Source organism: Oryzobacter faecalis, from assembly GCF_046764005.1.
Taxonomy (GTDB): Bacteria; Actinomycetota; Actinomycetes; order Actinomycetales; family Dermatophilaceae; genus Oryzobacter; species Oryzobacter faecalis.
The window spans coordinates 113,536-226,766 of the sequence record NZ_JBKOFW010000004.1; the positions used below are offsets into that span (position 1 = coordinate 113,536).

The 113,231-nt window shown below is 73.5% G+C and carries 102 protein-coding genes (2 of these 102 only partly in view); 49 read left to right on the forward strand and 53 right to left on the reverse strand.

What is annotated here, in order from left to right; all coding sequences use genetic code 11:
- From ACK8HX_RS09470 to ACK8HX_RS09480, 3 genes are all read left to right on the forward strand, one after another.
- Positions 1–1,131, forward strand: partial view of a GMC oxidoreductase gene (locus ACK8HX_RS09470; RefSeq protein ID WP_411940440.1) — the 3' portion only. 729 nt of this gene lie to the left of the window's left edge; 1,131 of the gene's 1,860 nt are visible here — the last part of the coding sequence; its start codon lies beyond the left edge, outside the window; it ends in the stop codon at positions 1,129–1,131.
- Positions 1,132–1,647: 516 nt separating this feature from the next.
- Positions 1,648–1,959, forward strand: a complete 312-nt coding sequence (locus ACK8HX_RS09475) for a DUF1905 domain-containing protein (protein WP_411940441.1) — start codon at positions 1,648–1,650, stop codon at positions 1,957–1,959.
- A gap of 39 nt (positions 1,960–1,998) precedes the next feature.
- Entirely contained in the window at positions 1,999–2,655 is a 657-nt protein-coding gene (locus ACK8HX_RS09480) for a DedA family protein (RefSeq protein ID WP_411940442.1), read from the forward strand.
- Between the two features lie 31 nt (positions 2,656–2,686).
- Here the strand turns inward: ACK8HX_RS09480 and ACK8HX_RS09485 are convergent, their stop codons facing one another.
- From ACK8HX_RS09485 to ACK8HX_RS09495, 3 genes are all read right to left on the reverse strand, one after another.
- The gene (locus ACK8HX_RS09485; RefSeq protein WP_411940443.1) at positions 2,687–4,462 is read right to left on the reverse strand and encodes an ABC transporter ATP-binding protein; all 1,776 of its coding nucleotides are present in this window, start codon (positions 4,460–4,462) and stop codon (positions 2,687–2,689) included.
- Positions 4,462–6,198 (reverse strand): ABC transporter ATP-binding protein, encoded by a 1,737-nt coding sequence (locus ACK8HX_RS09490; RefSeq protein WP_411940444.1) that lies wholly within the window; start codon positions 6,196–6,198, stop codon positions 4,462–4,464. The genes ACK8HX_RS09485 and ACK8HX_RS09490 overlap by 1 nt, the downstream gene beginning before the upstream one ends.
- A gap of 163 nt (positions 6,199–6,361) precedes the next feature.
- Entirely contained in the window at positions 6,362–6,832 is a 471-nt protein-coding gene (locus ACK8HX_RS09495) for an MOSC domain-containing protein (RefSeq protein ID WP_411940445.1), read from the reverse strand.
- 213 nt (positions 6,833–7,045) lie between these two features.
- Here ACK8HX_RS09495 and ACK8HX_RS09500 point away from each other — a divergent pair, with 213 nt between their 5' ends.
- From ACK8HX_RS09500 to ACK8HX_RS09515, 4 genes are read left to right on the forward strand one after another with little or no spacing between them, the layout of a single operon-like run.
- Positions 7,046–7,831 carry an SURF1 family protein gene (locus ACK8HX_RS09500; protein ID WP_411940446.1) on the forward strand — a complete coding sequence of 262 codons (786 nt, stop codon included), beginning with the start codon at positions 7,046–7,048 and terminating at the stop codon, positions 7,829–7,831.
- On the forward strand, positions 7,818–8,228 hold the full coding sequence (locus ACK8HX_RS09505) for a DUF3817 domain-containing protein (protein WP_411940447.1): 411 nt from the start codon (positions 7,818–7,820) through the stop codon (positions 8,226–8,228). The genes ACK8HX_RS09500 and ACK8HX_RS09505 overlap by 14 nt, the downstream gene beginning before the upstream one ends.
- Before the next feature lie 10 nt (positions 8,229–8,238).
- A complete protein-coding gene (guaA, locus tag ACK8HX_RS09510) occupies positions 8,239–9,903 on the forward strand; it encodes a glutamine-hydrolyzing GMP synthase (RefSeq protein ID WP_411940448.1) in 1,665 nt (554 codons plus the stop codon).
- A gap of 48 nt (positions 9,904–9,951) precedes the next feature.
- Positions 9,952–10,323: a DUF5655 domain-containing protein gene (locus ACK8HX_RS09515; RefSeq protein WP_411940449.1), complete on the forward strand. Its 372-nt coding sequence runs from the start codon at positions 9,952–9,954 to the stop codon at positions 10,321–10,323.
- 125 nt (positions 10,324–10,448) lie between these two features.
- On the opposite strand, the gene ACK8HX_RS09520 is transcribed toward ACK8HX_RS09515, so the two are convergent.
- The 3 genes from ACK8HX_RS09520 to ACK8HX_RS09530 form a co-directional block, all read right to left on the reverse strand.
- Positions 10,449–11,879: an HNH endonuclease signature motif containing protein gene (locus tag ACK8HX_RS09520; RefSeq protein ID WP_411940450.1), complete on the reverse strand. Its 1,431-nt coding sequence runs from the start codon at positions 11,877–11,879 to the stop codon at positions 10,449–10,451.
- A gap of 123 nt (positions 11,880–12,002) precedes the next feature.
- Complete coding sequence (locus ACK8HX_RS09525; protein ID WP_411940451.1) at positions 12,003–12,446, reverse strand: hypothetical protein; 444 nt, start codon at positions 12,444–12,446, stop codon at positions 12,003–12,005.
- Positions 12,447–12,486: 40 nt separating this feature from the next.
- Positions 12,487–12,891 (reverse strand): hypothetical protein, encoded by a 405-nt coding sequence (locus ACK8HX_RS09530; RefSeq protein ID WP_411940452.1) that lies wholly within the window; start codon positions 12,889–12,891, stop codon positions 12,487–12,489.
- Positions 12,892–13,005: 114 nt separating this feature from the next.
- Between ACK8HX_RS09530 and ACK8HX_RS09535 the strand changes: the two genes are divergently transcribed.
- On the forward strand, positions 13,006–13,935 hold the full coding sequence (locus ACK8HX_RS09535) for an alpha/beta hydrolase (RefSeq protein WP_411940453.1): 930 nt from the start codon (positions 13,006–13,008) through the stop codon (positions 13,933–13,935).
- 115 nt (positions 13,936–14,050) lie between these two features.
- Entirely contained in the window at positions 14,051–16,738 is a 2,688-nt protein-coding gene (asnB, locus tag ACK8HX_RS09540) for an asparagine synthase (glutamine-hydrolyzing) (protein WP_411940454.1), read from the forward strand.
- A gap of 1 nt (position 16,739) precedes the next feature.
- Here the strand turns inward: asnB and ACK8HX_RS09545 are convergent, their stop codons facing one another.
- A complete protein-coding gene (locus ACK8HX_RS09545) occupies positions 16,740–17,840 on the reverse strand; it encodes a lysylphosphatidylglycerol synthase transmembrane domain-containing protein (RefSeq protein WP_411940455.1) in 1,101 nt (366 codons plus the stop codon).
- Entirely contained in the window at positions 17,837–18,685 is an 849-nt protein-coding gene (locus tag ACK8HX_RS09550) for a PIG-L deacetylase family protein (RefSeq protein WP_411940456.1), read from the reverse strand. Before ACK8HX_RS09550 ends, ACK8HX_RS09545 begins: the two co-directional genes overlap by 4 nt.
- Positions 18,686–18,703: 18 nt before the next feature.
- On the opposite strand from ACK8HX_RS09550, the gene ACK8HX_RS09555 reads away from it, so the two are divergent.
- Together ACK8HX_RS09555 and ACK8HX_RS09560 are read left to right on the forward strand one after the other, a co-directional pair.
- On the forward strand, positions 18,704–19,867 hold the full coding sequence (locus ACK8HX_RS09555; protein WP_411940457.1) for a glycosyltransferase: 1,164 nt from the start codon (positions 18,704–18,706) through the stop codon (positions 19,865–19,867).
- A complete protein-coding gene (locus ACK8HX_RS09560; RefSeq protein WP_411940458.1) occupies positions 19,864–20,547 on the forward strand; it encodes an NUDIX hydrolase in 684 nt (227 codons plus the stop codon). Before ACK8HX_RS09555 ends, ACK8HX_RS09560 begins: the two co-directional genes overlap by 4 nt.
- Before the next feature lie 2 nt (positions 20,548–20,549).
- On the opposite strand, the gene ACK8HX_RS09565 is transcribed toward ACK8HX_RS09560, so the two are convergent.
- Together ACK8HX_RS09565 and ACK8HX_RS09570 are read right to left on the reverse strand one after the other, a co-directional pair.
- Positions 20,550–20,960 carry a hypothetical protein gene (locus ACK8HX_RS09565; protein WP_411940459.1) on the reverse strand — a complete coding sequence of 137 codons (411 nt, stop codon included), beginning with the start codon at positions 20,958–20,960 and terminating at the stop codon, positions 20,550–20,552.
- On the reverse strand, positions 20,960–22,297 hold the full coding sequence (locus ACK8HX_RS09570) for a PspC domain-containing protein (RefSeq protein WP_411940460.1): 1,338 nt from the start codon (positions 22,295–22,297) through the stop codon (positions 20,960–20,962). Before ACK8HX_RS09570 ends, ACK8HX_RS09565 begins: the two co-directional genes overlap by 1 nt.
- A gap of 115 nt (positions 22,298–22,412) precedes the next feature.
- Between ACK8HX_RS09570 and ACK8HX_RS09575 the strand changes: the two genes are divergently transcribed.
- The 3 genes from ACK8HX_RS09575 to ACK8HX_RS09585 are packed head-to-tail and all read left to right on the forward strand — an operon-like array spanning position 22,413 to position 24,773.
- On the forward strand, positions 22,413–23,681 hold the full coding sequence (locus ACK8HX_RS09575) for an ATP-binding protein (RefSeq protein ID WP_411940461.1): 1,269 nt from the start codon (positions 22,413–22,415) through the stop codon (positions 23,679–23,681).
- Positions 23,678–24,400 (forward strand): LuxR C-terminal-related transcriptional regulator, encoded by a 723-nt coding sequence (locus ACK8HX_RS09580; RefSeq protein ID WP_411940462.1) that lies wholly within the window; start codon positions 23,678–23,680, stop codon positions 24,398–24,400. Before ACK8HX_RS09575 ends, ACK8HX_RS09580 begins: the two co-directional genes overlap by 4 nt.
- Positions 24,401–24,428: 28 nt before the next feature.
- Positions 24,429–24,773 (forward strand): hypothetical protein, encoded by a 345-nt coding sequence (locus ACK8HX_RS09585; protein ID WP_411940463.1) that lies wholly within the window; start codon positions 24,429–24,431, stop codon positions 24,771–24,773.
- Positions 24,774–24,779: 6 nt separating this feature from the next.
- Here the strand turns inward: ACK8HX_RS09585 and ACK8HX_RS09590 are convergent, their stop codons facing one another.
- From ACK8HX_RS09590 to ACK8HX_RS09605, 4 genes are read right to left on the reverse strand one after another with little or no spacing between them, the layout of a single operon-like run.
- Positions 24,780–25,136 carry an ArsC/Spx/MgsR family protein gene (locus ACK8HX_RS09590; protein WP_411940464.1) on the reverse strand — a complete coding sequence of 119 codons (357 nt, stop codon included), beginning with the start codon at positions 25,134–25,136 and terminating at the stop codon, positions 24,780–24,782.
- Positions 25,137–25,158: 22 nt separating this feature from the next.
- On the reverse strand, positions 25,159–26,145 hold the full coding sequence (locus tag ACK8HX_RS09595) for a quinone oxidoreductase family protein (protein WP_411940465.1): 987 nt from the start codon (positions 26,143–26,145) through the stop codon (positions 25,159–25,161).
- A gap of 9 nt (positions 26,146–26,154) precedes the next feature.
- Positions 26,155–26,751 carry a GNAT family N-acetyltransferase gene (locus tag ACK8HX_RS09600; RefSeq protein WP_411940466.1) on the reverse strand — a complete coding sequence of 199 codons (597 nt, stop codon included), beginning with the start codon at positions 26,749–26,751 and terminating at the stop codon, positions 26,155–26,157.
- 35 nt (positions 26,752–26,786) lie between these two features.
- A complete protein-coding gene (locus tag ACK8HX_RS09605) occupies positions 26,787–27,623 on the reverse strand; it encodes a uracil-DNA glycosylase (RefSeq protein WP_411940467.1) in 837 nt (278 codons plus the stop codon).
- Positions 27,624–27,662: 39 nt separating this feature from the next.
- Between ACK8HX_RS09605 and ACK8HX_RS09610 the strand changes: the two genes are divergently transcribed.
- Together ACK8HX_RS09610 and arr are read left to right on the forward strand one after the other, a co-directional pair.
- A complete protein-coding gene (locus tag ACK8HX_RS09610) occupies positions 27,663–28,613 on the forward strand; it encodes an NAD(P)/FAD-dependent oxidoreductase (protein WP_411940468.1) in 951 nt (316 codons plus the stop codon).
- A gap of 237 nt (positions 28,614–28,850) precedes the next feature.
- A complete protein-coding gene (arr, locus tag ACK8HX_RS09615; RefSeq protein WP_411940469.1) occupies positions 28,851–29,312 on the forward strand; it encodes an NAD(+)--rifampin ADP-ribosyltransferase in 462 nt (153 codons plus the stop codon).
- Positions 29,313–29,336: 24 nt separating this feature from the next.
- Here arr and arfB read toward each other — a convergent pair whose 3' ends face one another.
- Together arfB and ligD are read right to left on the reverse strand one after the other, a co-directional pair.
- Positions 29,337–29,783, reverse strand: coding sequence for an alternative ribosome rescue aminoacyl-tRNA hydrolase ArfB (gene arfB / locus ACK8HX_RS09620; RefSeq protein WP_411940678.1), 447 nt, complete (start codon positions 29,781–29,783; stop codon positions 29,337–29,339).
- Positions 29,780–30,772: a non-homologous end-joining DNA ligase gene (gene ligD, locus ACK8HX_RS09625; protein WP_411940470.1), complete on the reverse strand. Its 993-nt coding sequence runs from the start codon at positions 30,770–30,772 to the stop codon at positions 29,780–29,782. The genes arfB and ligD overlap by 4 nt, the downstream gene beginning before the upstream one ends.
- A gap of 151 nt (positions 30,773–30,923) precedes the next feature.
- Here ligD and ACK8HX_RS09630 point away from each other — a divergent pair, with 151 nt between their 5' ends.
- Entirely contained in the window at positions 30,924–31,238 is a 315-nt protein-coding gene (locus ACK8HX_RS09630) for a hypothetical protein (RefSeq protein ID WP_411940471.1), read from the forward strand.
- 170 nt (positions 31,239–31,408) lie between these two features.
- Positions 31,409–33,859: a DNA helicase PcrA gene (gene pcrA, locus ACK8HX_RS09635; RefSeq protein ID WP_411940472.1), complete on the forward strand. Its 2,451-nt coding sequence runs from the start codon at positions 31,409–31,411 to the stop codon at positions 33,857–33,859.
- A 96-nt stretch (positions 33,860–33,955) separates the two neighbouring features.
- Here the strand turns inward: pcrA and ACK8HX_RS09640 are convergent, their stop codons facing one another.
- On the reverse strand, positions 33,956–34,738 hold the full coding sequence (locus tag ACK8HX_RS09640) for a M23 family metallopeptidase (RefSeq protein ID WP_411940473.1): 783 nt from the start codon (positions 34,736–34,738) through the stop codon (positions 33,956–33,958).
- Positions 34,739–34,990: 252 nt separating this feature from the next.
- On the reverse strand, positions 34,991–35,923 hold the full coding sequence (locus ACK8HX_RS09645; protein ID WP_411940474.1) for an esterase/lipase family protein: 933 nt from the start codon (positions 35,921–35,923) through the stop codon (positions 34,991–34,993).
- A gap of 251 nt (positions 35,924–36,174) precedes the next feature.
- On the opposite strand from ACK8HX_RS09645, the gene ACK8HX_RS09650 reads away from it, so the two are divergent.
- Entirely contained in the window at positions 36,175–38,199 is a 2,025-nt protein-coding gene (locus ACK8HX_RS09650; protein ID WP_411940475.1) for a M4 family metallopeptidase, read from the forward strand.
- Between the two features lie 22 nt (positions 38,200–38,221).
- Here ACK8HX_RS09650 and ACK8HX_RS09655 read toward each other — a convergent pair whose 3' ends face one another.
- Positions 38,222–38,734, reverse strand: coding sequence for a hypothetical protein (locus tag ACK8HX_RS09655; protein WP_411940476.1), 513 nt, complete (start codon positions 38,732–38,734; stop codon positions 38,222–38,224).
- A 158-nt stretch (positions 38,735–38,892) separates the two neighbouring features.
- Between ACK8HX_RS09655 and sucC the strand changes: the two genes are divergently transcribed.
- The 8 genes from sucC to purH all read left to right on the forward strand — a co-directional run bounded on the left by sucC (position 38,893) and on the right by purH (position 46,509).
- Positions 38,893–40,071, forward strand: a complete 1,179-nt coding sequence (sucC, locus tag ACK8HX_RS09660; RefSeq protein ID WP_411940477.1) for an ADP-forming succinate--CoA ligase subunit beta — start codon at positions 38,893–38,895, stop codon at positions 40,069–40,071.
- Positions 40,072–40,103: 32 nt separating this feature from the next.
- Positions 40,104–40,997, forward strand: a complete 894-nt coding sequence (gene sucD / locus ACK8HX_RS09665; RefSeq protein ID WP_411940478.1) for a succinate--CoA ligase subunit alpha — start codon at positions 40,104–40,106, stop codon at positions 40,995–40,997.
- A gap of 133 nt (positions 40,998–41,130) precedes the next feature.
- Positions 41,131–41,721, forward strand: coding sequence for a type IV toxin-antitoxin system AbiEi family antitoxin domain-containing protein (locus tag ACK8HX_RS09670; protein WP_411940479.1), 591 nt, complete (start codon positions 41,131–41,133; stop codon positions 41,719–41,721).
- 5 nt (positions 41,722–41,726) lie between these two features.
- Complete coding sequence (locus ACK8HX_RS09675) at positions 41,727–42,056, forward strand: hypothetical protein (RefSeq protein WP_411940480.1); 330 nt, start codon at positions 41,727–41,729, stop codon at positions 42,054–42,056.
- 166 nt (positions 42,057–42,222) lie between these two features.
- Positions 42,223–43,464 carry a cell division protein PerM gene (locus tag ACK8HX_RS09680; RefSeq protein WP_411940481.1) on the forward strand — a complete coding sequence of 414 codons (1,242 nt, stop codon included), beginning with the start codon at positions 42,223–42,225 and terminating at the stop codon, positions 43,462–43,464.
- Positions 43,461–44,051 (forward strand): phosphoribosylglycinamide formyltransferase, encoded by a 591-nt coding sequence (gene purN / locus ACK8HX_RS09685; protein WP_411940482.1) that lies wholly within the window; start codon positions 43,461–43,463, stop codon positions 44,049–44,051. Before ACK8HX_RS09680 ends, purN begins: the two co-directional genes overlap by 4 nt.
- Before the next feature lie 31 nt (positions 44,052–44,082).
- Positions 44,083–44,508, forward strand: coding sequence for a TIGR03618 family F420-dependent PPOX class oxidoreductase (locus tag ACK8HX_RS09690; RefSeq protein ID WP_411940483.1), 426 nt, complete (start codon positions 44,083–44,085; stop codon positions 44,506–44,508).
- 375 nt (positions 44,509–44,883) lie between these two features.
- Entirely contained in the window at positions 44,884–46,509 is a 1,626-nt protein-coding gene (purH, locus tag ACK8HX_RS09695; protein WP_411940484.1) for a bifunctional phosphoribosylaminoimidazolecarboxamide formyltransferase/IMP cyclohydrolase, read from the forward strand.
- A gap of 18 nt (positions 46,510–46,527) precedes the next feature.
- Here purH and ACK8HX_RS09700 read toward each other — a convergent pair whose 3' ends face one another.
- The 8 genes from ACK8HX_RS09700 to ACK8HX_RS09735 all read right to left on the reverse strand — a co-directional run bounded on the left by ACK8HX_RS09700 (position 46,528) and on the right by ACK8HX_RS09735 (position 56,520).
- Positions 46,528–48,384 (reverse strand): glycoside hydrolase family 3 protein, encoded by a 1,857-nt coding sequence (locus ACK8HX_RS09700; protein ID WP_411940485.1) that lies wholly within the window; start codon positions 48,382–48,384, stop codon positions 46,528–46,530.
- A complete protein-coding gene (locus ACK8HX_RS09705) occupies positions 48,377–49,969 on the reverse strand; it encodes a glucoamylase family protein (RefSeq protein ID WP_411940486.1) in 1,593 nt (530 codons plus the stop codon). Before ACK8HX_RS09705 ends, ACK8HX_RS09700 begins: the two co-directional genes overlap by 8 nt.
- Positions 49,970–50,067: 98 nt before the next feature.
- Entirely contained in the window at positions 50,068–50,892 is an 825-nt protein-coding gene (locus tag ACK8HX_RS09710) for a carbohydrate ABC transporter permease (RefSeq protein WP_411940487.1), read from the reverse strand.
- 7 nt (positions 50,893–50,899) lie between these two features.
- Complete coding sequence (locus ACK8HX_RS09715) at positions 50,900–51,847, reverse strand: carbohydrate ABC transporter permease (RefSeq protein WP_411940488.1); 948 nt, start codon at positions 51,845–51,847, stop codon at positions 50,900–50,902.
- 1 nt (position 51,848) lies between these two features.
- Positions 51,849–53,129, reverse strand: a complete 1,281-nt coding sequence (locus ACK8HX_RS09720; RefSeq protein WP_411940489.1) for a sugar ABC transporter substrate-binding protein — start codon at positions 53,127–53,129, stop codon at positions 51,849–51,851.
- Positions 53,126–54,181, reverse strand: coding sequence for a LacI family DNA-binding transcriptional regulator (locus ACK8HX_RS09725; RefSeq protein ID WP_411940490.1), 1,056 nt, complete (start codon positions 54,179–54,181; stop codon positions 53,126–53,128). The genes ACK8HX_RS09720 and ACK8HX_RS09725 overlap by 4 nt, the downstream gene beginning before the upstream one ends.
- 204 nt (positions 54,182–54,385) lie before the next feature.
- A complete protein-coding gene (gene bar / locus ACK8HX_RS09730; RefSeq protein ID WP_411940491.1) occupies positions 54,386–55,525 on the reverse strand; it encodes a barbiturase in 1,140 nt (379 codons plus the stop codon).
- 53 nt (positions 55,526–55,578) lie between these two features.
- On the reverse strand, positions 55,579–56,520 hold the full coding sequence (locus tag ACK8HX_RS09735) for a carbamate kinase (protein ID WP_411940492.1): 942 nt from the start codon (positions 56,518–56,520) through the stop codon (positions 55,579–55,581).
- Positions 56,521–56,828: 308 nt separating this feature from the next.
- On the opposite strand from ACK8HX_RS09735, the gene ACK8HX_RS09740 reads away from it, so the two are divergent.
- Positions 56,829–57,767 carry a DMT family transporter gene (locus ACK8HX_RS09740; RefSeq protein ID WP_411940493.1) on the forward strand — a complete coding sequence of 313 codons (939 nt, stop codon included), beginning with the start codon at positions 56,829–56,831 and terminating at the stop codon, positions 57,765–57,767.
- A 9-nt stretch (positions 57,768–57,776) separates the two neighbouring features.
- Here ACK8HX_RS09740 and ACK8HX_RS09745 read toward each other — a convergent pair whose 3' ends face one another.
- The 9 genes from ACK8HX_RS09745 to ACK8HX_RS09785 form a co-directional block, all read right to left on the reverse strand.
- Positions 57,777–59,270 (reverse strand): carboxyl transferase domain-containing protein, encoded by a 1,494-nt coding sequence (locus tag ACK8HX_RS09745; RefSeq protein ID WP_411940494.1) that lies wholly within the window; start codon positions 59,268–59,270, stop codon positions 57,777–57,779.
- Positions 59,267–60,469 carry a CaiB/BaiF CoA transferase family protein gene (locus ACK8HX_RS09750; RefSeq protein WP_411940495.1) on the reverse strand — a complete coding sequence of 401 codons (1,203 nt, stop codon included), beginning with the start codon at positions 60,467–60,469 and terminating at the stop codon, positions 59,267–59,269. Before ACK8HX_RS09750 ends, ACK8HX_RS09745 begins: the two co-directional genes overlap by 4 nt.
- Before the next feature lie 120 nt (positions 60,470–60,589).
- Positions 60,590–60,949 carry a hypothetical protein gene (locus tag ACK8HX_RS09755; protein ID WP_411940496.1) on the reverse strand — a complete coding sequence of 120 codons (360 nt, stop codon included), beginning with the start codon at positions 60,947–60,949 and terminating at the stop codon, positions 60,590–60,592.
- A gap of 40 nt (positions 60,950–60,989) precedes the next feature.
- Positions 60,990–61,481, reverse strand: coding sequence for a hypothetical protein (locus ACK8HX_RS09760; protein WP_411940497.1), 492 nt, complete (start codon positions 61,479–61,481; stop codon positions 60,990–60,992).
- Positions 61,482–61,661: 180 nt separating this feature from the next.
- Positions 61,662–62,594, reverse strand: a complete 933-nt coding sequence (locus tag ACK8HX_RS09765) for an NmrA family NAD(P)-binding protein (RefSeq protein WP_411940498.1) — start codon at positions 62,592–62,594, stop codon at positions 61,662–61,664.
- A gap of 1 nt (position 62,595) precedes the next feature.
- Complete coding sequence (locus tag ACK8HX_RS09770) at positions 62,596–64,602, reverse strand: hydantoinase B/oxoprolinase family protein (RefSeq protein WP_411940499.1); 2,007 nt, start codon at positions 64,600–64,602, stop codon at positions 62,596–62,598.
- A 1-nt stretch (position 64,603) separates the two neighbouring features.
- On the reverse strand, positions 64,604–66,820 hold the full coding sequence (locus ACK8HX_RS09775; RefSeq protein WP_411940500.1) for a hydantoinase/oxoprolinase family protein: 2,217 nt from the start codon (positions 66,818–66,820) through the stop codon (positions 64,604–64,606).
- A 142-nt stretch (positions 66,821–66,962) separates the two neighbouring features.
- Positions 66,963–68,519, reverse strand: coding sequence for a flotillin family protein (locus ACK8HX_RS09780; protein WP_411940501.1), 1,557 nt, complete (start codon positions 68,517–68,519; stop codon positions 66,963–66,965).
- A gap of 106 nt (positions 68,520–68,625) precedes the next feature.
- Positions 68,626–69,123 carry a hypothetical protein gene (locus ACK8HX_RS09785; protein WP_411940502.1) on the reverse strand — a complete coding sequence of 166 codons (498 nt, stop codon included), beginning with the start codon at positions 69,121–69,123 and terminating at the stop codon, positions 68,626–68,628.
- Between the two features lie 265 nt (positions 69,124–69,388).
- Here ACK8HX_RS09785 and ACK8HX_RS09790 point away from each other — a divergent pair, with 265 nt between their 5' ends.
- A complete protein-coding gene (locus tag ACK8HX_RS09790) occupies positions 69,389–70,162 on the forward strand; it encodes a methyltransferase domain-containing protein (RefSeq protein ID WP_411940503.1) in 774 nt (257 codons plus the stop codon).
- An 8-nt stretch (positions 70,163–70,170) separates the two neighbouring features.
- On the opposite strand, the gene ACK8HX_RS09795 is transcribed toward ACK8HX_RS09790, so the two are convergent.
- The 7 genes from ACK8HX_RS09795 to ACK8HX_RS09825 all read right to left on the reverse strand — a co-directional run bounded on the left by ACK8HX_RS09795 (position 70,171) and on the right by ACK8HX_RS09825 (position 78,849).
- On the reverse strand, positions 70,171–71,070 hold the full coding sequence (locus ACK8HX_RS09795) for a carbon-nitrogen hydrolase family protein (protein ID WP_411940504.1): 900 nt from the start codon (positions 71,068–71,070) through the stop codon (positions 70,171–70,173).
- On the reverse strand, positions 71,070–71,726 hold the full coding sequence (locus ACK8HX_RS09800; protein WP_411940505.1) for an SRPBCC family protein: 657 nt from the start codon (positions 71,724–71,726) through the stop codon (positions 71,070–71,072). Before ACK8HX_RS09800 ends, ACK8HX_RS09795 begins: the two co-directional genes overlap by 1 nt.
- Positions 71,723–74,146 carry an aerobic carbon-monoxide dehydrogenase large subunit gene (gene cutA / locus ACK8HX_RS09805; protein ID WP_411940506.1) on the reverse strand — a complete coding sequence of 808 codons (2,424 nt, stop codon included), beginning with the start codon at positions 74,144–74,146 and terminating at the stop codon, positions 71,723–71,725. Before cutA ends, ACK8HX_RS09800 begins: the two co-directional genes overlap by 4 nt.
- Positions 74,143–74,688, reverse strand: coding sequence for a (2Fe-2S)-binding protein (locus ACK8HX_RS09810; protein WP_411940507.1), 546 nt, complete (start codon positions 74,686–74,688; stop codon positions 74,143–74,145). Before ACK8HX_RS09810 ends, cutA begins: the two co-directional genes overlap by 4 nt.
- Entirely contained in the window at positions 74,685–75,557 is an 873-nt protein-coding gene (locus ACK8HX_RS09815) for an FAD binding domain-containing protein (protein ID WP_411940508.1), read from the reverse strand. Before ACK8HX_RS09815 ends, ACK8HX_RS09810 begins: the two co-directional genes overlap by 4 nt.
- A gap of 144 nt (positions 75,558–75,701) precedes the next feature.
- Positions 75,702–77,201 carry a uracil-xanthine permease family protein gene (locus ACK8HX_RS09820; protein ID WP_411940509.1) on the reverse strand — a complete coding sequence of 500 codons (1,500 nt, stop codon included), beginning with the start codon at positions 77,199–77,201 and terminating at the stop codon, positions 75,702–75,704.
- A gap of 289 nt (positions 77,202–77,490) precedes the next feature.
- Positions 77,491–78,849, reverse strand: a complete 1,359-nt coding sequence (locus ACK8HX_RS09825; protein ID WP_411940510.1) for a PucR family transcriptional regulator — start codon at positions 78,847–78,849, stop codon at positions 77,491–77,493.
- A gap of 76 nt (positions 78,850–78,925) precedes the next feature.
- Here ACK8HX_RS09825 and ACK8HX_RS09830 point away from each other — a divergent pair, with 76 nt between their 5' ends.
- The 6 genes from ACK8HX_RS09830 (at position 78,926) to ACK8HX_RS09855 (ending at position 86,004) form a co-directional block, all read left to right on the forward strand.
- A complete protein-coding gene (locus tag ACK8HX_RS09830) occupies positions 78,926–79,885 on the forward strand; it encodes an oxamate carbamoyltransferase subunit AllH family protein (RefSeq protein WP_411940511.1) in 960 nt (319 codons plus the stop codon).
- The gene (locus tag ACK8HX_RS09835; RefSeq protein WP_411940512.1) at positions 79,882–81,378 is read left to right on the forward strand and encodes an FdrA family protein; all 1,497 of its coding nucleotides are present in this window, start codon (positions 79,882–79,884) and stop codon (positions 81,376–81,378) included. Before ACK8HX_RS09830 ends, ACK8HX_RS09835 begins: the two co-directional genes overlap by 4 nt.
- Positions 81,375–82,790, forward strand: a complete 1,416-nt coding sequence (locus tag ACK8HX_RS09840) for a YlbE family protein (RefSeq protein WP_411940513.1) — start codon at positions 81,375–81,377, stop codon at positions 82,788–82,790. Before ACK8HX_RS09835 ends, ACK8HX_RS09840 begins: the two co-directional genes overlap by 4 nt.
- A gap of 71 nt (positions 82,791–82,861) precedes the next feature.
- Positions 82,862–83,752: a bifunctional methylenetetrahydrofolate dehydrogenase/methenyltetrahydrofolate cyclohydrolase gene (locus ACK8HX_RS09845; protein WP_411940514.1), complete on the forward strand. Its 891-nt coding sequence runs from the start codon at positions 82,862–82,864 to the stop codon at positions 83,750–83,752.
- 28 nt (positions 83,753–83,780) lie between these two features.
- Positions 83,781–84,857, forward strand: coding sequence for a calcium:cation antiporter (locus ACK8HX_RS09850; protein WP_411940679.1), 1,077 nt, complete (start codon positions 83,781–83,783; stop codon positions 84,855–84,857).
- A gap of 193 nt (positions 84,858–85,050) precedes the next feature.
- Positions 85,051–86,004 carry a type IV toxin-antitoxin system AbiEi family antitoxin domain-containing protein gene (locus ACK8HX_RS09855; protein WP_411940515.1) on the forward strand — a complete coding sequence of 318 codons (954 nt, stop codon included), beginning with the start codon at positions 85,051–85,053 and terminating at the stop codon, positions 86,002–86,004.
- 125 nt (positions 86,005–86,129) lie between these two features.
- On the opposite strand, the gene ACK8HX_RS09860 is transcribed toward ACK8HX_RS09855, so the two are convergent.
- Positions 86,130–87,119: a malate dehydrogenase gene (locus tag ACK8HX_RS09860; protein WP_411940516.1), complete on the reverse strand. Its 990-nt coding sequence runs from the start codon at positions 87,117–87,119 to the stop codon at positions 86,130–86,132.
- A 94-nt stretch (positions 87,120–87,213) separates the two neighbouring features.
- Between ACK8HX_RS09860 and ACK8HX_RS09865 the strand changes: the two genes are divergently transcribed.
- Positions 87,214–88,062: a ceramidase domain-containing protein gene (locus ACK8HX_RS09865; RefSeq protein ID WP_411940517.1), complete on the forward strand. Its 849-nt coding sequence runs from the start codon at positions 87,214–87,216 to the stop codon at positions 88,060–88,062.
- 67 nt (positions 88,063–88,129) lie between these two features.
- Here the strand turns inward: ACK8HX_RS09865 and aqpZ are convergent, their stop codons facing one another.
- Together aqpZ and ACK8HX_RS09875 are read right to left on the reverse strand one after the other, a co-directional pair.
- Complete coding sequence (gene aqpZ, locus ACK8HX_RS09870) at positions 88,130–88,945, reverse strand: aquaporin Z (protein WP_411940518.1); 816 nt, start codon at positions 88,943–88,945, stop codon at positions 88,130–88,132.
- Between the two features lie 93 nt (positions 88,946–89,038).
- On the reverse strand, positions 89,039–91,249 hold the full coding sequence (locus ACK8HX_RS09875; protein WP_411940519.1) for an NADP-dependent isocitrate dehydrogenase: 2,211 nt from the start codon (positions 91,247–91,249) through the stop codon (positions 89,039–89,041).
- 228 nt (positions 91,250–91,477) lie between these two features.
- Between ACK8HX_RS09875 and ACK8HX_RS09880 the strand changes: the two genes are divergently transcribed.
- From ACK8HX_RS09880 to ACK8HX_RS09905, 6 genes are all read left to right on the forward strand, one after another.
- Positions 91,478–92,512 (forward strand): glycosyltransferase, encoded by a 1,035-nt coding sequence (locus ACK8HX_RS09880; protein ID WP_411940520.1) that lies wholly within the window; start codon positions 91,478–91,480, stop codon positions 92,510–92,512.
- Between the two features lie 184 nt (positions 92,513–92,696).
- Positions 92,697–93,308 (forward strand): sugar transferase, encoded by a 612-nt coding sequence (locus ACK8HX_RS09885; protein ID WP_411940521.1) that lies wholly within the window; start codon positions 92,697–92,699, stop codon positions 93,306–93,308.
- The gene (locus ACK8HX_RS09890) at positions 93,305–93,937 is read left to right on the forward strand and encodes a NeuD/PglB/VioB family sugar acetyltransferase (protein ID WP_411940522.1); all 633 of its coding nucleotides are present in this window, start codon (positions 93,305–93,307) and stop codon (positions 93,935–93,937) included. Before ACK8HX_RS09885 ends, ACK8HX_RS09890 begins: the two co-directional genes overlap by 4 nt.
- A 56-nt stretch (positions 93,938–93,993) precedes the next feature.
- The gene (locus ACK8HX_RS09895; RefSeq protein WP_411940680.1) at positions 93,994–95,148 is read left to right on the forward strand and encodes a glycosyltransferase family 4 protein; all 1,155 of its coding nucleotides are present in this window, start codon (positions 93,994–93,996) and stop codon (positions 95,146–95,148) included.
- Positions 95,124–96,446, forward strand: a complete 1,323-nt coding sequence (locus ACK8HX_RS09900) for a hypothetical protein (RefSeq protein WP_411940523.1) — start codon at positions 95,124–95,126, stop codon at positions 96,444–96,446. The genes ACK8HX_RS09895 and ACK8HX_RS09900 overlap by 25 nt, the downstream gene beginning before the upstream one ends.
- Entirely contained in the window at positions 96,443–97,411 is a 969-nt protein-coding gene (locus ACK8HX_RS09905) for a glycosyltransferase family protein (RefSeq protein ID WP_411940524.1), read from the forward strand. The genes ACK8HX_RS09900 and ACK8HX_RS09905 overlap by 4 nt, the downstream gene beginning before the upstream one ends.
- On the opposite strand, the gene ACK8HX_RS09910 is transcribed toward ACK8HX_RS09905, so the two are convergent.
- From ACK8HX_RS09910 to ACK8HX_RS09920, 3 genes are read right to left on the reverse strand one after another with little or no spacing between them, the layout of a single operon-like run.
- The gene (locus tag ACK8HX_RS09910; RefSeq protein ID WP_411940525.1) at positions 97,389–98,801 is read right to left on the reverse strand and encodes a lipopolysaccharide biosynthesis protein; all 1,413 of its coding nucleotides are present in this window, start codon (positions 98,799–98,801) and stop codon (positions 97,389–97,391) included. The genes ACK8HX_RS09905 and ACK8HX_RS09910 overlap by 23 nt on opposite strands.
- A gap of 54 nt (positions 98,802–98,855) precedes the next feature.
- A complete protein-coding gene (locus tag ACK8HX_RS09915) occupies positions 98,856–99,995 on the reverse strand; it encodes a DegT/DnrJ/EryC1/StrS family aminotransferase (protein ID WP_411940526.1) in 1,140 nt (379 codons plus the stop codon).
- Positions 99,992–101,794 (reverse strand): polysaccharide biosynthesis protein, encoded by a 1,803-nt coding sequence (locus ACK8HX_RS09920; RefSeq protein ID WP_411940527.1) that lies wholly within the window; start codon positions 101,792–101,794, stop codon positions 99,992–99,994. Before ACK8HX_RS09920 ends, ACK8HX_RS09915 begins: the two co-directional genes overlap by 4 nt.
- A gap of 138 nt (positions 101,795–101,932) precedes the next feature.
- Here ACK8HX_RS09920 and ACK8HX_RS09925 point away from each other — a divergent pair, with 138 nt between their 5' ends.
- Positions 101,933–102,532 (forward strand): arsenate reductase/protein-tyrosine-phosphatase family protein, encoded by a 600-nt coding sequence (locus ACK8HX_RS09925; RefSeq protein ID WP_411940528.1) that lies wholly within the window; start codon positions 101,933–101,935, stop codon positions 102,530–102,532.
- A 75-nt stretch (positions 102,533–102,607) separates the two neighbouring features.
- Here the strand turns inward: ACK8HX_RS09925 and ACK8HX_RS09930 are convergent, their stop codons facing one another.
- Positions 102,608–103,996 (reverse strand): tyrosine-protein kinase domain-containing protein, encoded by a 1,389-nt coding sequence (locus ACK8HX_RS09930; RefSeq protein ID WP_411940529.1) that lies wholly within the window; start codon positions 103,994–103,996, stop codon positions 102,608–102,610.
- A 214-nt stretch (positions 103,997–104,210) separates the two neighbouring features.
- Between ACK8HX_RS09930 and ACK8HX_RS09935 the strand changes: the two genes are divergently transcribed.
- From ACK8HX_RS09935 to ACK8HX_RS09945, 3 genes are all read left to right on the forward strand, one after another.
- Positions 104,211–105,170 (forward strand): hypothetical protein, encoded by a 960-nt coding sequence (locus ACK8HX_RS09935; protein ID WP_411940530.1) that lies wholly within the window; start codon positions 104,211–104,213, stop codon positions 105,168–105,170.
- Between the two features lie 78 nt (positions 105,171–105,248).
- Positions 105,249–106,175 carry a hypothetical protein gene (locus tag ACK8HX_RS09940; RefSeq protein ID WP_411940531.1) on the forward strand — a complete coding sequence of 309 codons (927 nt, stop codon included), beginning with the start codon at positions 105,249–105,251 and terminating at the stop codon, positions 106,173–106,175.
- Positions 106,176–106,256: 81 nt separating this feature from the next.
- On the forward strand, positions 106,257–107,066 hold the full coding sequence (locus ACK8HX_RS09945; protein WP_411940532.1) for an exodeoxyribonuclease III: 810 nt from the start codon (positions 106,257–106,259) through the stop codon (positions 107,064–107,066).
- A gap of 143 nt (positions 107,067–107,209) precedes the next feature.
- Here ACK8HX_RS09945 and galK read toward each other — a convergent pair whose 3' ends face one another.
- Positions 107,210–108,391, reverse strand: coding sequence for a galactokinase (gene galK / locus ACK8HX_RS09950; RefSeq protein WP_411940533.1), 1,182 nt, complete (start codon positions 108,389–108,391; stop codon positions 107,210–107,212).
- A gap of 41 nt (positions 108,392–108,432) precedes the next feature.
- Between galK and trpS the strand changes: the two genes are divergently transcribed.
- The gene (gene trpS / locus ACK8HX_RS09955) at positions 108,433–109,458 is read left to right on the forward strand and encodes a tryptophan--tRNA ligase (protein ID WP_411940534.1); all 1,026 of its coding nucleotides are present in this window, start codon (positions 108,433–108,435) and stop codon (positions 109,456–109,458) included.
- Between the two features lie 11 nt (positions 109,459–109,469).
- Entirely contained in the window at positions 109,470–109,997 is a 528-nt protein-coding gene (locus ACK8HX_RS09960; protein WP_411940535.1) for a 2'-5' RNA ligase family protein, read from the forward strand.
- A 15-nt stretch (positions 109,998–110,012) separates the two neighbouring features.
- On the opposite strand, the gene ACK8HX_RS09965 is transcribed toward ACK8HX_RS09960, so the two are convergent.
- Positions 110,013–111,164: a glycosyltransferase family 4 protein gene (locus tag ACK8HX_RS09965; protein WP_411940536.1), complete on the reverse strand. Its 1,152-nt coding sequence runs from the start codon at positions 111,162–111,164 to the stop codon at positions 110,013–110,015.
- Positions 111,165–111,253: 89 nt separating this feature from the next.
- Between ACK8HX_RS09965 and ACK8HX_RS09970 the strand changes: the two genes are divergently transcribed.
- Positions 111,254–112,330, forward strand: coding sequence for a mannose-1-phosphate guanylyltransferase (locus ACK8HX_RS09970; protein ID WP_411940537.1), 1,077 nt, complete (start codon positions 111,254–111,256; stop codon positions 112,328–112,330).
- A gap of 9 nt (positions 112,331–112,339) precedes the next feature.
- Here the strand turns inward: ACK8HX_RS09970 and ACK8HX_RS09975 are convergent, their stop codons facing one another.
- Positions 112,340–113,231: the 3' portion of an ABC transporter permease gene (locus tag ACK8HX_RS09975; protein ID WP_411940538.1), read on the reverse strand. The gene runs 707 nt beyond the window's last position; only the last 892 of its 1,599 coding nucleotides appear in the window; the start codon falls outside the window, past its right edge; the stop codon is at positions 112,340–112,342.

Consider the following 113,231-nt stretch of genomic DNA (forward strand, 5'->3'; position numbering starts at 1 on the left):
GCCGCGGGGCGCGCCGCCTACCGCGTCCTCCACGAGCGCACGGCTCCGGTCCCGGGGCGCGACCGGCAGGTCGTCACCGCACGGCACGTGGTCGTCGCGGGCGGGACGTGGGGCACCCAGACCCTCCTCCACGCGATGCGCGACGAGGGCGAGCTGCCGCGGCTCTCGGACCGGCTCGGCCACCTGACCCGCACGAACTCCGAGGCCCTCCTCGGCGCCATGACCGACCGGGTCCCCGACGGGGTCGACCTGACCCGGGGCGTCGCCATCACGACCTCGTTCCACCCCGACGAGCACACCCACGTCGAGAACGTCCGCTACGGCCCGGGCTCGAACGCGATGGGGCTGCTCGCGACGATCGCGGTGCCCGGCGGCACGGGGCGCCCCCGGTGGGTGGAGGCGCTGCGGACCGTGGTCCGCGACCCGCGGCCCCTGCTGCGGGTGTCGCCGATCGTGCGCCGCTTCAGCGAGCGGATGGTCATCGGGCTCGTCATGCAGAGCAGGGACAACAGCCTGCGGGTCTCCGGACGACGGGGGCTGTTCGGTCGCACACTCACCTCGACCCAGGGCCACGGCGAGCCGAACCCGACGTACATCCCGGCGGGGGCTCGCTCGATGGAGGCGCTCGCGGCCCGGCTCGCCGAGGCCACCGGCCGCTACACCGCCACCGGCGGCTCGTGGTTCGACGTCCTCGACGTGCCGATGACGGCCCACTTCCTCGGCGGCGTCGTCATCGGGTCCTCGCCGGAGCGCGGGGTCGTCGACCCGTACCACCGGGTGTGGGGGTACGAGGGGCTGCACGTCGTCGACGGCTCGGCGGTGTCGGCGAACCTCGGGGTCAACCCGTCGCTGACGATCACCGCCCAGGCCGAGCGCGCGATGTCGCTGTGGCCCAATGCCGGTGACACCGACGACCGCCCGTCCCAGGCCGACCTCCTCGCCTCGGGCTACGTGGCCGTCGAGCCCGTCCCCGCGCGGCGCATCGCCTCCGCCATCCGCGGGGGCAGCGTCCGGTACAGCTCGCGTGCCTCCTCGCCCATCTCCGCGAGGGCGGCCACGGCCTCGGCCCTGCCACCCGGGTCGCCGACCAGCCCGGAGATCAGCACCCCGATGCGGCCCTCCACCCGGTAGACGTCGTCGACGACCGCGGCCAGCTCGTCGTAGAGGTCGAGGTCGGAGGAGGCCAGGGCGGCGAGGGCACCCATGAGCCGGGGGTAGGCCTCGTGCACCGCCGCCTCGTAGGCCGTGACCATCCGCTCGTCCGGGGTGCCCGGACGGTGGCCCGCGTGCCACGTCAGCCACTCCATCTCGTGCTGGAGCACGAAGACGTGGCGGAACACCTCGGCGGCGTCGCTCCTGACCGACGCGACGCGGGCCCGCTCGAGGTCGGCCGCCCGGCGGGTGCTCTCGACCCGCAGCGCGACGATGCCGGCCACCACCGCGGCGACGAGGCCGAGCACCCCGGTGAGGCCGGCCGCCACGAGGGCCGTGTCGGGTCCGTCCGCGGTGGGCAGCACCGCCGGCACCGCCGTCATCGCCGTCATCGCCATCGCGCCATCGTCCCGTCGCCCGTCGGCCGCTGTCGAGGCCCGCGCCCGCCTCGTGCGGACGTGGGGCGCTGTCGGTGGCGAGGTCGATGATGGGGCGATGACGAGGGCAGCCGACGGCACCTGGACCTTCACCGCCGAGGTGTGGCGGTGGAGGGAGGGCTCGTGGCGGTTCGTCACCGTCCCCGCCGACGTCAGCGACGAGGTCGACGAGGTGGTCGGCGACGCGACCGGCGGCTTCGGCTCGGTGCGGGTCGAGGTCAGTGTCGGCGGCTCGGTCTGGCGCACCTCGCTGTTCCCCTCGACGCAGGAGGGCGCCTACGTCCTCCCGGTCAAGAAGGCGGTCCGCACCGCCGAGGGGCTCACCGACGGCGACTCGGCCGAGGTCGCCATCCGGCTGGTCGACCGCTGACGTCGGCCGCCCGGGGTTCGCTCACGTACCGTGGGCCCGGTGACGACCCTCACCGACCGCGTCATCGACGTCATCGAGTCGATCGGCGAGGTCGGGGTGGGCCTGCTCATCGCCCTCGAGACGATCCTCCCGCCGATCCCGTCCGAGGTGATCCTCCCGTTCGCGGGGTTCGCCGCGCACGACGGCAGGCTCAACGTCGTCCTCGCCTGGGTGTGCGCGACGCTCGGCTCCCTCGTCGGGGCGCTGGTCCTCTACGGCCTGGGGCTGAAGTTCAGCTACGAGCGCCTGCACCACCTCGCCGAGCGGCGCTGGTTCTTCCTCTTCGGGGTCCGCGACCTCGAGCGCGGCATGCGGTTCTTCGACGACCACGGCTCGCTCGTCGTGTTCGTCGGCCGGTTCATCCCGCTGATCCGCTCGATCGTCTCGGTGCCGGCGGGTCTCGACGCGATGCCGCTGCCGCGATTCCTCGCGCTCACTGCTGCCGGGAGCGGCCTCTGGAACGCGGTGTTCATCGGGATCGGCTACCGCCTCGGCGCCGACTACGACGTCGTCGAGCAGTACATGGGCCCGGTCAGCAAGGGCGTCGTCGGCGTCCTCGCGCTCGTGCTCGTCTGGCTCGTCGTCCGCCGGTTGCGCGAACGGGCGCGGCAGGCCGCCGACGAGACCCCGCCGACGCAGGACGCCGCCGACCGCTGACGACGGTCCCTGCGGCCCGGACCGCCGGTCGTCACGCCTCGTCCCGCCACGACCGCCACAGGGCCGCGTACGACCCGTCGCGCTCGATCAGCTCGTCGTGCGACCCGAGCTCGCCGACGAGCCCGTCCTCCACGACCGCCACCCGGTCGGCGTCGTGTGCGGTGTGCAGCCGGTGCGCGATCGCCACGACCGTGCGCCCCTCGACCACCGCGGCCAGCGACCGCTCGAGGTGGCGCGCCGCCCTCGGGTCGAGCAGGGAGGTCGCCTCGTCGAGGACCAGCGTGTGCGGGTCGGCGAGGACGAGCCGCGCGAGGGCGACCTGCTGGGCCTGGGCCTCCGAGAGCTCGTGGCCGCCGGACCCGACGACGGTGTCGAGGCCGCCCGGGAGGGCGAGGGCCCAGTCGAGCGCGTCGACGGCCGCGAGGGCGTCCTCGAGCTGCGTGGTCGACGACTCGGGGCGCGGCAGCCGCAGGTTGTCGGCGAGGGTCCCCACGAACACGTGGTGCTCCTGCGTCACGAGGGCGACCTCGCCGCGCAGCACCCCGAGCTCGAGGTCGACGAGGGGGACGCCGCCGGCCGTGACCCGCCCGGAGCGGGGGCCGTCGATGCCCGCCATGAGCCGGCCGAGGGTCGACTTGCCGGCCCCGGAGGGGCCGACGATCGCGAGCCGCTCGCCGGGGACGAGGTCGAGGGAGACGCCGTGGAGGACGTCGCGCCCCTCCCGGTAGGCGTACCGGACCTCGTCGACCGCGATGCGCTCGCCGTCGGGGACGGCTCCGGTGGAGACCCGGTCGGCGGGGACCTCGGCGACGCCGAGGATGCGCGCGAGCGAGGTCGCCGCGAACTGGAGCTCGTCGAGGACCTCGACGAGCTCGCCGAGCGGATCGAGCATCCGCCGGACGTAGAGGACGACCGCCGTCGCCGCCGCGACCGTGAGCTGGTCCTGCCAGACGAGCCAGCCGCCCCAGAGGAGCGTCCCGGCGACCGGTGCGAAGAACCCGATCTCGAGCCACGGGAACCACCGCAGCCGCAGCCCGGTCGTGTAGCGCTCCGCGTCATGGCTCTCACGGACCGCCTCGGCGAACCGTGCCCCGCGCTCGTCCTGGAGGCCGAGGGCGTCGACCGTCGCCGCGCCCTCGACCGTCTCGGCCGCGACGCCGTTGAGCCGCGCGTACGTGGCGTGCTCCCACAGGTAGCCCGGGCCGGCGCTGCGCAGGTAGCGCCGCGTGGGGAACCACCACACGAGCGGCGTGAGGAGCAGCGGGAGGGCGGCGAGCGGCGAGGTGAGGATCGTCGCGCCGGCGATGACGACGGCCGTCATGAGCGACACGACGATCGTCGGGATGCCGAACCGGATGACGTAGCTGATCGCGTCGACGTCGTTCGTGGTCCGCGCGAGCAGGTCACCGGTACCGGCCCGCTCGACGGTCGAGAGGGGCAGTCGGACCGCGGAGGAGACGAAGTCCTCGCGCAGGCGCGCGAAGACCCGCTCGGAGAGGACGAACGAGCTGCGGCGGGCGACCCACGTCGCCGCGGTCTCGGCGACGACAGCGCCGGCGAGGAGGAGGGCGAGGCGGGTGACCTCGTCGACCGACCCGCGGCCGGCGGTGACCTCGCCGACGATCCGGCCGATGACCCAGGGCCCGGCCAGCCCGACGACCGCGGCGACGGCGTGCCAGAGGAGCACCCGGGCCAGTGGCCCGCGGTGCTCGCGGAGGAGGACCCCGACGTGCCGGCGCACGACCGGTCCGCTCGCGATCGGCAGCGTCCGGCGCGCATGGTCGGTCTTCTCGCGCAGCGGTGACATCAGTCCTCCCCTCGCACGACGACGGAACGGTAGGTGGGCGAGCGGCGCACGAGGTCGCGGTGGGTGCCGCGCTCGGTGGCCCGGCCGTCCTCGAGCAGGACCACCTCGTCGGCGCGGTCGAGCAGCAGCGGGCTCGCGGTGACGACGACGGTCGTGCGGCCCTTGCGGTGTTGGGCGAGCCGCTCGGCGACGCGGGCCTCGGTGTGGGCGTCGACGGCGCTCGTCGGCTCGACGAGCACGAGGACGTCGGCGTCGCGCAGGAGGGAGCGGGCGAGGGCGAGGCGCTGGCGCTGGCCGCCGGACAGCGACCGCCCGCGCTCCTCGACCTCGCCGTCGAGGCCGCCGTCGACGGCGCCGAGGACGTCGTCGGCGTCCGCGACGAGGAGGGCGGCGCGGCGCGCCTCGTCGTCCTGGCCGCCGATCTCGCGGCGGAGCGGTCCGCTGAACAGCCGCGGGTCGGGGGTGGAGACGAGGAGGTGCTCGCGCACGAGGGAGACCGGCAGGTCGTCGAGGACGACGCCGCCCCAGGTGACGCCGTGGTCACCGGGGGCGGTGCGGCCGAGCCGGGCGGCGACCGCGGCGGTCTCCTCGGGGCGGGCACTGACGAGGGCCGTCATCCGGCCGGGGAGGACCTCGACGCCGGAGGCCGGGTCGGTGAGGACCGCCGTCTCGACCAGCTGTTCCACGGCGCGACGCAGGGCGGGGTCGACGTCGCCGGTCCCGGCCGGGTGGTCGGGCTCGACGGCGAGGATGCGGGCGATGCGGCGGGCGGCGACCCGCGTCGAGATGAGCTTGTCGGCGAACTCGACCGCGGTCTGGAGCGGCATCGTGAGGAACGCCGTGTACCCGTAGAACGCGACGAGCTGGCCGGGGCTGATCTCGCCGGCGACCGCGAGCCGGGCGCCGATGGCCGTGACGACGAGGACGAAGATCCCGGGGAGGAGGACCTGCGCGGCGTCGAGGGTCGCCTGCGTGCCGGCGACGCGCACGCCGGCGAGGCGCACGGCCTCCGACTGGGCCCGGTACCGCTCGAGGAACGCCTCCTCGCCGCCGATGCCGCGCAGGACGCGCAGGCCGGAGACGGTGTCGGCGCCGAGCGCGGTGAGCCGGCCGGCCTGCTCGCGCTGGGCGCTCTGGCGGCGCTGGAGCGGCTTCATGACGAAGGCGAGGCTCGCGACGAGGAGCGGGCCGCCGACGAGCATGACGAGGCCGAGGAGGAGCGAGCCGCGCAGGAGGATGACGGCGACGACGACGAACGAGACGACGGCGCCCATGAAGCGGGCGAACACGTCGAAGGTGTGGCCCATCCGGCCGAAGTCGCTCGTGAAGCTCGCGAGCACCTCGCCGGCCGGCATCTCGCGGGTCAGGGCGGGCCCGGCACGGCGCACGGCGCGGTCGGCGACGACGCCCGAGCGGAACGCGCCGACCAGCCAGTTCTGGACCGCGAACCAGTGTCGTCCGTTGCCGGTGGCCGCCGAGACCAGGCCGAGGCCGAGGACGGCGAGCGACCACGTGACGAGGGCCGTGGCGTCACGCTGGACGATCCCGGCGTCCACCGCGCGCCCGACGGCGGCGGGGATGAGGGCGGTCGCGAGCATCCACGGGATGCCGCACGCCGCACCGGCCACGAGCGTGCGCCACTGACGGCGCGCGAGCCACACCAGGAGGCGGTCGGCATCGGCCGGGGGCTCCTCGTGCGCCGCGACGCCGTACTCCCAGGGCGGTCTGCTCAGCACGAGCAACCACGGTAGGTCGCCGGGGCGGGGGTGGACCACCGAGTTTTCGCGGGCGCGAGTGGCCGGGCGGATCGGCCTGCAGGACAACCCATCCCGTCTTCCCGTGGGACAACATCGACCAATTGGGCGATCTTGACCCGGGTCGGGGACCCCCGGCGTGGCGTCAGGCGCCGCCGTCCAGGACCTCCCACCGGTCGCCGACCGCGATGTCGCCGCCCTCGAGGACGCGCAGGACGGTGCCGGCCCGGTCGTGGAGGGCACGGGCCGCGCCGGGGGCGATCTCGTCGTCGAGGACGCGGCACGGCGCCGCCTTGCGGACGACCTCGAGGAGGGTGGCGCCGAGCCGCACCCGGGTTCCGGGGCGGGTGGGCACGGCGCCGTGGCTCAGCGTGACGTTCCGCCGAGTGCCGGCCGGCTCGACCCGGGAACCGAGGCGCTCGGCGGCCTCGGCCAGCTCGCTCGCCGACTGCACGGTGACGTGCCGGTGCCTCGTGCCGTGGTAGCGGTCGCCGACGAGGCCGCGTCCCGCCTCGGCCACGACCCGCTCGACCGCCCGCATCGGAAGGCGGCGCCCCTTGGCGACGTGGATGGCCACGACCACGGGTGCGGCGATGGCCTGGGGCTCGGGGCTCACGGGTCGATCCTCCTCCTCGCGAGTGCCCACCTGGCCGCCGGGGCAGCCGGGTGAGCACACGCGCGCCGTGGACCTCCTCGCGTGTGCCCAGGTGGCTGCCGGAGCGACCACTGGGGCACACGCCGCCGCGGGTGCGGACGTGGTTGCCCCGGCCACCACGTCCGCACTCGCGGCCGGGGATGGGGGTGCAGGGGCGTCACGTAGCCTCGGAGGGTGTTGCGGACCGCCCTGAGACCGAGGTTCCTCGGGCTGCTCGGGGTGGTCCTCGTCGTGGGGGGCGCCTTCGTCCTCCTCGGCCGCTGGCAGCTCGGCGTCGCCGAGTCGGCCGCCCACCGCGACGCGGTCGAGGCAGCCCGGGCCCGCACCCCCGTCGAGCTGACGAGCGTGCTGCGGCCGCACGAGCGGTTCCGTGGCGAGCTGTCCTCCCGGCCGGTCACCGCGACCGGGCGGTACGCCGCCGAGGGCCAGCTGCTCGTCCCCGACCGGCGACTCGACGGGCGCACCGGCTCGTGGGTCGTCACCCCGTTCGTCGTCGACGGCTCGGGCGGCACGATCGCCGTCCTCCGCGGTTTCGTCGGGGACGCCGCGTCGGCCGGGGCGCCGCCCGAGGGCACCCTGACGATCAGCGGGGGTCTGGCCCCGGGGGAGTCGCCGTCGAGGGTCGCCGTCGGCCCCGGCGAGATCGGGTCGGTCGACCTGTCGGTCCTCGTCAACACCTGGCCGGGCGACCTCTACAACGGGTTCGTCTTCCTCGAGTCCGAGCGGCCGGCGACCGGCCCGCAGCTGACGAAGGTCCCGACTCCGTTGGGGGACACCGGGATCCGCTGGCGCAACGCCGCCTACGCCGTCCAGTGGTGGATCTTCGCCGGCTTCGCCCTGTGGCTGTGGTGGCGGATGGTGCGCGAGGAGTCCCGGCGCGAGGACCCCATCCCCTCCGTACGACCCGACGGCGCCCGTCCGGTGGCCGCGGGGGACAATGGCGCCCGTGACGACGCCTGACCCGACCACCAGCGCCCCCGCCACGTCCTCCGAGGGCGCCGCGGCCCCGACCCTGCGCATCGACGACCCCGAGGGCACCCGCAGCCGCCTGACCTTCTTCAAGGTCATGGCCTTCGTCGTGGGCGTCGGCCTGCTCGTCCTCGTCGTCGAGATGGTGCTGTCCTACGGCTTCGGGCTGAAGGGCACCGACAACCCCCTGTACTGGTGGCCGCAGCCGCACGGCTTCATTTACATGGTCTACCTCGTGGCGACGGCGCTGCTCGGGTTCAAGGTCGGCTGGTCGATCGTCAGGATCGTCGGCGTCATGCTCGCCGGGTGCGTGCCGTTCCTCTCCTTCTGGGTCGAGAGGCGCGTGGCGCGGGAGGTCGAGGACGGGCTCGCGGCGGCCCGCCAGTAGCCTTGACCACGTGAGCGACGCCCCCCAGCCCACCGCACCGCACCGCGACGAGCACCACCACGACGACCCCGACCACGTCGTCGTCGAGGGAGGGGAGCCGGTCCACCTCGCCGACCGACCCGTCCTCGTCGTCGACTTCGGCGCCCAGTACGCCCAGCTCATCGCGCGGCGCGTCCGCGAGGCGAACTGCTTCAGCGAGGTCGTCCCCCACTCGATGCCCGTCGCCGAGATGCTCGCCAAGGAGCCCGCGGCCGTCATCCTCAGCGGTGGCCCGTCGTCGGTCTACGAGGAGGGCGCGCCCTCCCTCGACCCCGCGCTGCTCGAGGCCGGCGTGCCGGTGTTCGGCATGTGCTACGGCTTCCAGGCGATGGCGCGGGCGCTCGGCGGGCACGTCGAGAAGACCGGGCTGTCGGAGTTCGGGGCGACCCCGGCACGCATCCACGACACGACGTCGACGCTGTTCAACGGCCAGCCCGACGAGCAGTCGGTGTGGATGAGCCACGGCGACTCCGTGGCCCGCGCGCCGGAGGGGATGCGCGTCACGGCGACGACCTCGGGCGCCCCGGTCGCCGGGTTCGAGGACGACGAGCGACGGCTCTACGGCGTCCAGTGGCACCCGGAGGTGCTGCACTCGACGTTCGGCCAGCAGGTGCTCGAGAACTTCCTCCTCCGCGGCGCCGGCCTGTCGGGGGAGTGGACCGCCGCCAACGTCGTCGAGGACCTCGTGTCGTCGGTTCGGGCCCAGGTCGGGGAGTCCCGGGTCATCTGCGGGCTGTCCGGCGGGGTCGACTCGTCCGTGGCCGCCGCCCTCGTCCAGAAGGCCGTCGGCGACCAGCTGACCTGCGTCTTCGTCGACCACGGGCTGCTGCGTCTCGGGGAGGCCGAGCAGGTCGAGAAGGACTTCGTGGCCGCGACCGGGGTCGACCTCGTCGTCGTCGACGCCAAGGACCGCTTCCTCGGGGCCCTCGCCGGCGTCACCGACCCGGAGGAGAAGCGCAAGATCATCGGGCGCGAGTTCATCCGCGTCTTCGAGCAGGCCGCCCGCGACATCGTCGGCTCGCACTCGGGCGCGCAGGACCACCCGGTCGAGTTCCTCGTCCAGGGCACGCTCTACCCCGACGTCGTCGAGTCCGGCGGAGGCAGCGGAACGGCGAACATCAAGTCGCACCACAACGTCGGGGGGCTCCCGGACGACCTGCAGTTCAAGCTCGTCGAGCCGCTGCGCCTGCTCTTCAAGGACGAGGTGCGACAGGTCGGTCTCGAGCTCGGCGTCCCGGAGGGCATCGTCTGGCGCCAGCCGTTCCCCGGCCCGGGCCTCGGCATCCGGATCGTCGGCGAGGTGACGGCCGAGAACCTCGACGTCCTGCGCGCCGCCGACCAGATCGCCCGCGAGGAGCTCACCGCCGCCGGACTCGACCGCGACATCTGGCAGTGCCCCGTCGTGCTGCTCGCCGGTGTCCGCTCGGTCGGGGTGCAGGGCGACGGGCGCACGTACGGTCACCCGGTCGTCCTGCGGCCGGTGTCCTCCGAGGACGCCATGACCGCCGACTGGACCCGCGTCCCCTACGACGTCCTCGCGAGGATCTCGACGCGCATCACCAACGAGGTGCGCGAGGTCAACCGGGTCGTCCTCGACGTCACGAGCAAGCCGCCGGGCACCATCGAGTGGGAGTGACCCGGGCCGCACTCGCTCGGCCCAGGTTCTGAGATCTACGCTCCCGGCATGCCGGACGAGGAGATCGCGAGCCCGGAGGCGCTGTTCCGCGGGTTCCCGCAGTCCCTGGCGATCCATCGGCGGGTGGAGCAGGTGGTGGCCTCGATCGGGCCGGCGTCGGTCCGGGTGTCGAGGAGCCAGGCCGCCTTCCGGCGCCGCACCGGGTTCGCGTTCGTCTGGCGGCCCGGGCAGTACGTGGGCAGCGACGTCCCGGCGGTCCTGTCGATCGCCCTCGGGCGTGAGGTGGCCTGCGACCGGTTCAAGGAGGTCGCGCACCCCTCACCTCACGTGTGGATGCACCACCTCGAGCTCCACACCGTCGACGAGGTGGACGACGAGGTCCGTTCGTGGCTGGTGGAGGCCTACGCCCGCGCGGGCTGAGAGCGGTGCGCAGCCGCAGGCGCGCGGTCAGGAGCTCGAGGGACATGGCCCCGAGAGTGGGAAGCCACGTCGCCAGGGCGCCATCGCATGTCGTGGGCGGCGTCCGCGGCCCCCGGAGGACGTGGTCAGAACGGAGGGCGCTGCGCGGGCTGCAGGTCGGAGGCGGGTGCGGACGCCGTAGCCCGTGGTGGCAGCACGCTGTGCTCCGGGAGGGTGGTGCGGCGCAGGCCGCTGGGGGAGGTCCAGGTGACGGTGCCGTCCGGGTCGAGGCGGTACTGCCATCGCCGCAGCTGCTTGAGGCGATGGTGGCGGCGGCACAGGCCGGCGAGGTTGCCCGGGCTCGTGGGGCCAGCCGGCCAGGGCCGGGCGTGGTCGACGTCGCACGCCTCCGCCGGTCGCGAGCAGCCCCACATCCGGCACGTGCCGTCCCTCAGGGTGACGAACCCGGTGACCGCCCTCGTGGGCCGGTAGGCGCTCGTGACCGTCTCGACCGTGGTCCCGGTGCGGGTGTCGAGCAGGGCTCGCCCGACCTCCAGCGGCACCGTCTCGAGGAGGGCGCCGACCGTGTCGGCCCCGATCCAGCCGACGCCGGCCACCTCGCACCCGGACAGCGCCGCGGAGACCGAGAACGCCGACCCCAGCCCTCGACCGCCAAGGCCGACCGGCTGCCCTCCGCCTGCCGCCCACCCTTCCTCCGCCTCGCGGGCGGCGACCGCGGCGTCACGGGCCGCCTCGCCCTCGGCGCCGGTGACGACGGGGATGCCGATGGTGACCTTCGCCGTGACGTCGACGTTGCTGAGGAGGAGGTCGAGCAGGGCGTCGGCGCGGGTCTGGTCGACGGTGAGCGAGGGGTCCTCGACGGTGTAGGTGTCGGCCAGCGACCGGACGGCGGCCCAGGCGGCGGCGGACCGGTCGGCCGGGAGGAGCGCCCACCACTGGGTGCTGCCGTCGGGGCCGGGCGACACCTCGACGCACCGGTCTCGGCGCCCCTTGCGCTCGGCAGCGGCCAGCTGGTCGGCCGCCACCTGGCTGGCGAGGCGCCGCGTGACGCCGGTGACCCGCGACGGGTCGAGGTCGGCGAGGCGCTCGACGAGGACGGCCTCGACGGCCGCACAGGCCGTGACGTCGAGGCCGTCGCACGTGGTGACGACCTTCTGCACGGTCGCGCTCGGGAGGTCCCCCGCGACGATCATCGCGAGGAGACGCGGGAAGCGCTCGGCACTGCGGGCGGCCAGCCCGACCCGGCGCGCGGCGGCCCACTGCCCCGTGCCGGTGAGCAAGGAGACCTCCGACCCGGCCATGGCGTCGACGAACCCGACGGGCTGGTGGACCTGCGTCGGTCCGCGGTCGGTCAGCCGCGTCTCGTGCGACGCGGCGTGCGCGATGGCGACGAGCTGGGCGCCGTCGACGGCGTTGAGGAGGCCCTGCAGCTCACCGGCCAGCTGGAACAGCTCGTCGGGTTCCAGGCTCGACGCGATGTCGGACAGCCCGGACGCCAGGTCACCGATCGCAGACCGCACGGCGGCGATCCGGCTGGTGAGCTGCTCGGTGGACATGCTTCATCATAATCGAACGCATCATCGAATGCAAGGGGTGCAGGCCGTCAGCTCGGTTGCAGGACAGCGCAGCCCGCGGTTCGGTTCGCCGGTTCGTGGGCCCTCGGGCGCCTGCCGCGGCGGTCAGCCGGCGAGCGCGCCGAGGACGATGACGAGCAGGGGAAGGCCGATGACGAGGCCCATGATGAGCGCGAACACCCCGAGGCCGGGGCGTCCCTGCTTCTCCGTGCCGATCGCGCCGCGCGCGAACTGGTGCCACGGGACGGCGTAGTACACGGGCACGACCCCACCCGGTGGGACGTCGACCTCGAGGCTGGCCTGCCCGTACTCGCGCATCCACTGGGTGTGCACGTCGACGCGGTTGCGGCCGGCCCAGACGGGGACGTCCATCGTCCCGAAGCGGCTGTTGACCCGGTGGCCGCTGACGTGGACCGTCGGGGTCAGGCCCGACGTCATGAAGTTCCCCTGCAGGGTCAGGCGGATCGTCCCCTGCGCAGGCTGCCCCTGCGGCGGCTGCCCCGGTACGGGCTGTCCCTGGGCCGGTCCCCCCGGCTGCATCTCGCTCATGGTCCGCGACCCTAGCGCCGGCGCACCGGCCGCGGGGGCGTCATCGCAGCAGCCCGAAGAGCGTGAAGGCGACGACCACGACGACGAGGAGGGTGGCCTGGGGCGACGGGGCGAACCGGCGCCACCCGGTTGGTGCCTCGCGTGACATCACACCGGGCAGCCCGTACATCCACGGTGGCGCGTAGTGCACCGTCTCGACACCACCGGGGTCGACCCAGACCTCGACCTCGGCGTGGCCGTAGTCGGCGGCGGCGGTCACGTGGGCCCGGACGCCGACCCGCCCGGCCGGCACCGGGATGTCGTGCGTGCCGTAGCGCACCCGCACGAGCCGGTCGCCGACGTGGACGGTCGGCACGAAGGGCCCCCATCCGGGGATGGTGAGCCGGACGACGCCCTGGGGTGCGTCGCCCGACGGGTCCGCGGCCCTCGGCGCCGGGGAGGTCACGGCTGCTCCCGGCCGCGCAGTGATGCAGCAGACATGCCGGGACGGTAGCCGCAGGGGCCGGTGTCCGTGGCACCCTTGGCTCGACTACCCACCGGTAACCGAAGGCGGCGACGCATGCAGAGCAGCACGACGACCGTGACCGCGAGCGACGGCACGAGGCTCCACACCCGCCGCTGGCTCCCCGAGGGCGACGTCAAGGCCGTCGTCCAGATCTCGCACGGGATGGCCGAGCACTCCGGCCGCTACGCGCGCCTCGCCGAGGCCCTCACCGGTGCCGGGTACGCCGTCTACGCCCACGACCACCGCGGCCACGGATCCACTGGGCCGGAGGCCGACCACGGGTACTTCGCCGACCGCGACGGCTGGGCGACCGTCGTCGCCGACCTGCGCGCCGTCACCCGTCTCGCGCAGGAGGAGCACCCGGGCCTGCCGGTCTTCCTCCTCGGCCACTCGATGGGCTCGTTCCTCGCCCGCTCCTACGTCATCGAGGACGGCCGCGGGCTCGCCGGGCTCGTCCTCTCCGGCACCGCCGGCCACCCGGGCGTCCTGGGCCGGGCGGGCCTGCTCGTGGCCGCGGCCGAGGCGCGCCTGCGGGGGAGCCGGCACGTCAGCCCCCTCCTCGACAAGCTGACCTTCGGCCAGTACAACGCCGCGTTCAAGCCCAACCGCACGGACGTCGACTGGCTCTCGCGCGACCCGGACGAGGTCGACCTCTACGTCGCCGACGCGTTGTGCGGGAACACGTTCACCTCGGGGTTCTTCAAGGACCTCGTCGGCGGCCTCCTCGACATCAACGACCCGCGCAGGGTCGCCCGCGTGCGCCGCGACCTCCCCGTCCTGCTCATGGCGGGTGACAAGGACCCGGTCGGCGACGGCGGCAAGGGGCCTCGAGCGGTTCGGGAGCAGCTCGCGAGGGCCGGCGTCGCGGACGTCAGCCTCACTCTCTACCCGGGCGCGCGGCACGAGATCTTCAACGAGACCAACCGCGACGAGGTGACGGCCGACCTCATCCGCTGGCTCGACGCCCACCTGCCCACCGACTGACCTCCGCCGGGGGTCGCAGGTCGGTCCGCGCACTCATCCGTGGCAGGCTGGGGCGATCCGGTCGTCCTCGGGCGCCCGGATGCTCCGCCCCCGAGGAAGAGGACCAACCAGACGCATGTGCGGCATCGCCGGCTACCACGGGCTCAGCGCCGACCTCGACCTGCTGACGCGGATGAACGACCGCCAGCAGCACCGGGGACCCGATGGCGAGGGCATCGTCACCGACGGCCCCTGCGGCCTCGCGCACCGGCGCCTGTCCATCATCGACGTCGCCCACGGCCAGCAGCCGATGGAGACCGCCGACGGCCGCTACGTCATCGCCTACAACGGCGAGGTCTACAACTACCTCGACCTGCGCAGCGAGCTGCAGGCGCAGGGGCGCACCTTCGTCACCGACAGCGACACCGAGGTCGTCCTCCAGGCGTTCGCGCAGTGGGGCCCGGAGGCGTTCGACCGGTTCAACGGCATGTTCGGCCTGGCCGTCTGGGACCGCCGCGAGCAGCGGCTCACCCTCGCCCGCGACCACTTCGGCATCAAGCCCGTCTACGTCGCGACCGTCCCGAACCCGCAGGGCGGCGGCGACGTCCTCCTCTTCGCCAGCGAGATCACGCCCATCCTCGAGAGCGGCCTCTACGAGCGCAGGGTCAACGACCGGTCGGTCTACCGCTACCTGCGCTTCCGCGCCCACGAGGACGGCACCGAGACCTTCTTCGACGGCATCGAGCGGCTCGCCCCGGGGGAGATGCTCACCGCCGACGCCACGGGCATCCACCGGCGCAGGTACACCCGGCTGGAGGAGGAGCTGCTCGAGCTCGCGAAGGAGCAGCGCCCCTACGACGAGGCCGCGGCCGCCGAGTACCGGCGCCGGCTCGTCGAGTCGGTGCGGTTGCGGCTGCAGTCCGAGGTGCCCGTGGGGACCAGCCTGTCCGGCGGGCTCGACAGCAGCGCCGTGGCGGTCGTCATCAACCAGCTGCTGAACGAGGGCGACGAGCTCTCGACCCGCTCCGTCGGCACCCGGCAGAACACCTTCTCGGCGGTCTTCCCCGGCTCGATCAACGACGAGGAGCGCTACGTCGACGCCGTCCTCGACATCTGCACCGGCCACGTCGAGGCGCACAAGATCAAGCCCACCGCCGACGACTTCAAGGCAGACCTGCTCGACTTCGTGCGCACCCAGGAGGAGCCGCTGATCTCCAGCGGGCCCTACGCGCAGTACCAGGTGATGCGCGAGGCGACCAAGCACGTCACCGTCCTCCTCGACGGCCAGGGCGCCGACGAGATGATGGCCGGCTACATCCCCTACTACTTCGTCTACCTCCGTCAGCTCCGCGCGCAGGGCGCCACGGTGGCCGCCGCCGAGCTCGCGAAGAGCCTCGACGTCCTGTACCGCCTCGGCCGGTTCAAGCTGAGGTCGAAGCTCCGGCTGAGGAGGACGACGCCGACGACCCGGCTGCTCGGCCGCGACTTCGCCAAGCGCTTCGAGGGGGAGCGGTTCACCAACGAGGGCGCGGACCTCAAGAAGCGCCTCGTCGACGACATCTTCCGCAACTCGCTGCCCAGCCTGCTGCGCTACGAGGACAAGAACACGATGCGCTTCTCCCTCGAGGGCCGCGTGCCGTTCCTCGACAAGGAGGTGCTGAAGTTCGTCTTCAGCCTCAGCGACGACGCGATCATCAAGGACGGCTGGAACAAGCGGGTCCTCCGTGACGCCACGCGGGGGCTGCTCCCGGAGTCGATCAACCGCCGCCGCAACAAGATCGGGTTCACCACGCCGCAGGTCGAGTGGTTCATGCGCCTGAAGAACCACTTCTACAACATCTTCCTCAGCGAGTCGTTCGCCAACCGTCCGTACGTGGACCAGGCCGAGGTCATCAACGCGTTCGAGGGCTGGATCAAGGGCACGAACGACGTCGACACGATGACGTTCTGGCGCCTCATCAACCTCGAGCTGTGGTTGCGCGAGTTCATCGACGAGCGCGACGAGGACGCCGACGAGGAGGCCGCGGCCCGTGCCGCCCACGTCAAGACCGACTACGAGCCCAACGAGCGCCGCGGGCTCGACCTCGTGACGGCCAGGGGCGAGTCGGTGCGCCGCTACCCGCTGCGCACCGACCTCGTCTCGAAGGACACCGACCTCGACGCGCGGGTGCTCGAGCACGTCGACCGGTTCTTCGCCGGGTTGCCCTCTGCCGGAGCCGATCACGCGGCGGCCACGAGTGGGCCGTGGTGGTTCTTCATCTCCGAGAAGATCGTCGCGATCACCCAGGGCCGCTCGTACTTCGTCTGGGACATCAAGGTCTCGCGGCCCGCGCGGGTGCTGTCCCGCTACGTCACGCGCACCCCCGCGGGCATCGGCCTCGGCAGCCCGTTCACGATGCAGCTCGCCATCCAGGAGGCCGGCCTGCCGCGCGTCCTGTACGCCTCGGCCGGCGGCGCGATCGGCAAGGTCATCGGCCGCAAGGGCCTGTTCTACGAGCTCGTCGGCAACTCGATCAACGCCATCGACGGCCCCACCGAGTACTCGGCCTACCCGAGCAACGTGTCGGCCAAGCTCGCCCCCAAGGACCCCGACCTCGTCGCGGCCCGGCTCACCGCCGCGATCCGCGAACGGCTCCCCGAGCCGTGGCGCTCGACCTTCCGCGGGACGGTCGTCATGGACGCCAACGACATCGGGCGCAACGTCCTCGGCGCCGACGTCGAGAAGCCGTGGGACCGCTACGAGGAGATGTTCGCCGACAACCCCCTCGGCCAGGGCAGCGAGCAGACCCCGATGGCGATGGTCTTTCTCCGCGACGACGCCTGAGCTATCCCGGCGAGGGCGCCTCGGGCGCGTGGCCGGTGCGGGTGGTCCGCGCGAAGGCGGGCTCCTCGCCCTCGGCCGGGGGAGCGACCTTGGGGCTCACCGACCACAGCAGCCAGCCGAGCCCGCCCAGCGGCACCTCCATGAGGTGGGTGATGATCGAGAACAGGACGACGCCGGCGGTCGCTGCTGCGGGGTCGGCGCCCCACCCGACGAGCACGGCCGCGGTCGCGGTCTCGGTGACGCCGACGCCACCGGGCGTGATGCCCACCGCGGTGAGCAGGCGCCCGATCGCGAAGGCCGCGAAGAGCAGGTTGAGCGGCATCGTCGTGACACCGGTCTGGCGCATGATGAGGACGAAGAGCACGTAGTAGGCGCCGAAGAAGCCGACCATGCCGAGCGTCATCGACCACCAGCCGCTGGCGACGACGTCGTTGATCCGGGCCCGCAGGTCGCGGACGAGCTCCTCGACCCGCATCCGCGGCCTGCCCGTGGAGCGGCTGCGGCGGCGCAGGAGCGGTCCGAGGAGCCGGTCGACCCACCGCCCGATCCACTGCGCGGCGTGCTCGCTGACCATGATGGCGACGAAGGCCGCGAGGATCGCGAGGCCCGTCACGGCCCCGCCGACGGCCAGCTCGGTGAGGACGGCCGGCAGCGTGACCCCGCCGAACCAGAGGGCGAGGATGGCGACGACCGGGAGCGCGATGCGGGCGAGGACGTTCCAGACGCCCGTGACGATCGCCGCCGTCGAGGTGGCCCGGCGGGTGAAGCCCCACGACCGGCACATCGCGTACGTGGCGGCGAGGCCGACGGCACCGCCGCCGGGCAGCAGGTTCGAGACCGAGGACCCGCAGAGGTTGATGACGAGGGCCTTGCTGTGGCTCAGCCCGCGCAGCGCCCCCGTGAACGTGAACGTGTAGCACCACAGACCGACCAGCATGAGCACCTGGAAGCCCAGGACGCTGTTCAGCGGGACCGCCCGCACGTGGTGCCAGATCTCGTCCCAGGACGTCTGCGCGAAGTACGGCAGGCCCCAGACGAGGAGCACGGCGGCGAGCGCGAGGCCGACGACGGCCTGGAGCACCTGCTTCGTGCGCCCGCTCATGCCTCCCCCTCGAAGATCGCCGTCCTGACCGGACCCCCCGGTGGGAGCGAGGGGTCGCGGAACCACTCCCTCCCGAACACGAGATCGTAGAGGGGCCGGGGGATCCGGAGAAGCACCCCCAGGGTCCGGTCGCCGGTCTGTCCCCCGGGCCCGACCTCCGCCGCGCCGCCGCCGGTCGCCTGGGAGGCGTGCGCGCGCATCGAGGCGCGCTTGGCCGCGACGTGCCGCCGCACCGAGATCCGGTGGGTGATCTCGGAGCGCGCCGAGAAGGCCCGGTCGAAGGTGGTGGCGTCGAACTCCGCGGGGAACCGGTACACGCGCGCGACGGCCCGGACGGCGCGCGCGATCGTGTCCCGCGGCACGGTGGCCTCGAGGACGCGTGGCGTGCCGGCGATCTGGGCCGCGCGCGCCCCGACCTCGTGGACGCGCACGTGGTCGCGGTGCCCGTACCCGCCCCTCGCGTCGTAGGACAGGAGGAGGTCGGCGCGCTCGGTGCGCAGCAGGGCGGCGAGCCGCTCTGCGGCCTCCTCCAGCGGTGCGCGGCAGAACCGGGTGACGCCGGGCGCGTCCGGCTCGGGCTCCGGGCCGCTGCCGCTGTCGGCGTAGCCGAGCCACTCGACGCGGGCCACGCCGAGCGCCGTGGCCGAGCGGTGGGCCTCGGCGAGCCGACGCTCGCCGAGGCGGCCGTCGGCCCGCAGCGCGTCGTCGGCCAGCCCTGCGCCCCCGTCGGTGGCGAGGGCGAGGACGACCCGGTGCCCCTCGGCCGCGAGGCGCGCCATCGTGCCTGCGGTCAGGAGGGCCTCGTCGTCGGGGTGGGCGTGGAACGCCACGATCGTGCGGGACATCAGGGTCCATCCTCGCGCATGGCAGGCTGGTCCCTCGTGAAGGTCGCCATGCTCACCGACTGCTACCCGCCGCGGCTCGGTGGCATCGAGAGCCAGGTGCGTGACCTCTCGCGCCGGCTCGTGGCGGCCGGCCACGCGGTCGAGGTGTTCACTGCGACGACCGGTCCGGGCGGCGAGCGCGGCGGGGCGACGACGACCGGCGACGACGGCGTCACGGTGCACCGCCTCGCGATCCCCCTGCCCGGCGGCGTCCCGGTCAACCCGTTCGCGCGGCGCGAGGTCCGCCGCCGGCTGCGCGCCGGCGCGTTCGAGGTGGCGCACGCCCACCTCGGCGTGGTCAGCCCGTTCGCGAGCGAGCTCGTGCCGGTGGCCCTCGGGCTCGACCTGCCCGTGACGGCCACCTTCCACTGCGTCATCGACCGTTCCGTCGGGGTGTTCCGCACGATCGGCCACCTCGCCCGCTGGGCCAACCGCGGCGTCGCGATGAACGCCGTCTCGACGATGGCGGCCACGCGGGTCAGCGCCGCCGCGGGCGACGCCCCCGTCGAGGTCGTCCCCAACGGCATCGACGCGGCGTGGTGGCGCGACGGTGCCGAGGTCGCCCGGCCGGGCCACGAGCCGCGCGACGGTCGCGCCGTCCACGTCGTGACGGCGACCCGCCTCGCCTCGCGCAAGCGGCCGCTGGCGCTGCTGGGTGTCCTGCGCGGCGCGCGGCAGATCCTCGACCCGGCCGTGCCGCTGCGGGCGACCGTGGTCGGGGAGGGTCCGCAGCGCCGTGCCCTCGAGCGTTACGTCCGCACCCGTGGGCTGGACTGGGTCGAGCTGCCCGGCCGGGTCGGCCGCGACGAGCTGCGGCGCCTCCACCACGGGGCCGACGCCTACCTGACGACGGCGCGCCTCGAGGCGTTCGGCATCGCGGCCCTCGAGGGGCGTGCCGCCGGCCTCCCGGTCGTCGCGCCGCGCGGCACCGGCGTCGACGACTTCGTCAGTGACGGCGTCGAGGGGCTGCTCGGCGGCAGCGACGTCGAGATCGCTGGGGCGCTGGCCCACCTCGCCGCCGACGACGCGCTGCGCGCGGGGCTGCGTCAGCACGTCCTCACCACCCCTCCGGCCCAGGACTGGGCGGGCGTCCTCGGGGCGGTCCTCGGCGAGTACCGGCGCGCGGGGGCGCCCACCACGTGATCACCGTCGTCGGGGTCCACGAGGGCCGCACGGTCGCGGCCTTCGCGCTCGGCCACGGCGAGGACCCGCTCGTCGGGCTGCACGCCCGCGGCTGGACGGGCCGGGCCGAGGCGGTCGAGGGCGTGCGGGGCGACCTCACCCTGCGCTACGCCGTCGAACCGGTGCGCCGTGGCGGCCCGCCGCCCGAGCCCGTGGTCCCCGAGGGGCCGGGGCTCTCGGCCGGGCAGCGCCGCTCGGTCCGGCCCCACCAGCGGGTCGCGGCCTACGCCGTCGTCGTCGCCGACGACCGGCTCCTGCTGACCCAGCTCGCGGCGCGCACCGGCGCCGGCGGGCGGTGGAACCTGCCGGGCGGTGGCCTCGACCCGGGGGAGCGGCCGCGAGCCGCGGTCGTGCGCGAGGTCCTCGAGGAGACCGGCCAGGTCGTCGAGGACGTGCGCCTGCTCGACGTCATGACCCAGCACTGGGTGGGGCGCTCGGCCCGCGGCCTCGAGGACTACCACGCGGTGCGGCTGCTGCACACCGCGCGCTGTCCGCGGCCGACACCACCCGTCGTCCACGACGTGGGTGGGTCGACCGCGGACGCCCGGTGGGTGCGGCTCGACGAGCTCGGGTCCGTGGAGGTCGTGGCGAGTGTCCAGGTGGCGCTGCGCGCGGCGGGCGTCGCCGACCTCCACGCCTGACCTCAGTCCCGGCCGCGGCTCGCGCGCAGGCCGAGCCCGCCGACGAGGAGGACGAGGACGCCCGCACCGACGACGGTCCACGGCCCGAGGTCGCCCCACGGGACGTCGAAGCCGACGATCTCGGTGAAGAGGGTCACGGCGGCGACGACGAGCCCGAGGAGGCCGAGGACGACGGCGAACGGTGCCGGGCCCCTGACGTACTCGCGGGCGGGAGGGCCGGCCAGGTCCGTGGCCGTCGGGGCGACCGCGGGGCGGATTGCCGTGGCCGTGGTGCCGGGCTCGGCGCCCGGAGTGGGCGCCCACGTCGTCGGCACCTCCCGGGTGCGCTCGTCGAAGACCTCGTCGGCGAGCGCGTCGCGCTGCGGCTCGGTGTCGCCGGTGGGGGTGTCGCGGGGGGTGTCCGGGGTCGTCATCACTGCTCCTCGATGGTGATCTGGCCGACCCCGAGCTGGGCGTCGACGGTGACCATGGCGGGGCCGTCGCCCACGGTGGTCGAGACCTGCTGGTCAGGGCCGGTGTTGTCCGGCGCGGTCGACCCGTCGGCCGCCCGCTGGACGATGGACCCGAAGCCGACCTCGGCGTCGATCTGCGCGGTGACGCCGTCGGGCACGAGGATCCGCAGGTCGCCACCGCCCATCTCCACCGAGATCCGCTGGGTGTCGGGCAGGGCTGGCTCGCTCCCCACGAAGCGGCTGAGGTCGAGGACGGCGTCGCCGCCGCCGTGCTCGAACCGCGTCTCGCCGGAGGCGGGGACGGGCCGCCAGGTGCGCGGACCGAAGCCCGAGGACTCCTCGAGCTCGACGCGCGAGGCCACGGCCGACCCCACGAGCAGGAAGGCGAGGACGACGACGAGGAACCCGCTGAACCCGGACGCGCGGCCGGCCAGGCCGAGCGCGAGGACGACGAGGGAGACCCCGGTGAGCCCGATGAGCAGGCCCAGCGTCCCGGCGCTGCCCGGGTAGCCCATCGGCTCGGCCAGGGCGGCGCCGAGGCCGAGGCCGACGAGGGCGATGCCCACCGACATCAGGCCGACGAACCAGCTGGGCCGGCGCCGTCGCGGGCGCGGTGGCGGCGGCGGGGGCAGCGGCGCGACCGGGCGCGCCGGGGCCGGCGGCAGCGGGTGCCCGCCGTAGGGGACGGGGGGGACCGGCGGGGCGAACGAGGTCGTGGGGGCGCTCATCGGGGCTCCTGGAGGGGGCGGGGGAGGGGTGGCGCCGGCCGGGGCCGGGACGTGGGGGGACCGCACGCCGGAGACCCGGTCGCGCCGGAGGAGGACGACGGCGACACCGACGAGCGCCACGACCCACAGCGGCGCGAGCCAGCCGTTGCCCTCGCCGATGGAGAAGAAGCCGCCGAGCAGGAGCAGGGCGGTGACGACGAGGAGGGCCACCGGGCCGAGGTCGCCGCGGCGGACCGCGCGCTCGGCGAGGATGTCGCCGCGGGTGTCCGGGAGGACGAGCCAGAGGACGACGTAGAGCGTGACGCCGACGCCCCCGAAGAACGCGAGGATCACGGCGATGGCCCGCACGAGGACGGGGTCGACGCCCCAGCGGCGCGCCAGCCCCGAGCAGACGCCGCCGAACCAGCGGGCGTCGGTGTCGCGGGCGTAGCCGCTGCCGCGCAGCCGGCCGAAGACGTCGTCGAGGGCCGAGCCGCCGTCGGCGGGGCGGGCGTAGTGGGGGTCGGGGCCGGGCGCGGGTCCGCCGGGGGGCGGTCCGGCCGGGGGCGACTGGGTGGGGTTCTCCGTCATGGCCCCAGCCTCGCGCCGGGGGCGAACCGGCCGCCATGAGGGTCGACCCTGACGACCCCCTGACCGGACCCCGGGTCGGGCCCTGTACCACCCCGACGTGCGACAGGATGGTGCCGTGCCCGTCCCCTACGAACCCTCCGCGCGCACGGCGACCGACGCCGCGCCGGGGTTCGGCGACCCCACGGGCCGACCGGCGCGCCCGCCGCTCGTCCGCGACCGCGGGCGCCGGGGCTGGACGCCGGGGGTCAGCGCGGCCGTCGCGCGACACCTCGGGGTCTCCACCCGCTCGGTGCGGGTCGCGTTCGTCGTCTTCGCCCTGCTCGGCGGCGGGGGCATCGCCGCCTACCTGTTCCTGTGGGCCCTGACGCCGGAGGGCGAGACCGACGGGTCGGTCGTCGACACCCCGCCGTCCGAGCGGCGCCAGTGGGGGACGGTCGTCATCGCGGGGGCGGTCCTCGTCGTCGTCGGGATCGTCCTCGTCTCGCCCCTCGTCGGCGGCTCCGGGGCCGCCGGCACCCTCGTGCCGCTCTTCGTCATCGTCGTCGGGGCCGTCGTCGCCTGGTCCAACCTCGACGAGGCGCAGCGCCACCGGTGGCTCGGCTCCCGCGGCGGGCACGAGCGCTTCGGCTGGGTCCGGGTCGCGTTCGGCTCCGTCCTCGCCGTGGCCGGGATCCTCGTCCTCGTGACCCGCGGCCAGTCGGTGTCGGCCGTCTGGGACGCCCTCCTCGCCGCCGTCGCCGTCCTCGTCGGGGCCCTCATCATCGCCGCACCGTGGGCCCTGCGCCTGTGGGGCGACCTGCGGCGCGAGCAGGTCGCGGCCGCGCGCGCCACCGAGCGGGCCGACATCGCCGCGCACCTGCACGACGGTGTCCTGCAGACCCTCGCCCTCATCCAGCGCCAGTCGTCGGACTCGGCGGCGGTGACCCGGCTGGCCCGCGCGCAGGAGCGCGAGCTGCGGTCGTGGCTGTACGCGGGACCGCAGGGGTCGCAGGAGTCGCTCGCGGCTGCCGTCACCGAGGTGGCCCACGACGTCGAGGACCTCCACGGCGTGGCGGTCGACCTCGTCGTCACCGGCGACCGCCCCCACGAACCGCACGGCGCCGCCCTCGCCCAGGCGATGCGCGAGGCGCTGCGGAACGCCGTCCGCCACGGCGCCCCGCCGGTCACCGCGTACGTCGAGATCGGTCCCACCGGGGTCGAGGCCTTCGTCCGCGACCGGGGCGAGGGGTTCGACCTCGACTCCGTCCCGGCCGACCGGCTCGGCGTGCGCCGCTCGATCCTCGCCCGGATGGAGCGGCACGGCGGCACCGCGCGTGTGCGCCGTCGCGACGACGGCACCGAGGTGGAGCTGACGCTGCCACCCGTCGAAGGAGGACAGCCATGACCACCCCCACGAGCGCTCGACCCGGTGCCCCCGCACCGGTGCGCGTCGTCCTCGTCGACGACCACCGGATGTTCCGCACCGGCGTGCGGGCCGAGCTGAGCGAGGCGATGCTCGCCGGCGGAGCCGCGGTGTGCGAGTTCGTCGGTGAGGCCCCGGACGTCGACACCGCGGTGTCCGTCATCAAGGCCGAGCAACCCGACGTCGTCCTCCTCGACGTCCACCTGCCCGGCGGCATGGGCAACGGCGGCGTCGACGTCATCAGGGGCTGCATGGGGGCCGAGTCGCGCTCGGGCGGCCCGGTGCGCTTCCTCGCGCTGTCGGTGTCCGACGCGGCGGAGGACGTCATCGCCGTCATCCGGGCCGGGGCCCGCGGCTACGTCACCAAGACGATCGGCGCCCGCGACCTCATCGTCGCGATCCGCCGGGTCGCCGACGGCGACGCCGTCTTCTCGCCGCGCCTCGCCGGGTTCGTCCTGGACGCCTTCGGGGCGGCCGCGGGCGAGATCGCGGAGGTCGACGAGGAGCTCGACCGGCTGTCGGCCCGCGAGCGCGAGGTCATGCGGCTCATCGCCCGCGGCTACCAGTACAAGGAGGTCGCCAAGGAGCTCTTCATCTCGGTGAAGACCGTCGAGACCCACGTGTCGTCGGTGCTGCGCAAGCTGCAGCTGTCCTCGCGCCACGAGCTGACGGCGTGGGCGATGGGGCGCCGCCTCCTCTGAGTCCGGACGCGCGGCCTAGGGTGTCGCCATGGACCTCGTGCACGACCTCCTCGTCCTCCTCCACATCCTCGGCATGGCCGCGATCGTCGGCAGCGCCGTCTTCGTGGCGCGGGGCCGGGTGACCCCGGCGCTGCTCTGGGGTGCGCGGGCGCAGGTGGTCACGGGGATCCTCCTCGCGGGACTCGTGTCCGCGGGCGACGACCCCGTCGACACGACGAAGCTCGGCGTCAAGCTCGTCGTCGCCGTCGCGGTGACCGCGTGCGTCGAGATCGCCAACGGAGGGCGACGTCGTGGCAAGGGCGAGCGCGCCCGGCTCGTGACGGCCGCGGGGGTGCTCGCCGTCCTCAACACCGCGGTCGCGGTGCTCTGGTAGGTCCGGTCAGGCCTCGAGGAAGGGCGCGACCCGGTCCTTGGGGCGCCCGATGATCGCCCGCTGACCCCGGACCAGGACGGGGCGCTGGAGCAGCCTCGGGTGCTCGAGGAGCACGGCGACCACCTGCTCACGCGTGCGCACGTCGTCGTCGGTGAGGCCGACGGTCGTGAAGTACGGGTCGCGGCGCACGAGGGCGGTGGGCTCGTCGTCGAGCTTGTCGAGCAGGTCGCGGATCGCGGTGCCGTCGAGCGGCGCCTTGAGGTAGAGGACGACCTCGTGGTCCAGCCCGGACGCCTCGACCTGGGCGAGCGCGGCCCTCGAGGTCGAGCACGCGGGGTTGTGGAGGATCGTCACGTCGGCCATGGCCCGGACCCTACCGGCGGGCTCAGGGGATGAGGAGCAGCTTGCCCTGGCTGCGGCGGCCCTCGAGGTCGTCGTACGCACGGGCGGCGTCCGCGAGGGGGTAGCGTCCCCCGACCGCGACGTGGAGGGAGCCGTCGGCCACGGCGCCGAGGACCTCGCGGGCCCGCCACTCGAGCTCGTCGCGCGTCGCGAGGTGGTGGCCGAGGGTCGGCCGCGTGAGGAACAGGGAGCCGCCCCGGTTGAGCCGCTGGATGTCGAACGGGGGCACCTGCCCGCTCGCCGCCCCGAACAGGGCCAGGGTCCCGCGCGGGCGCAGGGAGTCGAGCGAGGCGTCGAAGGTGTCCTTCCCGACCCCGTCGTACACGACGTCGACCCCGCGGCCGCCGGTCGCCGCGCGCACCTCGGCGGCGAGGTCCTCGACAGCCCGGTAGTCGATGACGTGGTCGGCGCCGAGGGCCCGGGCGGTCTCGCCCTTCTCGGGTCCGCCGGCGGTGGCCACCACGGTCCCACCGCGCGCCTTGACGAGCTGCACGAGCAGCTGCCCGACGCCACCCGCCGCCGCGTGGACGAGCGCGGTGGTCCCCTCGGTGACCTCGAACGTGCTCGTCACGAGGTAGTGGGCGGTGAGGCCCTGGAGCATGACGGCGGCCGCGACCTCGAGGTCGACCCCCTCGGGGACCTGGACGAGGAGGTCGACCGGCCGGACGGTGAACGCGGCCGCGCTGCCGAGGTGCTGCGGCCACGCCACGCGGTCCCCGGGCCCGAAGGCCTCGACGCCCGGGCCGACGGCGACGACCGTGCCCGCGCCCTCGCTGCCCGAGACGAAGGGCGGCTCGGTGGGGTAGGTCCCCTCGCGCTGGTAGACGTCGATGAAGTTGACGCCGGCTGCGGCGACCCGGACGAGGACCTCGCCGGGTCCGGGTTGGGGGGCCGTGCGGTCCTCCACGGCGAGGACGTCGCTCCCCCCGTGGCGCGTGACGACGAGGGCGGGTCCGCTGCGGTCGGTCATCGCCCCACCCTAGGCCGGGCCCCGGCCGGCCGGGAGCGGTCCCGTCTCGATCCAGTAGCGGCGCTTGACGCCCCGGACGTCCTCGAGGACGCCGCCGTTGGCCTCGATGACGCGCGCCGACGCGACGTTGTCGGTGTCGCAGGTGACGAGGACCCGCTCGAGGCCGAGCCGCGCGGCCTCCGGGAGGGCGAGGCGCAGTGCCTCGGTCGCGACCCCGCGGCGCCGGGCGGCGGGGCGGACCGAGTAGCCGACGTGGCCGGCGACGTCGAGGAGGTAGGCAGTGAGGGCGTGCCGGACCGACAGGCTGCCCAGGTAGCGGCCGGGCTCGTCGCCGCCGATCCAGAAGACCGAGCTCGGGACGTGGCCGGTGGGCCGCGCGGCGTGGGGGTCGGCCCTCGCGAGCCGGAACCGGACGAGGCGCTCGAACCCCTCCGCCGTCTCCAGCTCCTCGCGGGTGAAGGCGATGCCGGGGTACCCGCCCTCGTCGGCGGGCTCGACCAGGCAGCCCTCACCGTCGAGGTGCCCCTCGCCCGCCGCGACGAACTCGTCGTGCGCCGCGAGCCATTCGACCCGGAAGCGCGGGTGGGGCGGGACCAGGACGACCATGCGGTGACCGTACGCCGCCGACCTGACGTGCGGGGTCACCCCTCGCGGAGGGAGCGGAGCACGTCGTCGAGCATCGCCGGGGTGAGTCGTCCGGTGAACGTGTTGTGCGGGCTGACGTGGTAGCAGCCGACGAGTCGGACGGTGCGCCCCCCACCGGTGACGAGGGAGACCTCCGCCCGGTGGCCGAACCTCGGTCGTGGCGACGGGACGGCCCACCCCAGGGCGGTGGCGGCCGCGAGGGCGCCGTCCCAGCCGATGGCGCCCAGGCACAGGATCGAGCGCAGGTGCGGCTCGCCGAGCCGGAGGTCACGCTGGAGCCAGTGCGAGCACGTGGCCCGTTCCGCGGGCGTCGGCTTGTTGTCCGGCGGGGCGCACCGCACGGCGGCCACGATGCGCAGCCCGGTGAGCGCCTGGCCGTCCCCGGCTGCCGTCGAGGTGCCGATCGCTGCGAAACCCGTGCGGTGCAGGGCAGCCCACAGGAAGTCGCCCGAGGAGTCGCCGGTGAACATCCGGCCCGTGCGGTTCGTCCCGTTGGCGGCCGGCGCCAGGCCGACGAGGAGGGTGTGGGCCTCGGGGTCGCCGAAGGAGGGGCCGGGCCGCCCCCAGTAGGGCTCGCCCGCGAACGACGCACGCCGACCCGTGCGCGCGACGTCCTCCCGCCACCGCACGAGGCGAGGACAGGCCCGGCAGACCGAGATCCGGGCCTGGAGCGTGGCGAGGTCGGGGGAGCCGACGGCGAGCCGGCGGACCCCGCCCGGGCTGCGCGCGACCCGCGTCGTCGCGGTCGCGGGGTCACCGGGCCAGCCGGACCCCGGGGGGACGGGCGACGCGAACGGCTGCCCGGTCACCGGGTGGGGGTCGAGCCGTTCCATCCCGCCACCGTAGGGGAGCGGGTGCGCGAGGATGCGCCCATGGCGCGAAAGGTCGGCGTGACGGTGGTCGGCGGCGGGGTGGTGGGCCTGACCACCTCCCTGGCCCTCGCGGAGGCCGGGTACCGCGTCACCTGCGTGCGGGACGTGCCCGCCACCGGAACCGTGTCGGCGGTCGCGGGCGGACTCTGGTTCCCGTACCACGTCGAGCCCCGCGACCGCGTCGTCGGCTGGGGGCAGGAGGCGCTGGCCCGGTTCCGGGGCCTCGTCCGCGAGCGCGGCGCGGGGGTGCGGATGGCGGAGGGCGTCCTCGTCGAACGTGGACCGGCCGACCGCTGGTGGACCCACGGCGTCGAGGGCTGGCGTGAGGCGGCGCCCTCCGAGCTCCCCGAGGGAGCCACAGGAGGCGTCGTGGCCGAGGTCCCGCTCGTGACGATGCCGGTCTTCCTGCCGTGGCTCGAGAAGCGCTGTCTCGCAGCGGGAGTCGTGCTCGAGCAGGCGAGGGTCGATGACCTCGCGGACGTCACCGCCGACGTCGTGGTCGTCGCGGCCGGGCTCCGGTCGGGCGAGCTCGTCGGTGACGCCTCGGGTCGGCCGTCCCGAGGCCAGGTCGCCCTGCTGTCCAACCCCGGGCTCGACCGGTGGCTCGTCGACGATGACCACCCCCAGGGCATGGTCTACGCCCTGCCGCACCCCGGGTGGGTCGTCTGCGGCGGGACCGACGTCGAGGGCTCGTGGGACCTCGACCCCGACCCGGGGGTCCACGCGGCCATCGTCGCGCGGGTTCGTGCGGTCGTCCCTGAGCTCGCCGGTGCCGAGGTGCTCGGCGCGAGGGTGGGCCTGCGTCCGATCTCGCCCTCGGTCCGCCTGTCGCGCACCACGGTTCGCGGCCGCGACGTCGTGACGAACTACGGGCACGGGGGCGCCGGGGTCACCCTGTCGTGGGGGTGCGCGGCCGAGGTCGTCCGCCTCGTCGGCGAGGTCGTCGCGTGAGGACGGTCCGGGGCGGCCGCCCGGCTGCACGCCCGTCCGGCCGCCGTGGCGAGGGGGGCCGAGGTGATCGTGGAGACGGCCGACCGCGGGCTCGTCGAGCGGGTGCGCGCCGTGGGGGCGAGCGCTGTCGGACCCCGTTCCCCGTACGCCGGGCCCTGGTCCGCCTGCGCCGGGGCACGGCGGTCAGGAGGCGCCAGGGTCGAACGAGCCGGAGCTGGCGGTACCCAGGGAGCGACAGTGCGTGAACCCGACGGTGGCGACACACCGATCACCTACGACACCTGTGACCAGGTCACGGGCCCCTTCTACCACGGGACGAAGGCCCTCCTCGTCCCCGGAGTGGAGCTGGTCCCCGGCCACACCTCCAACTTCCAGGACGGCCGGGTGTCCAACCACATCTACTTCTCGACGCTGGAGGCAACCGCCGCATGGGGAGCCCAGCTCGCCGCCGCCCTGGCCGGCACCGACGAACGAGGCCACATCTACGTCGTGGCGCCGTTGGGCCCGTTCGAGGACGACCCCAACGTGACGGACAAGCGCTTCCCCGGTAATCCCACCCGGTCCTACCGGACCCGGCACGCGCTCCGCGTCCTCAGCGAGCTCGACGACTGGCGACCCCACCCGCCCGCCGCCGTCGAGGCGATGCTGGACAGCCTGGCTCGACTCCGCGAGCAGGGGCTCGACGTCATCGAGGACTAGCGGATCGCGGGCGACCGGCCGGGATCAGTCGGCGGCGGGACGGGAGCGGGCCGCCTTGGTGTCGGCGCGGCGGCGCTTGGCGTCGAGGCGACGCTCGACCGACCCGCGCGTCGGCCGGGTCGCCCGCCGGGCAGGAGGGGGCGGCGCCATCGCGTCCCGGAGGAGGTCGGCCATCCGCTCGCGGGCCGCCACCCGGTTGCGGCGCTGCTGCCGGTGCTCGGACGCGGCGACGACGAGGAGCCGGTCGTCGACGAGCCGGGAACCCAGCGCGCGCAGGACCCTCCGGCGCTGCGGCTCCGTGAACGCGGGGGAGGCGACGACGTCGAGCTCGAGCTCCACGCGGCTGTCGGCGGTGTTGACCCCCTGCCCACCCGGGCCGGACGACCGCGAGAACCGCTCGACGAGCTCGCCGGAGGGGACCGTGATCCCCTCCGGCACACCGGGACCCGGGGGGATGACCAGGTCCATCAGGGCCTGCCCGTGTCGTCCTCGGGCTCGGGAGGTGCCTCCGCGCCCTCGGCCTCGTCGCGGTCGGCCCACTCGAGGAGGGGGGCGATGTCGAAGACGGCGTCGTCGATGCCCGCGTGGAGGTCGCCCAGCTCGGCGTACCGCGCCGGGACCGTGGCGATGGTGAGCTCGGCGGGCTCGACGTCGTCGACCTCGTCCCAGCGGATCGGGGTCGAGACGGTGCCGATGTCGTTGCCGCGCACCGAGTAGGCCGCGGCGATCGTGTGGTCGCGCGCGTTCTGGTTGTAGTCGACGAACACCGACGCGGGGTCGCGGTCCTTGCGCCACCACGTGGTCGTGACGTCGTCGGGGAGGCGTCGCTCGACCTCACGGGCGAAGGCGAGGGCCGCCCTCCGGACGTCCTGGAAGCCGTGCTCGGGGACGATCCGCACGTAGACGTGCAGACCGTGCCCGCCGCTCGTCTTGGGGAAGCCGGTGGCACCCAGCTCGTCGAGCACCTCGTGCGCGACGTGGGCCGCCCGCCGCACGCGCGAGAACGGCGCCTCGGGCATCGGGTCCAGGTCGATGCGCCACTCGTCGGGCTTCTCGGTGTCGGCGCGCCGGCTGTTCCAGGGGTGGAACTCGACGGTGCTCATCTGCACTGCCCAGGCGACATCGGCGAGGCGGGTGACGCACAGCTCGTCGGCGTGGAGGCCGTAGCGCGGGAAGTGCAGGCGCACGGTCTCGACCCACGGGGGCGCGCCGCGGGGGAGCCGCTTCTGGTGGACCTTCTGCCCGCCCGTCACGCCGTCGGGGAAGCGGTGGAGCATGCAGGGCCGCTCGCGCAGCGCGTTGACGATGCCGTCGCCGACCGAGAGGTAGTAGTTGACGAGGTCGAGCTTGGTCTCCCCGCGCGCGCCGAAGTAGACGCGGTCCGGGCTCGACACGCGCACGTCGAAGCCCTCGACGTCCAGGACGACCGGCTCCCCGAACTCTCCCTTGCGCGAGGCCATGGCCCCACCGTAGGGGCCCGGTGCCCGACGCCGTCGCCGTCGCCGACGGGTCAAGGTTAGACAAAGACTGGACGACCATTCCTGTCTAGTGTTTGTCTAGGGCGTAGCAGCCGCGACGACGGAGCCGCGGCCCGACCCGAGGAGACACCTCATGACCCGCACCCGCACCCGCCTCGCCACCGTCGCCGTCGCCGCGCTCGGTGCCACCCTCCTCGCCGCCGCCCCCGCGCAGGCCGCCGACGGCCAGTGCCAGGCGGCCGGCATCGCCACCCTCAAGAGCATCGACGCCTTCAAGGCCGTCCGTGACAACGGCGTCTCCGTGGCCACGGCCGTGTCCCTCGGCGTCGCCCCGCGCAACGGCCTCCCCGAGGGCTTCACCCTCGACACCGTCATCCCGTTCCAGACCCTGCTCGCCGACCACCGCGCCGGCGACGACAGCATCTTCATCTACCCGTGGTGCGAGTGACCCCCTGACCTCCCCGGCGGCCGCGCGCCTCTCCTTCCTCCGGGTGCGCGGCCGCACCGGCGGCCGGGACCCGTGGTGGGGTCCCGGCCGCCGCCTCGTGCACGCAGGATGTCGGCGGGGCCGGTCGCGCGGGCCGGCGGTCGGTGCCGCGACGTAGGGTTGACCCCGACATGAGCACCCTCTTCGACGGCCTCGACCTCAGCGGCGCCGGGCCCGCGCCGCACGTCGACCCCGCCACCCACGACAGCGCCCACGCCGCCCTCGTCAACGCCGCGGGCGTCCCCACGTGGGCCGAGGCGGCGGCCGCCGGTCGCGGCCCCGAGGGGGGCCCGTCGGCCCGCCCGAGCCTCGACCCCGACGAGCTGCTCACCGGACTCAACCCACAGCAGCGTGAGGCCGTCCTCCACGAGGGTCCGCCCCTCCTCATCGTCGCCGGCGCGGGCTCGGGCAAGACCCGCGTCCTCACCACGCGCATCGCCCACCTCCTCGCGGCGCGTGGCGTCCAGCCCGGGCAGGTCCTCGCCATCACCTTCACGAACAAGGCAGCGGCCGAGATGCGAGAGCGGGTCGAGGGGCTCGTCGGGCCCCGGGCGAAGGCGATGTGGGTCATGACCTTCCACAGCGCCTGTGTGCGGATCCTGCGCCGCGAGGCCGACAAGGTCGGCCTGCGCTCCAGCTTCTCGATCTACGACGCCGCCGACTCCCAGCGGCTGATGTCGATGGTGCTGCGCGACATGGACCTCGACCCCAAGCGCTACAACCCGCGGGCGTTCGGCCACCAGGTGAGCAACCTCAAGAACGAGCTGGTCGACGAGGAGACCTTCGCCAGCCGCGTCGCGCAGGAGGGCACCCACCAGGAGGAGGTGCTCGCGCAGGCCTACACCGAGTACCAGCGGCGGCTGCGGGCCGCGAACGCCATGGACTTCGACGACCTCATCATGACGACGGTCCACATGTTCCAGGTCTTCCCCGACGTCGCCGAGCACTACCGCCGCCGGTTCCGGCACGTCATGGTCGACGAGTACCAGGACACCAACCACGCCCAGTACCAGCTGGTCCGCGAGCTCGTCGGGTCCGACGCGACGCGCGGCGGGGCGCACGGGGTCGAGCCGAGCGAGCTCGTCGTCGTCGGCGACGCCGACCAGTCGATCTACGCCTTCCGCGGTGCGACGATCCGCAACATCGAGGAGTTCGAGGAGGACTACCCGCACGCGCGGACCATCCTCCTCGAGCAGAACTACCGGTCGACCCAGACCATCCTGCGCGCCGCCAACACGGTCATCTCCCGCAACGAGGGCCGGCGCAAGAAGAACCTCTGGACCGACAGCGGTGACGGCGCCCGCATCATCGGCTACGTCGCCGACAACGAGCACGACGAGGCCTCGTTCGTCGCGCGGTCCATCGACCGGCTCGGCGACGAGCACGGCGTGCGCCCCGGTGACGTCGCGGTGTTCTACCGCACCAACGCCCAGTCGCGGGCACTCGAGGAGGTGTTCGTCCGGGTCGGCCTGCCGTACAAGGTCGTCGGCGGCACCCGGTTCTACGAGCGCCGCGAGGTCAAGGACGCCCTCGCCTACCTGCGGGTGCTCTCCAACCCGTCGGACACCGTGAACATGCGGCGCATCCTCAACGTGCCCAAGCGCGGCATCGGTGACCGCGCCGAGGCGTGCGTCGTCGCCCTCGCCGAGCGCGAGCGCATCCCGTTCGTCGCGGCGCTGGGCCGGCCCGAGGACGCCCCCGGCATCGCCTCCCGCTCGGTGGCCGCCATCAAGGGCTTCACCGGGCTCCTCGAGAGCCTCGGCGCGGTCCGTGACGACGAGGACGCCGGTGTCTCCGAGCTGCTCGAGGCCATCCTCGACCAGTCCGGCTACCTCGCCGAGCTCCGCGCCAGCCACGACCCCCAGGACGAGACGCGGATCGAGAACCTCGCCGAGCTCGTGGCCGTCGCCCGCGAGTTCGACGACGCCCGACGCGAGACCGGCGAGGTCGTCAGCCTCGAGGACTTCCTCGAGCGGGTCTCCCTCGTCGCCGACGCCGACGAGATCCCCGACACGGCCGAGGCCGAAGCCGCGGGCGTCGTCACCCTGATGACGCTGCACACCGCCAAGGGGCTCGAGTTCCCCGTCGTCTTCCTCACCGGGCTCGAGGACGGCACCTTCCCGCACCTGCGCAGCCTCGGCGACCCCAAGGAGCTGGAGGAGGAGCGCCGCCTCGCGTACGTCGGCATCACGCGTGCGCGCGAGCGGCTGCACCTGAGCCGCGCGGCGGTCCGATCCGCTTGGGGTGCACCGCAGTACAACCCGCCATCACGCTTCCTCGACGAGATCCCGGCCGAGCTCGTCGAGTGGGAGCGCGAGCTGTCCGGGGCGGCCGCGATCGGTCGTCGCGACCAGCGGCCGGCCGTCGCGACCCTCGCCGCGCGCCCGGGCGTGCGCTCCCCGGGCAACCGGCCGATCATCGCCCTCGCGCCCGGCGACCGCGTCACCCACGACAGCTACGGCCTGGGCAGCGTCGTCCGCACGCTCGGCGAGGGGGACAGGACGCAGGCCGAGGTCGACTTCGGCGGTGAGCTCGGGGTCAAGCGGTTCGTCCTGCGGTTCGCTCCGCTCGAGAAGCTCTGAGGCCGGCGCGGGCAGCTGCCCCGCAACCGACGACGCGCCCCCGGGACCGAGGTCCTGGGGGCGCGGTGCGTCGTGCGGGAGGGTGCGGGCCGGGCGTCAGCCGACCATGATCCCCTTGCGCTGCAGCCAGGGGGCCGGGTTGATCGGGTTGTCGCCGCCGGTGGGGTGGATCTCGAGGTGCAGGTGGGACCCGAACGAGTGGCCGGTGTTGCCGACGAGCCCGACGAGGTCGCCCGGCATGACGGTGTCGCCGTTGCTGACCAGCCGCTTGCTGAGGTGGCCGTACCAGGAGACGGTGCCGTCCCAGTAGCGGATCTCGATCTTGTTGCCGAAGCTGAAGACGTTGTCCGAGAGGATGACCGTGCCCTTGGACATCGCGTAGAGCGGGGTGCCGGTGGGGGCGCCGACGTCGAGCCCGTCGTGCGTCTTGCCCCAGCGGGGGCCGAACCCGGAGGTCAGGCTGCCGGTGCGGATCGGCTTGACCCACTTCTTGCCCTCGCGCTCGGCCTTGGCGCGGGCGGCGGCCTCGGCGGCGGCGCGGCGCTTGGCGTCACGCGCGGCGCGCTGCTGGGCCTCGACGCGGCCCTTGAGGGCGGCGGTCTGCATGCCCGAGGCCTGGCGCCGGGAGGCCAGGTCGGTGGAGGTCGCCTCGTCCGCGGCCTGCTCGGTGCGGGCGATCGCGGTCTGCTGGCCCGTGAGGTCGAGGGTCAGTGCCGCAGAGGACTCGGCGACGGTGGCTCCGGTGGCGGTCACCACGAGCGCCGCGGCTGCCGTGGTCGGCAGGACGAAGCTCGAGGAGAGGGCTCGGGGCAGGCGCGCACGACGGCTCGAGACGCGGTGGCGTCCGGCGTAGTGGCGCCCCCGGTACGAAGAACTCAAGGGGGCAGGACCTCAGGGGAGGGGGCAGGGCGTTTTGACTCGCCGCCAACCGTACCGTGACCATTCCGTGACACAAACTTCGCGTCACCTCCAGTTGTCCTCCATGTCTCGACAAAGGTTCGGCAACCCGCGCTGACGTGCGGGGAGAGCGTCGGATGTGAGGTGGGTCACATCCGGGTTTGGCGCGTGTCGAGGGTGCGGCCGCGCGTCCCATCGTCCCCGTTCGTCACACCCGCACCACGGGCCCCTCGCTCACTCGTCGCGGGCGAGGAGGAGGACGCCCGACGTCACCGTGGCGCCGTCGGTGTCGAGCACGGCGAGCGCCGTGGAGATGCCGTGGACGACGTCGCGCATCATCGGCAGCGTGAGGTGGCCGGCGCCGTGCAGGCGCACGTTGCGGGCCCTGAGGTCAGGGTGGCGCAGGGCGCCGGAGCGCGGGGGCAGGACCGCCTCGTCGCTGTCGGACCAGTAGGAGATGAAGCGGGTGCGGCAGCCGGCGACCGGGCGCTCGAGCTCGCGCAGCACCCCGCTGCCCGGCCTCATCTGCTGCATGAGCCGGGTGGGGACCGCGTAGGCCGCCCAGGTCCCCTCGTGAGGGGTGCCGAGCGTGACGAGCGTGTGGACGCGGGCGTCACCGCCGAGGCGGGTGACGTAGTAGCGACCGATGAGCCCGCCGAGGCTGTGCCCGATGACGTGGATCCGCTCGAATCCGGTCTCCTCGACGATCCGCTCGACCTCCTGGGCGAGCCCCGCCGCCGCGGCGCGCACGTCCGTGGCGACCGTCGTGTAGTTCATCGCGAAGACGTTGGAGAAGCCGCGCCGGGTGAGGCCGCGGCGCAGGAGCGTGAAGACCGACCGGTTGCTGATGATCCCGTGGACGAGCAGGATCGGCGTCCCGGCCGCCTCGACGTCGGAGACGAGCAGGCCGCGCTGCACCGGGGGCAGGTGCTCGACGCGGTAGGTCGGCTCGCTGCGCCGGTCGCGGCCGCCCAGCAGGCCCAGCGGCCAGGTCGCCGCGTGGGCGGCGAGCCAGACGGCCTCGACCGCCCCACCGGCGATGACGGCGGGGTCGAGGAGGAAGCGGGCCGTGTCGGTGACGGTGCGCAGGGCGGCGCGCGGCGAGGGCCGCGTCGGTGCGGGGACCTCGACGTGCGGAGCGGCGCTCGGCCGCGATGACGACGCCATGGCGAGGCCACTGTACGGCCGACCATGCCGGTCCGGCCCCCGTCGTGGCGGGTGTCCCACGATCGGTCAAGAACGGGTCAACCCCCCCGTGCTGGGCGCCTGTGGGTCCGGTCAAGGGGCGCCTCGTCGGCGGTAAAGAGTTCCCGCGCCTTGGTCAATTCTTCGCAAGAACTGTTGTGGCGGGCCGGGAGTCGGGGGGAGGTTTCCGCGTGGCCCGGACGAAGCCGGACCGATCCATCGAAGGAGAACCCGTGAACCGACCCATCAGCGGCCTCGCCCTCGGCGTGGCCGTCGCCGCCGCCCTCGCGGCCGGCGTCCCCGCCGCCACCGCGGCCGGCACGCCCACCGCCGCGAGCGCCGGTGCCGACCAGGACCGCACCGCCCTGGGCCTCAGCAAGGACGACAGGCTCCTCGCGCGCTCCGTCGTCACCGACCCCGACGGCACCACGCACACCCGCTACGAGCGCACGTGGAAGGGGCTTCGGGTCGTCGGCGGCGACCTCGTGGTGGAGAAGGCGAAGGACGGTGGCGTCGAGGCCGTCCGCTACAACGCGAACCGCAAGGACGTCGCGGCGAGGACGACCACCCCCGACGTCGCGGAGCAGGAGGCCGTGGCGACCGGTGAGAAGCGGTCGGCCGCCCGCGGCGAGAAGAGCGAGGGTGAGCTCGTCGTCTGGGCGGCCTCCGGCGAGCCGCGCCTGGCCTACGACGTCCTCACGACGGGCGTGCTGGCGGACCAGACGCCGAGCCGCCTGCACACCATCGTCGACGCCGAGACCGGCGCCGTCATCATCTCCTTCGACGAGGTCGTCAAGGGCACGGGCAACAGCCAGTACTCCGGCACGGTGACGCTGAGCTCGACGAGCAGCGGCGGCACGTGGCAGCTGCGCGACAGCCTCGGCAACCACACGACCGACCTCAACGGCGCGACCTCGGGCATGGGCACGCAGTTCACCGACGCCGACAACATCTGGGGCAACGGGTCGACGACGAGCCGGCAGACCGCCGGCGTCGACGCGCAGTACGGCGCCGAGCGCACCTACGCCTACTTCAACGGCGTCCACGGCCGCGCCGGCATCTGGAACAACGGCACCGGCGCCCGCAGCCGCGTCCACTACGGCAACGCCTACGTCAACGCGTTCTGGGACGGCACCCAGATGACCTATGGCGACGGTGCGGGCAACGCCCGCCCGCTCACCTCCATCGACGTCGCCGCCCACGAGATGAGCCACGGCGTCACGGAGAACACGGCGAACCTCGTCTACTCCGGCGAGGCCGGCGGCCTCAACGAGGCGACCTCCGACATCTTCGGCGCCGGGGTCGAGTTCGCCAACAGCAACAGCACCGACGTCGGGGACTACCTCATCGGCGAGAAGATCAACATCAACGGCAACGGCTCCCCGCTGCGGTACATGGACCAGCCGAGCAAGGACGGCGCGAGCCAGGACTGCTGGACCACGAACACGAAGAACCTCGACCCGCACTACTCGTCGGGCCCGCTCAACCACTGGTTCTACCTCGCCGCCGAGGGCTCGGGCGCCAAGACGATCAACGGCGTCGCCTACAACAGCCCCACCTGCAACGGGTCGACCGTCACCGGTGCCGGCCGCACCAACATCGAGAAGGTCTGGTACCGGACGCTCGCGACGAAGCTGACCTCGACGAGCACCTACGCGGCGGCGCGCAACGGCGCCATCGCCTCGGCCAAGGAGCTGTACGGCTCCACCTCGGCCACCTGCACCGCGGTCGCGGCGGCGTTCTCGGCGATCAACGTCCCCGCGGGCTCGGAGACCTGTGGCACGACCCTGCCGCCCACGGGGGGCAACCTCCTCGGCAACCCGGGCTTCGAGTCCGGCGCGACGGTGTGGACGGGTACCTCGGGCCCGATCACCAACAACACCGGGCGCCCGGCGCGCACGGGGTCGTGGAAGCTCTGGCTGGGCGGGAACGGGTCGACGACGACCGAGACGGTCAACCAGTCGGTGGCGATCCCCTCGACCGTCACCAGCGCGACCCTGACGTTCTGGCTGCGCACCGACACCGCCGAGTCCGGCTCGACGGTGTACGACACGATGCGCGCGCAGGTCGTCGACGGCTCGACCGTGACCACCCTGGCGACCTACAGCAACGTCGGCACGAACGCGACGTACACCCAGAAGTCGTTCGACCTCACCGCGTACAAGGGCAGGACGGTGACGATCCGGTTCACGGTCTCGGAGGACTCGAGCCTGCAGACCTCCTTCGTCGTCGACGACACGGCGCTCACGACGAGCTGACCCCCGCTCCCGAGGGCGCCCGTCACCGGCAGATGGTGCGGGCGCCCTCGGGCTGCTGGACGTCGTCGAGGAGGGAGCGGGCCGCCGTCGAGAGGGCGTCGGGTCCCTGGGCCTCGCCGAGGGTGGCCGTGGTGCCGAGCCGCTGCAGGGTCACCGCCATCCGGTCGGTGCCGGCGGCCGGTGCGACGGTCGGCGCGGGGCCCGACACCAGGGCCGCTGCGAGGTCCGCGTCGATGCGGCAGGAGACCTCGCCCGAGCGGGTCGTCCCCGTCACGGTGCCGTCGGGGGCGATGTCGAGCCGGTCGGAGAAGCCCGCGAGCCCGCCGGTCCGCGTGAGGACGACCGTGGCCGGGCGTCCCGACGGCTCGGTCGGGGTCGCCGACGGGGCCGCGGAGCCGACCGTCGTCCCGGCCGAGGAGCCGGAGGGCGCGGTCGCACCGCTCCCGCACGCGCCGAGGCCGAGCAGCACGAGGGTGAGGACGGCGCCGAGGCCCGGACGCGACGGGGCGACGAGGGCTCTGGGGGTCGGGGTCACCCGGACACCCAACCACCGGCCGGCGCGCGGGGCGACCGCTCGGGGGTGAGATCGGTCCCAGACGGGATCCGGGGGAGACCGGGCCCCGCGGGCCCCGTTAGGCTCCCCTGCGGACCGGATTCCCCGCAGCACCGAAGAAGCGAAGGACTGATCGCCCCGTGGATCTCTTCGAGTACCAGGCCCGTGACGTGTTCGAGAAGCACGGGGTGCCCGTGCTCGCCGGGGCGGTCGCCACCACGCCCGAGGAGGCCCGCGCCGCCGCGGAGCGGATCGGCTCCGCCAGCGGTGGGGTCACCGTCGTCAAGGCCCAGGTCAAGACCGGCGGCCGCGGCAAGGCCGGCGGCGTCAAGGTCGCGAAGTCCGTCGACGAGGCCGAGGAGCACGCCCGCGCCATCCTCGGCATGGACATCAAGGGCCACACGGTCCACCAGGTGATGATCGCCCAGGGTGCCCGCATCGCCGAGGAGTACTACTTCTCGATCCTGCTCGACCGCGCCAACCGCACCTACCTCGCGATGTGCAGCAAGGAGGGCGGCATGGACATCGAGACCCTCGCGGTCGAGCGTCCCGAGGCCCTCGCCCGCATCGCGGTCGACCCGAACACCGGGATCGACGAGGCCAAGGCCCGCGAGATCGTCGAGGCCGCCGGCTTCGAGGGCGAGGACGCCGCGAAGATCGCCGACGTCATCCAGACCCTGTGGACCGTCTACCGCGACGAGGACGCCACGCTCGTCGAGGTCAACCCCCTCGTCAAGACCGAGGACGGCGCCATCGTCGCCCTCGACGGCAAGGTCACCCTCGACGCCAACGCCGGGTTCCGCCACCCCGAGCACGAGGCCCTCGAGGACACCTCCGAGACCGACCCGCTCGAGACGGCGGCGAAGGAGAAGGACCTCAACTACGTCAAGCTCGACGGCTCGGTCGGCATCATCGGCAACGGCGCGGGCCTCGTCATGAGCACCCTCGACGTCGTCGCCTACGCCGGCGAGGAGTTCGGCGGCCAGAAGCCGGCCAACTTCCTCGACATCGGCGGCGGGGCGTCGGCCGAGGTCATGGCCAACGGCCTCCACATCATCCTGTCCGACCCGCAGGTGAAGTCGGTCTTCGTCAACGTCTTCGGCGGCATCACCGCGTGCGACGCCGTCGCCAACGGCATCGTCGGCGCGCTCGACGCCCTCGGCGACGAGGAGGACCGGCCGCTCGTCGTCCGCCTCGACGGCAACAACGTCGAGGAGGGGCGCCGCATCCTCGCCGAGCGCAACCACCCGCGCGTCATCATCGAGGCGACCATGGACGGCGCCGCACGCCGCGCCGCCGAGCTCGCCGCCCAGAACTGACCAGAGCGCCAGAGAAGAGAGACACGACAACCATGGCCATCTTCCTCAACGCCGACTCCAAGGTCATCGTCCAGGGCATGACCGGCTCCGAGGGTATGAAGCACACCCAGCGCATGCTCAGGAGCGGTACCGCGATCGTCGGCGGCGTCAACCCGCGCAAGGCCGGCACGACCGTCGAGTTCGAGGACGGCGTCACCGTCCCCGTGTTCGGCTCCGTCGCCGAGGCCGTCGAGGCCACCGGCGCGAACGTCTCGGTGATCTTCGTGCCCGCCCAGTTCACCAAGGCCGCCGCGGTGGAGGCGATCGACGCCGAGATCCCGCTCGCCATCGTCATCACCGAGGGCGTCGCCGTCAAGGACACGGCCGAGTTCTACAACTACGCCAGGGAGAAGGGCACGACGCGGATCGTCGGCCCGAACTGCCCCGGCCTCATCACCCCCGGCGTCTCGAACGCGGGCATCATCCCCGCCGACATCTCGGGCAGCGGCCGCATCGGCCTGGTCTCGAAGTCGGGCACCCTGACCTACCAGATGATGTACGAGCTGCGGGACTTCGGCTTCTCCTCGGCCGTCGGCATCGGCGGTGACCCCGTCATCGGGACGACGCACATCGACTGCCTCCAGGCGTTCCAGGACGACCCCGACACCGACGCCATCGTCATGATCGGCGAGATCGGCGGCGACGCCGAGGAGCGGGCCGCGGCGTACATCAAGGAGAACGTCACGAAGCCCGTCGTCGGCTACGTCGCGGGCTTCACCGCCCCCGAGGGCAAGACGATGGGCCACGCGGGCGCCATCGTGTCGGGCTCCTCCGGCACGGCGCAGGCGAAGAAGGAGGCGCTCGAGGCGGCCGGGGTCAAGGTCGGCAAGACGCCGTCCGAGACCGCCGCCCTCATGCGCGAGATCATGGAGTCCCTCTCCGCCTGACCCTCGCGGTCGAGGGCCCGTTGACGTCCCGCTGCGCGAAACCGGTGTCATGGCGCCGGTTTCGCGCAGCGGCGTTTCCGGGCCCTGTGGATCACGCCCCGGTCAGCCGGGCGGGTTCCGGCACGATCGCCGGATGGACCTCGAAGCGCTGATCCGCGGCCAGCACGGTGTCGTCAGCACCGAGCAGGCGCTCGGGCGCGGCCTGTCGGAGGACGCGCTCCGCTGGCGGGTCGAGTCCGGTCGGTGGAGCCGCCTGGGGCGCGGCCTGTACCTCGCGCAGACCGGACCGATCGACTGGGCCGGGCGGGCCCAGGCGCTCGTCCTGCGCGCCGACGACGGTGCCGCCCTGGGGCTGGGCGCGGCCGAGTACCTCCACGGGGTCGCGCCGGGGCCACCGACCGTCATCACCGTGATGGTCCCCCGTGGCCGACGTGTCCAGCGCCTCGGCGGCACGCGGGTCCGGATGAGATCGCACCTCGAGGTGGTCCGGCGCCGCGGGCTGCCGGTGACGTCCGCGGCGACCACCGTCCTGGACCTGGCCGACGTCGGTGAGTGGCGTGGGGCCGTGGCGACCGCGGCGCGGTGGGTCCAGCGCCGCCGGACCACCGTCGCCGAGGTCACCGACGCGCTCGAGGCCCGGTCTCGGCATCGCCACCGTCGGGTCCTGCTGGCCGCGATGGGAGTCGTGGCCGAGGGTAGAGCCTCCTGGAGGTCGGCTACGTGAGACGCGTGGAACGGGCGCATGGGCTGCCCCGGTCGACGATGCAGGTGCGCGACGGGTCGCTGCGGAGGGACTTCGAGTACGAGGTGTGGGGCGTCGTCGTCGAGGTCGACGGCCGTCTCGGCCACGAGGGGGAGCACGTCGCGGTCGACCGCCGCCGCGACCGCCGGACGGCCGGCCGGGGCCGGGTGACGCTGCGGGCCGGGTGGTTCGAGGTCGAGGGCGATCCGTGCGACCTCGCGGTCGACGTGGTCCTGGCGCTCCGGGCACGAGGTGCCGGGGTGACGGCGCGCGCCTGTGGCCCGGGCTGCTCGGTCAGCGGGGTCCTCGCCGCCTGACCGGTCAGTGCTGCTCGAAACCGGGATCCTGGCCCCGGTTTCCCGCGCACTGAGGTAGCCCGGGCCGGGGTGGGCGATCGGACCGGACGACGCGGATGACGCTGATGACGTCCGCCCCGGCGTGTGCTCGGACCCGCAGGGGCCACGCTCCCGCACACTGGACCCGATGACCGTGATCGACCGCCTGAAGGCCGCGCTCCCGGGGTCGGACCACGCGGCCGACCCCGACGCCGTGCCGACCCCGCCGTGGTGGCGTGGCGTCGTCATCGGGCTGGTCACCGGCCTCGCCTCGCTCGTCCTCGTCGGAGCGCCGGTCGTCCTGGCCTGGCTCGTCGACCCGCTCGCCACCGGCACGGCGTGGCAGCCGGTCGGCACCGCCGCGGCCCTGTGGTTCCTCGTCTCCGGTGGCCACGTCGTCGCCGACGGTGCCCTGTTCTCGCTCGTGCCCCTGCTCGGGCTCGCCGCCCTCGTCCTCCTCGCGCGGGTCGGCGTCCGTGAGGCGATGGTCGACGTCTCGACCGACGGCGAGCACTGGGGCGGGCTGCTGCCGCGCCCGCTCGCCGCGGCGGTCGGCGCCTGGTGGGGCGGGTACGTCGTGGCCGTCGCGATCGCCGCGGGCCTGATGACGGCCGGCCCGTTCCGCGTCGACCCCGAGTCCGTCGTCGCCCCCGCGGTCCTCCTGCCCCTCACCGCGATCGCCCTGGCGCTGCGCCCGGTCGTGCGCGACGACCCCGACGTCCTCGGCCCGGCCCTCGACCTCCCGTGGCTGCCCGACACCGTCCGCCGCGGCCTGCGCCCCGGCCTCGTCGGCGCGCTCTGGCTGGTCGGCCTCGGCGCCGCCGTGGTCCTCGCGGTCGTGACCCTGGGGTGGTCGAAGGTCGCGACGATCACCGCGGAGGTGGGCGCACCGGGCCTGGGCGCCGTCCTCCTCGGCGCGGCACAGGCGCTCTCGCTGCCCAACCTGGCGCTCTGGGCCGTCTCCTTCCTCGCCGGGCCGGGCTTCGAGGTCGTCGAGGGCGGCGCCGTCACCTGGTCGGGGTCGGGCGGTGGCCTGCTCCCCATGGTCCCGGTTCTCGCGGCCCTGCCGCAGCCGGGGGACCTCCCGTGGTTCACCGCGCTGTCCGCCCTCGTCGTCGTCGCGGTCGGCGCTCTCGTCGCCCGTCGCGCCCTCGAGGAGGTCGCCCGCCTGTCGCGCCTGCGGACCAAGCTCTCGGTCTCGGCCACGGGGTGCGCGACGACCGCGGTGCTGCTCGGCGCGCTCGACGTCCTCGGCGGGGGCTCCGCGGGTCAGTTCCGGCTGTCCGACGTCGGGGTCCCCACCGCCTCCTTCGTCGCCGCCGTCTTCGGCTGGATGATGCTGGGCGCGCTCGCGGTCGTCCTCCGTGACGCTTGGCGGCTGCGCCGGTGACCGAGCCCCTCCGACTGGTCGTCCTCGTCTCGGGGTCGGGGTCGAACCTGCAGGCAGTGCTCGACGCCGAGGCCGCCGGCGCGCCGTTCCTGGTGCTCGCCGTCGGAGCCGACCGCGACGGCACGGGTGGCGCCGAGCGCGCGTCCTCGAGGGGCGTCCCGACCTTCGTCTCCCGCGTCGCCGACCACGACACCCGCGCCGACTGGGACGCCGCCCTCACCCGCCTCCTCGACGCGTACGACCCCGACCTCGTCGTCTCGGCCGGCTTCATGAAGGTGCTGGGGCCGGCCGTCCTCGGCGCGCACCGCGTCGTCAACACCCACCCGGCCCTCCTGCCCAGCTTCCCCGGCGCGCACGGCGTCCGCGACGCCCTCGCCCACGGGGTCAGGGTCACCGGCTGCACCTGCCACTGGGTCGATGCCGGCGTCGACACCGGGCCGATCATCGAGCAGCGGGCGGTCCGCGTCGAGGACGGCGACACGGTCGAGACCCTGCACGAGCGGATCAAGGTCGAGGAGCGCGCGATGCTCGTGGACGTCCTCACCCGTCTGGCGGCGGACCGCTCCTGGCGGACGCCGCTCCCCTGACCGTCCGCGCCGCCGTGCGAGGATCGGCGCCGTGGCCCTGCACCCCGCCGAACTCCCCGAGGCGGCCCTCGCCTTCCTCCGCGAGCGGCACCTCGCGACGCTGACGACGGTGCGGGCCGACGGCTCGCCGCACGTCGTGCCGGTCGGCTTCACCTGGGACGAGGACGCCCTGCTGGCGCGCGTCATCACCAGTCGCGAGAGCGCCAAGGTGCGTCACGCCCGTGCCGGGCGTCGGGCCGCCCTCGCCCAGGTCGACCGGCGCCGCTGGATCTCGCTCGAGGGGCCCACGAGGGTCGTCGAGGATGCCGCGAGCGTCCGTGACGCCGAGGAGCGCTACGCCGTGCGCTACCGGGTCCCGCGCCCCAACCCGGAGAGGGTCGTCCTCGTCGTCGAGGTGGACCGCGTGCTCGGGGCCTCCTGGCCCGACCCGCTCCCGCCGTCGCCCTACGCCACCTGACCCCGCTGCACGACTCGGCGAGGGGCCGATAGAGTGGGCGCCGACGACTGGCGCGGGTGGGTCACCACCGGGCGGGCCCACGACGGGAAGCCGCACGCAACAGTCGTCGGAGGAACGACGACGACTGGCGCGGGTGGGTCACCACCGGGCGGGCCCACGACGGGAAGCCGCACGCAACAGTCGTCGGAGGAACGACGACGACTGGCGCGGGTGGGTCACCACCGGGCGGGCCCACGACGGGAAGCCGCACGCAACAGTCGTCGGAGGAACGACGACGACTGGCGCGGGTGGGTCACCACCGGGGAGTGTGAGTCGGGGCATCGCCCGCCTGGGTGTCCCGCAGCGTGACCGACCCGACCCCGAGGAGCCCCCACCATGTCCGCCGTCTCCACCCCCGGACCCTCGCAGGACGTCCGACCCGTCCGCCGCGCCCTCGTGTCCGTCTACGACAAGACCGGGCTCGAGGACCTCGTCCGCGGGCTGCACGAGGCCGGCGTCGCCCTCGTCTCCACCGGCGGCAGCGCCGCGCTCATCGAGTCGCTCGGGCTGCCCGTGACCAAGGTCGAGGACCTCACCGGGTTCCCCGAGTGCCTCGAGGGGCGGGTCAAGACGCTGCACCCCCGCGTGCACGCCGGCATCCTGGCCGACACCCGCAAGCCCGACCACGTGGCCCAGCTCGCCGACCTCGGGGTGGAGGCGTTCGAGCTCGTCGTCGTCAACCTCTACCCGTTCGCGGCCACGGTGGCCTCCGGCGCCACCCCGGACGAGTGCGTCGAGCAGATCGACATCGGGGGCCCCTCGATGGTGCGGGCAGCCGCGAAGAACCACCCGAGCGTCGCGGTCGTCACGGACCCGACGACGTACGGCGCCGTGCTCGACGCCGTACGCGGCGGCGGGTTCACCCTCGAGGCACGCAAGCGCCTCGCGGCCGAGGCGTTCGTCCACACCGCGACCTACGACGTGCACGTCGCCTCGTGGATGGGCAACGCCTACGTCGACACGAGCGACGGCACCGGATTCCCCGCCTGGGTGGGTGGCACCTGGAGCAAGGCGACGACGCTGCGTTACGGCGAGAACCCCCACCAGCGAGCAGCCCTGTACACCAACGGTTTCCAGCCGCAGCCGGCCCTCGCCCAGGCGACGCAGCTGCACGGCAAGGAGATGTCGTACAACAACTACGTCGACGCCGACGCCGCCGTGCGGGCCGCGTACGACCACGGCGACGAGCCGACGGTGGCCGTCATCAAGCACGCGAACCCGTGCGGCATCGCCGTCGGTTCCGACGTCGCCGACGCCCACCGCAAGGCCCACGCGTGCGACCCGGTCTCGGCCTTCGGCGGCATCATCGCCACGAACCGTCCCGTCACCGCCGAGATGGCGCGCACGGTGGCCGACATCTTCACCGAGGTCGTCGTCGCGCCGGGCTTCGAACCCGAGGCGCTCGAGGTCCTCACGGCGAAGAAGAACATCCGGCTCCTCGAGTGCGCCGCCCCACAGCGTCGCGGCGCCGAGACGCGGCCGATCGGCGGGGGGATGCTCATGCAGGTCCGCGACGCGGTCGACGCGGTCGTCACGGGAGACGACGGCGCGGTCACCGGGGGCGACGACGCCGCGCACTGGCGCCTCGTCGCGGGGGAGCCGGCCGACGACTCCACCCTCGCCGACCTCCAGTTCGCCTGGCGGGCGGTGCGCGCGGTGAAGTCGAACGCCATCCTCCTCGCGAGGGACGGCGCCTCGGTCGGCATCGGGATGGGCCAGGTCAACCGGGTCGACTCCTGCCACCTCGCGGTGTCCCGCGCCGGCGAGGAGCGCGCCCGGGGCGCCGTGGCGTCCTCCGACGCCTTCTTCCCCTTCGCCGACGGCCTCCAGGTGCTCCTCGACGCCGGGGTGCGCGCGGTCGTCGCCCCCGGTGGCTCGATGCGGGACGCCGAGGTCGTCGAGGCCGCGCGGGCCGCGGGCGTCACCCTCTACTTCACCGGGACCCGCCACTTCGCCCACTGACGCCCCTCCGGAGGTTCCTCAGAGCGTCAGGCCCTCGCCGAACCGGAAGAGCGGGTCCTCGAACCCCGAGACGTCCTCGCCGTGCGCACGCACCTGGTCCATCGACCGGGGCAGGTCGAAGGGGAGGCGACCGCGCGGCGGGATCCGTCCGGTCAGGGCGTCGAGGAGGGCGTCGTCGCACGAGCCGTAGCTGCCGACGAGCGCCGCGGTGAGCGGCAGCAGCGGCGTCAGCACGGCCGGCCGGTCGAGGACGACGTCGACGACGAGCGGGCAGGCCGCGGCCACGCGGGCCAGTCGCGCGACCAGCCCCGGGGGGAAGTCGAGGGACCCCTGGTGGAACCACGACTCGAGGAACAGGTCGGACCGCGCGTCGAAGGGGGCGAAGAGCCGCACGACGGCGACGTCGGCGTCCTCCGGGCGGGCCACCGGCGTCCCGTGCCGCAGCACCGCCTCCTCCGAGATGTTCTCGGCGTAGATCCGCAGTCCGGCCGGCATGGGCAGCGCCGGCTCGCCATCGCGGGTCCCGTTGTGCAGCACCGTGACCGACGCCGCCTGGGCTCGGTACCCGGCCGCCCTGAAGTCGTCGCGCCCGACGGTCTCCTCAGCGGCGTCCTCGTCGACGTACGGGTCGTCGAACAACCCGAGGCGGAACTTCACGAGGAGGAGGCGGCGCGCCGACTCGTCGATGCGGGCCTCGGTGACCCGGCCCTGGGCGACGAGGTCGAGCAGGAGGTCGACGCACTCCTCCCCGCCGAACTGGTCGGCACCGGCGTGGAGGATGAGCTCCATCCGCCCGTGCGGGTCCAGGTGCTCGACACCCCACGCCCGCGCGGGGAGGACCTGGTCGCCGACGTGGTTGTCGTTGACCAGCTCCCAGTCGGTGACGACGACGCCGTCGTAGCCGAGCCTCTCGCGCAACAGCCCGGTGACGACCTGGCGGTTGTACCCGAACCCGACCTCCTCGATCGGCTCGCCGTCGACCTCGAGACCGACCGGCATGCCGTAGTAGGGCATGATCGCCGCGGTCCCGGCCTCGATGGCCGGCGGGAACGGCTTGAGGTGGTCGCCGAAGCGCCCGCCCGGGTAGACCTGTTCGCGGCCGTAGGGGAAGTGCGCGTCCTCGCCGTCCTTCTGCGGACCCCCGCCGGGGAAGTGCTTGGTCGTGCAGGCGACCGACCCGGCGCCGAGCGCCTCGCCCTGGAACCCGCGCAGGTACGCCACGCCGAGCTCGCTGACGAGATCGGGGTCCTGGCCGAAGGTGCCGGCCTGCCGGGCCCAGCGCGGCTCGGTCGCGAGGTCGAGGGTCGGGTGCAGGGCTGCCCTGATGCCGACGGCGCAGTACTCGCGGCGGGCGATGTCCGCGAACTCACGCACCGCGTCGACGTCCCGCAGGGCGGCGAGCCCGAGCGGCTCGGGCCACTGCGAGAACGCCTTGGCGGAGAACGAGACCCCGGCGTTCTCGATGAAGGCGTGCCGGGGGTCGGTCGAGACCGTCACGGGGATGCCGTGCGGCGTCCGCTCGGCGAGGGCCTGGAGGGCGTTGTGCCAGCGCGCCGCCATCCGGGCGTCCTCGAGCGCATGGACGTTGAAGTGCGTCAGGTGCTTGTCGAGGACGACCGTGCTCGTCGGGGACTTGCTGATCGCCCCGGGGGCCTCGAGGAGGGTCCCGTCACCACCGGCCTCGATGACCGTCTGGAACATCAACCCGGCCTTCTCCGCGAGCGAGAGCCGGCCCAGCAGGTCCTCGGTCCGCTCCTCGGGGGAGAGGCGCGGGTCCTCGTAGGGGTCCATGACGCCGTTGCCGTTGAGGTCACGGAAGGCGACGCCGCCCGGCCCGGTGGACCGGACGGCGCCGCCGACGTGCGGTTCAGCCATCGATGACACCGGCGCCGAACTCCTCCATCCCGATGACGGGGCGCAGCTTCGCCTCGACGGCGCGGGTGCTGAACGCCTTGCGCAGCACGCCCTTGGCGAGGACGTTGCCGAGGGCGCCCATGACCATGGCCTGGTCGAGCGAGAGGTAGCGGCGGGCGATCGTGCCGCTCTTGACGGCGACCGAGTCGAAGAAGCCTCCGCTGCCGTAGGCACCGAGCTGCTCCTGGATCCGGATGAGGTTCGAGGTCGCCTCGCCGCGCTCGTACATCATCCCGAGGAACGACGCGTGCGGGGTGACGACACCGTCGCCCCACGTCGGGTTCGTCGCCGTGCCCTCGCGGCACTCGCCGAAGCCGATGTCGTACTTCGTGCTCTCCTGGTCGGAGTAGTAGCCGTCGGGGTTCATGCCCAGGGCGTCGAGGCCGTACTCGCGGTAGCCGCCGGCGGGGTTGCTCGCGGGGGAGAAGCCCCAGTAGCCGTAGCCCGCCTCCTCCATGCCGTGCTCGCGCTCGGCGCGCACGTGGAGGGGGTGGTTCAGGCCCCAGCTGCGCGGCGCCCAGGTCTCCTCGGGGACGAACACCGCGGGCATGAGCTCCTCGAACATGCTTCCGCCCCAGCCGGGCACGATGTGCATGCCGCGGTAGGTGTACGCGCCCTCGAACACCTCGACGCCGAGGTAGGTCCGGGTCTCGCCGACCGGCTGCATCTCGTGCCAGCTCCAGTCGCAGCTCGCGGGGAAGGTGCGCCACGCGGCGAAGTAGTGCTTCGCCGGGACCTGGCCGGTGAGGATTCCGAGGTAGCTCGTGATGCGCGTCTCGGAGACGATCGTGTCGTAGTGGTGGGTGGTGAGCCAGACGTCCTCGCCGCCGATGTGGGTGCCCTGGTAGGTGCCGCCGGGGCGGCCGTCGGCGAACGGGTAGAAGCCGCCGTGCATGAGGCCGCCGGTGCGGACCGTCGGGTGGCCGTCGGCGCCGTCGCCCGGGTTGTAGAAGGCGTCCCAGCGCATGCCGTCGAAGAGGGCCCTGGCGCGCGGGCCGGCCACCGGGTCGGCGTTGGCCACGACGAGGAGGGCGGCACCGAGCCAGCCGCTGTCGACGCTGGACACGAACGGCTCGACCGGGTCGCCGCTCTCCGGCCAGGTGCGCAGCGTCTCGCCGGTGGCCTCGTCGTACCAGTTGAAGTACATGCCGCTCGGCTCGTGGTGCTCCATGCCCTCGAGGGTCTCGATGGTCTGCAGGAGCCGGCGGCTGCAGTCGGCGGCGGTGATGATGCCGAGCTCGCGGGCGACGACCGCCGACCACATGTAGCCGCCGATGTTCGTCGGCGAGGTGTAGCCCGACCGGTCGCCCGCCGCGAGCGACTCGGGGATGTTGTCGGCGGGCAGGCCGGTGTCGGGGTCGGTCATCGCGTCCAGGCTGCGCCAGGTGTCGGCGGCCCAGCGGTGCAGTCGGGAGTTCGGGACGAGGCCGGGGCGGCCAGATGCGGCGGCCGCGGACTGCGGGGCGAGGCCGAGGGCGGCGAGGGAGGCGGCGCCCCCGACGAGGAGCTGGCGGCGGCCCAGGGCAGGCAGGGTGAGGTCGGTCATGGTGTGACTCCGTTCGTCTGCGGCGCGCGGTCGCGACGCTGTTCGGTGGTCGTTCGGTCGGCCGGCCCGGGCCCGGGTGGGCCGGGCCGCTGGGTCGGCTACTTGATGCCGGTGGTGGCGATGCCCTCGATGACGCGGCGCTGGAAGGCCAGGAACACGGCGAGCACCGGGATGACGACGACCGTCGCCCCCGCGAGCAGCAGCCCGTAGTTCGTGGAGTTCTGACCCTTGGCGTACAGGGCGAGCGCCACCGGGAGGGTGTAGGTGTCCTCGGTCTGGGCCACGACGAGCGGCCAGAGGAAGTTGTTCCAGCTGCCGAGGAAGGTGAGGATGCCGAGGGTGGCGAGCGCGGGCCCGCACAGCGGCAGGATGATCCGGGCGAAGATCCGCAGCTCGCCCGCACCGTCGACGCGTCCGGCGTCGAGGAGGTCGCGCGGCAGGCCGAGGATGAACTGCCGCATGAGGAACACCCCGAAGGGCGCCACGAGGAACGGCAGGATCAGGCCGGGGAGGCTGTCGATGAGGCCCGCGTTCGCCACGAGGACGAACAGCGGCACGAAGGTCACGACGCCCGGGATGAGCAGGGTGCCCATGACGAGGGTGAACAGGACCTTCTTGCCGCGGAACTCGAGCATCGCCAGGGCGTACCCGAGCATCGAGCAGAACAGCAGGTTGCCGACGGTCACGACGACCGCGACGACGGTGGAGTTGAGGAAGTACGTCCCGAAGTCGAGCCGGGAGAACAGCTGCGTGTAGTTGTCGAGCGACGCCGTCTCGGGCCACCACGTCGGGGGGCTCTGGCGCAGCTCGGTCGTCGACTTGAAGCTGCCGAGCACCATCCAGACGAACGGTGCGGCGACGGCGACGAGCGCGACGGTGAGGATGCCGTAGAGCCACCACTGGCCCTTGGTCGTGCGGTTCACGTCCTGCTCACCCCTTCTCGCGCAGCGCGCGGAACTGGAGGGCCGTGACCAGGGCCACGACGACGAAGATGATGTAGCTCAGCGAGGCGGCGTAGCCGTAGTTCCCGAACCCGAACTGCCGGTACGTGTACAGCGACATCGAGATCGTGCTGTCGAGCGGGCCGCCGTTCGTCATGACGAAGGGCTCCTCGAAGAACTGCAGGTAGCCGATCATCGTCGTCACGGAGACGAACAGCATGGTCGGCTTCAGCAGCGGCAGGGTGATGTACCGGAACCGCTGCCAGGCGTTGGCGCCGTCGATCGCGGCGGCCTCGTGGAGGTTCCACGGCACCGCCTGCAGGCCCGCGAGGAAGATGATCATGCCCGTCCCGAAGTTGCGCCAGGCGGCCATGAGGATGAGCGCCGGCATGGCCCAGTTCGGGTCGCCGAGCCAGTTCGGACCGGTGATGCCGACCCACCCGAGCACGGTGTTGATGAGGCCGAACTCGCGCTGGAGGAGGAACTGCCAGACGACGGCGACGGCCACGATCGAGGTGATGACCGGCGTGTAGAACCCGAGCCGGAAGAAGGCGCGGAAGCGGGTGATCCCCCGGTCGAGCGCGACCGCCGCGGCGAGGGCGAGGAGCAGGGTCAGCGGGACGCCGACGACGACGAAGTACGCCGTGTTGCGGACCGCCTGGAGGAACTTCTCGTCACCGAGGGCCCGGGTGTAGTTGTCCAGGGCCACGATGTCGACCGAGAACGGCGACCGCAGGTCCGCGGCCCGGGTGTCGGTGAAGCTCATGAAGAGCGACTGCGCGACCGGCCAGACCGTGAAGACGAGGAAGAGGACGCAGAACGGCAGGGCGAGGACCCAGGCCGCCCGACCCTCCCGGAGGCCCGTCCTGGGACGGGACCTCCGGGGGGCGGGGTCCTCCTGACGCACCGTGGTGGCGTCGGAGGTGGCGGTGGTCATGTCAGCTGCCGGTGCCGATCGAGTCGGCCTGGCTCTGCACCGTCTTCAGCGCCGCCGCGGGGTCGGCCCCGGTCTTGGTCACCTTCTCCATCTCGGTGTCGAAGGCGGTGACGACCTGCTCCCACGTGGGGAACGACGGCGGTGCCTGGGCGGTCTCGAGCTGCTTGCCGAAGACGGCGAGCTTCTCGTCGCTGGCGAGGGCCGGGTCCTGCCAGGCGCTCTTCACCGACGGCAGGTCGGTGGAGATGCCGTACCACTTGGCCTGGGTCTTGGCGTCGCCGAGGAACTGGACGAACTTCCAGGCGGTGTCGCGGTTCTTCGAGTTCTTGAACACGGCGAGGTTCGAGCCGCCGACGAACGAGCTGGACTGCTTGTCGGCCGGGATCTGGAAGACGCCGTACTTGTCCTTGAACGCCTCACCGCCGCCCGCCTTCTCGACCGCGGACATCATCCACGGGCCGGAGATGAACATCGGGACCTTGCCGCTGACGAAGTCGGGCTCGGTCGTCGGGGTCGCCGGGGCGGCCTTGTCCGAGATGCCGTCGGTGAAGAAGGACTGGTAGTACTCGGCGGCCTTGAGGACCTCGGGGCTGTCGAAGTTGTACGCCTTGCCGCCGTCCTTGGTGAGGTCGGCGCCGGCCGACCACGCGAAGGGCATGATCGACTGCCACGAGCCGACGCCGCCGGCCTGCAGACCGATGCCGTACTTCGCGCCGGCCTTGTCCTGCATCGCCTTGGCCATGTCCTTCAGGCCCTGCCAGTCGGTCGGCGGGGTGGTGAAGCCGGCCTTCTCGGCGAGGTCGGTGCGGTAGTAGACGAGGCGGGTCTCGACGTACCACGGGATGCCGTAGGAGGTGCCACCCACCTCGGTGGTCTTCTGGGCGCCCTCGAAGAAGACGCTCTTGTCGATCTCGGCGGGGGTGGGGTCGAGCGCGCCCATCTTGGCAAACTCGCCCATCCACGTGGTCCCGACCATCGCGACGTCCGGGGTCTTGTTCGCGGTGATGGCGGTGGTGAACTTGTCGTGCGCCGCGTCCCAGGGGATGGCGGTCACCTCGACCTTGGTGCCGGGGTTGGCGGCCTCGAACTCCTTGGTGAGCTCGGGCAGCTTCTCGCCCTCGGCGCCCATGGCCCACACCGTGATGGTGCCCTTGGCGGCGCCGGAGCCGATCGCCTCGCCGGTCTCGCCGCCGGTGCTGCCGCCCTCCTCTCGGCCGCAGGCGCTCAGGGTCAGGGCGACGGCCGCCAGGCCGGCGACGGTGATGGTGGAGGTGCGTCTCATCGGGGGTCTCGCTTTCTGGGTGGGGCGGGGGAGACGGTGTTCGTTCGTGAGGGCGCCGGGCAGCCGCAGGAACTGCGGATGACGACCTCGGTGGGCAGGACGTGGAGCAGGGCGCCGGAGGGGGCGCCGCTCACGAGGTCGTGGAGGCGGTCGGCGGCGAGTGCCCCGACCTCCTGCACGGGTTGGCGGACGGTCGTGAGGCCCGGGCGGACGTACCGCGCGGTCATCACGTCGTCCCACCCGACGACCGCGAGGTCGCCGGGGACGTCGAGGCCGGCGTCGAGGACGCGCGACATGATGGACAGGGCGAGCTCGTCGTTGCCGCAGACGAGCGCGTCGGTGCTCAGCTCGCCGGAGATGATCCGGTCGGCGACCGCCGCGCCCTCGCGCTCGCGGAAGGGCGCGAGCACGGGTGCGGCGGGCACGAGGCCGCGCCCGGCGTGGGCGGCGAGGAAGCCCTCGTGCCGCTCGTGGACGTCACGCGCGGCGCCGGGGTCACCGACGAAGAGCAGCCGGCTGCGGCCGTGGTCGAGCAGGTGCTCGGTCAGGGTGCGGGCGCTCTCGACGTTCTCGGTGAGGATGACCTCGGTGTCGGGGCGGCCCTGGCCGGCGATGACGACGAGCGGCTTGCTGCTGGCCCGGACGTGGCTGACGTCGGCACCCATGACCGCGACGCCGTCGACCTGGCTGGCGAGCGTGCGCAGCGCGCGGCCGTGGTCGTCCTTGGTGCCGGCGATGACGAGCATGACGCTCTGGTGCAGCTCGGCGGCGCGGGTCTCGAAGCCGACGAGGAGCTCGGAGTAGTAGGGGCCGCTCAGCTCGGGGAGCACGAGGCCGAAGGCGGCGTGCTGTCGCGCGGCGAGGCTGCGCGCGGCGCCGGAGGGCAGGTAGTCGAGGGCGCGGACGGCGTCGAGGACCTTCTCGCGGGTCTTCTCGGTGACGAGGTGGGAGCCCTGGAGGACACGCGACACCGTGGCGATCGACACCTGCGCGAGGTCGGCGACCGCGTAGATCGTCGCCGCCTGCTGGCGTCCGCGTGACTGCTCCGTCATCCGCCTCATCCTTGAAAGCGCTTACAAGACCGATGACGACGATGCCGCGCGGTGTGGGGGCTTGGGGGGTCTCGTGAGGTCACGAAACGGTAACGTCCGGATCCCGTGCCCGACGAGCACGGACCCGGTGGTCGGGACGGACGACGACGCGCCGCCCCCGCGGTGGCGGGAGCGGCGCGTCGTGGGCCGTGGGCGGGTGAGCCGTCAGGCGGTCGGCGGGCGGTAGCCGGTGGGCTCGCCGGCGCCGAGGTCGACGATGGCGGCGACGGGGCCGCCGCCCTCGGGGCCCTGGTGGGCCGCCGAGACCGAGACGAAGACGGCCGGGTCGCCGGTCACCGAGGCGGTGACGCCGCCGACGCAGCTCTTGATCTGGCGGTGCCAGTGCACGTCGGAGTCGTCGAGCATCGCGTTGCGGCGGCCGGCGACGGTGCCGTCCTGGCTGGCCTCGCATTTGAGGAAGACGTTGACGAGGCGCCCCTGGAGGTCGCTGCGGTGCGGGCGCTCGGGGAGGTCGAGGCCGGCGTCCTTGATGGCGGCCCAGATGCCGTCCTGGTCGAGGGCGTCCTGCATGACGGAGTGGCCGATGCGGTAGCGGCCCCCGACCCCGCGGGCGTTGCCGACGACGACGACCTGCGCCTGGTCGAGCTCGACGCCGGAGGAGCACGAGGCGACCGAGGAGTACAGGTCGCGGTTGTGCATGACGTCGGCGTCGGTCGGCATCTCGATCTCGCCGAGGGCGACGGCGATGCCGAGCGCGGTCGTGCCGTTCGACAGGTCCATCGACTCGTGGGTGTGCTCGGTCCACACGTGCTTCCCGCGGCTCTTGGCGTCGCGGATCGTGTGGATGGTGAGCAGCGGGGTCTTGGTCTGGACGTAGTGGACGTCGGCCGGGTCGGTGATGCCGGCGCGCTCCATCGCGACCTTCACCGCGGCGGCGACCTTCTCGACCATCGCGACGTACCCGATGTCCTCGGGGGCGAGCCGCTCGCTCATCGCGAAGCCGACCGTGAGGCGCGGCTCGTCGGTCTGCTCGGCGTCCTCCGGGGCGACCGTCGCGAAGATCGTCGCGTGGGGGCTGATGACGCCGTCGGTGCCGCCCGACCAGACGATCGGGACCTCCTTGACCTTCGCGGGATCGGCACCCTTCTCGACGAGGATCTCGCGGAAGGCGCGGTCGGCGATGATGCGCGTGTAGTCGTTGACCCCGCCGTTTCCCTCGGTCTTGCCGATGATGGCGATGACGCGGTCGGCCTCCATGACGCCGGCGTCGATGAGCTCGCCGAGCTCGGAGGCGTCGGAGACGGTGTGCAGCGGGACCTTGCGGACCTCGATGGCGTCGGGCACGGTGGGTTCCTCTCTCGGTCGGCCGGTGGCCGTTGCGTGGGTTCGGTTGTGGTTCAGGAGTGCTCGGGTTCGATGACGGTGCCGAACTCGCCCTCGACCGCATCGGTGATGTGGGTCAACGAGGTGATGACGGCGCGCGGCCCGCCACCGGCGACGAACCGGGTGGCGGCCTCGACCTTGGGGCCCATCGACCCCGAGGCGAACTGGCCGGCCTCGGCGTGCCGGCGGAGCTCGGCGAGCGAGACGCGCCCCAGGTCGCGCTGCTGCGGGGTACCCCAGTCGACGGCGGCGTGGTCGACGTCGGTGGCGATGACGAGGACGTCGGCGTCGAGGGTGCGGGCGAGCAGGGCCGCGGTGAGGTCCTTGTCGATGACGGCCTCCACGCCGCGCAGGCGACCGTCCGTGCCACGCACGACGGGGATGCCGCCCCCGCCCGCCGCGACGACGACGTGCCCGCTGGCGAGCAGGGCCTGCACGGGCTCGACGTCGAGCACCTCCAGCGGCTCGGGGGAGGCGACGACGCGGCGCCACCCCTTCTCGCCGCGGTCCTCCCAGACCTGGCCGTGCTCGACCATCGCCTTGGCCTTGGCCTCGGGGAGGAAGCGGCCGATCGGCTTGGTGGGGTGGGTGAAGCCGGGGTCGTCGCGGTCGACGAGGGTCCGGGTGACGAGGGCGGCGACGGGCCGGGTGGCTCCGGCGGCCGCGAGGGCGCCGTCGAGGGCGTCGAGGATCGTGAAGCCGAGGGTCCCCTGCGTCTGGGCGCCGCACCAGTCGAGGGGGACGGGTGGGACGACGTGCGCGGCGAGCTCGTTCTTGACGAGGAGGTTGCCGACCTGGGGGCCGTTGCCGTGGGTGATGACGAGCTCGTGGCCGGCGGCGACGAGGCGTGCCGCGGCCTCCATCGCGACCTCGACGGCGGCGATCTGGGCCGCGGGGGTCGCCGTGCCGTCGGCGGCCGTCATCGCGTTGCCGCCGAGCGCCAGCAGGACCCGCATCCTCGCCTCCGTCCGTCACCGACCGGGCGGGCTGCCCGGGGCTTCCGACCCTAGGAGCCTCCGACCGGCGCGGCGTTGTCGACACCTGCCCAACGGGCGGTGCCCGGTTGGCAACTCCGACCCATGGACCCCGGTCGCGTGTGCTCAGCTGGCTGTCCCGGCGACCTGTTGGGCACACGCGGAGGGATGGTGGGCGCGCGTGGGCTCAGCTGGCTGCCCCGGCGACCGGCTGGGCACACGCCGTGGGGAGGGGCGCCGCCGCGGGACCGGTCTACCGGCGCGCGCACCGGTGCGCGATGCTGTGCCGCATGGCATCCAAGGTCTCCGACCGCACGTGGCTCGTCGCCCTCGCCGCCTCGTTCTGGGGCCTGTCGGCCCTCTGGCGCGGCCCCCTCGCCAAGGAGTACCCGGCGCTCGCCGTGGTGTTCTGGGAGCACCTCGTCCTCGTCGTCCTCGTCAGCCCGTTCCTCCTCCGCGCGGTGCGGCACCTCCTCGCCGCCAGCACCCGCACGAAGGTCAGCGCGGTCGTCATCGGCGCCGGGTCGTCGGCCCTCGCGACGACGCTGTTCACGGCGGCCTTCCGGCTCGGTGACCCCATCACCCCCCAGGTCCTCCAGAAGCTCCAGCCGCTCATCGCCGTGGCGCTCGCGGCGGTCGTCCTCGGCGAGCGGCTGCGCCCCAGCTACGCCTTCTTCCTGGCGCCGGCCCTCGTCGGCGCGTGGCTGCTCGCCTTCGCCGACCCGTTCGGCGTCACGGTCTCCAGCGCCCAGGCCGCCCTGCTCGCCATCGGCGCCGCGGCCCTGTGGGCGGCGGGCACGGTCCTCGGCCGGGCGGCCCGGGCCGAGCTGTCGTTCAGCGACCTGACCGCGCTCCGCTTCGGGATCGGCCTCGTGACCCTGCTCGTCATCGCCCTGGTCACGTCGACCCCGCTCGCCGTGGGGCTCGACGCCGCGCCGAACATCCTTCTCCTCGCGCTGTTCCCGGGGCTCATCGCCCTCGTCCTGTACTACCTGGCGCTCGGTCGCACACCGGCCTCGCGCGCGACCCTCGCCGAGCTCGCCTTCCCTCTCACGGCGGCCCTCGTCGGGCTCGTCGCGTTCGGCGCCCGCCCGACCGCGACGCAGTGGCTGGGGATGGCGATCGTCCTCGCTGCCGTCGTCGGGCTCGCCCTCCACGAGCAGCGCAGCAGCCGCCCGTCGGTCGACGCCCCGGTCCGCGCCGAGGACGCCCTCACCCCCTCGCGCTGAGGGCCCAGCTCAGAGGGCGCGCCAGCGGTCGTGGCGCGCGGTGAGCCGGGCGGCCGGCTCGAGGGCGACGAGCTCCGCGAGCTCGTGCCTGATCGCCTGCGCCATGCGGCGGCAGTAGGCCTCGGGCTCCTCGGCGGCGTCGGGGTGCTCGGCGACGATCCGGTCGACGATGCCGGCCTGGAGGAGGTCGAGGGCCCGCACCCGCTGCTGGGCCGCCATCTCCGGCGCCCGGTCGGGGGTGCGGTGCAGGATCGCCGACGCGCCCTCCGGCGGAAGGGGCGAGAGCCACGAGTGCTGCGCGCTGACGACGCGGTCGGCGGGCATGAGCGCCAGTGCGCCGCCGCCCGTCCCCTGGCCGAGCAGGACGCACACCGTCGGGACGGGGAGGACGACGAGCTCGGCGATGCACCGGGCGATCTCGCCCGCCATCCCGCCCTCCTCGGCCTCCTTGGACAGCGCGGCGCCCGCCGTGTCGATGACCGAGACGAGGGGGAGGCCGAGCTCGGTGGCGAGCTTCATCCCGCGGCGGGCGACGCGCAGGCCCGAGGGCCCGAGCGGCGCCTCGGCGCGCTCGGCCCGCCGGTCCTGGCCCAGGACGACGCACGGGGCGCCCTCGAAGCGGGCGAGGGCGAGGAAGAGGCTGCGGTCCCACTCGCCGGCGCCGGTGCCGAACAGGGGGAGGACGTCGGTGGCGCCGAGCTTGAGGAGGGCGCGGACGCCGGGGCGCTCGGGGTGCCGGGAGCGGGTGATCGACTCCCAGGCCGGCACGTCGGGCAGGGGCTCCTTCGGGACCTCGGGGACCGGCGGCAGCGCACGGTCGGCGAGGACGAGGTCGAGGAAGCGGCCGGCGATGGCGGGCAGCGCCTCGACGGGCTGGACGGCGTCGAGGAGGCCGTGCTCGTAGAGGTTCTCCGCCGTCTGGACGTCGTCGGGGAACGGCTCGCCGTACAGCGCCTCGTAGACCCGGGCCCCGAGGAAGCCGATCGTCGCCCCGGGCTCGGCCACGGTCACGTGCCCGAGCGAGCCCCACGACGCGAGCACCCCTCCGGTCGTGGGGTGGCGCAGGTAGGTGATGTAGGGGAGTCCGGCCTCCTTGAAGGCCGCGACGGCCGCGGAGATCTTCACCATCGTCACGAAGGCCGGCGTGCCCTCCTGCATCCGCGTGCCACCCGAGGAGGGGGCGGCGAACAGGGGCACCCGCTCGCCGGTCGCGCGCTCGAACGCGAGGGTCACCCGCTCGGCGGCGGCCCGGCCGATCGAGCCCGCGAGGAACCGGAACTCGCCGACGACGACCGCCACCCGGTGGCCGTGGATGCGGCCCTCGCCGGTGACGATGGCCTCGTCGGTGCCCGCGCGCTCCGCCGCGGCCGCCAGCTCGGCCGCGTACTCGCTCCCGGCCTCCGCGACGACCACCGGCGGCAGGTCCCACGAGACGAAGCTGCCCTCGTCGAGGACGGCGTCGAGCAGCTCCCGCGCTCCGGGGCGGCGGGGGCGCTCGGTCATCCGGCGCCTCCCGCGTCTCCGGCGTCCTGCGCGTCGAGGTCGTCGAGCCACGCGATGACGCTCTCGGTGTGCTCGCCGAGGAGCGGCGGGTGCGCGTGCTCGGAGCGTCCCCCGGCGAAGGCGTTGTCGTCGAGGCGGATCGGCGGCCCGGGGACCTCGATGCGGCCGAGCAGCGGGTGGTCGACGTCGATGACGAGGCCCTGGCTGCGCGTCTGCTCCCACTCGTAGACCCGGTCGAGCGTGCGGACCTCGCCGGCCGGGATGCCGTACTCGGCGAGGCGGGCGAGCAGCGTGTCGAGCGGGATGTCGGCGAAGGCCTCGTTGACGGTGGCGATGACGGCCTCCCGGTTCTCGACCCGTTCGCGGTTGGTGGCGAACCCCGGTGCGGCGGCGTCGATCCCGAACCCGTCGGCGAGCCTCTGCCACAGGCCCTCGCTGCCGCACGACAGCTGGATCATCCCGTCCGCGCAGGTGAACAGGCCGTAGGGGCAGATCGAGGGGTGGTGGTTGCCGCCGGCGGTGGGGACCTCGCCGGCCACCGTGTACCGGGTGCCCTGGAAGGCGTGGACCCCGACGATCGACGCGAGCAGCGAGGTCCGGACCACCCGGCCGACTCCGGTGCGGTTGCGCTCGTGGAGCGCGGCCACGACGCCGTACGCCCCGTACATCCCGGCGAGCAGGTCCCCGATGGGGACGCCCACGCGCTGGGGGTGGTCGGCATCGGCGCCCGTCAGCGACATCAGGCCGCCCTCGCCCTGGGCGATCTGGTCGTACCCGGCGCGGCCGCCCTCCGGCCCGTCGTGGCCGAACCCGCTGATCCGCAGGACGACGAGGCCGGGGTTGAGCTCGTGGAGGCGCTCGATCGGGAAGCCGAGCCGGTCGAGGACTCCGGGGCGGAAGTTCTCGAGGAGGACGTCCGCGCGGCCCACGAGGCGGGCGAGCACGGCCCGGCCCGCGTCGCTCTTGAGGTCGAGCTCGACGGACTCCTTGTTGCGGTTGCAGGACAGGAAGTACGTGGACACGGGCTGGTCGTCGGGGCCGACGAACGGCGGGCCCCACCCGCGCGACTCGTCCCCGGTGCCGGGGGTCTCGACCTTGATGACGCGCGCGCCCAGGTCGCCGAGCATCATCCCGCAGTGCGGTCCGGCGAGGGCGCGGGTCAGGTCGATGACGACGACGTCGTCGAGGGGTCCGCTCACGGTGGGCTCCTGTCCCGCTCGGTGTCCCGCCAACCTAGCCACGGGCGCGCACGCCGCGTTCGGCGACCCGGGCCGGGGTTCGGGGCCCGGGGCTGTCAGGAAGTGCCAGTGGCCCGCCGGTCAGGTGGCGTGGCCACTGACCTCGTCGAGGTGCTGGAGGAGGTCGTGCGCCGCGAGCTCGACGCTCTTGTGCCGCCACTCGCTCGCCCGGTAGACGCAGGCGATGAGGGCGCTGCGGTGCACCCGCCGGAAGTCGCCCGCCACGAACGCGTACCGCGCCTTCGTGCCGTCGTTGGCGCCCTTGGTGAGGCCGAGGTGCCACGCGCCGTACTCCTCCCACGAGTGCCGCTCGAGGTAGGCGTTCTGGGCCGCCGCATCGGGCTGCACGTCGCCCCAGTCGCTCTCGAGGACGTACTGCCGCTCGTCGATGAGGTCGCGCACGTGGGCGACCGCCGCGTCGTTGACCTCGTACTCCGCCATCGCCCCACGGTAGCCACGGGGCGGGCCCTCGTGGTCGCCGTCAGCCGGCGGGCTCGGCGCGGTGGCGGGTCATGAACTCCCAGACGAGCGCGTGCGCGACCGCGACGAGGAGGACGAGGAGGGTCGCCTCCGCCTGGAGGGGGCTCAGGCCGACGCCGCGTGCCAGGCCGGGTGCGACCCCGATGACGGCGACGGCCGCGTAGACGGCGGCCGTGACCCACCAGTACCGCGCGAACGCACCGGCGTCGTCGTCGAGGCGGGACCCCCGCAGGAAGCGGACGGTCGTCACCCCGCCGAGCACGGCGATGACGACGAAGGCGACCCGCCAGAAGGCCGGGCTCTCCGGCCCGCCGATCTGGGCGAAGAGGCCCATGAGGGCGGGGAGGAGGAAGGCGAGGTACACCGACCCCACCCGCCGTCGCAGGGCCTCCTCACGCAGCCAGCGCGGGTTGCGCTCGACGACCGTCCACCAGAGGCCGGTGAGGGTGAAGCAGGTCGCCGAGAAGAGCGCGTAGAACGTGCTGGTGTCCACCGTGGCCTCCACCGGTGGCCGCGGCGGCGCCCTGTCGCCGTCGTCCTGCCCCGGGATCGCGCCAGTATGGTGCGCCCGACCGGTGGGCGACCAGCCCTGTCCGTCGCGCTCCCGCCCACCGGCATCGCCCAGGACGACGATCTCGGGGCGCGCTGGTTGTCGGGGTGGGCCTGTCGTGACCTATCGGTCGGTGTCCGTGCGCGTCAGGGCCTGCGCCCAGGTGGTGAGGCGGCGGCCGAGGAGGGTCGTGAGCGCGGCCGGGTCGCCGACGAGCCCACCGTCGTCGTACGCGGCGAACATCGCCGCGAGGACGTCGCGGGCCTGCGGCGACAGCCCCGCCCCGGGTCCGGCGCGCCACTCGGCGACGTCCACGCGGCGCGCGGTGACGGGGCGGCCCAGCACCTCCGCCGCCACCTCGGCCATCCGTGCGGTCGTGAGGACCTCCGGCCCGCAGAGGTCGTGGGCCTCGCCGTCGCGGGAGGGGTCGAGGAGCACGACGGCCGCCGCGTCCGCGACGTCCGCGAGGTCCACGGTGGTGAACGGCGCCTCGAGCGAGTAGGGCACCGCGATCTCCCCGGTGAGCGCCGCCACCAGCAGGTTCTGGTGGTAGGCCGACGGCCGGAGGACGACGAGAGAGCCCGGGACGCCGCGCCGGAGCACGGCTTCGGCCTCGCCCTTGCGGACGTGGTGCGGCATCCGCGCGTCGTGCGGGTGGAGCACGGAGTGGAAGGTGAGGTGCGGGAGCCCGGCCGCTGTGGCGGCCTCGGCGACCCGCTGTGCCATCGCGACCTCGTCCGGGTGGACGTTCGGGGCGAGGTGGTAGGCCGCCCGCGCACCGGTGAACGCGCTGTCGAGGCCGGTGCCCGTGACGAGGTCGACGACGACCGGCTCGGCGCCGGGGAGCGCGGCGGACTCCCGCCCGGCACGGACGGCGGCGCGGACGGGAACCCCACGCGCGGTCAGGGCGGCCGCCACGGCGCGTCCCGTCTTCCCGGCCGCGCCCAGGACGACGACGGGTCGAGGATCCTCCTGTGCCGCAGCGGATCCGGACGCGGCGACGGGGTCGTGGACCGCCACCGCCCCCGACCCCGTCGCCTCCTGCGTCCGCGACACGTCAGACCCAGTCGACCTCGGCCGCGCCCCGTCCCTCGGCGAGGCGGGCGTACCCGGGGCCCCGGTCGAAGAACGGCTCGTCGCCGCGCCCGGCGCGCACCTCGGCGCGGAGGGCGTCGGAGGCGCCGGTGTCGATGACCGGCTCGTCCTTCGTCCCGCTCGCGACGACACCGTAGTCGGCCCGCGCGCCCTCGAACGAGACCTTCCCCCACCGCAGGTCGCGCTCGACCTCGTCGTACGGCCGCTCGAGCGGGTCGCCCCAGCCGCCGCCTCCGGTCGTCCGGATCCGGATGACCTGGCCGGCCCTGACCGGCTCGGCGTCGGCGAGGGCCTCGACCGTGCGCTCGTCGGGGCCGCCGACGTCGATCGTCACCTCGAAGGGCCGACCGGCCTTGCCGCCCTTGACACCCCAGCAGGCGAGGATGGAGCGGTCGGCGATCGACATGAAGTTGGCGTCCTGGAGCATCCGGATGTGCTTCTCGTACCCGAGGCCGCCGCGGTGCCGCCCGGCACCACCGGAGTCGACCGCGAGGCCGAGGCGCTCGACGACGAACGGGAAGCGGCTCTCGGTGAACTCGGTCGGGAGGTTCCGCGAGTCGGGGACGACGTGGATGGTGTCCTCGCCGTCGGCGTAGTACCGACCGCCGGAGCCGCCGCCGAGCACCTCGCGCATGAGGTAGTCGTTGCCGTCGCGGTCCTTGCCGTAGACGCCGGTGTAGCGGATGGTCTCCTGGTCGGCGGGCATCTGGCCGTCCACCGCCTTGGCCACGACGCCGGCGAGGACGCCGAGGAGGCGGAGGATGACGAAGGTGCGCGCGTTGGTCGGGGCCGGGTAGATCGGGGTGAGCAGCGTGCCCTTCTCGGGGAACCTCATCTCGATGAGCGGCACGATGCCCTCGTTGACGTCGAGCTCGGCCATCCGCTCGGGGGTGTCGGCGAGGTTGCGCAGGATCGGCGCGAGCCACTTCTTGAGGAAGTTGCCGCCCACGTAGTCGCCACAGTGGTTGATCGGGCCCTTGGCCTGCTTGCTCGTGCCGGTGAAGTCGATGACGAGCTTCGGGCCGCCGTCGCCGGGGCCGGGGCCGCCGGTCGAGGTCTTGGTCAGGGTGATCCGCTGGGTGTGCAGCTGCGGCTCGTCGACCCCGTCGTGCTCGGCGTAGTCCTCCCAGACGTAGGTGCCGTCGGGGATCTTGCTGAGGATCTCGCGACGGTAGGTCTCGGTCGTCGCGTCGAGGATGGCGTCGAAGGCGGCCTCGATGGTGTCGCGGCCGTAGCGGGTGAAGAGCTCGGAGAGGCGGCGCGCGCCCATGAGGCAGGCCGAGCACTCGGCGTCGAGGTCGGCCGCGAGGCTGTCGGGCATCCGGCTGTTGCGCGTCATGATCCGCAGCGCCGCCCTGTTCGGCACACCGGCGTCCCAGAGCTTGATCGGGGGGACCGACAGGCCCTCCTCGAACACCGTGCGGGCGTTGCTCGGCATCGACCCGGGGACCGCGCCGCCGATGTCGTCGTGGTGGCCGAAGGCCTGGACGAACGCGACGACCTCGCCCTCGTGGAAGACCGGGACGGTGACGCAGAGATCGGGGAGGTGGCCGATGCCGCCCTCCGACTCGTACACGTCGTTGTGGAAGAAGACGTCGCCCTCACGCATCTCCGACAGCGGGAAGTCGCGCACGATCGGGTGCACGAGAGCCGAGTACGAGCGTCCGGTGAGCTTGCGCAGCTGTCGGTCGTGGATGCCGGCGCGGAAGTCGTGGGCGTCGCGGATCATGGGCGAGCGAGAGGTCCGCGCGATGGCGGTCTCGACCTCCATCTCGACCGACGCCAGGGTGCCCTGGACGATCTCGACGAGGATCGGGTCGACCTCGCTGCCGACCGGGGTGAGGCGGTTGCCGTGCTCGTAGGACGTCGGGAGGCCGGCCGGGTTGGCGGGGGCGCCATCGGCCCCACCCGGGGCGCTGCCCGAGGTGGCGACGGGGGCGACGTTCTGGCGGATCATCGGGCCGCACATGTCAGGCCTCCTTCGTGACGACGAGGTTGCCGAACGCGTCGACGCGCACGGAGAACCCGGGGTGGATCGGGACGGTCGAGCCGAACTCCTCGACGATCGCCGGACCGGTGAAGGTGTCGCCGGCCCGCAGGTCGGGGCGCCAGTAGACGTCGGTCGTGACGTGTCCCTGGTCGGCGTCGAAGCAGACCTGCCGACTGGATCGCGGGGTGAGGGCGCCGCCGCCCACACCGTCCTGGGACAAGATCGCCCTATTGGTCGATTCCTGCACACCGTCCTGGGACAAGATCGCCCTATTGGTCGATTCCTGCACACCGTCCTGGGACAAGATCGCCCCAGTGGGCGAATCTGACCCACGGCTGGGGACCTCGCGGAGCTCGGGACGGGTGATCGGGCCGACGCCGGTGACGCGGAGGTTGACCCACTCGACCTGCTGCGTCGGGTCGTGGCGGAAGTCGTAGCCGTAGAGCTGGCGGTGCTCGTCGTGGAACCGGTCGGCGACGGCCGTGGCGAACGCCTCGTCGACCCGGCCGGTGCCCGCGGGCACGCGCACCTCGTACGCCTGGCCGAAGTAGCGCAGGTCGGCCGTGCGGACGTACTGGTGGTCCTCGCGGGCGAACCCCTCGGCGTCGAGCGCGGCCGCGGCCTTGGCGGTCAGCTCGTCGAGGACCTTCTCGACGGCCCCGTGGTCGAGGCTCGCGTGCCGCGCGACGTGGGTCTGCACGTAGTCGTTCTTGACGTCGACGGTGAGCAGCCCGAACGCGCTGACGTTGCCCGGGTTCTGCGGCACGACGACACCGGCGAGGTCGAGGATGTCGACGAGCCGGCAGGCCAGCAGCGAGCCGGAGCCGCCGAAGGTCGTCAGCATGAAGTCGCGGACGTCGAGGCCGCGCTTGACCGACACCTGCCGCAGCGCGTTGGCCTGGTTCCACGCCGAGATCTCGAGGATGCCCGTCGCGCAGCGCTCGAGGTCGAGCCCGAGCCGCTGCGCGAGGGCCTCGATGCCGGCGCGGGCCGCACCGACGTCGAGGGGGATCTCGCCGCCGAGCAGGTGCGGGGGGATCCGGCCGAGGACGACGTGCGCGTCGGTGATGGTCGGCTCGGTGCCGCCCTTGGCGTAGCAGAGCGGCCCGGGGTCGGCGCCGGCCGACTGCGGGCCGACCTTGAGGGCGCCCTCCGGGGAGACCCACGCGATCGAGCCGCCGCCCGCGCCGACGGTGACGACGTCGATCATCGGGATCTTGCTCGGGTAGGCGCCGACCGAACCCTCGGTCGTGAGGGTCGGCTCGCCGTCGAGGACGACCGACACGTCGGTCGAGGTGCCGCCGCCGTCACAGGTGAGGACCTTGTCGAACCCGGCCCGGCGGGCGATGAGCGCGGCGCCGAGGGCGCCGGCCGCCGGACCCGAGAGGACCGTCGTGATCGGCTGGTGCACGACCTCGTCGGCGGAGAGGACGCCGCCGTTGGACTTCATGACGTAGAAGGGGATCGGACGTCCGCCGGTGAAGCCGTCGAGGCGCTCGTGGATGTTCGTGACGTACCGCGACACGTTGGGCTTGACGGCCGCGTCGACGAGCGTCGTCATCGAGCGCTCGTACTCGCGGTACTCGCGCAGCACCTCCGAGCTGATCGAGACGACCGCCTCGGGGTGCTCGCGGCGCAGGACCTCACGCATCGCGAGCTCGTGCTCGTCGTTGGCGTAGGCGTGGAGCAGGCAGACGCCGATCGTCGTGATGCCGCGGTCCCTGAACCAGTGGGCGGCGGCGACGGCGCTGGCCTCGTCGAACGGGCGGATCTCGTTGCCCTCGAAGTCCATCCGGCCGCCGATGGTGCGGACGTGGTCGGCCGCGACGATGCGCGGTGGCTTGACCCAGAAGTAGGAGTTGCCGTAGCCGTCGGGGACGGCCTGACGGGCGATCTCGAGCATGAACTCGTAGCCCTCGGTCGTGACGAAGCCGAGCCGCTCGACCTTGCCCTCGAGGAGCTTGTTCGTCGCGACCGTCGTCCCGTGGCAGACGGCGGTGATGTCGTCACCGCCCGCCCCCATGACCCCGAGGATCTTCTCGATCCCGGCGATGAACCCGTCCGCGGGGTTCGAGGGCGTGCTGGGGGTCTTCGTCGTGACGAGCTCGCCGGTGTCCTCGTCGAAGGCGACCACGTCGGTGAACGTGCCGCCGGTGTCGATCCCGACCCGGATCCGTCGCTGTGTCTGCTCGGCCATGGCCACGATCCAACCCGGTGGCCGGGACCGATGCGTTGTCAGGATCTGCCGACGGAATCGTGGTTCCCCGTCCGTTCTTGCCACCAGACGGCGACGCCCGCCGACCGGAGGGGCCGGCGGGCGTCGAACGCTCCCGCGGGTCTCAGGCCTTGGCGGCCGGCTCGCCGTCGAGGGCGGCCGGGGACGTGGCCGGAGTGGTCGCCGGGGCGACCGGTCCGGAGCCCTCGGTGTAGCGCGCGAGGAGCGCCTGGAGGTCGACGCCCGTCGTGCTCTTGAGCATCGCCAGTGTCTGGGTGAGGTTGTCCGTGACCTGCTTGGGGAGGGCGGCGGCGCCGTCGGTGGAGATGACGGTCAGCTGGTCGATGGCCGCCATCGGTGCGGCGACCTCCCTGGCGACCTTCGGCAGCACCTCGACGAGCATCTGGAGGACGGCCGCCTCGTTGTAGCGGGCGAACGCGTCGGCGCGCTTGTTCATCGCCTCGGCCTCGGCCTGGCCCGTCGCGAGGATCGCGCTGGCCTGGGCCTCGCCCTCGGCGCGCACCGCCTCGGCCTGCGCGACACGCAGTGCCTTGTCGGCCTCACCGCGGCGGGAGCCCTCGATGGCCTCGGCGTCGGCGAGCGCGGAGCGGCGCGCCTTCTCGGCCTCACCGGTGAGCCGGGCCTTCTCGGCGTCGGCCTGGGCGGCGGCGATGGCGGCGGCCTTGCGGGCGTCGGCCTCGGCGATGGCCGCGTTGCGGGCGCCCTCGGCCTCCTGCTCGACGCGGTACCGCTCGGCGTCGGCCGGCTTGCGGACCTCGGTGTCGAGCTGGCGCTCCTTGAGCGCGGCCTGCCGGACGGCGACCTTCTCCTGCTCGGCGAGGATCGCCTGGTCGCGGTCGGCCTGGGCGAGCGGGCCGGCGGAGGCGGCCTGCGCCTGCGCGGCGTCGGTCTCGGCCTTGATCTCCGACTGCTTCAGCGCGAGCTGGCGCTGGGCGATGGCGATCTCCTGCTCGGCCGCGAGGCGGGCCTGCTCGGCGGCCTGGCGGGCGTTCGCCTCGGCGATGGCGGCGACCTGCCCCACCTTGGCGGCCTCGGGACGGCCGAGGTCGGCGAGGTAGCTGCCGTCGTCGGTGATGTCCTGGATCTGGAAGGTGTCGAGGACGAGGCCCTGGCCGGTCAGCGAGGTCTCGGACTCGTCGGCCACCCGCTGGGCGAACGCCGCCCGGTCGCGGATGATCTGCTCGACGGTCAGCGAGCCGACGATGGAGCGCAGCGACCCGGCGAGGGTCTCCTGGGTGAAGGTCTCGATCTCGCCCTGCTGGGTGAGGAAGCGCTGGGCGGCGGCGCGGATGGAGTCCTCGTGGCCGCCGACCTTGACGATGGCGACGCCGTCGAGGTTGAGCTTGACGCCCTGCCCCGAGACCGCCCCGCGGATCTGCACCATGATGCGGCGGCTCGACAGGTCGAGGATGTGCAGCCGCTGGACGAACGGCACGACGAAGATGCCGCCACCCATGACGACCTTCTGGCCGGACAGGTCGGTCGACACCTCACCCGTCTCGGGGTTCTTCACCTCCTTGCCCTTGCGGCCGGTGACGATGAAGGCCTCGTTGGGCCCTGCGACGCGGTACCTCGAGGCGATGACGAGCCCGAGGAGGACGAGCAGGAGGACGAGCCCCAGGACGGCGATGAGCGCGACGGGGATGTCGAACCCGAACATGTCTGCCTGGCCTTTCCCGGCGCCGGTGGGCGCCCGTGTGCGTGGAGTGTGCGTGGTGGACGTCGCCGGCAGGTCGCCGGTTCCGCCGCGAGGAGCGGGTGCGGCCTCAGCCCTCGTTCCGCGCGACGCGGACCGAGGTGGGGCTGAGGACGCTCGTGACGACGACCGCGGTGCCGCTTGGCAGCGGTTCGTCGGCCCGGGCGTTGAGCCGCGTGATGTGGCCGGCCGCGACGACGTTGACCATCCCGAAGCCGTCGGCGGGCACCGGTTCGACGACCGTGCCGCGGAGCCCGACGAGCCCGCGGCTGCTGACGTTCGACTCGTCGCCGCCGCGCATGAGGCGCTTGCTCGCCTGTCCCGCACCGACGCCGACGACCGCACCGGCGACGAGGCCGGACAGCAGCGTGACCGCGGAGGACGCCCCCGTGTCGGCGACGAGGGCGCCGACGAAGCCGAACGCGGCGAGGAAACCGGCGACGGCCAGGCCGGAGAGGAGGTCGGGCCCCACCCCGTCGAGGAACCCGTCGACGACGTCGCCCGCGAGGAGCGAGACGAGGAGCAGCAGGATGCCGATCCCCCCGACGACGAGCAGCGTGGCCTGCATCCGGTCTCCTTCTGCGTGGTCCGCTGGCGCGGACGCCGGGTCCCCCCGGACCCGGTGCCGCGAGCCTAGACGGTCCGGGCTGCACGGCACAGGGACTTCACCGGACCCGCCCGGCGGGGTCACCCGGCATCGGCTGCACGGACACGGTCGCCGGCCTGCGGATCGACCCGCTCGAGGGGAACGACCTCGGTTTCCAGGTCCTCGGCCCCGAGGACCTCGGCGGAGGGTCTGGCCAGCCGCCACCGCGAGTGGGACGGTGGGAGGCGTGTTCGTCGACGCGGCCTCCTACGAGCGGTTCATGGGGCGGTGGAGCGCCGTGCTGGCCCCCGGTTTCCTCGACGCGGTGGACCTCGGTGACGGCCACGGCGTCGTCGTCGACGTGGGGTGCGGCACGGGGAACCTGGCGTCGGCGGTGCTCGACCGGTGGCCCGACGCGTCCGTCGTGGGCGTCGACCCCTCGGAGGCCTTCGTCGAGTCGGCGCGAAGACGGTTCGGCGACAGTGGGTTCCGCGGCGAGGTCGGGTACGCCGCGGCCCTGCCGCTGCCTGACGCCGCCGCCGACGCCACCCTCGCGCTGCTCGTCCTCAACTTCCTTCCCGACCCGGCGGCCGGTGTCGCCGACATGCGACGGGTCACGCGACCCGGTGGCGTCGTCGGCGCCACCGTCTGGGACTACGGCGGCGGGATGGCGATGCTGCGGACCTACTGGGACGCCGCAGCCGCGGTGCGCCCGGACGCCGCGGCCGTCGACGAGGCGCTCGCGAGCCCGGCGCGCGCGGGTGGCATCGAGGCGCTGTTCGCGGGAGCCGGGCTGACCGACGTGCGGGGCGGCCTCCTCGAGGTCGGGATGCGGTTCGAGACCTTCGACGACTACTGGCGCCCCTTCCTCCTCGGCATCGGTCCTGCCGGCGACTTCACCCGGGCGCTCGACGACGCAGGGCGCGAGGCGCTGCGGGCCGAGCTGCTCCGCCGCCTGGGCGACGGCCCGGTCGAGATGACGTCCACGGCCCGGTGGGTCCGTGGTCTCGTCCCCGCCTGAGCCGGGGGTCAGCCGTGGGGGAACGACGTCTTCGCTGGCCCCTCGAGCTCCTCGCGGTGGTTGCGGATGAGGTCGAGGTTGCGGTCGCGCAGGTGGTCGAAGCCCTGGGCGATGTTCGACCCGGGCGTGAGCGACGACAGCGCCTCCGCGGGGTCGAGGCGGGCCGACACCCATCCCTCGTGCGTCGCGGCCTTCGCGACGATGTGGCCGATCGGCGTGACGATGTGGCTGTTGCCGAAGTAGAGGACGCCGGCCGGGTCGGCCCCGACGGCGTTGGCGCCGACGACGAAGACGTGGTTGTCGTACGCGCGCGCCCGCGAGGTCAGCTCCCAGAGGTCGGCGGACCGCAGCAGCGCCGACGGGCGGGCGATGACCTCGGCCCCCTGGACGGCCTGGATGCGGCACAGCTCGGGGTAGTCCCCGTCGAAGCAGATGATCATGCCGATGCGCCCGAGCTCGGTGTCGCACACCGTGACCGTGTCACCAGGCGTGACCCAGCCGCCCCCGCCGACGCCCTCGGAGAAGAACGGGTGCGTCTTTCGGTAGACGCCCAGGACCTCGCCCTTCGGGTCGATGAGCACCGAGCTGTTGTGGACGACCGCGGGGGCGGGGCCGCGCTCGTACGTGCCGGCGACGAGGTGGATGCCGAGCTCGGCGGCGACGTCGCGCAGCGGCTCGACGACCGGGCCGGGCAGCTCGGAGACCAGCTCCCAGAGCTCCTCGGTGGGGATGCCGGGCGTGAAGCCGGTCGTGGCCGACTCGGGGAGGACGACGAGCTCGGCACCGGTGGCCTCGACGCACCGGCGCGTGAAGTCGACGAGCTTGTCGAGGTTGGCCGCCACGGCGGCCGCCGTCAGCGGGCCGGGGACGGGCGCGACCTGCACGGCCGCGGCGGTGAATGCGCGCATCAGGGTCTCCTTGCGGCGATCCGGGCGCCGAGCGCGACGCCCGCAAGAGCAAGGATCCCACCGACGAGGACCCCCAGGGCGAACCCGGCACCGGAGTCCAGGCCGAGGTTGGCGGTGGCCGTGGCGTTCGCCGAGCGGCCGGCGTAGACGGGTGCGCCCGCAGCCGTCGTGGCCGGGGCACCCGCCGCGGCAGGTTCGCCGGCGACGGGCGCTCCACCCGTGGCGATGTCGCGGTCGAGCGCGACGAAGAACTGGCCGGCCATCTTCTTCGTCACGCCTGCGAGCATCCGCTGGCCGACGCCGCCGATGGCACCACCGACCGAGGCGTCCGCGTCGTAGCTGAGCTCGGTGCCCCCGGCGGGGGAGGGCGCGAGCCGCACCTTGACGTCGGCGTCGATGGTTCCCGGCGCGCCGGCGCCGGACGCCTTCATCGTCAGCGACGACGGGGTCACCTTGTCGGAGAGTGAGACCTCACCGGCATAGGTGCCCTTGATGGCGGCGACGCCCGCCGTGACCGACATCGCGTACCGGTCGTCGCCGACGGTCGTCAGGGACTCGCATCCGGGGATGCAGCGGGCGAGGACGGCGGGGTCCTGGATCGCCTCCCAGACCCTCTCGACGGGGGCGTCGAGGGTGGAGCTGCCGGAGATCTTCATCGCGAACCTTCCTGCGCGGGAACGGGATCGGGGGTCGTGGTGGAACGTGCGTGCCGCTGGCGCAGCTCCCAGAGCTCCGACGGGCTGATCGGCATCGAGCGGATCGGGAAGCCCTCGGCGTCCTCGATCGCGCTCGCGATGACGGCGGTGACGGGGATCGTCCCGGCCTCGCCCGCACCCTTGATGCCGAGGGGGTTGAGCGGGCTGGGCGTCTCGAGGTGGTCGGTCTCGACGAAGGGCACCTCGGAGGCGTACGGGATGAGGAAGTCCATGAACGAGGCGTTGAGCAGCTGCCCGGACTCGTCGTAGGCCATCCGCTCGTAGAGCGCCCCGCCGACGCCCTGCGCGACGCCGCCGTGGACCTGCCCCTCGACGATCATCGGGTTGACCATGACGCCGCAGTCGTGGACGACGCAGTACCGCAGGATGCGGATCTCGGCGGTGACCGGGTCGGTCTCGACGACCGCCGCGTGCATCCCGTTGGCGAAGGTCGCCTGCGTGGGGGAGTAGAAGTCCTGCCCCTCGAGGCCGGGCTCGTCGTCGTCGGCGACGGGCGGCTTGTCGGGGTCGAAGGTGCCGGCGAACTGCGTGGCCGCCTGCGCGGAGGCGTCGAACGCGTAGCGCAGCGGGTTCGACATCACGGCCACGGTCGACAGGTCGATCCGCGGGCCGTCCGGGGTGCCCTTGACCGAGATGACGCCGTCCTCGACCTGCAGGTCGTCGGGGGAGACCTCGAGCGCGTCGGCGGCGATCCGCAGGGCCTTGGTCCGCACGACCCGGGCGGCCAGCATCACGGCGTTGCCCGACATCACGGCGCCGCGCGAGGCGAAGGTCCCGACCGCATACGCCATGCGCCGGGTGTCGCCGGTGGTGACGTGGACGTCCTCGATCCGCACGCCGAGCTCGTCGGCGACGATCTGGGCGAGGATCGTCTGGTGCCCCTGTCCCTGGGTGGTCAGGCCCGTCGCGACGTTGACCCGCCCGCTCGTCTCGACGTGCACGTGCCCGCCCTCGTAGGGGCCGACCCCGGTGCCCTCGACGTAGCAGCCGATGCCGAGCCCCACCCTGCGCCCGGCGGCCTCGGCCTCGCGACGGTAGGCGGCGAAGTCGTCCCAGCCGACGAGCGCCTTGAGCTTGGCGAGCGAGGCCGGGAAGTCGCCCGAGTCGTACCGGAGCGGGCGACCGTCCTGGAACATCAGCCCGTGGTCGTACGGCATCTCGTCGGGCTGGATGAAGTTGCGGCTGCGGACCTCCGTGCGGTCGAGTCCGAGCTGCGCCGCGATCGCATCCATCGTCCGCTCCATCGCGTAGCAGCCCTGGGGGCGGCCGGCGCCCCGGTATGGCGTCACGAGAACGGTGTTGGTGTAGAGGCTCCAGAACTCGACCCGGTAGGCGCCCGGCTTGTAGGGACCGAGCAGCTGGGTGGCCGTGATGATCGGGACGATGATCCCGTAGGGGGTGTAGGCGCCGTTGTCGTGCCAGAAGCGGACGTCGAGGGCGAGGAGGCGACCCTCGTCGTCGAAGCCGACCTCGACCTCCTGCACCTGCCCGCGCTCGTGGGCGCTGGAGACGAAGTGCTCGCGGCGGTCCTCGGTCCACTTGACGTCGCGGCCGAGGTTGCGCGCCGCCCAGGGGACGAGGACCTCCTCCGGCCAGGGGTGCATGATCTTGACGCCGAAGCCGCCCCCGACGTCCGGGGCGATGCACTCGACCTTGGCCAGCGGCATCCCGAGCTTGGCCGCCACGGCGGCGCGCACCCCGGTCGAGGTCTGGGTCGAGGAGTAGAGCCGCAGCGACTGCTCGTCGGCGTCCCAGCGGGCGAGGACGCCCTTGCCCTCCATCGGCATGCAGGCGCTGCGCTCGATCTCGAGCTCGAGGGTCAGCCGGTGGGGGGCCGCCGCCATCGCGGCCTCGACGTCGCCGACCTCCTGGAGGAGGTGCGCGCTGACGTTGTCGGGGACGTCGTCGTGGACGAGCTGCGCTGCGGCGCGGGCGTTGTCGATGCCCACGACCACTGGCAGAGCCTCGTAGCGGACCCTGATGCGCGACGCGGCGTCCTCGGCGACGTAGCGGTCGCGGGCGACGACCATGACGACGGCCTCGCCGACGTGGTTGACCTCGTCCTTGGCCAGGCAGTAGCCGACGCGCGGGTGGGTGAGGGCGGGGTGGGGGATGAGGACGGGCAGCGGTTCGGCGACCCGGCCGGTGAGGTCGTCCCACGTGTAGATCGCCTCGACGCCGTCGACCTCCCACGCGTCGTCGATGTCGACGTCGACGACCCGGGCGTGGGCGTGCGGGCTGCGGACGAACGCGGCCTGGAGGGCGCCGCGCCCGAGGTCGTCGAGGTAGCGGCCGTTGCCCGTGAGGAGGCGGGGGTCCTCCCTGCGCTGGACCTTCTCGCCGAACTGGCGCGTGCTCACCGGACCACCCCACCCTCGTGTCCCGGTGCAGGCGGAGCGAGCTCGACGAGGCCGCGGCGGATCTCGGCGGCACGCCCGACGGCCTTGACGATGTTCTGGTAGCCGGTGCAGCGGCAGAGGTTGCCCGAGATCGCCTCGCGCGCCTCCTCGGGGGTCGGGTCGGGGTTCTCCTCCAGGTACGCGGTGATGGTCGTGACGAATCCCGGTGTGCAGAAGCCGCACTGCAGTCCGTGGCACTCCGCGAACGCCTGCTGGACCGGGCTGAGGTTCGCGGGGTCGCTTCCGATGCCCTCGACCGTGGTCACGGAGTGGGCCTGGGCCGAGACCGCGAACATCAGGCACGAGCGCATCGGCTGGCCGTCGACGAGGACGGTGCACGCGCCGCACACCCCGTGCTCACACCCGACGTGGGTGCCCGTGAGGCCGAGTTCGTGGCGCAGGAAGTCGGACAGCAGGCGGCGTGCCGGTGCCTGTGCGGTTCTGGGGACGCCGTTGACGGTGATCGTCACGTCGTGCAGCTGCTCGGCGACGGGCTCGCTCACGCCGCGCCCTCCTCGTGGTCGTGGACGGTCGTGGCGAGGACGCGGCGCGTGAGCTCGGCGGCGAGCATCCGGCGGTAGGCCGCGGTGGCGTGGATGTCGCCCTCGGGCTCCACGTGCTCGCGGACGAGGTCGGTGACCTCCGCGGGGACCGGTGCGCCGAGGGCGAGCCCGGCGAGGACGGGTGACAGGTCGAGGACGGTGGGCACGGGCGTGACCGACACGAACGCCGCGCGTGCGGCGCGGACGGTGCCGCCGTCGACCTCCACGGCCACGGCGACGCCGGCGAGTGCGTAGTCGCCGTGGCGCCGCGACGACTCGGTGAAGCCGGTGCGGGTTCCGGGAGCGAACCGCCCGAAGCGCACCGCCTCGACGAGCTCGTCGTGCTCGAGCGTCGTCTCGAGCGGCCCCTCGAAGAAGTCGGCGGCGGCGATCTCGCGGCGTCCTCGGACGCTGACGGCCTCGACCACGGCCTCGGTGAGGACGGCGACCGAGGGCATCTCGCCGGCGGGGTCGGCGTGCGCGATGGAGCCGACGGTCGTCCCCCGGTTGCGGATGGCAGGGTGCGCGACGTTCCGGAGGGCCTGCCGCAGCAGCGGGTTCGCGACGAAGGCGCCCGCGTGGCGCTCGAGCCCGGCGTGCCGGACGAGGGCGCCGACGCGCACCGCGTCATCGGACACCTCCACCCCGTCGAGCCCCGCCACGAGGTTGACGTCGACGAGGTGGCCGGGGCTGGCGAGGCGCATGTTGAGGACGGGCACGAGGCTCTGCCCGCCGGCGAGCACCTTCCCGTCGTGGCCGACCTCGGCGAGCACCGCGACGGCCTCCTCGACCGAGCGCGGCGCATGGTGCACGAACGGTCCGGGCTTCATGCCTCGATCATGTCCACAGGACGCTCCGTTCGGTAGGGACGCAGTGCCGACACTGCCCCACGAGGTGGTCAAAGGTTGCCAAAGCCCGGGAAACGCCGCGGCCGGCCCCCCGTGGGGAGGGCCGGCCGCGGTCGGGGCGGGCCGTCAGGGACGGCGGTCGCGTCCGGGGTCGCGCTCGCCGGGCGTCCCGGGGTAGCCCTCCTGGTAGAGGTCGTCGACGCCGTCGCTGTCGCCGTAGGTCGTGGACCCGACCGACACGGCGGTGCCGTCGGCCCGGTCGCGCAGCTCGACGGGGGCGATGGCGCGGGCGAGGTGGAAGCCGCCGATCGCGACGATGGTGCCGAGCGCGATGCCCTCGAGCGAGAAGTTGTCGGTCAGCTGCATCTTGACGTTGCCGACGCCGATGATGATGCCCGCGGCGACCGGGACGAGGTTGATGGGGTTGCCGAAGTCGACCCCGTTCTCCTTCCAGATCTTCGCGCCGAGCAGGCCGATCATGCCGTAGAGGACCACGGTGATGCCGCCGAGGACGCCGCCGGGGATCGAGGCCACGAGGGCGCCGAACTTCGGCGAGAGGCCGAAGAGGATCGCGACGGCGGCCGCGACGTAGTAGGCCGCGGTCGAGTACACGCGCGTGGCTGCCATGACGCCGATGTTCTCGGCGTAGGTCGTCGTGGGCGAGCCGCCGACGGCCGACGCGAGAGCGGTGCCGACGCCGTCACCGGCGATCGCGCGGCCCATGACCGGGTCGAGGTCGTGGCCGGTCATCTCGGCGACGGCCTTGACGTGGCCGGTGTTCTCGGCGATGAGGGCGATGACGGCGGGGAGGACGAGGAGCACCGCGGCGATCGTGAAGCTCGGCGTGTGCCAGCCCACGACCTCCTTGCCGTCGGCGGCCACCATCGTCTGCTGCGGGAAGCCGAACCACGCGGCGTCACCGACGCCGGCCGTGCTCCAGCGGTCGTGGGTCGTCGCCTCGGTGGCCCCGCCGAGCTTCGAGGTGATCGGCCCGACGGCGGTGTCGAGGAACCAGGAGAGCGCGGTGCCGAAGATCAGCGCGAGGAAGACGGCGATGCGGCTGATGAAGCCGCGGAACGCGACGGCCGCGACGATCGTGAAGAGCATCGTCGTGATGGCCACCCACTGGTCCTGGGGCCAGTAGATGCCCGCGACGACCGGCGCCAGGTTGAACCCGATGAGCATGACGACCGCACCGGTGACGACCGGCGGCAGCACCTTGTGGAGCACCGAGGAGCCGAGGAAGTGGATCGCGACACCGACCGCGGCGAGGACCAGGCCGGCGACGAGGATCGCGCCGGTGACCTCGGAGGAGTCTCCGCCGTTGGCCCGGATCGCCGCGACACCGCCGACGAAGCTCGCCGAGGTCCCGAGGTAGCTCGGGACCTTCCCCTGCACGATGAGCAGGAAGACGATCGTCGCGATGCCGCTCATCATGATGGCGAGCTGCGGGTTGAGCCCCATGATGAGCGGGAACACGAAGGTGGCCCCGAACATCGCGACGACGTGCTGGGCGCCCAGGCCCACGGTCTTCCCCCAGGACAGGCGCTCGTCGGGCGCCACGACCTCGTCGGGCCCGAGCGAGCGCCCGTCACCCTTCAGCTTCCAACCCAATCCCAGCGCCATGCGAGTGCCTCTCTCCGGGGGAACCGTGGCCGTCGGCCGCGGTGACAGGGCTCCGCGTCGTCGGTGACGCGGATCACGAGTCCGTGATACACGGAAGGTAGTGACGCTGTCAGGCGACACCCTCGGCAAGGGTTGACAGCCGGATGGGGTCCGAGTCGGCAGGGTCTGTGGGCGGCCGCCCGTCCGCGCACGCCCCTCAGAGGCGCAGGTGCCTGACGTGCAGCCCCACGAGCCCGTGCTCGGCCGGCAGCCGTCCGGCGCCCGGGCTGCGCCAGGGGCGTGGCCGTCGTCAGATCCCGCGCATCTGGTGGATGCGCAGCGCGAGGGCGAGGGTGAGCCGTAGCTGGGGGTCGGAGGTGAACGGGCCGAGCATCCGCTCGAGCTTGGCGATGCGGTAGCGCAGCGTGTTGTAGTGGAAGAACAGCTGGCGCGCGGTCTCGGCGACGTTGAGGTTGGTGTCGATGAGCACCGAGAGCGTGTGGCGCAGGTCGGCGTTCTCGGGGGAGTCGTCGGTGGCGAGCTCGCCGAGGCTCTCCTCGACGAAGCGGCGCAGGTCGGCGCCGTCGGGCACGAGGGCGAGGAGGCGGTAGATGCCCAGTCCGTCGAAGTGGGTGAGGGCCGACTCGCCGTACATCTGCCGGCCCACGTGGACCGCCTTGAGGGCCTCGTCGTAGGCGGTCGGGAGATCGGCCACGCTGCGGATCGGGCGCGAGACGCCGGTCGAGAAGGTGCGGCGCCCGCCTCCGCCGTCGCCGCGGACGACCTTGGCGATCTCGCTGACCGTGCGCATGACGGTGTCGTTCTCGGCGGTCGGGTCGACGGGCAGCAGGGCCACGACCTCCTGGCTGAACCCGGCGACGGGGACCGACATGTCGCGGGCCCGCACCGCCTGCACCCAGGCCCGCACGAACCGCTCCTGGAGCGAGCGGACCTCGTCGGCGGCGCGGGTGGTCTCGGCGTCGTTCTCGTCGGTCTCGGCGACGACGACGACCATGGGGCGGTCGATGTCCCAGCCGAGGGAGGTCGCGTGCGACACGGCGTCCGGGGGGTCGCCCGCGCGACCGGCGAGGGCGTCGCGGAGGAACTCGGCGCGGTACTTGCCCTCGACCGCGGAGACCGCGGCCTCCTTGGTGATGGCGAGGGCGGCGACCGTGGCCGCCCGCTCGAGCATGTGGACGTCCGTGGGGGTGAGCGGGCGGTCGGGGGAGAACGCGCCGAGCAGGCCGTGGTCGGAGGAGCCGGCGACGATCTTGACGAAGGCGCGGGTCGTCTCGGGGCCGTTGCCCTGCCGGGGGCCGACCGGCTCGGTCTCGACGACGAGGCGGCCGGTGCGGTCGAAGCACGGCAGGCCCTGGACGCGCTCGACCTCGGCGTCGCTGCCGGCCATCGCGAGGACGCGCCCGTCGGTGGTGGTGACGACGGACGCGCCGCCGAAGAAGCCGGCCACCGACGTGCACAGCTCGTTGACCGAGCCCCCGGCGAGGACGATGCGGACGAGGACCCGGTGCACCTCGTCCTCGCGCTGGAGCAGGGCGGCCTGGCGCTCGACGACCGCCTCCAGGGCCGCGACCCGCTCGACGGGGTCGCTGGGCAGCTCGGCGGGCAGGGCGGCGTCCGCGGCCGCGGACGCGGCCCCGGTCGATGGCAACGTCTGTGCGTCGTCAGGCCGATCGTTGGCAACAATGACCATCCGGTCACTGTAGCCCCCTCGCTAGCGTCGCCGTATGCCGTCCTCCTCCGCGCGGGCCGTCCTGCCGGCCGCCGCCTCCGCCCTCACGGCGCGGGTGCTGAGGGAGGCGCCGCGGGGGGCGCCGCGCGAGGCGCTCGTCGTCGGCGCCCACCGGCTCGGGCTCTACCTCTCGGTCGACGGCACCGTGCTGCCGGTCGTCCCCTCCGACGCCCTCGCCCTCCCCACGGCCCTGCGGCTCGGTGCCCGCTCGTCGGCACTGCCGGGTGCGGCGTCCGAGGCGCCACCGTGGGGGGTCGAGCCGGGCGACCGCGTGGCCGTGGGGGGTGGGCGCGTCGTCCTCCCCGGGGCCGAGGTCGTCGCGGTGCGCACCTGGCGCCCGGCGCGCGTGCGCCGCGTGGCTCCCGGCGCGGCCTGCCCCGGCGACCGGGCACTCGTGGAGTCGCTCCTCGCCGACGCCACGACCTCCTGCGACCCCTGGCTCGCCCCCGCCATCCGGGTCGTGTGCTCAGGTGGTCGCCCCGACGGCCACCTGAGCACACGACCCGGCGAGGACGTGGAGGAGGGCGTCGCCGGCGGGCTCGCCGGCGGGCTGGCCGGCGCCGTCGCGGCGCTCGTGGGGCGCGGGCGCGGGCTGACCCCGTCCGGTGACGACGCCCTCGCCGGGGCCCTGCTCGTCGCGCACGCGCTGCGTGCCCGGCGGCCGTTCGCGGACGCCGTCCGGGCGAGGCTGGGCTCGACGACGGCGGTCTCGGGGGCCCTGCTCGCCGCCGCCGCCGACGGGTTCGCGGCGCGGCCGGTCGTCGCCCTCGTCGACGCGGCCGTCGTCGGCCACGTCGAGGCCACCGCCCGCGCCCTCCCCGAGGTCGTCGCCATCGGGCACACGTCGGGGCGCGACCTCCTCACCGGGGCCCTCGCCGCGCTGCGGGCCCACACCATCCCGGCCTCTCTCGTCGAGACCCCCACCCAGACCCCCACCGGACGGAGTGCCGCATGACGACCCACGTCGAGCTGCGACGAGGCGCCTACCACGACTCGGTGAGCCTCATGCAGGTCTCCCGCGCGGTCGCCGCCACACCCGGGGTCCTCGCCGCCCAGGTGGCGATGGCGACCGAGCTCAACATCGAGGTGCTGGGGTCGATGGGCTTCGACGTCCCCGCGGAGGCGGGGGCGAACGACCTCGTCGTCGCGCTGCGGACGGAGTCCGAGGACGGGGTGCAGGCCGGTCTCGCCGCCGTCGCCGACGCGCTCGCCGGCCTCCGCGCCGCCAAGGACACGGGGAGTGGTGAGGAGGTCGTGCCGCCGCGGACGCTCGGCTCGGCCGCGGCCCGCGAGGGTGCGAACCTCGCCGTCATCTCGGTCCCGGGACAGCACGCGGTGACCGAGGCGTTCGACGCGATCGGCTCGGGGCTGTCGGTGATGTTGTTCTCTGACAACGTGTCCGTCGAGGACGAGGTGCGCCTCAAGGACGCCGCGGCGGTGGCCGACGTCCTCGTCATGGGGCCCGACTGCGGGACGGCGCACGTGGGCGGTGTCGCCCTCGGGTTCGCCAACGTCGTGCGCGCCGGGTCGGTCGGCGTCGTCGCCGCTTCAGGGACGGGCGCCCAGCAGGTCATGTGCCTCCTCGACGCCGCGGGTGTCGGGGTGAGCCACGTCCTCGGCGTCGGTGGCCGCGACCTCAAGGAGGCGGTCGGTGGCCGCTCGACGAAGCAGGCACTCCGGGCCCTCGCCGACGACCCGGCCACCGAGTCGGTCCTCGTCGTCTCCAAGCCACCGGCCGACTCCGTTCTCGCAGAGGTCGACTCGTACGCCTCCGAGCTCGGCCTCTCGGTGCACTGGGCCGTCCTCGGTGCCGGTCGACCCGACCTCACGGCCGCCGTCGAGGCGTTCCTGCGCGCCGAGGGCCACGCCGTGCCCGAGTGGCCGGCGACCCTCGCAGAGCCCGAGCCCGTCGAGCTGACCCGGGGGCCCTCCCTGCGGGGACTCTTCTGCGGCGGCACGCTCGCGGACGAGGCGATGACCGTCGCCGAGGCCGAGCTGGGCGGGATCCACAGCAACATCGCCCACGACCCGTCCCTCGACCTCGGACCCGACCTGCGCCACGACGGCCACGTCGTCATCGACTTCGGCGACGACGGGATGACGCGCGGCCGGGCCCACCCGATGATCGACCCCACCCTGCGGATGGAACGGATCGCAGCCGAGGCCAGCGACCCCACGTGTGGCGTCCTCCTGCTCGACCTCGTCCTCGGGCACGGCGCCCACGCCGACCCCGGCGGTGAGCTCGCCGACGCGGTGCGTGGCGCGCGGGCCACGGCCCACGGTGCGGGTCGCGCGCTACCGGTCGTGGTGTCGCTCACCGGGACCGACGCCGACCCGCAGGGCCGGGCCCGGTGCGCCGACCTGCTGGCGGCGGCAGGCGCCTCCGTCCTCCTGTCCAACGGCGCGGCCACCCGGCACGCGCTCGAGCTGCTGAGGAGCGACCGATGAGCGAGCAGAACCGACCCCTCCGCGGCCTCCTCGAGAGCGACCCCGTCGTCGTGACGGCGGGCGTCTCCCTCCTCGCGGACGCGCTGCGCGACCAGGCGGTGCAGGTGACCGAGACCCAGTGGCAGCCGCCGCCGCCGGGGACCGAGGGCGACCTGGCGCGGGTCATGGGCGACGCGCGCCGGGTCGAGGCGAACCGCCTCGCGTTCGAGCGGATGACGGCCGCCGAGGCGGTCCTGACCGACGTCGTGCCGGCGTCGCAGTCGCTCGGGCTCGAGCGGGGGACCTTCCTGCACGCCGGCCCCCCGGTCGAGTGGGAGCGCGCTTCGGGGCCGCTCAAGGGTGCGCTGATCGGGGCCGTGCTGTTCGAAGGTCTTGCCGACCACGCCGAGGACGCCGAGAAACGCCTTGCCGCAGGCGAGTTCGACCTCGAGCCCTGCCACCACCGGGGTGCCGTCGGGCCGATGGCGGGGGTCGTCAGCCCGTCGATGTGGATGTACGCGCTGCGCGACGACGTCCACGGCAACGAGTCGTGGTGCTCGCTCAACGAGGGCCTGGGCAAGGTGCTGCGCTACGGCGCCTACGGGCCCGAGGTCATCGACCGCCTCCACTGGATGACGCGCGTCCTCGGCCCGATCCTGTCCCAGGCCGTCCGCTCCACCGGACCGATCGACATCCGGGCGATCGTCGCCCAGATGCTCCAGATGGGCGACGAGGGCCACAACCGCAACCGGGCAGGGTCGTTGATGCTCCTGCGTGAGCTGCTGCCGGGCATGATCACCGCCGACGCCTCGTCCTCCGACGTCGCGGAGGCCGTGCGGTTCTCGGGCGCCAACGAGCACTTCTTCCTCAACCTCGGGATGCCGGCCTGCAAGCTGGCCACCCTTGCGGCAGAGGGGATCCCGGGCTCGACCGTCGTCACGGTCATGGCTCGAAACGGCACCGACTTCGGCATCCGCGTCTCGGGCACGGGTGACCAGTGGTTCACCGGCCCGGCGAACACCCCCGAGGGGCTCTTCCTCGGCGACTACGGCCCCGACGACGCCAATCCCGACATCGGCGACTCGGCGATCACGGAGACCGGTGGCATCGGCGGCTTCGCGATGGCCGCGGCGCCCGCCATCGTCAAGTTCGTCGGGGGCGACGTGCCCTTCGCGCTGCGCGCCACCCGGACCATGTACGAGGTGACCACCGGCGAGCACCCGGTCTACCAGGTACCCGTGCTGGGCTTCCGCGGAACGCCGACCGGCATCGACGTCACCAAGGTCGTGCGCACCGGGATCCTCCCGCAGATCAACACGGGGATGGCCGGGCGCGTCGCCGGCACGGGGCAGGTCGGCGCGGGCCTCGTCACGCCGCCGGAGGAGTGCTTCACGGGGGCGATCGCGGCCCTCGCCGCTGCCGTCCCCGCCTAGGGATCCCTGGCCCCGGGCGGGGTCGCGGGACGCGCCTCCGGCGGCCGCGCCCGCCATGGAAGGATTGACGCGTGGCAGCGACGACTCTCGACGGCAAGGCGATCCTCGGCACCATCAAGGAGGAGCTGCGCGCCCGCGTGGCCGCGCTCGCCGAACACGGGGTGGTCCCCGGCCTCGGCACCGTCCTCGTCGGCGACGACCCCGGCAGCCACTGGTACGTCGGCGCGAAGCACAAGGACTGCGCCGAGATCGGCATCCGCAGCCTGCGCCGCGACCTGCCGGCCGGCACCTCGCAGGACGAGGTCCTCGAGGTCGTCCGCGACCTCAATGCCGACCCCGAGTGCACCGGCTTCATCGTCCAGCAGCCCACGGGCCTCGACGAGAACGCGATCCTCTCGGCGGTCGACCCGGCGAAGGACGTCGACGGGCTGCACCCCACGAACCTGGGCTGGCTCGTCCTCGGGGAGAAGGCGCCGCTGCCCTGCACCCCGGTCGGCTGCATCGAGCTGCTGCGCCGCTACGACGTGCCGATCGCGGGTGCGAAGGTCGTCGTCGTCGGGCGCGGGATCACCGTGGGCCGCCCGCTCGGCCTCATCCTCACGCGTCGTTCCGAGAACGCCACGGTCACGTTGTGCCACACCGGAACCCGTGACCTCGCCGCCGAGGTTCGGCAGGCTGACATCGTCGTCGCTGCGGCGGGCGTGCCCGGCATCGTCACCGCCGACATGGTCAAGCCCGGCGCAGCCGTCCTCGACGTCGGGGTGTCCCGCGTCGTCGAGGAGGGCAGCGGGAGGTCGGTGGTCGCCGGTGACGTGCACCCCGACGTCTGGGACGTCGCCGGCTTCGTCAGCCCGAACCCCGGCGGGGTCGGGCCGATGACGCGGGCGATGCTCCTGTCGAACGTCGTCGAGGCCGCCGAGCGCCAGGTGCGCGAGCGCGAGACCGCCGGGGCGGGGACCTGACGTGGCGGGCGCCACTGCCAGCCCGACGATGACGCGGGTCTGGCAGGCCGCCCCGGTCGTCTCGCTCGTCGCCCTCGCCGCCACCTGGGGCCGCGACATCGGCATCGTCGTCGTCGTCCTCGTGGCGGTGCTCCTCGCCGCTGCGGTGCTGGCGGCCGTGCATCACGCGGAGGTCGTCGCGCACCGGGTGGGGGAGCCCTTCGGGTCGCTCGTCCTCGCCGTGTCGGTGACCGTCATCGAGGTCTCGCTCATCGTCACCCTCATGCTCTCCGGGGGTGACGAGGCCGCGACCCTCGCGCGCGACACCGTCTTCGCCGCGGTGATGATCACCGTCAACGGGATCATGGGGCTGTCGCTGCTCCTCGGGGCCCGACGGTTCACCTTCGTCCACTTCAACGCCGAGGGGACCGGTGGGGCGCTCGCCACGGTGGCCGCCCTCGCGGCGCTGACCCTCGTCCTGCCGACCTTCACGACGGGCGAGCCCGGCCCCGAGTTCACCGGCGGCCAGCTGGCCTTCGCCGCCGTGGCGTCCCTGTCGCTCTACGCCGCGTTCGTGGTGACGCAGACCGTCCGGCACCGCGACTTCTTCCTCCCCGTCACCAAGGAGGGGGAGCCGCTCGCCGAGGACGAGCACGCCGACCCGCCGACGGACCGCGAGGCCGTCACCTCCCTCGTGCTGCTGCTCCTGTCGCTCGTCGCCGTCGTCGGGCTGGCCAAGGTCGAGTCGCCCGCGATCGAGTCGGGGGTGCTGGCCGCCGGCCTGCCGCTGTCGTTCGTCGGTGTCGTCATCGCCCTGCTCGTGCTGCTGCCGGAGACGATCGCCGCGGCCAACGCGGCCCGCCGTGAGCGGATCCAGACCTCGCTCAACCTCGCGATGGGGTCGGCGATGGCCTCGATCGGGCTGACGATCCCGACGCTGGCGGTCGCGTCGATCTGGGTCCCGACGCCGTTGCACCTCGGGCTGGGCCCGACGCAGATCGTGCTGCTCGGCATCACGACGATCGCGGCGGTGCTGACGGTCGTCCCGGGGCGGGCGACGCGTCTCCAGGGCACGGTGCACCTCACCCTCCTCGCGGCCTTCCTCTACTTCTCCATGGCCCCCTAGCCCGTCCCGACTTTCCCGCCTGATGCCGGAACCTTCGGTGGGGCACCCCGAGCTTCGGGGTGCCCCACCGAAGGTTCTCGTGCCTCGAGTGGGGATGGAGGCGCTCGTCCACAGGGGAGCCCGTCCGCGTGCGCTGTCCACAGAGGGGCGGCGAGGGGTGCCGCCGGCTCCCGATCGCGCGGAACCTGTCGGGATGTCCGTCGCTCCCGCCCCCTCGACCTCCTCCATGCCGACGTCGTCCCTTGATGGGCTCGTCCTGACCCAGGCCGCGGCCCAGCACGGTGTGCTGTCGACGGCTCAGCTCCTCGCGGCCGGTCACCCGCCTCGGCGGCTCGTCGAGCTGGTCCGTGCCGGCGTGCTCCTGCACCCGGGCCGGGGTTTGTACCTGGTGGCCGCCCTGGCTCGTGACGACGAGATCGATCGGCACCGGCAGCTCGTGGCGGGGGCCTTCCTCCTCTACGCCGACGCCGTCCTGACCGGCACCACCGCTCTCCTGGCCCATGGCATTCCCGTGTGGGGTGTCCCGCTGGGCAGGCCAGCGTTGCGGCGCCCCATGAAGCGGTCGGGCGGCATGAGCGCGTTCTGGGTCAGGCAGGCCAGTGGCGCGGTGGTCGACACGCCCTGGGGTCCGGCGAGTCCCGTGGCCGAGGCGCTCGCGCTGCACGCCGTCGACCACGGCATCGTTCCGGGGGTCGTGAGCGCCGACGCCGCTCTGCGAGACGCCCGTGCCGGGGTCGAGGAGCTCGACGCCGCCGTCGAGGTCGTGAGTGGGTGGGTCCACGGCTCGAGGGCCGTGGCGATGCGCGCACTCGCCGACGGTCGCCGGGAGTCCGTGGGCGAGTCGCGATGCGGTGTGGCCCTGGCGATGGCCGGGATCCGCGTCGTCCCCCAGGTGGTCATCTCGGGTCGCAACGGCGAGTTCGTCGCCCGGGTCGACTTCGTCGTCGAGGGCACGAAGGTCATCGTCGAGTTCGACGGCAGGGTCAAGTACAGGTCCGGGGACCCGTCCCTCCTGTGGGCCGAGAAGCGCCGTGAGGACGCCCTGCGCGCCCTCGGCTACGTCGTCGTCCGCATCACCTGGGCAGACCTCGAGGTGCCCGGGGCCGTGGTGGGCAAGGTGCGTGCCGCCATGGCGAACGCCGGCTGACACCATCTCCGGCCGGCTCGACCGCGGGCGGGAACGCTCGCTGAGAGAGCGAAACCTTCGGTGGGACACCCCGAAGGTCGGGGTGTCCCACCGAAGGTTTCGGCATCAGGCGGGAAAGTCGGGGTTCAGATGAGGCCGAGGGCGCGGACCGCGTCGCGCTCCTCGGCGAGCTCGGCCACGGAGGCGTCGATCTTCCCGCGCGAGAACTCGTCGATGTCGAGCCCCTGGACGATCGACCACCGGCCGTCCTGCACGGTCACCGGGAACGAGGAGACCAGGCCCTCCTCGACGCCGTACGAGCCGTCGGAGCGGACCGCCATCGAGACCCAGTCGCCCTCGGCGGTGCCCTGCACCCACGTGCGCGCGTGGTCGATGGTCGCCGAGGCGGCCGACGCCGCCGAGGACGCTCCACGCGCCTCGATGATGGCCGCGCCGCGCTTGGCCACGGTGGGGATGAAGGTGCCTGCGAGCCAGTCCTGGTCGCCCACGGCCTCCGCGGCGTTGCGGCCGCCGACCTCGGCGTGGAACAGGTCGGGGTACTGGGTCGCCGAGTGGTTGCCCCAGATCGTCATCTTCCGGATCTCGGTGACCGGCACGCCGAGCTTCGCCGCGAGCTGCGAGATCGCGCGGTTGTGGTCGAGGCGGGTCAGCGCCGAGAAGCGCTCGGTGGGGATGTCGGGCGCGTTCGACATCGCGATGAGCGCGTTGGTGTTCGCCGGGTTTCCGGTGACGGTGACGCGGATGTCGTCGGCCGCGACCTCGTTGAGGGCCTTGCCCTGCGGGGCGAAGATGCCGCCGTTGGCCTCGAGGAGGTCGCCGCGCTCCATGCCGGGACCGCGGGGGCGGGCGCCGACGAGGAGGGCGTGGTTGACGCCGTCGAACACCTTCGTCGCGTCGTCGCCGATCTCGACCTTGGCGAGGGTCGGGAACGCGCAGTCGTCGAGCTCCATGACGACACCCTCGAGCGACTTCAGCGCCGGGGTGATCTCGAGCAGTCGGAGCTCGACCGGGGTGTCGGGGCCGAGGAGCGCACCGCTGGCGATCCGGAACAGGAGGCTGTAGCCGATCTGGCCGGCGGCGCCGGTGACGGCGACCTTGACGGGCGTCTGGCTCACGGGAGTACCCCTTCGTACACGAGGAAACGGTCGGCTCGACGCTATCAGCGTGAGGGCGTGGCGCCGCGGGCGGCCGTGTGGTGGGCTGACCGGTGTGACGACGCCCACGCCCGCCCGCGAGGCGCCTCCTGCCGCGCCGCTGCACGAGGGGGCGGACCGCCGGCCGGTGGTCGCGGCCGTCGTGACGGCGGTCCTCTCCCTCGCGCTCGTGCTGGCCGCGGCGCGCCTCGGGTGGCTCGGCCCCGACGTCGGTCGGGGGAGCGGGTTCTGCGAGGCATCCAGCGGCGGATGGGTCGTCCAGCCGGTCAACACGTGGAGCAACCTCGGCTTCGTCGCCTCGGGCCTCGTCATCGCCGCCCACGCCGCCGACCGAGCGCGCCTCGGCCTCACGATGGGCGCCCATCCCGGCCTCGCCGTGACGTTCGCCGTCGTCGTCGTCCTCCTCGGCCCCGGCTCGATGGCGATGCACGCCACCCAGAGCCGCCTCGGCGGGCACCTCGACCTGCTGAGCATGTTCCTCGTGTCGGGCTTCGCCCTCGCCTACGCGGTGATGCGCCTCGTCCGCCGCGGACCCGGTCTCTTCGCCGCCGTCTTCCCGCTGCTCGTCGTCATCGGGATGGTCGTGCTGCTCACCGGCGGGCGCGGCATCCCCTTCGTCCGGCACAGCGGGAACGCGGCGTTCGCGGTGATGCTGCTGCTCGCGGTCGTCCTCGAGGTCGTGCTGTGGTTGCGGCGCGATCCCCGCCAGGACGCCGCGTTCGGGCTGGCCTCGGTCGCGACGCTGCTCATCGCCTACACCGTCTGGCAGCTCGGCCGCCGGGGCCACGAGTGGTGCGAGCCGGAGTCGCTCCTGCAGTGGCACGGCGTGTGGCACGTCCTGTGCGCCGTCGCGGCGTACCTGATGTTCCGCCACGACACCGCGGAACGCCCCGCCCTCCGCTGACCCTTGGCGGGACAAGATCGCCCGATTGGACGATCTTGACCCAGCCGAGCTGGACCGGGGGCTTGGGTCAGCGGACGGCGTCGGGGTCGACGCCCTCGGCGACGCGGACGTCCTCCGGCTCGATCTCGCCGCTGATGTCGCGGTCGCGCCGGTCGACGCCGGTGATGAGGTGGAAGGTCGCGCCCGCGATCGCCGCACCGAGGACCGGCGCGAGCCAGAACAGCCACAGCTGCCCGGGGGCGCCGTCGCCGTTGAAGAACGCCACGCCCGTCGAGCGAGCCGGGTTGACGGAGGTGTTGGAGATCGGGATCGACACGAGGTGGATGAGGGTGAGCGCCAGGCCGATCGCGATGGGGGCGAAGCCCTGCGGGGCGCGCGAGTCCGTGGCGCCGAGGATGACGTAGACGAAGACCGCGGTGAGGATCGCCTCGGCGACGAGGACGGACACGAGCCCGTAGCCGCCGGGGGAGTGGTCGCCGTACCCGTTCGCGGCGAGGCCCCCCGTGGCGTCGAAACCGGTGCGGCCGCGGGCGATACCCCAGACGGCCAGGCCACCGAGGAGGCCGCCGACCACCTGGGCCCCGACGTAGGCGGGCACGTCCTTCCACTCGAAGCGCCGCGCCACCGCGACCCCGATCGTCACGGCGGGGTTGAAGTGCGCGCCCGAGACGTGGCCCACCGCGTACGCCATCGTCATCACCGTGAGGCCGAAGGCGAGCGCCACGCCGACGAAGCCGATGCCGAGCTGGACGCTCTGGCCGGCGACGACGTTCGGGGCGAGGAAGACCGCGGCGAAGACAGCGGACCCGCAGCCTCCGAACACGAGCCAGAACGTGCCGAGGAGCTCGGCGCCGAGTCGCTGCGTCATCGTGGGGGTCGTCATGCCCGCGATTGTGCTCCCCACCGGCGACGACGTCACGGGGGACACGCGACTGGGGCGGCCCCGTGGTGGCGCCGCCCCAGTCGGGTCCGTGGCTCAGGCGAGCGTCGCGAGGATCCGGTTGAAGGTCTCCGACGGACGCATGACGGCTGCGGCCTTCGCGTCGTCCGGGCGGTAATAGCCGCCGATGTCGGCCGGGCTGCCCTGGACGGCGATGAGCTCGGAGTCGATGGCCTCGCTGTTGGCGACGAGCTGCTCGGCGACCGGCGCGAACGTGGCCGCGAGGTCGGCGTCGTCGGTCTGCTTCGCCAGCTCCTCGGCCCAGTACCGCGCGAGCCAGAAGTGGCTGCCGCGGTTGTCGATCTGGCCGACGCGACGAGCGGGCGACTTGTTCTCGTTGAGGAGGGTCTCCGTGGCCCGGTCGAGGGTCTCGCCGAGGACGCCGGCGCGCGCGTTGCCTCCGTCGGCCTCGTGGCGGAACGACTCGGCGAGCGCGAGGAACTCGCCGAGGCTGTCCCAGCGCAGGTAGTTCTCGGCCACGAGCTGCTGCACGTGCTTGGGGGCCGAGCCGCCGGCGCCGGTCTCGAACAGGCCGCCGCCGTTCATCAGCGGCACGACGGAGAGCATCTTGGCCGAGGTGCCGAGCTCGAGGATCGGGAACAGGTCGGTGTTGTAGTCGCGCAGGACGTTGCCGGTGACCGAGATGGTGTCCTCGCCGCGGCGGATCCGCTCGACGGATGCCTTCGCGGCCTCGACGGGGGCCATGATCCGCAGGTCGAGCCCGTCGGTGTCGTGGTCGGCGAGGTAGGTCTCGACCTTGGCGATGAGGTTGCGGTCGTGGGCGCGCGTCTCGTCGAGCCAGAAGATCGCCGGGGTGGCCGAGGCGCGGGCGCGGGTGACGGCGAGCTTGACCCAGTCGCGGATCGGCGCGTCCTTGGTCTGGCAGGCACGCCAGATGTCGCCCGCCGAGACGTCGTGGGACATGACGACCTCGCCGGCGGTGTCGACGACCTCGACCCGGCCGTCCGCCTCGATCTCGAAGGTCTTGTCGTGGCTGCCGTACTCCTCGGCCTTCTGCGCCATGAGGCCCACGTTCGGCACCGAGCCCATCGTCGTCGGGTCGTAGGCACCGTTCGCGCGGCAGTCGTCGATGACCGCCTGGTAGATGCCCGCGTAGGAGGAGTCGGGGATGACGGCCAGGGTGTCGGCCTCCTCGCCGTCGGGGCCCCACATGTGCCCGGACGTGCGGATCATCGCCGGCATCGACGCGTCGACGATGACGTCGCTCGGGACGTGCAGGTTCGTGATCCCCTTGTCGGAGTTGACCATCGCGAGGCGGGGGCCGCTCGCGAGCCCCTCGTCGATGGCGGCCCTGATCTCGTCACCGTTCGGCAGGGCGGACAGGCCGTCGAGGATGGAGCCGAGGCCGTTGTTGGGGGACAGGCCCGCCGCCGCGAGGTCGGCGCCGTAGCGCTCGAAGACCTCCGGCAGGAACGCGCGCACGACGTGGCCGAAGACGATCGGGTCGCTGACCTTCATCATCGTGGCCTTGAGGTGCACCGAGAACAGGACGTCGTCGGCCTTGGCCTTCGCCACCTGGTCGCGGAGGAAGGCGTCGAGGGCGGCCGCGCGCATCACGGTGGAGTCGACGACCTCGCCCTCGAGGACCGTGAGGCCGTCCTTGAGGACGGTCGTCGTGCCGTCGGCCGCGACGTGGCGGATGGTCAGGGTGTCGTCGCCCGCCATGACGACCGACTGTTCGTTGGAACGGAAGTCGTCACGGCCCATGGTCGCGACGGAGGTCTTGCTGTCGGGTGACCACGCCCCCATCGAGTGCGGGTGGCTGCGGGCGTAGTTCTTGACCGCGGCGGGGGCGCGGCGGTCGGAGTTCCCCTCGCGCAGAACCGGGTTCACGGCGCTGCCCTTGACCTTGTCGTACCGGGAGCGGATGTCGCGCTCCGCGTCGGTCTGCGGGTCGTCGGGGTAGTCCGGGAGGGCGTAGCCCTGGGCCTGGAGCTCCTTGACCGCGGCCTTGAGCTGCGGCATCGAGGCGCTGATGTTCGGGAGCTTGATGATGTTGGCCTCGGGGGTCGTGGCCAGCTTGCCGAGCTCGGTGAGAGCGTCGCCGATGCGCTGCTCCTCGGTGAGCGACTCCGGGAACTGCGCCAGGATGCGGCCCGCGAGGGAGATGTCGCGCGTCTCGACGTCGACGCCGGCGGACGAGGCGAACGCCTGGACCACGGGGAGGAACGAGTAGGTGGCCAGCATCGGGGCCTCGTCGGTGAGGGTGTAGATGATCGTCGCCATGGTGCCTCGTCGCTCCTCGGTGCTCTCAGTTATCTTGACGTCAAGAGAAAATCCTAGCGGAGGTGCCGCACCGGGCACCAGACGCAGGCGCCGCCCGGCCTCTGTTGACGGTCCCTATGCTGGCCTTGCGGGAGGGCAGGACGGTGAGCGCTTCCGCATGCAGGAACTCGGGACAGGCGTCGGGAGTGGGTGCAGCAAGTGGGTGGCAGCGCGTTGCGCGTCCTCTTCGTGAGCGCGGAGCCTCCCCGTCCCGGGAGCGCCGCGGAGGCGCACCTGGGCGGCGTGCGTGCGGGTCTCGAAGCCGCGGGGGTCGATGTCGAGACGGTCTGGGCCGCCCACGGGCGCGAGCGCAAGGTCCGCGCCATCGCGCGCTTCCAGCTGCGCGGCCTGGGTCGCCTGTGGCACGCGGACGTCGTCTACAGCCGGTGGCACGTTCTCGATGTCAGCCACGTCCTCGCCGCCCGGCTGCTCGGCCGGCCGATCGTCCTCGAGGTCAACGGGACCACGGACGACCTCGTGCTCGCCAACCCGGCGCTGGCGCGCCTGAGCCCGGTCCTGCGGCGGTGGACCGCGTGGGTGTTCGCTCGGGCCGCGCACGTCATCGTCGTCTCGCCCGGCCTGGAGGAGTGGGTGCATGACCTCGCCCCGAGGACGAGCACGACGTACCTCGCGAACGGGGCTCCGCGGTCCATCCCAGTGACCTCCGCGGCCCTCGACCCGCCCTTCGCCGTGTTCGTCGGCGAGCTGGCCCGGCACCAGGGCATCCACACGCTCCTCGCGGCACGCCGCAGCGACGCTTGGCCGACGGGCCTCGGACTCGTCGTCGTCGGCGGCGGGGCCGAAGAGGCGACCGTGGCGGAGGCGCACGCGCGCGGCGACGTCGACTACCGGGGTCGGGTGGCACGCGACGAGGCCCACGCCCTGCTTCGGGCCGCAGTGCTCAGCATCAGCCCCCAGACTGCAACCCTCGCGCGCAACCGGCTCGGCATCACCCCGCTCAAGGTGGCCGAGTCGATGATGGCCGGTGTGCCGGTCGTCGGGTCTGACCTCCCGGGGATGCGCGAGATGATCGGACGGGCTCCGGCTGGTCGAACGGTGGAGGCGGACGTCCCAGAGGCCCTGGCCGCAGCTGTCGCCGCGGTGGCCAGCGAGCACGCCGACCCGGCCGCTCTCCGCCGCTACGCCGAGGACGAACTCAGCTGGGAGGCTGTGGCTCGCCGGACCGTGTCCATCCTCGAGGAAGTCCGCGACCGCCGGAACTGATCATGGGGCGACGCTCCCGCCTGGTGCCGGTACGATGCATCGGCCGGCCAGCGGCTCGGACCCATCGCCCGCGACAAGGCCACGCCTGGTGCCTCTCGAGCAGGGAAGACGGCCGAGATGCGGGGCTGGGACTCACCGGCGACCATGGCGGGGTACGCCAGGCCCCACCGGACGAAAGGCCCTCGTGGACCGAGTAAAGCGTGCGAGCGACCTCGTCGTCGCATCGGTGGCGCTGCTGCTCACCGCGCCGCTCCAGGGGGTCGTCGCGGTCCTCGTCCGGTGGCGGCTCGGTTCGCCGGTGTTGTTCCGCCAGGTTCGTCCCGGCCTGCACGGGCGTCCCTTCGAGCTCGTGAAGTTCCGGACGATGCGACCCGTCGACGCCCAACGCGGCTGGGTTGACGACGCCGATCGGCTCACCTCGTTCGGTCGACGCCTGCGCTCGACCAGCCTCGACGAGCTGCCCGCCCTCTGGAACGTCCTGCGCGGCGACATGTCGCTCGTCGGGCCGCGACCCCTCCTCGTGGAGTACCTCGAGCTCTACACCCCCGAGCAGGCTCGTCGCCACGAGGTGCGGCCGGGCCTGACAGGGCTGGCCCAGGTGTCCGGCCGCAACGCCGTCAGCTGGGAGGAGCGGCTGCGCCTCGACGTCGAGTACGTGCGAACGCGCACGCTCCTCGGCGACCTACGCATCCTCGGACGGACGGTGACCGCCGTCCTGCGTCGAGAGGGGATCAGTGCCCGGGGGGACGTCACGATGCCGCGCTTCAGGGGCGGCGACACCGGAGGGGCGTCATGACGCGGCCGCGACTGTTCGTCGTGGGGGTCGGGGGCTTTGGGCGCGAGGTCGCGGCGATCGTCAGCGCGCTCGGCCGAGGCGACGACCTGGCCGGGTTCGTCGATGACGCGCCCTCCGATGGGGACCGTGAGCGTGCCCGTGCCTTGGGCCTCGACGTGGTCGACAGCGTTCGTGGGCTGGCCTCGCGACGCGAGCCCTTCGAAGCCGTCATAGCCGTCGGGTCCAACGCGTCTCGCCGGACGATCGACGGACTCCTCGCCGGCGCCCCTGTTCGCTTCCCGGTCCTCGTCCACCCAGACTCGACCGTGGGCTCGCGGGTCAGCCTCGGTCCGGGGACCGTCGTCGCGCCAGGCGCCCGGCTCAGCACGAACATCGAGGCCGGTCGGCACGTCCATCTGGACCAGAACGCCGTGGTCGGTCACGACTCGGCTCTGCACGACTACTCCCGCGTCAACCCGAACGGGTGCGTCTCGGGGGCAGTCCGCCTCGGCGCAGGAGCGCTCGTCGGTGCCTCGGCCACCATCCTCCAAGGGTTGACGGTCGGCGCCGACGCCGTCGTCGGCGCCGGGGCCGTCGTCGTCGCGGACGTCCCTGCGGGAGCTGTCGTCAAGGGGGTGCCGGCGCGGTGAGCACGCGCGACGCACGCTCCCGCGGCAGGCCCACCCGCGCCGTCGTCACGGCGACGGTGCCTGTCACGGTCGACACCTTTCAGCGAGAGATGATCCGCCAGCTCCTCGACGAGGGCCTCGATGTGACCCTCGTGTCTTCCCCCGGCGACCGGCTGTCAGACGTCGCAGCGGATCTCGGGGTTGAGTCGGTCGCCGTCCCGATGATGCGAGCCCTGTCGCCGCTGCGCGACGTCGTCGCCCTGGGACGCTGGCTCGTCCTCCTCGCGCGACTCCGGCCCGACCTCGTCGTCGCGGCAACTCCGAAGGCCAGTCTCCTGGCGATGCTTGCGGCACGGGTCACCCGGGTTCCAGTTCGCCTCTACTCCGCTGTCGGGCTCAGGTTGGAGGGTGAGCACGGCTGGCGCCGGGCGCTCCTCGTGACGATGGAGCGTCTGACCGCCGGCTCGGCTACCGCGGTCGTGCCCAACTCGCCCAGCCTCGCCGCGCGTTATCGCGACCTTCGACTGGCCCGCCCCTCGACGTTATTCCCGACGCGCCCGGCCAGCAGCCACGGTGTGGACACAGACCACTTCACCCCCCGCGACCGCGACCCGTCAATCGCCGAGCAGCTCGGCCTCGGTGACGGGCGGCGCGTCATCGGTTTCGTCGGCCGCCTCACCCGCGACAAGGGCATCGACGATCTCGTGGCTGCCGCCGCCCTCGTCGAGGCCGCCGGTGTGCCCACCAGGCTGCTCGTCGTCGGACCGCAGGACGAACCCGACTCCAGTCACTACCTCGAGGTGCTCCGCGCGGGTCCGGTGCCAGTGGTGGCGCTCGGAGAGGTGTCCGATGTCCGGCCGTACCTGGCATGCATGGACGTCCACGTCCTGCCGACGTTGCGCGAGGGGTTCCCCAACGTCGTCCTGGAGGCGGGCGCAATGGGGATACCGACGGTTACGACTCGGGCCACGGGGTCGGTCGACAGCGTCGATGACGGTGTTACCGGGCTGCTCGTCGACGTGCACGACCCCAAGGGTCTTGCCGACGCGATGACGCGCATCCTGCGCGACCCGGACCTCGGGCGCCGACTGGGCGAGGCGGCCCGCGCCGTCGCGATCGAGCAGTTCGACCCGCAGGCCGTCGTGCGCTCCCACCTCGCACCCGCGATGGCGGCACTCGGGCTCGTCGGCCGAGAGGGGGTGGGCTCATGGGAACCATCGCCACGCGGCTGACCGCGCTCGTCTTCTGCCTCTACCTCCTCCTCGGCCAGCGCCTGACGGTCGGAGCCGCTACCGGGGGCCGGGGCACGGTGTCAGTCCTCGAGCTCGCGTTCGTGGCCCTCGCCGCTGCGATGTGGCTCGTGCGTGGAGCGTCCCCCGCCAACGAGCGACCGCCCCGCTTCTTCGCGGTCACCGTGGGGCCGCTCTTCGCGCTGCTCGTCGTGCTTCCGACCATCGGCGTCGTGGTCGGCGACTACGAACTGCGGAACCTGTACACGGTGATCGTCGTTCTCGTACCGCTCGCGATCCTGGCCCTGGGGGCCACGGCCACACGGTTCTCCGTCGACGTGCGGCGGTTCGTGTTCGTCGCGATCCTCGGGCACGGCTTCTACGGGTTGGGCCAGCAGCTCTACCGCCTCGGGATCATGCCGTCGTCCGCGTGGAGCTGGGCGGCCGCGTGGGACGTGAGCAGCCAACAGGCCTACGACGACCTGTACGTCCTGAGCGGCCGCAGCACCGGGCTGTTCATCAACCCCAACGCCTTCGGGCTGTGGAGCGTGCTAGCCACGCTGTTCGGGGCGCTCTACCTGCGCGGCACCCCGCGCGTCGTCGCGGTGGCCTTGGGCCTGGCCGGCGTCATCGGCTGCCAGTCCCGGACCGCGTGGCTCGCCCTGGCACTCCTTGGCCTCGTCTACGCCATCAGCTTCCTCGCGTCCACGCGCGTCGCCCGCTCCGGTGCGCTTATGGCGCTGCTGCTCGCCCCGGTCGTCGTCCTCCTGGGCGTCGGCGGAGTCCTCGGTCGTCTCGTCGAGGAGGGGGCCCAGGTGCGGTTGATCAGCGGCATCGCCGGCCTCACGGAGGGCGGCGACGCCGACGCGAACCTCGGCGGCCGCTACGTCGGGTGGGCGCGAGCGCAGGAGTTCGTCAGCCAGTACGCGGTGGGGACGCTCGGACCCCCCCAGGTGAAGTTCGGCGGCTCGATCGACAGCCAGTTCGTCACGTACTACCTCCAGGGCGGTCCGCTGCTGGTCGCGGCTTTCGTCCTCGCCCTCGTGTCTCCGCTCGTCGTGCTACGGCGGCGGCTCCCCGGCTGGTGGAAGCTGGGCCTGATGTCGGGCGTCATCGCAGTGTTCTCGGCCACGGGCAATCCCCTCGACAGCCCAATGACGTGTGCGCTCCTCTGGCTCGCCGCGTCACTGTCGCTCCACGAGGCGGTCCGCGACGGCACGCTGCTCGAGCGCGACCCGTGGTCTGGACGCCGAGCCGTCACCACGGCCGTCCACCGACCCCTTGAGCGGCTACGGGCGTGAGCGGCGCTGACAGGTTGGTGCTCATCGGGCAGGCGGCCTGGGTGAGGAGCCTCGCGGCGGGGCTGACCGACGCCGGCCTTCCCGTCGAGGCCGTACCGCTCCAGTCAGTGCGCGACGCCCTGAGCGTCGCCACCTGGCGGCGGGTAGCCCGCTCCCGGGTCCTCGTTCGGGTCGGCTTCCGGCCGGGCGCCCGGACCTGGCGGGGCCGCGTCTTCGACGCCGCCCTCGCCGCGACCAAGGGACGGTCGACCGTGGCCTGTTACTGGATCGGCACCGACGTCTTGCACCTGCTCGAGGACGTCGCCGCGGGTGCACGGGTCGCCAAGTGGCGGTCGGCCGCTGCCGTCCGCCATCACCTCGCGGGATCCGAACCGCTGCGCCGCGAGCTGGCCCACGTGGGCGTCGACGCAGCGCTCGTGGGCTTCCCGTGGCGCACCGTCGATCCGCCTGACGTCCTCCCGTCGATGCCGCCTGCGGTGACCGTGCTGACCTACGTGCCGGACACTCGCGCGACCTTCTACGGCGGCCCGGCGCTCGTTGAGGCGGCTCGTCGGCTGCCGCAGGTGCGCTTCCTCGTCATGGGGGGTTCCGGCTCCTGGTGCGACAGGCACCCGTCGAACGTCGAGTTCCTCGGCTGGGTCGACGACCCTGCCCCTCTATACGCCGGCAGCAGCGCCGTCGTGCGGGTCGTCGATCACGACTCCATCGGCGGGACCGCGGTGGAGGGGCTGATGTTCGGCCGACGGGTCCTCTATAGCCAGCCCCTCGACCACGCCGTGCTCGTCCAGCGGACCGCCGACTCCCTGGTTGAGGCGCTGCAGGCTCTCGTCGAGGACCATCGGGCGGGGCGGCTCGTGCCCGATCCCGCGGCGTCGCGCTGGGCCCGCCGAGAGTTTGACCACCGCAGGCGGTTCGCCCAGCTCGCCGAGCACCTGGGCGATCTCAGCGGGTCCAAGCTCCGCTGACCGGGCGCAGCATCGCCGGCCATTCCCGACGGAAGGCGACGAGAACGACCGGGGTCAGGGCGGCCCAGACCAGCGAGGTCCAGTGGCCGGTGTCCGGCCCCACGAGGACAGTGGCTGCGGCGAGGGAGCAGAGCACCGTCACGGTGACGTAGAGGCGGCCCCGAGGCAGCGGGCGCCACAGCTGCCGCGACGCCTCGGTTCGCATCACGAGGAAGGCGACGTAGGCGACCATCGTGGCGAGGACCGCGCCTTGAGCACCGAGCAGGGGAACGAGGAGGAGGTTGAGCACGGCGCTGACGAGCAGGGCAAGCACGGTGGCCGCCACTGACCACGACGTGCGCCTCGCGAGGTTGATCCCGATGCCGGTCACCTCGGACAGCGTGTAGAGCAGCGGGGCCGCGATCGTGGCGAGGACGAGGTACTTGACGGCGTCGTAGCGCGCGGGGAGGACGAGGTCGAGGAGGAACGAGAAGGCGCCCACGGCGCAGAACACGAGCGCCACCACGGCGAGGAGCCGGCCGGCCACCCGGTCGACGCGGTCCAGGTCGTGCTCTTCGACGGCCCAGCGGTAGACGACCGGCGCCCACACCACGGAGAAGATGCTCTGCACGACGACGGCGGCTCCCGCGAAGCTCAGGGCGACGGAGTAGACGCCGAGCTCGGCCAGGGACGACATCGATCGAAGTGCGACCGAGCTCGCCGCGGTCAGGGCCCAGTACCCGAGCCCGGCGACTACCAACGGGAGGCTGTAGCGCAGCAGCCGCCGGAGCAGCTGGCGGTCCAGGCGGGCTGAGAGAGCGCCAAACCAGGTGTCGCGGGTGGCCCAGGCCGTGACGACGGCTGCGGCCACCCACGAGATGAGGAGGGCGACCTCGAGGAGGAGGAACTCACGGGTGACGGCGATGAGGAAAACCGGCCCGAGGACGACGAGGAAGAGCAGTTTCGGGACCGCCTGGCTCGCCGAGAAGGCAAGTGACCGCTCTTTCATCCGGAGGACGAGCGAGAGCAGGCGTGCGAGCAGGGCCGCGAGCGACGAGGCGGCGACGAGCCAGATGACACGCGGGTCGGACAGGTCGAACAGCAGCTGCGCGAGTGGTTCAGCGAGGACGACGGCCGGGACGGTGAGCAGCATGGCGACGAGCAGGCACGGTAGGAAGGCGCTTCGGACGAGTACCGCGGCGTCGTCGGTTTCGTGGAACTCCCTGACATACCCCTGGTCGAGGCCCATCGAGGCGAGGAGCACGACGAAGGACACCGACAGCTGGAGGATGTTGAAGCGGCCGACGTCGTCGGCCGAGAAGGCCCATGTGACCGCCGGAACCGTGACCAGACTGATGGCCGCGGTGGCGACGGGCCCGACGGCAAAGCCCGCGATCGTGCGTGCGTTCACGAAGACCTCGGGGGAACTGCGCGGGGTCGGCGCGCGGGGCGGGCGCCCATCCCGTCAGCGAGTGTCGAGATGGCGCTGGACCTCGTCGATGATCCGGTCGACGTCGGCGTCGTCGAGCCCGGACCCCGAGGGAAGGGTTACCCCGGTGGCGAAGAGTCGCTCGCTGGTTCCCGTGGTCGCGCTGCGGGCACCGGCGAAGACGGGCTGGAGGTGCATCGGCTTCCAGACGTGCCGGGCCTCGATCCCGGCGACGTCGAGGGCTGTGATGACGGCCGTGGGGTCGGTACCGGTGCGGTCGGGGTCGAGGGTGAGGCAGGTAAGCCAGTGGTTGTCCTCGGCGTCGGCGCCCTCCTCCGGACGGCCGAGGAAGTCGAGCCCGTCGATGTGGCCCAGGGCCGTGACGTAGCGCTCGCGAATCTCTCTGCGTCTCCCGATCATCTCGTCGAGGCGCTCGAGCTGGCCGACCCCGAGCGCCGCGAGAATGTTGGACATCCGGTAGTTGTAGCCGATCTCGGTGTGCTCGTACCACGGCGCCGGCTGCCGGGCCTGCGTCGACAGGTAGCGGGCCTTCTCGATCAGCTCGGTGTCATCGCTGAGAAGCATGCCCCCGCCGGACGTGGTCATGATCTTGTTGCCGTTAAACGACAGAGCCGCGGCACGTCCGAAGGAGCCCGCGGGCCGACCTGCGTGGGTGGCGCCGAGGGCCTCGGCGGCGTCCTCGACGACATGGACGCCCAGCTCCTCGAGGCGGGCGCCGAGGGCGGTGTAGTCGCAGCACCGGCCGAACAGGTCGACCGTCATGGCGGCGGCCACGGTGCGCCCCTCGCCGCGGAGGTCTGCCACGGTCTGGACGAGGAGTTCGACGTCGACGTTGGCGTCGGGTGCGGCGTCGACGAAGACGGGCTCGGCCCCTGTGTAGGCGACCGCGTTGGCGGATGCCGCGAACGTCAACGTGGGGAGGACGACGACCGTGCCCGGGGCGGCACCGGCATTGAGCAGGGCAAGGTGGAGGGCTGCAGTGCCGGAGGAGAGGGCAAGCGCGCCGGAGACGCCGCACCGCTGCGCGACTTCGCGTTCGAACCGGTCGACCATGGGTCCAAGCGGAGCGACCCAGCCCGAGCGCAGCGCCTCGAGCACGTACTTCTCCTCGACGTCGGAGACGTGCGCCTTCGACAGGAAGATGCGGTCCCTCAACGCAGGACCTGCTGACCGCCGACGTGCTCGACCATCCACCGGCGGACCTCCTTGGGCTCCCCGGCCAGCGGAGGGTCGATGTCGTGTGTGTCGAGGCGCGGCACGCTGACCTGGGTGATGAGGGGGTGACTGGAGCGGACGACGTCCTCGCCGGGGGTGAACAGCTCCTCGCTGAGCTTCTCGCCGGGACGCAGGCCGGTGTAGACGATCTCGACGTCGTGGCGTCCGGACATCTGGATCATCGTCCGCGCGACGTCGACGATCTTCACCGGGGTGCCCATCTCGAGCACCATGACCTCACCGCCCGCGCCGATCGAGCCGGCCTGGAGGACGAGCTGGCAGGCCTCGGGGATGAGCATGAAGAAGCGCTCGACGTCGGGGTGGGTCACGGTCACCGGACCGCCGTTGCGGATCTGCTCGGTGAAGGCGATGACGACCGAGCCGCGCGAGCCGAGGACGTTGCCGAACCGGACGCTGACGTACCGGGCGGAGGGCTCCTGGGCATCGGCGCCGGCCGTGAGCCGCTCGGCGATCCTCTTCGACCAGCCGAGGACGTTCGTGGGACGGGCCGCCTTGTCGGTGGAGATGTTGACGAACGTCGAGACGCCGACCTTGCGGGCCGCCTCGAGGACGTTGTGGGTGCCGACGACGTTGGTCTTCAGGGCCTCCGCCGGGTGCCGCTCGAGCATGGTGAGGTGCTTGAGGGCGGCCGCGTGGAACACGACGTCGGGACGGGTGCGCTCGAAGACCGCGACGAGCTCGTCGGCGTCGCGGATGTCGCACAGGACGAGGGAGTCGGAGTCGAGGAGGGCGTGGCCCTCGATGGACATCTGGGTGGCGTGCAGCCCGGACTCGTCGCGGTCGAGCATGAAGAGCTGCTCGGGGAAGAACTTGGCGATCTGGCGGCACAGCTCGGACCCGATCGAGCCGCCGGCGCCGGTGACGAGGACCCGCTTGCCCGACAGGTGGTCCGAGATCGCGGCCATGTCGAGGTCGACGGGCTGGCGACCGAGGAGGTCGGCGACGTCGAGGTCGCGCAGGTCGGCCGCGCTCGGGCGTCCACCGAAGATCTCGCGGACGGGAGGGAGGACGAGGACGGACAGCCCCGCGTCGGCCGCGAGGGAGGAGACCTCGCGGACCGTCTCGGCGGTGGCGCTGGGGACGGCGATGACGAGGGTGTCGGCGTCGTACCTCTCGGCGACGCGGACGAGGTCGTGGCGCGTCCCCCGGACCCGCAGCCCGGAGAAGTGCAGCCGGCTCTTCATCGGGTCGTCGTCGAGGAGGGCGACGGGGCTGATCCCGCTCTCGGGGTCGCGGACGAGGCTCTCGACGAGGATGCGCCCCCCCGAACCGGCGCCGAACACGATGGCCTGGCGCCCGCCCTCGGCGCGCCGTCGGCGGGTGACGCGCGAGCGCACGACGAACCGGGCGGCGAACATCGCCGTCAGGGCGAGGAAGGTGCCCGACAGCGGGACGCTCCGGGGCAGGTTGATGACCGGCAGCAGGATGGTCACGACGCCGAGGACCGCGCCGCTGACCACGGTGGTGCGCGCGAGGTCGCCGGTCTCCTCGAACGAGCCGAGCTCGTGGTCGACCGCGTAGGGGCCGGTGAGCCAGCCGAGGACGACCTGCAAGGTGGCGACGAGCGCGGCCGCGACGACGAGGGCCTGCTCGTAGTCGCGCGGGATGGCGAAGTCGAGGCGCAGCGAGGTGGCGGCGACGAGCGCGCATCCCCAGATCGAGACGTCGACGAGGGTCCACCGCAAGCGGGTGCGCAGGGCGCGCTGCCGCAAGGTCATGTGGTGTCCCCAGGTGGTCTCGTGAGCGGTCGCCTCGTCGCGATGGTTAGGGTGGCTCCGTGCTGGTGCGCACGAGGCCGCGGGTGAAAGCCCCCCTGCACGAGCTCCCTGGGGACCGATGATAGCGAAGGTGATGGAGTGACGCTCAGCGGGTCGGTCCTCGTGGTCTGCACGGGCAACGTGTGCCGGTCGCCGTACGTCGAGCGCCGGCTGCGCCACGAGCTCGCGGGAACGGGCATCGAGGTCACCAGCGCCGGCACGGGTGCGCTCGTCGGGCGCGACATGGACCCCTCCTCGCGCGACCTCCTCGAGCGCGCCGGGGTGGACGCCGCGGGCTTCACGGCCCGGGCCCTGACCCCCGAGCTCGTCTCCGGGTCGGACCTCGTCATCGCCGCCGCCCGCGAGCACCGCGCAGCCGCGGCCCGGCTGGCCCCGGCAGCCCTGCGGCGAACGCTCACCCTCACCGACCTCGCCGACCTGCTCGACGGCGTCAGCGCGCAGGAGGTGGTCGACGCGGGGGTTCCCGGGTCGTGGGTCCGACAGGTCGCTGCCGTGGCGGTCTCGCGCCGCGGACTGGTCGCGGCCCGGCAGGAGGCGGTCGACATCACGGACCCGATCGGGCAGGGCCCGGCGGTGTTCGCCCGGATGGCGACCGAGGTCGAGGCGGCACTGGCCCGGGTCGTGCCGGTCCTGCGCGGTGCGACGTCCACCCCTGGATCGTCCCCCCGGCGCCCCTGACGGTCGGGTCCGGGAACACCGTCCGGGGCGGAAATTTACGCAAACTTGAACGCCCCTTGACCCGGAGCGGGGTCCTCAGACCTGCTCGACCCGCTTGCGCTCGCGCCGCGTGGCCTCGGCGTCGGGGGTCTCGTACGAGTAGCTGCCGTACTGGCCCGGGCCGCGCGGGGGGACCCGGTTGAGGACGACGCCGAGCACCTGCCCGTTGACCGACGTGAGCGAGTCGAGGGTGTGGGCCAGCTGGTCGCGGTCGACGATGCCCGACCCGATGACGACGATCGCGCCGTCGACGAGCTTGGAGAGGACGACGGCGTCCGTGACGGGCAGGGTCGGCGGGGCGTCGATGACGACGTAGTCGAAGCGCGTCGAGAGGTTCTGGAGCAGGCCCCGCATCGCGGTCGAGCCGAGGAGCTCGGAGGGGTTCGGCGGGATCGGGCCGGCGCCGAGGACCCACAGGTTCGTGCCGCCGTAGGGCTGGATGACGTCGATGACGTCGGCGCGGTCGATGAGGGCGTCGGTGAGGCCGACGGCGCCCTCGAGGCCCATGTACTCGAGCACCTTGGGGCGGCGCAGGTCGGCCTCGATGAGGCAGACGCGCGAGCCGGCCTGCGCCATCGTCAGGGCGAGGTTGGCGGTCAGGGTGCTCTTGCCCTCACCGGCGAGCGAGGAGGTGACGACGATGGTGCGCGGGTGGTTGGCGGCGTCGACGAACTGCAGGTTCGTGCGGAGCGACCGGAACGCCTCGGCCCGCGGCGAGCGCGGGTCGACCTCGACGATGAGCGGGCGCTTGGGCGCCTCGGGGTCGTGGGCGATCGCGCCGAGGATGGGGACGTCGGTGACGCGCTTGACGTCCTCGGTGCTCTTGACCGACCGGTCGAGGGTCTCGCGGAGCACCGCCGCGCCGAGGCCGAGGAGCAGGCCGACGACGACGGCGAGGAGGAGGTTGCGCGCCGGCTGCGGGCTCACGGGCGCCGTGGGCGTGACCGGCGGACGGACGACGGTGACCTTGACCGGGCTCGCCTCCTTCCCGGCCGGGCTCTCGAGCTCGGTGACGGCCGCCGGGAACTCCTTGGCGATCGCCTCGGCGGTCACCCGGGCGCGGTCCGGGTCGGTGTCGCGGACGGACACGTCGATGAGGACGGTGTCGGGTGGTGTCGTGGCGGTGACACGTCCGGCCAGCCCGCCCTGGGCCACCCCGGCCGCCTCGGCGACCGGAGTGAGGATGCGCGGGGTCGTGAGGAGCTGCGCGTAGGACTTGACCCGCTGCTGCGTGAACGTGCTGCCCTGGAGGAGGGCCACGCTGTCGCTGGCGCCCGTCGTGGAGACGAAGAACTGGGTCCTCGCCTCGTACATCCGCGTCGACATCGCAGAGGTCACGCTCGCGAGTCCGACGGCGAGGAGAACGACGAGGGCGATGATCCGCCACCTCTTGCGCACGACGAGCAGGTAGTCCTGCAGCTCCACGGTTCTCCTCGGGTCGACCTCGGCTGGGGTGGGGTCGTCACCCCACCCGTCACAGCCGCGAGCATCGTAGCCGCCGGGCACGGGCCGGGCGCGCCGACGGGCCGGGCGGCGGCCTCGCGGGACCCGCCCGCCCTCAGCGCGCCCACAGCGGTGGCTGAGACCGGTCCGCGCGTCCGGCTTTGACGCAGCCGGGTCGTCGGGGATGCTGACCGCCATGGACCTGCGGCGATCCCTGCCCACCCTCGGCCTCGTCGCCCTCCTCGTCGTCGACCTCGCGCTCGTCGTGTGGGCCCTGTGGCCCTCCTCGACGCCGCGGTCGGCCGCCGCACCGTCCTCCACCTCCTCCTTCAGCGGGTCCGCCTCCCCGACCGGGAGCGGGTCGCCGAGCCCGTCACCGAGCCCGTCCGACGGCGAGGGGGAAGCGGTCCCGGCCGCGCCGCTCACCCGCCTCGTGGCCGGCGTCGACGCCCGGGTCGCGTGGCTCGCCGACGCCGGGACCTGTGAGGACGCGGGCGCGGTCCACGTCACCACGGACGGTGGTCAGGGCTTCTCCACGGCCGCCGCGCCGGGGTCGGTGACCCGCGTCCGGCCCTCGGACGAGGGCAACGGGTTCGTCGTCGGCGGCGACTCGCGCTGCCGGATCCGCCTGTGGAACACCGGGGTCGCGGGAGAGGAGTGGACCGACGCGCAGTCGGCCGCCGACGCCTGGGGCCGCGACCCGGAGGACGCCACCCGGGTGCACCGCCCGGGAGGCGACCCGGTGACCCCCTGCGAGGGCGGTGCCCGGGTCGTCGACCTCGCGGGCCTGCGCGACGGCGTCGGCTCGGTCGTGTGCTCCGACGGCACCCTGCGCACCACGACGAACGGCGGCGGGCGCTGGACGACGACGCTCACCGCGGAGGGGCTGGTCGCCCTCTCCCTCACCGCACCGGGTCGCGGCGCCATCGCCCTCGTGACCGGAGACTGTGCGGGGGTGGCCGTGGCCGCGCTCGACGACGGCAAGGCCGGCGAGGTCCAGTGCATCGAGGACGTCACGCCCCGCGAGGGGCAGGTGGCCGTGTCGGTCGTGGCGCGGGCGACGTGGCTCGTGGCGGGCGACACGGTGCTGCGGGCCGGGTCGGCGAACGCCTCGACGGGGGAGTTCGAGAAGGTCGGCACCTGGCCCGAGGGCTGAGCGGCCCGGGACCGCCGGCTCCGGCCCCTGGTGGCCACCCCCTGTCGCCGCGACCAGCGGTTCTGCCACGCTGACCCGGTGGAGCCACGCAGGGTGGCGCCGGTCCTCGGGCTGTGCGCGCTCCTCGCGGCCGACGCCGTCCTCATCGGCTGGGCCTTCCGCGGTACGTCCGTGGACCCCGCAGGCGCGACGGCTGGTCGGTCCGTGTCGTCGTCGGCCTCGTCGGCCTCGCCGTCGGTGACCGGCTCCTCCGACGCGCCCGCGGTCAAGGTCACCAACCTCACCCGGTTCGTCGCGCCCGTCGGGCCCGAGATCGCCTGGGTCGTGGAGTCGGGCACGTGTGACGAGCCGGGGACGATGTGGGTCACGGCCGACGGGGGCGGCTCGTGGGCCCGCACCGACCTGCCAGGGCGCGTCGTCCGGGCGAAGCCGTCGTCGGTCGCGTCGGGCTTCGTCACCGGTGGCGACGCGAAGTGCGCGCTGAGACTGTGGAACACCGGGGACGCCGGGGAGAGCTGGTCCGACCCCACCGGCGCCGAGGAGGCCTGGTCGCGCCAGCCCGAGAACGACCGCGACGTGCACACCCCCAGCGACCTGGTCGTCAAGCCCTGCACCGACTCCGAGGTCGTCGACCTCGCCCCCCTCGATGCCCGCCGTGCCCGCGTCCTCTGCCTCGACGGCAAGGTCCGGGCGACGCGTGACGGTGGAGAGACCTGGCCCCGCGAGACGACGGTCAAGGGGGCGCTGGCGGTAGGGATCGCGGAGGGCAGCCAGGGGGTCGTCGTGCGTGCCGATGCCTCGTGCGCCGGTGGCGTCCTCGTTTCGTCGCTGAGCCAGGGCAGGCTGGGTCGGGGGAGGTGCGTGGCCGCCACCCCGGTCACGGGTCGGGTGGCCGTGGCGAGCGCCGGCTCCACGTGGTGGCTCGTCGTCGGGGACGCCGTGTTCAGGGCCGATGCGCCGACCGGTCCGTGGACCCGCACCACCGCCGACCTCGGCCGCGGGTAGGTGGCCGGGGTGGGCGGTGTCGGAAGAGCACCCCGCCCACCCGGTGGGGGTCGCCGCGAGTGCTCGCGCGAGGATGTCCCGGTGCTGCTCGTCTCCGCCAACGTCAACGGGATCCGGGCCGCCGCACGTCGCGGTGGCATCCCCTGGCTGGAGGCGACGGCTCCAGACGTCGTGACGCTCCAGGAGGTCCGCGCGGACGACGACCAGCTGCGGGCGGCGCTCGCCGGGAGCGTGTTCGAGGCGTGGCACGTCGCCCACGCGCCCGGTACCGCCAAGGGCCGGGCGGGGGTGGCGGTCCTGTCCCGGGAAGCCCCCGTCGCGGTGCGCGAGTCGCTGGCGGAGGAGTTCGAGGGGAGCGGTCGTTGGGTCGAGGCCGACGTCCTGGTGGGGGAGCGTGACGCCGGGCAGGTGGTCACGGTCGCCTCGGCGTACGTCCACACGGGGGAGGCCGGGACGCCGCGGCAGGACGAGAAGCAGCGCTTCCTCACCGCCGTCGGTGACCGCCTCGCGGCCTGGGCCGAGGAAGGGCGCCTCGCCGTCCTCACGGGCGACCTCAACATCGCGCACACCGTCCACGACCTGAAGAACTGGAAGGGCAACCGGGGCAGGTCCGGCTTCCTCCCCGCCGAGCAGGCCCACCTCGACGGCTGGGTCGACACCCACGGGTTCGTCGACGTCCACCGGGCGCTCCACGGCCCCGGGCCGGGGCCGTACACGTGGTGGTCCTGGCGCGGGAAGGCGTTCGACAACGACTCGGGGTGGCGGATCGACTACCAGCTGGCGTCGGCGCCGCTGGCGCGCACGGCCGTCCGCGCCGAGGTCGGTCGGGCCGCCTCGTACGCCGAGCGCTGGAGCGACCACGCGCCCGTGGTGGTCGAGTACGCCCTCTGAGCGGCCACGGGCCCAGCCAGGGAGCGTCCGCAGACTACGCTTTGCTCCCTCGGGGGAAGCAAAGCGTAGTCGCCGAACGGCCCCTCGCTGCGGGCCGATCCGGCGTCGCGGGGTCAGGAGTCGCAGGGTCAGGAGTCGCAGGGTCAGGAGTCGCGGGCGGCGGCGCGGCCCGCCGTCACGGTGAACGACCTCGGCGGCGTCCAGCCTCGTTCGGCGAACGCCTCGGCGACCGCCGCCACGACGTCCTCGGCGGAGCGGGCCGGCACGAGGGCGATGCTCGACCCGCCGAACCCGCCGCCCGTCATCCGCGCGCCCAGCGCACCGGCGGACCGCGCGGCCTCGACCGACACGTCGAGCTCGTCGCAGGAGACCTCGTAGTCGTCGCGCAGCGACGCGTGCGAGGCGTCGAACAGGCGGCCGACCGCGCGCAGGTCGCCCGCCTCGAGGGCCTCGACGGCAGCACGCACCCGGGCGATCTCGGTGACGACGTGGCGGGTGCGGCGGGCCTGCTCGTCGTCCAGCCGCGAGAGGGCGTCGTCGAGGTGGTGGGGGTCGACGTCGCGGAGGCTGACGAGCCCGAGCGCCGCGGCCGCCGCCTCGGAGACGCGGCGTCGGGCCTCGTACTGGCCGTCGTTGAGGGCGTGGGCGGCCCGGGTGTCCGTGACGACGAGGACGTGGCCACCGGTCCCGGCGCCCCCGGGTGCGTGGTGGCCGGCGAGGTCGAAGGGGACGTGCGACGTCTCGCCCGAGCGGCAGTCGAGGAGGAGGGCGTGCCCCTCGCGGCACAGCAGCGAGGCCGACTGGTCCATGCCTCCCGTCATCGCGCCCGCGATGTCGTTCTCGGCCCGGATGCAGGCCCGCGCCAGGCGCGCGCGGGAGGCGTCGTCCTCGAGCAGTCCCAGCCCGAACAGGTCGCTCGCCGCGGCGCCCACGGCGCACTCGAGGGCGGCCGAGGACGAGAGCCCGGCGCCGAGCGGGACCTCGCTGTCGACGGTGACGTCGAGCCCGCGCACCGCGAAGCCGTCCTCGCGCAGGGCCCACAGCACCCCGGCGACGTAGGCGGCCCACCCCGACGGCCGCCCCGGCCCGACGTCGGCGAGGTCGACCTCGACGGTCTCGCCGGCCTGCACCGAGTGGACCCGCAGGCGGTCGTCGTCCCGGGCGGCGCAGGCGGCGGTCGTGCGCTGCGGCAGGGCGATCGGGAGGACGAGACCGCCGTGGTAGTCGGTGTGCTCGCCGATGAGGTTGACCCGACCGGGCGCCGACCACACCCCCGTCGGCGGGGCCTCGAGGGCGCGGACGTGGGCGTCGGCGGCACGGGTCATGCGGGTGAGTCTAGGGAGGGTGCCCCTGACAGAATGAGCCCATGTCCACCCCGTCGACCGACGCTCCCGCACGCCCGCGCATCCTCTCCGGGATGCAGCCGACGAGCGACTCGCTCCACCTCGGCAACTACCTGGGGGCGCTCGTCAACTGGGTGTCGATGCAGGAGGACTTCGACGCGTACTTCTTCGTCGCCGACCTCCACGCGCTCACCGTGCCCACCGACCCGGAGGTCGTCCGGCGGCGCACCCGCGTCACGGCGGCGCAGTTCATCGCCGGAGGCGTCGACCCCGAGCGGTCGGCCGTGTTCTGCCAGAGCCACGTGGGTCCGCACCCGGAGGTCGCCTGGATCCTCGCCTGCCAGACGGCGATGGGCGAGATGAACCGGATGACGCAGTTCAAGGACAAGACGGCCAAGGGCCAGAACGCCAACGTCGGGCTGTTCACCTACCCGGTGCTCATGGCCGCCGACATCCTCATGTACGACGCCGCGTTCGTGCCGGTGGGCGAGGACCAGCGCCAGCACCTCGAGATCACCCGCGACCTCGCCCTCCGGTTCAACCAGCGCTTCGGCGAGACGTTCCGGGTGCCCGAGCCGTACATCCCCAAGGCCTCGGCGAAGATCATGGAGCTCACCGACCCGACGTCGAAGATGTCCGGGACGAACTCGCCCGACAAGGGCATCCTCCTGCTCAGCGACACCGAGAAGCAGCTGCGCAAGAAGGTCATGTCGGCGGTGACGGACACCGAGGCCGAGGTCCGCTTCGACCCGGAGGCCAAGCCCGGCGTGTCGAACCTCCTCGTCGTCCACTCCACCCTGTCCGGGCGCTCCGTGGAGCAGCTCCAGGCCGACTTCGCCGGACGTGGGTACGGCGACCTGAAGAAGGAGGTCGCCGACGTCGTCGTCGAGGCGGTGCGCCCCTTCCAGGAGCGGATGGCCGAGCTGCTCGACGACCCGGCCGAGCTCGACCGGATCCTCGCCCGCGGCGTCGAGCGCGCCCGGGTCGTCGCGGCCGCCACGACCGACCGGGTGCGCGACGCGGTCGGTCTCCTCCCGGCCGCCCGGTAAGGTCACCGACCATGCCCGTCCACGGCGTCGCCGTCACCGTCCCCGAGCCCTGGGGGACCCAGCTGCAGCAGGCCCGTGACGCCGTCGGAGACCCGATGGCCGCCGCCATCCCGCCGCACGTGACCCTCCTCCCGCCGACCCTCGTCGAGGGCGAGGCGGTCGACCAGTTCCTCGACCACCTCACCAAGGTCACGGCCGAGGCCGAGCCGTTCGACATGGTGCTGTCCGGCACCGGGACCTTCCGGCCGGTGTCGCCCGTCGTCTTCGTGCAGGTCTCACGCGGCATCGGCGTCTGCGAGGCGCTCGAGAGCGCGGTGCGGTCCGGGCCCGTCGCGCGGCACCTCGAGTTCCCGTACCACCCGCACGTGACGATCGCCCACCACCTCGACGAGGAGGCGCTCGACCGCGCCTTCGACTCCCTCGCCGACTTCCGGTGCGCGTTCCGCGTCGAGTCCGTCGAGCTCTACCACCACGAGGACGACGGCGTGTGGCGCGTCGTGCGCTCCTTCCCCCTGGGCGCCGACCCGGCCCGGCCCTGACCCGCGCCCGGGCGCTCAGGCGGCCGCGACGCCCCCGGCCCGGACGTCCTCGTAGTGCCCGACGAGCTCACGGGTGAGCGACGCCCACGAGCGGTCGCCGACCAGCGCCCGCCCTGCCTCGCCCATGCGCGACCGTGCCGTGGCGTCGAGGACGAGCCGCCCCACCGCCCGCCCCAGCGACCCGGGCGCATCGGGGTCGAAGAGCAGCCCGGTCGTGTCGTGGCCGACGAGGTCGAGCGGGCCGCCGCGCGCGGGGGCGACGACGGGGAGGCCGGATGCCGCGGCCTCCTGGAGCGTCTGGCCGAAGGTCTCGCGCGTCCCCGGGTGGACGAACACGTCGAGGGCGGCGTAGGCGTCGGCCAGGTCCGTGCCGGAGCGGTGGCCGAGGAACACCGGCATCGGGCGCGACCCGGCCGCGGCGGCGGTCCCGAGGACGTGCTCCGCCTGCCGACGGGCCGGACCGTCGCCGACGACGACGAGCCGGACCCCGGGCTGGCCGGCGACCTCGACGAGCCGCCCGAGCTCCTTCTCGGGCGCCAGCCGGCCCACGTAGCCGACCAGCACCTCCCCGCCCGGCGCGAGCCGCCGGCGCAGCGCCGCGACCTCGGCCGACGTCCTGCGGTCCGGGTGGAACGAGGTGGCGTCGACGCCGCGGCGCCACAGCGCCGTCCGCGGCACCCCGTGGGCGCGCAGCTCGGCGAGGGTGGCCGAGGACGGGGCCAGGGTGCGCCCGGCGAGGCCGTGGACGCGCCGGACCCAGCGCCAGGCGGTGTTCGCCGCCCGCAGCCCGGCGGGCCCGGCGTGCTGGGCGAGGTAGGCCGGCATGTCCGTCTGGTACACGGCGACCGACGGCAGCCCCAGGTGCGCCGCGTCCCTCAGCGCCCGCGCGCCCAGGACGAAGGGCGAGGCGACGTGGAGGACGTCGGGCGCGAACCGGTCGAGCACGGCACGCACCTCGTGCGTCGGCAGGCCCGTGGGAAAGCTGCGGACGCTCACCGACGGCACGGTGACGACCCGGTGCCCGGCGTGGCGGTGCGGCGCCGGTCGGGGGCACACGACGAGCACCTCGTGCCCGAGCTCGCCGAGCTGCTCGACGACCCGGCAGACACTCGTCGTCACGCCGTTGACGGTGGGAAGGAACGACTCGGTGGCGATCGCGACCCGCATGCCCCGACGCTCCCGCCCCCGACCCCACGGAGGGTGACGTGCGAGTGGGTGGCGGGTGAAGGTCACGTGACCAGATAGCCTCGCGTGCCATGTCGGACATCTCCGGGTTCTGGGCCGTCGTCCCCGCGGGAGGCGCAGGGACGCGGCTCTGGCCGCTCAGCCGGGCCGCGCGCCCGAAGTTCCTCCTCGACCTCACGGGGAGCGGGCGCACCCTCCTCCAGGCCACCGTCGACCGCCTCGGACCGCTCACCGGCGACCGCGTCGTCGTCGTCACCGGGGTGGCCCACTCCGCGGCGGTGCGCGACCAGCTCCCCGACGTGCCGGCCGGCCGCGTCCTCGCCGAGCCGTCGCCGCGCGACTCGATGGCCGCCATCGGCCTGGCCGCTGCCGTCGTCGAGCGCGAGGACCCCGAGGCCGTCATCGGCTCGTTCGCGGCCGACCACGTCATCCCCGACGTGGACGCCTTCCACGCCGTCATCCGCGAGGCGGTCGAGGTCGCCCGCGCGGGACACCTCGTCACCATCGGCATCGAGCCGACGCACCCGGCGACGGGCTTCGGCTACATCCGCGCGGGTGCACCGCTCGACGGCGCGCCCACGGCCCTGCACGCCGTCGAGTTCGTCGAGAAGCCGGATTCCGAGCGCGCGCGGCGCTACGTCGACTCCGGCGAGTTCCGTTGGAATGCAGGGATGTTCGTGGTCCGGGCCTCGACGCTGCTCGACCTCCTCGCGCGGTGGCACCCCGACCTCGCTGAGGGTGTGCGCGACATCGCGGCCGACCCGTCACGCCTCGACGACGTGTGGCCCGGGCTCACCCGCATCGCCATCGACCACGCGGTCGCCGAGCCCGCTGCCGAGGCCGGTCACGTGGTGGTCGTTCCCGCGCCCTTCGCCTGGGACGACGTCGGCGACTTCGCGAGCCTGGCCACCCTGCTGCCGGGTGAGGACGAGCCGCGCGTGCTCGGCGACCCCTCCGACGTGACGGCCCTCGAGGCGACCGGTGTGGTCGTCGCGGGGTCCGGTCGGCGGGTGGCCGTCGTCGGCCTCGACGACGTCGTGGTCGTCGACACCCCCGACGCGCTGCTCGTCACGACCCGCGCCCGGGCCCAGGACGTCAAGGCCGTCGTCGACCTCCTCAAGGAGCAGGGCCGCACCGACCTCACGTGAGGAACGGGGTCAGGAGAGGGCGAGGTCGCGCCGACGGTGACCCCAGAGGCCGAGCGCGACGAGCGCCGCCGCGAGGAGGAGCTCGACGGTGCCCGGCACCAGGTCGAGGGCGGTCCCCGGCACCGCGGGCAGGTGCCAGAACGGCGACACGGCCTGGACGGCGTCCGGCAGCCGGAGCGTCTGGCCGAGCAGCACCTGCAGGGCCGACGCGCCCGCCAGCGCCCACGCGAGCAGCGCGAACCGCGGGGCCAGGCCGACGACGATCGCGGCGAACGCGACGACGACGAGCACAGCGGGTGCGTAGGCCACCTGGTCGCCGACGACGGTGAGCGCGTCCGAGCGGTCGCCCCCGGCCAGGGCGTATCCGGCGGCGAGGCCGGCCCCCATGACGGCCATGAGGGCCACCGACCCTCCGACCGCCACGGTGAGGACCGCGCCCATCCACCCGGTCCGTGACGTCCGGGTCGCGAGGACCTGCTCGGCGCGCCCGGACTCCTCCTCCGACCTCAGCCGCAGCACGGCGCTGACGCCGAACCCGGTCGCGAGGACCGCCATGAACAGCAGGACGTACCGCAGGAAGGCGTCGATGACGGCCGCCTCGGCGTCCGACCCCGCCCCGATGTACTGACCGATGTCGGGGTTGCTCTCGAGCAGGTCCGGGACCGTCGGGATGACGGCGCCGTAGACCAGCGCGAGGAGGGTCAGGCCGACGGCCCAGCCGACGAGGCTTCCTCGGATCAGCCTCGTCGCGAGGCCGATCGGCGTGGCGAGCGAGCGCGCGGCGCGTGCGCGGCCGGGGCGGGGGTGGATGAAGCCGCCGCCGAGGTCGCGTCGCGCCACGAGCCCCGCGGCCACCGTGACGAGGAGGCCCGTCGCGACGACGAGGAGGAGGGCGGGCCAC

Excerpts from the sequence above, each read along its gene's own strand:
- ACK8HX_RS09475 (WP_411940441.1), top strand. The coding sequence starts at position 1,648 with ATGACGAGGGCAGCCGACGGCACCTGGACCTTCACCGCCGAGGTGTGG.
- ACK8HX_RS09485 (WP_411940443.1), bottom strand. The coding sequence starts at position 4,462 with ATGTCACCGCTGCGCGAGAAGACCGACCATGCGCGCCGGACGCTGCCG.
- ACK8HX_RS09515 (WP_411940449.1), top strand. The coding sequence starts at position 9,952 with ATGCCGGACGAGGAGATCGCGAGCCCGGAGGCGCTGTTCCGCGGGTTC.
- ACK8HX_RS09520 (WP_411940450.1), bottom strand. The coding sequence starts at position 11,879 with ATGTCCACCGAGCAGCTCACCAGCCGGATCGCCGCCGTGCGGTCTGCG.
- ACK8HX_RS09525 (WP_411940451.1), bottom strand. The coding sequence starts at position 12,446 with ATGAGCGAGATGCAGCCGGGGGGACCGGCCCAGGGACAGCCCGTACCG.
- ACK8HX_RS09535 (WP_411940453.1), top strand. The coding sequence starts at position 13,006 with ATGCAGAGCAGCACGACGACCGTGACCGCGAGCGACGGCACGAGGCTC.
- asnB (WP_411940454.1), top strand. The coding sequence starts at position 14,051 with ATGTGCGGCATCGCCGGCTACCACGGGCTCAGCGCCGACCTCGACCTG.
- ACK8HX_RS09545 (WP_411940455.1), bottom strand. The coding sequence starts at position 17,840 with ATGAGCGGGCGCACGAAGCAGGTGCTCCAGGCCGTCGTCGGCCTCGCG.
- ACK8HX_RS09550 (WP_411940456.1), bottom strand. The coding sequence starts at position 18,685 with ATGTCCCGCACGATCGTGGCGTTCCACGCCCACCCCGACGACGAGGCC.
- ACK8HX_RS09555 (WP_411940457.1), top strand. The coding sequence starts at position 18,704 with ATGGCAGGCTGGTCCCTCGTGAAGGTCGCCATGCTCACCGACTGCTAC.
- ACK8HX_RS09565 (WP_411940459.1), bottom strand. The coding sequence starts at position 20,960 with ATGACGACCCCGGACACCCCCCGCGACACCCCCACCGGCGACACCGAG.
- ACK8HX_RS09570 (WP_411940460.1), bottom strand. The coding sequence starts at position 22,297 with ATGACGGAGAACCCCACCCAGTCGCCCCCGGCCGGACCGCCCCCCGGC.
- ACK8HX_RS09580 (WP_411940462.1), top strand. The coding sequence starts at position 23,678 with ATGACCACCCCCACGAGCGCTCGACCCGGTGCCCCCGCACCGGTGCGC.
- ACK8HX_RS09585 (WP_411940463.1), top strand. The coding sequence starts at position 24,429 with ATGGACCTCGTGCACGACCTCCTCGTCCTCCTCCACATCCTCGGCATG.
- ACK8HX_RS09590 (WP_411940464.1), bottom strand. The coding sequence starts at position 25,136 with ATGGCCGACGTGACGATCCTCCACAACCCCGCGTGCTCGACCTCGAGG.
- ACK8HX_RS09595 (WP_411940465.1), bottom strand. The coding sequence starts at position 26,145 with ATGACCGACCGCAGCGGACCCGCCCTCGTCGTCACGCGCCACGGGGGG.
- ACK8HX_RS09600 (WP_411940466.1), bottom strand. The coding sequence starts at position 26,751 with ATGGTCGTCCTGGTCCCGCCCCACCCGCGCTTCCGGGTCGAATGGCTC.
- ACK8HX_RS09605 (WP_411940467.1), bottom strand. The coding sequence starts at position 27,623 with ATGGAACGGCTCGACCCCCACCCGGTGACCGGGCAGCCGTTCGCGTCG.
- ACK8HX_RS09610 (WP_411940468.1), top strand. The coding sequence starts at position 27,663 with ATGGCGCGAAAGGTCGGCGTGACGGTGGTCGGCGGCGGGGTGGTGGGC.
- ligD (WP_411940470.1), bottom strand. The coding sequence starts at position 30,772 with ATGGCCTCGCGCAAGGGAGAGTTCGGGGAGCCGGTCGTCCTGGACGTC.
- ACK8HX_RS09630 (WP_411940471.1), top strand. The coding sequence starts at position 30,924 with ATGACCCGCACCCGCACCCGCCTCGCCACCGTCGCCGTCGCCGCGCTC.
- pcrA (WP_411940472.1), top strand. The coding sequence starts at position 31,409 with ATGAGCACCCTCTTCGACGGCCTCGACCTCAGCGGCGCCGGGCCCGCG.
- ACK8HX_RS09645 (WP_411940474.1), bottom strand. The coding sequence starts at position 35,923 with ATGGCGTCGTCATCGCGGCCGAGCGCCGCTCCGCACGTCGAGGTCCCC.
- sucD (WP_411940478.1), top strand. The coding sequence starts at position 40,104 with ATGGCCATCTTCCTCAACGCCGACTCCAAGGTCATCGTCCAGGGCATG.
- ACK8HX_RS09670 (WP_411940479.1), top strand. The coding sequence starts at position 41,131 with ATGGACCTCGAAGCGCTGATCCGCGGCCAGCACGGTGTCGTCAGCACC.
- ACK8HX_RS09680 (WP_411940481.1), top strand. The coding sequence starts at position 42,223 with ATGACCGTGATCGACCGCCTGAAGGCCGCGCTCCCGGGGTCGGACCAC.
- purH (WP_411940484.1), top strand. The coding sequence starts at position 44,884 with ATGTCCGCCGTCTCCACCCCCGGACCCTCGCAGGACGTCCGACCCGTC.
- ACK8HX_RS09700 (WP_411940485.1), bottom strand. The coding sequence starts at position 48,384 with ATGGCTGAACCGCACGTCGGCGGCGCCGTCCGGTCCACCGGGCCGGGC.
- ACK8HX_RS09705 (WP_411940486.1), bottom strand. The coding sequence starts at position 49,969 with ATGACCGACCTCACCCTGCCTGCCCTGGGCCGCCGCCAGCTCCTCGTC.
- ACK8HX_RS09715 (WP_411940488.1), bottom strand. The coding sequence starts at position 51,847 with ATGACCACCGCCACCTCCGACGCCACCACGGTGCGTCAGGAGGACCCC.
- ACK8HX_RS09720 (WP_411940489.1), bottom strand. The coding sequence starts at position 53,129 with ATGAGACGCACCTCCACCATCACCGTCGCCGGCCTGGCGGCCGTCGCC.
- ACK8HX_RS09725 (WP_411940490.1), bottom strand. The coding sequence starts at position 54,181 with ATGACGGAGCAGTCACGCGGACGCCAGCAGGCGGCGACGATCTACGCG.
- ACK8HX_RS09735 (WP_411940492.1), bottom strand. The coding sequence starts at position 56,520 with ATGCGGGTCCTGCTGGCGCTCGGCGGCAACGCGATGACGGCCGCCGAC.
- ACK8HX_RS09740 (WP_411940493.1), top strand. The coding sequence starts at position 56,829 with ATGGCATCCAAGGTCTCCGACCGCACGTGGCTCGTCGCCCTCGCCGCC.
- ACK8HX_RS09745 (WP_411940494.1), bottom strand. The coding sequence starts at position 59,270 with ATGACCGAGCGCCCCCGCCGCCCCGGAGCGCGGGAGCTGCTCGACGCC.
- ACK8HX_RS09755 (WP_411940496.1), bottom strand. The coding sequence starts at position 60,949 with ATGGCGGAGTACGAGGTCAACGACGCGGCGGTCGCCCACGTGCGCGAC.
- ACK8HX_RS09770 (WP_411940499.1), bottom strand. The coding sequence starts at position 64,602 with ATGTGCGGCCCGATGATCCGCCAGAACGTCGCCCCCGTCGCCACCTCG.
- ACK8HX_RS09775 (WP_411940500.1), bottom strand. The coding sequence starts at position 66,820 with ATGGCCGAGCAGACACAGCGACGGATCCGGGTCGGGATCGACACCGGC.
- ACK8HX_RS09780 (WP_411940501.1), bottom strand. The coding sequence starts at position 68,519 with ATGTTCGGGTTCGACATCCCCGTCGCGCTCATCGCCGTCCTGGGGCTC.
- ACK8HX_RS09785 (WP_411940502.1), bottom strand. The coding sequence starts at position 69,123 with ATGCAGGCCACGCTGCTCGTCGTCGGGGGGATCGGCATCCTGCTGCTC.
- ACK8HX_RS09795 (WP_411940504.1), bottom strand. The coding sequence starts at position 71,070 with ATGCGCGCATTCACCGCCGCGGCCGTGCAGGTCGCGCCCGTCCCCGGC.
- ACK8HX_RS09800 (WP_411940505.1), bottom strand. The coding sequence starts at position 71,726 with ATGAAGATCTCCGGCAGCTCCACCCTCGACGCCCCCGTCGAGAGGGTC.
- ACK8HX_RS09815 (WP_411940508.1), bottom strand. The coding sequence starts at position 75,557 with ATGAAGCCCGGACCGTTCGTGCACCATGCGCCGCGCTCGGTCGAGGAG.
- ACK8HX_RS09820 (WP_411940509.1), bottom strand. The coding sequence starts at position 77,201 with ATGGCGCTGGGATTGGGTTGGAAGCTGAAGGGTGACGGGCGCTCGCTC.
- ACK8HX_RS09830 (WP_411940511.1), top strand. The coding sequence starts at position 78,926 with ATGCCGTCCTCCTCCGCGCGGGCCGTCCTGCCGGCCGCCGCCTCCGCC.
- ACK8HX_RS09835 (WP_411940512.1), top strand. The coding sequence starts at position 79,882 with ATGACGACCCACGTCGAGCTGCGACGAGGCGCCTACCACGACTCGGTG.
- ACK8HX_RS09840 (WP_411940513.1), top strand. The coding sequence starts at position 81,375 with ATGAGCGAGCAGAACCGACCCCTCCGCGGCCTCCTCGAGAGCGACCCC.
- ACK8HX_RS09850 (WP_411940679.1), top strand. The coding sequence starts at position 83,781 with ATGACGCGGGTCTGGCAGGCCGCCCCGGTCGTCTCGCTCGTCGCCCTC.
- ACK8HX_RS09855 (WP_411940515.1), top strand. The coding sequence starts at position 85,051 with ATGTCCGTCGCTCCCGCCCCCTCGACCTCCTCCATGCCGACGTCGTCC.
- aqpZ (WP_411940518.1), bottom strand. The coding sequence starts at position 88,945 with ATGACGACCCCCACGATGACGCAGCGACTCGGCGCCGAGCTCCTCGGC.
- ACK8HX_RS09875 (WP_411940519.1), bottom strand. The coding sequence starts at position 91,249 with ATGGCGACGATCATCTACACCCTCACCGACGAGGCCCCGATGCTGGCC.
- ACK8HX_RS09890 (WP_411940522.1), top strand. The coding sequence starts at position 93,305 with ATGACGCGGCCGCGACTGTTCGTCGTGGGGGTCGGGGGCTTTGGGCGC.
- ACK8HX_RS09900 (WP_411940523.1), top strand. The coding sequence starts at position 95,124 with ATGGGAACCATCGCCACGCGGCTGACCGCGCTCGTCTTCTGCCTCTAC.
- ACK8HX_RS09920 (WP_411940527.1), bottom strand. The coding sequence starts at position 101,794 with ATGACCTTGCGGCAGCGCGCCCTGCGCACCCGCTTGCGGTGGACCCTC.
- ACK8HX_RS09935 (WP_411940530.1), top strand. The coding sequence starts at position 104,211 with ATGGACCTGCGGCGATCCCTGCCCACCCTCGGCCTCGTCGCCCTCCTC.
- galK (WP_411940533.1), bottom strand. The coding sequence starts at position 108,391 with ATGACCCGTGCCGCCGACGCCCACGTCCGCGCCCTCGAGGCCCCGCCG.
- trpS (WP_411940534.1), top strand. The coding sequence starts at position 108,433 with ATGTCCACCCCGTCGACCGACGCTCCCGCACGCCCGCGCATCCTCTCC.
- ACK8HX_RS09960 (WP_411940535.1), top strand. The coding sequence starts at position 109,470 with ATGCCCGTCCACGGCGTCGCCGTCACCGTCCCCGAGCCCTGGGGGACC.
- ACK8HX_RS09965 (WP_411940536.1), bottom strand. The coding sequence starts at position 111,164 with ATGCGGGTCGCGATCGCCACCGAGTCGTTCCTTCCCACCGTCAACGGC.
- ACK8HX_RS09970 (WP_411940537.1), top strand. The coding sequence starts at position 111,254 with ATGTCGGACATCTCCGGGTTCTGGGCCGTCGTCCCCGCGGGAGGCGCA.